At 71.7% G+C, this 114,292-nt stretch carries 106 protein-coding genes (2 of these 106 only partly in view); 64 read left to right on the forward strand and 42 right to left on the reverse strand.

The window, feature by feature from the left end:
* Both gcvT and FHX52_RS03090 read left to right on the forward strand, forming a co-directional pair.
* Window positions 1-678: the 3' portion of a glycine cleavage system aminomethyltransferase GcvT gene (gene gcvT / locus FHX52_RS03085; protein WP_185747057.1), read on the forward strand. The gene continues 441 nt to the left of window position 1, outside the view; only the last 678 of its 1,119 coding nucleotides appear in the window; its start codon lies off the left edge, out of view; its stop codon occupies window positions 676-678.
* Window positions 679-797: 119 nt separating this feature from the next.
* Window positions 798-1,256: a hypothetical protein gene (locus FHX52_RS03090; protein ID WP_141819816.1), complete on the forward strand. Its 459-nt coding sequence runs from the start codon at window positions 798-800 to the stop codon at window positions 1,254-1,256.
* A 40-nt stretch (window positions 1,257-1,296) separates the two neighbouring features.
* Here the strand turns inward: FHX52_RS03090 and FHX52_RS03095 are convergent, their stop codons facing one another.
* Window positions 1,297-2,430 (reverse strand): DmpA family aminopeptidase, encoded by a 1,134-nt coding sequence (locus FHX52_RS03095; RefSeq protein ID WP_141819818.1) that lies wholly within the window; start codon window positions 2,428-2,430, stop codon window positions 1,297-1,299.
* A gap of 189 nt (window positions 2,431-2,619) precedes the next feature.
* On the opposite strand from FHX52_RS03095, the gene FHX52_RS03100 reads away from it, so the two are divergent.
* Window positions 2,620-3,801, forward strand: coding sequence for a Mur ligase family protein (locus tag FHX52_RS03100; protein WP_141819820.1), 1,182 nt, complete (start codon window positions 2,620-2,622; stop codon window positions 3,799-3,801).
* Window positions 3,798-4,580: a hypothetical protein gene (locus FHX52_RS03105; protein WP_141819822.1), complete on the forward strand. Its 783-nt coding sequence runs from the start codon at window positions 3,798-3,800 to the stop codon at window positions 4,578-4,580. Before FHX52_RS03100 ends, FHX52_RS03105 begins: the two co-directional genes overlap by 4 nt.
* A 25-nt stretch (window positions 4,581-4,605) precedes the next feature.
* Here the strand turns inward: FHX52_RS03105 and FHX52_RS03110 are convergent, their stop codons facing one another.
* Genes FHX52_RS03110 through FHX52_RS03135 form a run of 6 tightly spaced genes read right to left on the reverse strand, consistent with a single transcriptional unit; the run spans window position 4,606 to window position 10,324 of the window.
* On the reverse strand, window positions 4,606-5,403 hold the full coding sequence (locus tag FHX52_RS03110) for an adenosylcobinamide-GDP ribazoletransferase (protein ID WP_141819823.1): 798 nt from the start codon (window positions 5,401-5,403) through the stop codon (window positions 4,606-4,608).
* On the reverse strand, window positions 5,396-5,998 hold the full coding sequence (locus FHX52_RS03115) for a bifunctional adenosylcobinamide kinase/adenosylcobinamide-phosphate guanylyltransferase (protein WP_185747058.1): 603 nt from the start codon (window positions 5,996-5,998) through the stop codon (window positions 5,396-5,398). The genes FHX52_RS03110 and FHX52_RS03115 overlap by 8 nt, the downstream gene beginning before the upstream one ends.
* A complete protein-coding gene (locus tag FHX52_RS03120) occupies window positions 5,995-6,870 on the reverse strand; it encodes an ECF transporter S component (RefSeq protein WP_141819825.1) in 876 nt (291 codons plus the stop codon). The genes FHX52_RS03115 and FHX52_RS03120 overlap by 4 nt, the downstream gene beginning before the upstream one ends.
* The gene (locus tag FHX52_RS03125) at window positions 6,867-8,489 is read right to left on the reverse strand and encodes an ABC transporter ATP-binding protein (RefSeq protein ID WP_141819827.1); all 1,623 of its coding nucleotides are present in this window, start codon (window positions 8,487-8,489) and stop codon (window positions 6,867-6,869) included. The genes FHX52_RS03120 and FHX52_RS03125 overlap by 4 nt, the downstream gene beginning before the upstream one ends.
* Window positions 8,486-9,562 (reverse strand): energy-coupling factor transporter transmembrane component T, encoded by a 1,077-nt coding sequence (locus FHX52_RS03130; protein WP_141819829.1) that lies wholly within the window; start codon window positions 9,560-9,562, stop codon window positions 8,486-8,488. The genes FHX52_RS03125 and FHX52_RS03130 overlap by 4 nt, the downstream gene beginning before the upstream one ends.
* A 15-nt stretch (window positions 9,563-9,577) precedes the next feature.
* On the reverse strand, window positions 9,578-10,324 hold the full coding sequence (locus FHX52_RS03135) for an SCO2322 family protein (RefSeq protein ID WP_246069587.1): 747 nt from the start codon (window positions 10,322-10,324) through the stop codon (window positions 9,578-9,580).
* Between the two features lie 294 nt (window positions 10,325-10,618).
* On the opposite strand from FHX52_RS03135, the gene FHX52_RS03140 reads away from it, so the two are divergent.
* Complete coding sequence (locus FHX52_RS03140; protein WP_141819832.1) at window positions 10,619-10,834, forward strand: hypothetical protein; 216 nt, start codon at window positions 10,619-10,621, stop codon at window positions 10,832-10,834.
* Window positions 10,831-12,240: a serine hydrolase domain-containing protein gene (locus FHX52_RS03145; protein WP_141819835.1), complete on the forward strand. Its 1,410-nt coding sequence runs from the start codon at window positions 10,831-10,833 to the stop codon at window positions 12,238-12,240. Before FHX52_RS03140 ends, FHX52_RS03145 begins: the two co-directional genes overlap by 4 nt.
* A 51-nt stretch (window positions 12,241-12,291) precedes the next feature.
* Here the strand turns inward: FHX52_RS03145 and FHX52_RS03150 are convergent, their stop codons facing one another.
* The 4 genes from FHX52_RS03150 to FHX52_RS24075 all read right to left on the reverse strand — a co-directional run bounded on the left by FHX52_RS03150 (window position 12,292) and on the right by FHX52_RS24075 (window position 14,388).
* Entirely contained in the window at window positions 12,292-12,870 is a 579-nt protein-coding gene (locus FHX52_RS03150; RefSeq protein WP_141819836.1) for a DUF3043 domain-containing protein, read from the reverse strand.
* Window positions 12,871-12,959: 89 nt separating this feature from the next.
* A complete protein-coding gene (locus FHX52_RS03155) occupies window positions 12,960-13,544 on the reverse strand; it encodes a protein-L-isoaspartate O-methyltransferase family protein (RefSeq protein ID WP_141819838.1) in 585 nt (194 codons plus the stop codon).
* 20 nt (window positions 13,545-13,564) lie between these two features.
* Window positions 13,565-14,197: a methyltransferase gene (locus FHX52_RS03160; protein WP_221630455.1), complete on the reverse strand. Its 633-nt coding sequence runs from the start codon at window positions 14,195-14,197 to the stop codon at window positions 13,565-13,567.
* A complete protein-coding gene (locus tag FHX52_RS24075) occupies window positions 14,194-14,388 on the reverse strand; it encodes a hypothetical protein (RefSeq protein ID WP_221630457.1) in 195 nt (64 codons plus the stop codon). Before FHX52_RS24075 ends, FHX52_RS03160 begins: the two co-directional genes overlap by 4 nt.
* On the opposite strand from FHX52_RS24075, the gene FHX52_RS03165 reads away from it, so the two are divergent.
* Window positions 14,387-15,847 carry a dipeptidase gene (locus tag FHX52_RS03165; RefSeq protein ID WP_141819840.1) on the forward strand — a complete coding sequence of 487 codons (1,461 nt, stop codon included), beginning with the start codon at window positions 14,387-14,389 and terminating at the stop codon, window positions 15,845-15,847. The genes FHX52_RS24075 and FHX52_RS03165 overlap by 2 nt on opposite strands.
* A gap of 89 nt (window positions 15,848-15,936) precedes the next feature.
* On the opposite strand, the gene FHX52_RS03170 is transcribed toward FHX52_RS03165, so the two are convergent.
* Both FHX52_RS03170 and nadA read right to left on the reverse strand, forming a co-directional pair.
* Window positions 15,937-16,707 (reverse strand): metallophosphoesterase family protein, encoded by a 771-nt coding sequence (locus FHX52_RS03170; RefSeq protein ID WP_141819842.1) that lies wholly within the window; start codon window positions 16,705-16,707, stop codon window positions 15,937-15,939.
* 8 nt (window positions 16,708-16,715) lie between these two features.
* A complete protein-coding gene (gene nadA / locus FHX52_RS03175) occupies window positions 16,716-17,918 on the reverse strand; it encodes a quinolinate synthase NadA (RefSeq protein WP_141819844.1) in 1,203 nt (400 codons plus the stop codon).
* A 336-nt stretch (window positions 17,919-18,254) separates the two neighbouring features.
* On the opposite strand from nadA, the gene FHX52_RS03180 reads away from it, so the two are divergent.
* From FHX52_RS03180 to aat, 4 genes are all read left to right on the forward strand, one after another.
* Window positions 18,255-19,421 (forward strand): glycerate kinase family protein, encoded by a 1,167-nt coding sequence (locus FHX52_RS03180; protein ID WP_141819846.1) that lies wholly within the window; start codon window positions 18,255-18,257, stop codon window positions 19,419-19,421.
* A 129-nt stretch (window positions 19,422-19,550) separates the two neighbouring features.
* The gene (locus tag FHX52_RS03185) at window positions 19,551-19,928 is read left to right on the forward strand and encodes a HesB/IscA family protein (RefSeq protein ID WP_141819848.1); all 378 of its coding nucleotides are present in this window, start codon (window positions 19,551-19,553) and stop codon (window positions 19,926-19,928) included.
* Window positions 19,929-20,011: 83 nt separating this feature from the next.
* Window positions 20,012-20,998: a carbohydrate kinase family protein gene (locus FHX52_RS03190; RefSeq protein WP_141819850.1), complete on the forward strand. Its 987-nt coding sequence runs from the start codon at window positions 20,012-20,014 to the stop codon at window positions 20,996-20,998.
* A 58-nt stretch (window positions 20,999-21,056) separates the two neighbouring features.
* Window positions 21,057-21,731, forward strand: coding sequence for a leucyl/phenylalanyl-tRNA--protein transferase (gene aat, locus FHX52_RS03195; RefSeq protein WP_141819852.1), 675 nt, complete (start codon window positions 21,057-21,059; stop codon window positions 21,729-21,731).
* On the opposite strand, the gene FHX52_RS03200 is transcribed toward aat, so the two are convergent.
* Both FHX52_RS03200 and FHX52_RS03205 read right to left on the reverse strand, forming a co-directional pair.
* Entirely contained in the window at window positions 21,700-21,996 is a 297-nt protein-coding gene (locus tag FHX52_RS03200) for a sulfurtransferase TusA family protein (protein WP_281287862.1), read from the reverse strand. The two genes, aat and FHX52_RS03200, sit on opposite strands and share 32 nt — an antisense overlap.
* Complete coding sequence (locus tag FHX52_RS03205; protein ID WP_141819854.1) at window positions 21,993-23,207, reverse strand: cysteine desulfurase family protein; 1,215 nt, start codon at window positions 23,205-23,207, stop codon at window positions 21,993-21,995. The genes FHX52_RS03200 and FHX52_RS03205 overlap by 4 nt, the downstream gene beginning before the upstream one ends.
* A 221-nt stretch (window positions 23,208-23,428) precedes the next feature.
* On the opposite strand from FHX52_RS03205, the gene ctaC reads away from it, so the two are divergent.
* The 3 genes from ctaC to FHX52_RS03220 are packed head-to-tail and all read left to right on the forward strand — an operon-like array spanning window position 23,429 to window position 26,433.
* Window positions 23,429-24,265: an aa3-type cytochrome oxidase subunit II gene (gene ctaC, locus FHX52_RS03210; RefSeq protein ID WP_246069588.1), complete on the forward strand. Its 837-nt coding sequence runs from the start codon at window positions 23,429-23,431 to the stop codon at window positions 24,263-24,265.
* 47 nt (window positions 24,266-24,312) lie between these two features.
* Window positions 24,313-26,028 (forward strand): aa3-type cytochrome oxidase subunit I, encoded by a 1,716-nt coding sequence (gene ctaD / locus FHX52_RS03215; protein ID WP_141822007.1) that lies wholly within the window; start codon window positions 24,313-24,315, stop codon window positions 26,026-26,028.
* A gap of 3 nt (window positions 26,029-26,031) precedes the next feature.
* The gene (locus FHX52_RS03220; RefSeq protein WP_141819858.1) at window positions 26,032-26,433 is read left to right on the forward strand and encodes a cytochrome c oxidase subunit 4; all 402 of its coding nucleotides are present in this window, start codon (window positions 26,032-26,034) and stop codon (window positions 26,431-26,433) included.
* A 261-nt stretch (window positions 26,434-26,694) separates the two neighbouring features.
* Here FHX52_RS03220 and FHX52_RS03225 read toward each other — a convergent pair whose 3' ends face one another.
* The 6 genes from FHX52_RS03225 to ctaE all read right to left on the reverse strand — a co-directional run bounded on the left by FHX52_RS03225 (window position 26,695) and on the right by ctaE (window position 32,440).
* Window positions 26,695-27,048 (reverse strand): metallopeptidase family protein, encoded by a 354-nt coding sequence (locus tag FHX52_RS03225; protein ID WP_141819860.1) that lies wholly within the window; start codon window positions 27,046-27,048, stop codon window positions 26,695-26,697.
* A 74-nt stretch (window positions 27,049-27,122) separates the two neighbouring features.
* On the reverse strand, window positions 27,123-27,749 hold the full coding sequence (locus FHX52_RS03230) for a DUF2231 domain-containing protein (protein WP_141819862.1): 627 nt from the start codon (window positions 27,747-27,749) through the stop codon (window positions 27,123-27,125).
* Between the two features lie 175 nt (window positions 27,750-27,924).
* Window positions 27,925-29,694: a cytochrome bc1 complex cytochrome b subunit gene (gene qcrB, locus FHX52_RS03235; RefSeq protein ID WP_141819864.1), complete on the reverse strand. Its 1,770-nt coding sequence runs from the start codon at window positions 29,692-29,694 to the stop codon at window positions 27,925-27,927.
* The gene (gene qcrA / locus FHX52_RS03240) at window positions 29,691-30,794 is read right to left on the reverse strand and encodes a cytochrome bc1 complex Rieske iron-sulfur subunit (protein WP_141819866.1); all 1,104 of its coding nucleotides are present in this window, start codon (window positions 30,792-30,794) and stop codon (window positions 29,691-29,693) included. Before qcrA ends, qcrB begins: the two co-directional genes overlap by 4 nt.
* 49 nt (window positions 30,795-30,843) lie before the next feature.
* Window positions 30,844-31,650 (reverse strand): cytochrome bc1 complex diheme cytochrome c subunit, encoded by an 807-nt coding sequence (gene qcrC, locus FHX52_RS03245; protein ID WP_141819868.1) that lies wholly within the window; start codon window positions 31,648-31,650, stop codon window positions 30,844-30,846.
* 127 nt (window positions 31,651-31,777) lie between these two features.
* Window positions 31,778-32,440: an aa3-type cytochrome oxidase subunit III gene (gene ctaE, locus FHX52_RS03250; RefSeq protein ID WP_141819870.1), complete on the reverse strand. Its 663-nt coding sequence runs from the start codon at window positions 32,438-32,440 to the stop codon at window positions 31,778-31,780.
* Between the two features lie 270 nt (window positions 32,441-32,710).
* On the opposite strand from ctaE, the gene FHX52_RS03255 reads away from it, so the two are divergent.
* Together FHX52_RS03255 and trpD are read left to right on the forward strand one after the other, a co-directional pair.
* The gene (locus tag FHX52_RS03255; protein ID WP_141819872.1) at window positions 32,711-33,184 is read left to right on the forward strand and encodes a response regulator; all 474 of its coding nucleotides are present in this window, start codon (window positions 32,711-32,713) and stop codon (window positions 33,182-33,184) included.
* Between the two features lie 3 nt (window positions 33,185-33,187).
* Window positions 33,188-34,240 carry an anthranilate phosphoribosyltransferase gene (trpD, locus tag FHX52_RS03260; RefSeq protein WP_141819874.1) on the forward strand — a complete coding sequence of 351 codons (1,053 nt, stop codon included), beginning with the start codon at window positions 33,188-33,190 and terminating at the stop codon, window positions 34,238-34,240.
* A 323-nt stretch (window positions 34,241-34,563) separates the two neighbouring features.
* On the opposite strand, the gene FHX52_RS03265 is transcribed toward trpD, so the two are convergent.
* Both FHX52_RS03265 and FHX52_RS03270 read right to left on the reverse strand, forming a co-directional pair.
* Window positions 34,564-34,848, reverse strand: coding sequence for an Lrp/AsnC family transcriptional regulator (locus tag FHX52_RS03265; protein WP_141819876.1), 285 nt, complete (start codon window positions 34,846-34,848; stop codon window positions 34,564-34,566).
* Window positions 34,845-36,659 carry a DEDD exonuclease domain-containing protein gene (locus FHX52_RS03270; RefSeq protein WP_141819878.1) on the reverse strand — a complete coding sequence of 605 codons (1,815 nt, stop codon included), beginning with the start codon at window positions 36,657-36,659 and terminating at the stop codon, window positions 34,845-34,847. Before FHX52_RS03270 ends, FHX52_RS03265 begins: the two co-directional genes overlap by 4 nt.
* A gap of 133 nt (window positions 36,660-36,792) precedes the next feature.
* Here FHX52_RS03270 and FHX52_RS03275 point away from each other — a divergent pair, with 133 nt between their 5' ends.
* Both FHX52_RS03275 and FHX52_RS23730 read left to right on the forward strand, forming a co-directional pair.
* On the forward strand, window positions 36,793-37,167 hold the full coding sequence (locus FHX52_RS03275; protein ID WP_185747059.1) for a hypothetical protein: 375 nt from the start codon (window positions 36,793-36,795) through the stop codon (window positions 37,165-37,167).
* A 41-nt stretch (window positions 37,168-37,208) separates the two neighbouring features.
* Entirely contained in the window at window positions 37,209-38,669 is a 1,461-nt protein-coding gene (locus tag FHX52_RS23730) for a hypothetical protein (RefSeq protein WP_185747060.1), read from the forward strand.
* A gap of 55 nt (window positions 38,670-38,724) precedes the next feature.
* Here FHX52_RS23730 and FHX52_RS03290 read toward each other — a convergent pair whose 3' ends face one another.
* Entirely contained in the window at window positions 38,725-40,515 is a 1,791-nt protein-coding gene (locus FHX52_RS03290; protein WP_185747061.1) for an AMP-dependent synthetase/ligase, read from the reverse strand.
* A gap of 221 nt (window positions 40,516-40,736) precedes the next feature.
* On the opposite strand from FHX52_RS03290, the gene FHX52_RS03295 reads away from it, so the two are divergent.
* Genes FHX52_RS03295 through FHX52_RS03305 form a run of 3 tightly spaced genes read left to right on the forward strand, consistent with a single transcriptional unit; the run spans window position 40,737 to window position 42,753 of the window.
* Window positions 40,737-41,180 (forward strand): SRPBCC family protein, encoded by a 444-nt coding sequence (locus tag FHX52_RS03295; RefSeq protein ID WP_141819884.1) that lies wholly within the window; start codon window positions 40,737-40,739, stop codon window positions 41,178-41,180.
* Between the two features lie 5 nt (window positions 41,181-41,185).
* Window positions 41,186-41,788, forward strand: a complete 603-nt coding sequence (locus FHX52_RS03300; protein WP_141819886.1) for a hypothetical protein — start codon at window positions 41,186-41,188, stop codon at window positions 41,786-41,788.
* Window positions 41,785-42,753: an ROK family glucokinase gene (locus tag FHX52_RS03305; protein WP_141819888.1), complete on the forward strand. Its 969-nt coding sequence runs from the start codon at window positions 41,785-41,787 to the stop codon at window positions 42,751-42,753. Before FHX52_RS03300 ends, FHX52_RS03305 begins: the two co-directional genes overlap by 4 nt.
* Window positions 42,754-42,783: 30 nt before the next feature.
* On the opposite strand, the gene FHX52_RS03310 is transcribed toward FHX52_RS03305, so the two are convergent.
* Window positions 42,784-43,464 carry a hypothetical protein gene (locus tag FHX52_RS03310; RefSeq protein WP_141819890.1) on the reverse strand — a complete coding sequence of 227 codons (681 nt, stop codon included), beginning with the start codon at window positions 43,462-43,464 and terminating at the stop codon, window positions 42,784-42,786.
* Window positions 43,465-43,570: 106 nt separating this feature from the next.
* Between FHX52_RS03310 and FHX52_RS03315 the strand changes: the two genes are divergently transcribed.
* The 7 genes from FHX52_RS03315 (at window position 43,571) to FHX52_RS03350 (ending at window position 54,872) form a co-directional block, all read left to right on the forward strand.
* Window positions 43,571-44,485: a lysophospholipid acyltransferase family protein gene (locus FHX52_RS03315; protein WP_141819892.1), complete on the forward strand. Its 915-nt coding sequence runs from the start codon at window positions 43,571-43,573 to the stop codon at window positions 44,483-44,485.
* A 1-nt stretch (window position 44,486) separates the two neighbouring features.
* Window positions 44,487-45,653, forward strand: coding sequence for a MacS family sensor histidine kinase (gene macS, locus FHX52_RS03320; RefSeq protein ID WP_141819894.1), 1,167 nt, complete (start codon window positions 44,487-44,489; stop codon window positions 45,651-45,653).
* A gap of 183 nt (window positions 45,654-45,836) precedes the next feature.
* Complete coding sequence (locus FHX52_RS03325) at window positions 45,837-46,532, forward strand: response regulator (protein ID WP_141819896.1); 696 nt, start codon at window positions 45,837-45,839, stop codon at window positions 46,530-46,532.
* A 281-nt stretch (window positions 46,533-46,813) separates the two neighbouring features.
* Window positions 46,814-48,196: a class II 3-deoxy-7-phosphoheptulonate synthase gene (locus FHX52_RS03330; RefSeq protein WP_246069590.1), complete on the forward strand. Its 1,383-nt coding sequence runs from the start codon at window positions 46,814-46,816 to the stop codon at window positions 48,194-48,196.
* A gap of 333 nt (window positions 48,197-48,529) precedes the next feature.
* Window positions 48,530-49,576, forward strand: coding sequence for a KamA family radical SAM protein (locus FHX52_RS03335; RefSeq protein ID WP_141819900.1), 1,047 nt, complete (start codon window positions 48,530-48,532; stop codon window positions 49,574-49,576).
* Between the two features lie 3 nt (window positions 49,577-49,579).
* Window positions 49,580-53,635, forward strand: a complete 4,056-nt coding sequence (locus tag FHX52_RS03340; RefSeq protein ID WP_141819902.1) for a Pls/PosA family non-ribosomal peptide synthetase — start codon at window positions 49,580-49,582, stop codon at window positions 53,633-53,635.
* Between the two features lie 7 nt (window positions 53,636-53,642).
* Window positions 53,643-54,872, forward strand: coding sequence for a serine hydrolase domain-containing protein (locus FHX52_RS03350; protein ID WP_185747062.1), 1,230 nt, complete (start codon window positions 53,643-53,645; stop codon window positions 54,870-54,872).
* Between the two features lie 18 nt (window positions 54,873-54,890).
* Here the strand turns inward: FHX52_RS03350 and FHX52_RS03355 are convergent, their stop codons facing one another.
* From FHX52_RS03355 to FHX52_RS03365, 3 genes are read right to left on the reverse strand one after another with little or no spacing between them, the layout of a single operon-like run.
* Window positions 54,891-55,790: a DMT family transporter gene (locus tag FHX52_RS03355; protein WP_141819908.1), complete on the reverse strand. Its 900-nt coding sequence runs from the start codon at window positions 55,788-55,790 to the stop codon at window positions 54,891-54,893.
* 9 nt (window positions 55,791-55,799) lie between these two features.
* Window positions 55,800-57,815: a Stk1 family PASTA domain-containing Ser/Thr kinase gene (pknB, locus tag FHX52_RS03360; protein WP_185747063.1), complete on the reverse strand. Its 2,016-nt coding sequence runs from the start codon at window positions 57,813-57,815 to the stop codon at window positions 55,800-55,802.
* A 50-nt stretch (window positions 57,816-57,865) separates the two neighbouring features.
* Window positions 57,866-58,909, reverse strand: a complete 1,044-nt coding sequence (locus FHX52_RS03365; protein WP_141819910.1) for a LysM peptidoglycan-binding domain-containing protein — start codon at window positions 58,907-58,909, stop codon at window positions 57,866-57,868.
* Between the two features lie 280 nt (window positions 58,910-59,189).
* Here FHX52_RS03365 and FHX52_RS03370 point away from each other — a divergent pair, with 280 nt between their 5' ends.
* Window positions 59,190-59,612 (forward strand): Rv2175c family DNA-binding protein, encoded by a 423-nt coding sequence (locus FHX52_RS03370; RefSeq protein ID WP_141822009.1) that lies wholly within the window; start codon window positions 59,190-59,192, stop codon window positions 59,610-59,612.
* A 146-nt stretch (window positions 59,613-59,758) separates the two neighbouring features.
* Here FHX52_RS03370 and FHX52_RS03375 read toward each other — a convergent pair whose 3' ends face one another.
* Window positions 59,759-60,865 (reverse strand): polyprenyl synthetase family protein, encoded by a 1,107-nt coding sequence (locus tag FHX52_RS03375; protein WP_141819912.1) that lies wholly within the window; start codon window positions 60,863-60,865, stop codon window positions 59,759-59,761.
* A gap of 92 nt (window positions 60,866-60,957) precedes the next feature.
* Between FHX52_RS03375 and metF the strand changes: the two genes are divergently transcribed.
* Window positions 60,958-61,866 (forward strand): methylenetetrahydrofolate reductase [NAD(P)H], encoded by a 909-nt coding sequence (gene metF / locus FHX52_RS03380; RefSeq protein WP_141819914.1) that lies wholly within the window; start codon window positions 60,958-60,960, stop codon window positions 61,864-61,866.
* 102 nt (window positions 61,867-61,968) lie between these two features.
* On the opposite strand, the gene FHX52_RS03385 is transcribed toward metF, so the two are convergent.
* Both FHX52_RS03385 and FHX52_RS03390 read right to left on the reverse strand, forming a co-directional pair.
* The gene (locus tag FHX52_RS03385; RefSeq protein ID WP_185747064.1) at window positions 61,969-62,541 is read right to left on the reverse strand and encodes a hypothetical protein; all 573 of its coding nucleotides are present in this window, start codon (window positions 62,539-62,541) and stop codon (window positions 61,969-61,971) included.
* A 178-nt stretch (window positions 62,542-62,719) separates the two neighbouring features.
* Entirely contained in the window at window positions 62,720-63,490 is a 771-nt protein-coding gene (locus FHX52_RS03390; protein ID WP_141819916.1) for a DUF4126 domain-containing protein, read from the reverse strand.
* 48 nt (window positions 63,491-63,538) lie between these two features.
* On the opposite strand from FHX52_RS03390, the gene FHX52_RS24240 reads away from it, so the two are divergent.
* The 6 genes from FHX52_RS24240 to FHX52_RS03420 all read left to right on the forward strand — a co-directional run bounded on the left by FHX52_RS24240 (window position 63,539) and on the right by FHX52_RS03420 (window position 71,765).
* On the forward strand, window positions 63,539-64,534 hold the full coding sequence (locus FHX52_RS24240) for a DUF6504 family protein (protein ID WP_246069592.1): 996 nt from the start codon (window positions 63,539-63,541) through the stop codon (window positions 64,532-64,534).
* A gap of 110 nt (window positions 64,535-64,644) precedes the next feature.
* Window positions 64,645-65,091: an SAV_6107 family HEPN domain-containing protein gene (locus FHX52_RS03400; protein ID WP_141819918.1), complete on the forward strand. Its 447-nt coding sequence runs from the start codon at window positions 64,645-64,647 to the stop codon at window positions 65,089-65,091.
* Window positions 65,092-65,249: 158 nt separating this feature from the next.
* Window positions 65,250-69,188 carry a DNA polymerase III subunit alpha gene (locus FHX52_RS03405; RefSeq protein WP_281287865.1) on the forward strand — a complete coding sequence of 1,313 codons (3,939 nt, stop codon included), beginning with the start codon at window positions 65,250-65,252 and terminating at the stop codon, window positions 69,186-69,188.
* Window positions 69,189-69,227: 39 nt separating this feature from the next.
* A complete protein-coding gene (locus FHX52_RS03410) occupies window positions 69,228-69,992 on the forward strand; it encodes a class I SAM-dependent methyltransferase (RefSeq protein ID WP_185747065.1) in 765 nt (254 codons plus the stop codon).
* Between the two features lie 42 nt (window positions 69,993-70,034).
* Window positions 70,035-71,294, forward strand: coding sequence for a DNA polymerase IV (gene dinB / locus FHX52_RS03415; protein WP_141819922.1), 1,260 nt, complete (start codon window positions 70,035-70,037; stop codon window positions 71,292-71,294).
* A gap of 72 nt (window positions 71,295-71,366) precedes the next feature.
* Window positions 71,367-71,765: a DUF3040 domain-containing protein gene (locus FHX52_RS03420; protein ID WP_141819924.1), complete on the forward strand. Its 399-nt coding sequence runs from the start codon at window positions 71,367-71,369 to the stop codon at window positions 71,763-71,765.
* A 126-nt stretch (window positions 71,766-71,891) separates the two neighbouring features.
* Here FHX52_RS03420 and FHX52_RS03425 read toward each other — a convergent pair whose 3' ends face one another.
* Together FHX52_RS03425 and FHX52_RS03430 are read right to left on the reverse strand one after the other, a co-directional pair.
* Window positions 71,892-72,380 (reverse strand): DUF456 domain-containing protein, encoded by a 489-nt coding sequence (locus tag FHX52_RS03425; protein WP_141819926.1) that lies wholly within the window; start codon window positions 72,378-72,380, stop codon window positions 71,892-71,894.
* A gap of 64 nt (window positions 72,381-72,444) precedes the next feature.
* The gene (locus FHX52_RS03430) at window positions 72,445-72,666 is read right to left on the reverse strand and encodes a DUF7455 domain-containing protein (RefSeq protein WP_141819929.1); all 222 of its coding nucleotides are present in this window, start codon (window positions 72,664-72,666) and stop codon (window positions 72,445-72,447) included.
* 337 nt (window positions 72,667-73,003) lie between these two features.
* Here FHX52_RS03430 and FHX52_RS03435 point away from each other — a divergent pair, with 337 nt between their 5' ends.
* From FHX52_RS03435 to FHX52_RS03465, 7 genes are all read left to right on the forward strand, one after another.
* Window positions 73,004-75,136: a DNA gyrase/topoisomerase IV subunit B gene (locus FHX52_RS03435; RefSeq protein ID WP_141819931.1), complete on the forward strand. Its 2,133-nt coding sequence runs from the start codon at window positions 73,004-73,006 to the stop codon at window positions 75,134-75,136.
* Between the two features lie 398 nt (window positions 75,137-75,534).
* Complete coding sequence (locus FHX52_RS03440; RefSeq protein WP_141822011.1) at window positions 75,535-76,524, forward strand: AAA family ATPase; 990 nt, start codon at window positions 75,535-75,537, stop codon at window positions 76,522-76,524.
* 18 nt (window positions 76,525-76,542) lie between these two features.
* Window positions 76,543-77,436, forward strand: a complete 894-nt coding sequence (locus tag FHX52_RS03445; protein WP_141819933.1) for a DUF58 domain-containing protein — start codon at window positions 76,543-76,545, stop codon at window positions 77,434-77,436.
* On the forward strand, window positions 77,423-77,905 hold the full coding sequence (locus tag FHX52_RS03450; RefSeq protein ID WP_141819935.1) for a hypothetical protein: 483 nt from the start codon (window positions 77,423-77,425) through the stop codon (window positions 77,903-77,905). Before FHX52_RS03445 ends, FHX52_RS03450 begins: the two co-directional genes overlap by 14 nt.
* On the forward strand, window positions 77,896-78,885 hold the full coding sequence (locus tag FHX52_RS03455; protein WP_141819937.1) for a VWA domain-containing protein: 990 nt from the start codon (window positions 77,896-77,898) through the stop codon (window positions 78,883-78,885). The genes FHX52_RS03450 and FHX52_RS03455 overlap by 10 nt, the downstream gene beginning before the upstream one ends.
* Window positions 78,882-79,892: a vWA domain-containing protein gene (locus FHX52_RS03460; protein ID WP_141819939.1), complete on the forward strand. Its 1,011-nt coding sequence runs from the start codon at window positions 78,882-78,884 to the stop codon at window positions 79,890-79,892. The genes FHX52_RS03455 and FHX52_RS03460 overlap by 4 nt, the downstream gene beginning before the upstream one ends.
* Window positions 79,889-80,803 (forward strand): tetratricopeptide repeat protein, encoded by a 915-nt coding sequence (locus tag FHX52_RS03465; RefSeq protein ID WP_141819941.1) that lies wholly within the window; start codon window positions 79,889-79,891, stop codon window positions 80,801-80,803. The genes FHX52_RS03460 and FHX52_RS03465 overlap by 4 nt, the downstream gene beginning before the upstream one ends.
* Before the next feature lie 46 nt (window positions 80,804-80,849).
* Here FHX52_RS03465 and FHX52_RS03470 read toward each other — a convergent pair whose 3' ends face one another.
* The 4 genes from FHX52_RS03470 to FHX52_RS03485 form a co-directional block, all read right to left on the reverse strand.
* Window positions 80,850-81,245, reverse strand: coding sequence for a VOC family protein (locus FHX52_RS03470; RefSeq protein ID WP_141819943.1), 396 nt, complete (start codon window positions 81,243-81,245; stop codon window positions 80,850-80,852).
* 76 nt (window positions 81,246-81,321) lie between these two features.
* The gene (locus FHX52_RS03475) at window positions 81,322-82,518 is read right to left on the reverse strand and encodes a ferredoxin family protein (protein ID WP_246069594.1); all 1,197 of its coding nucleotides are present in this window, start codon (window positions 82,516-82,518) and stop codon (window positions 81,322-81,324) included.
* On the reverse strand, window positions 82,515-85,019 hold the full coding sequence (locus FHX52_RS03480; protein ID WP_141819945.1) for a DNA gyrase/topoisomerase IV subunit A: 2,505 nt from the start codon (window positions 85,017-85,019) through the stop codon (window positions 82,515-82,517). Before FHX52_RS03480 ends, FHX52_RS03475 begins: the two co-directional genes overlap by 4 nt.
* Window positions 85,020-85,075: 56 nt before the next feature.
* A complete protein-coding gene (locus FHX52_RS03485) occupies window positions 85,076-85,696 on the reverse strand; it encodes a nitroreductase family protein (RefSeq protein ID WP_141819947.1) in 621 nt (206 codons plus the stop codon).
* A gap of 56 nt (window positions 85,697-85,752) precedes the next feature.
* Here FHX52_RS03485 and FHX52_RS03490 point away from each other — a divergent pair, with 56 nt between their 5' ends.
* Genes FHX52_RS03490 through FHX52_RS03505 form a run of 4 tightly spaced genes read left to right on the forward strand, consistent with a single transcriptional unit; the run spans window position 85,753 to window position 90,975 of the window.
* Window positions 85,753-88,452: a bifunctional acetate--CoA ligase family protein/GNAT family N-acetyltransferase gene (locus FHX52_RS03490; protein WP_141819949.1), complete on the forward strand. Its 2,700-nt coding sequence runs from the start codon at window positions 85,753-85,755 to the stop codon at window positions 88,450-88,452.
* Between the two features lie 45 nt (window positions 88,453-88,497).
* On the forward strand, window positions 88,498-89,115 hold the full coding sequence (locus FHX52_RS03495; RefSeq protein WP_141819951.1) for a DUF5998 family protein: 618 nt from the start codon (window positions 88,498-88,500) through the stop codon (window positions 89,113-89,115).
* Window positions 89,116-89,125: 10 nt separating this feature from the next.
* The gene (locus FHX52_RS03500) at window positions 89,126-90,271 is read left to right on the forward strand and encodes an alkaline phosphatase family protein (RefSeq protein ID WP_141819952.1); all 1,146 of its coding nucleotides are present in this window, start codon (window positions 89,126-89,128) and stop codon (window positions 90,269-90,271) included.
* Window positions 90,272-90,282: 11 nt separating this feature from the next.
* Window positions 90,283-90,975, forward strand: coding sequence for a thymidine kinase (locus FHX52_RS03505; RefSeq protein ID WP_141819954.1), 693 nt, complete (start codon window positions 90,283-90,285; stop codon window positions 90,973-90,975).
* A 160-nt stretch (window positions 90,976-91,135) separates the two neighbouring features.
* Here the strand turns inward: FHX52_RS03505 and sepH are convergent, their stop codons facing one another.
* Window positions 91,136-92,596, reverse strand: a complete 1,461-nt coding sequence (gene sepH, locus FHX52_RS03510) for a septation protein SepH (protein ID WP_141819956.1) — start codon at window positions 92,594-92,596, stop codon at window positions 91,136-91,138.
* A 142-nt stretch (window positions 92,597-92,738) separates the two neighbouring features.
* Between sepH and FHX52_RS03515 the strand changes: the two genes are divergently transcribed.
* The 3 genes from FHX52_RS03515 to FHX52_RS03525 are packed head-to-tail and all read left to right on the forward strand — an operon-like array spanning window position 92,739 to window position 95,379.
* Window positions 92,739-93,377: a trimeric intracellular cation channel family protein gene (locus tag FHX52_RS03515; protein ID WP_141819958.1), complete on the forward strand. Its 639-nt coding sequence runs from the start codon at window positions 92,739-92,741 to the stop codon at window positions 93,375-93,377.
* A 42-nt stretch (window positions 93,378-93,419) separates the two neighbouring features.
* Window positions 93,420-94,511: a ferrochelatase gene (locus FHX52_RS03520; RefSeq protein ID WP_141819960.1), complete on the forward strand. Its 1,092-nt coding sequence runs from the start codon at window positions 93,420-93,422 to the stop codon at window positions 94,509-94,511.
* A 1-nt stretch (window position 94,512) separates the two neighbouring features.
* A complete protein-coding gene (locus tag FHX52_RS03525; protein ID WP_141819962.1) occupies window positions 94,513-95,379 on the forward strand; it encodes an inositol monophosphatase family protein in 867 nt (288 codons plus the stop codon).
* A 58-nt stretch (window positions 95,380-95,437) separates the two neighbouring features.
* On the opposite strand, the gene FHX52_RS03530 is transcribed toward FHX52_RS03525, so the two are convergent.
* Complete coding sequence (locus FHX52_RS03530) at window positions 95,438-95,623, reverse strand: hypothetical protein (RefSeq protein WP_141819964.1); 186 nt, start codon at window positions 95,621-95,623, stop codon at window positions 95,438-95,440.
* Window positions 95,624-95,955: 332 nt separating this feature from the next.
* Here FHX52_RS03530 and FHX52_RS03535 point away from each other — a divergent pair, with 332 nt between their 5' ends.
* The 5 genes from FHX52_RS03535 to FHX52_RS03555 all read left to right on the forward strand — a co-directional run bounded on the left by FHX52_RS03535 (window position 95,956) and on the right by FHX52_RS03555 (window position 98,939).
* On the forward strand, window positions 95,956-96,255 hold the full coding sequence (locus FHX52_RS03535) for a DUF4193 domain-containing protein (protein ID WP_141819966.1): 300 nt from the start codon (window positions 95,956-95,958) through the stop codon (window positions 96,253-96,255).
* Between the two features lie 44 nt (window positions 96,256-96,299).
* On the forward strand, window positions 96,300-96,869 hold the full coding sequence (dut, locus tag FHX52_RS03540; protein ID WP_141819968.1) for a dUTP diphosphatase: 570 nt from the start codon (window positions 96,300-96,302) through the stop codon (window positions 96,867-96,869).
* An 85-nt stretch (window positions 96,870-96,954) separates the two neighbouring features.
* The gene (locus FHX52_RS03545) at window positions 96,955-97,737 is read left to right on the forward strand and encodes a DUF3710 domain-containing protein (RefSeq protein WP_246069595.1); all 783 of its coding nucleotides are present in this window, start codon (window positions 96,955-96,957) and stop codon (window positions 97,735-97,737) included.
* A gap of 25 nt (window positions 97,738-97,762) precedes the next feature.
* Window positions 97,763-98,155, forward strand: coding sequence for an OB-fold nucleic acid binding domain-containing protein (locus tag FHX52_RS03550; RefSeq protein WP_141819970.1), 393 nt, complete (start codon window positions 97,763-97,765; stop codon window positions 98,153-98,155).
* Window positions 98,148-98,939, forward strand: a complete 792-nt coding sequence (locus FHX52_RS03555; RefSeq protein WP_141819972.1) for a DUF3159 domain-containing protein — start codon at window positions 98,148-98,150, stop codon at window positions 98,937-98,939. The genes FHX52_RS03550 and FHX52_RS03555 overlap by 8 nt, the downstream gene beginning before the upstream one ends.
* Window positions 98,940-98,995: 56 nt before the next feature.
* Here the strand turns inward: FHX52_RS03555 and FHX52_RS03560 are convergent, their stop codons facing one another.
* Together FHX52_RS03560 and FHX52_RS03565 are read right to left on the reverse strand one after the other, a co-directional pair.
* Window positions 98,996-99,691, reverse strand: a complete 696-nt coding sequence (locus tag FHX52_RS03560; RefSeq protein WP_141819974.1) for a potassium channel family protein — start codon at window positions 99,689-99,691, stop codon at window positions 98,996-98,998.
* A gap of 54 nt (window positions 99,692-99,745) precedes the next feature.
* On the reverse strand, window positions 99,746-100,408 hold the full coding sequence (locus FHX52_RS03565) for a potassium channel family protein (RefSeq protein WP_141819975.1): 663 nt from the start codon (window positions 100,406-100,408) through the stop codon (window positions 99,746-99,748).
* 182 nt (window positions 100,409-100,590) lie between these two features.
* Here FHX52_RS03565 and FHX52_RS03570 point away from each other — a divergent pair, with 182 nt between their 5' ends.
* The 7 genes from FHX52_RS03570 to FHX52_RS03600 all read left to right on the forward strand — a co-directional run bounded on the left by FHX52_RS03570 (window position 100,591) and on the right by FHX52_RS03600 (window position 112,971).
* On the forward strand, window positions 100,591-102,552 hold the full coding sequence (locus tag FHX52_RS03570) for an APC family permease (RefSeq protein ID WP_141822014.1): 1,962 nt from the start codon (window positions 100,591-100,593) through the stop codon (window positions 102,550-102,552).
* Window positions 102,549-103,823, forward strand: a complete 1,275-nt coding sequence (locus tag FHX52_RS03575) for a class I SAM-dependent RNA methyltransferase (protein WP_141819977.1) — start codon at window positions 102,549-102,551, stop codon at window positions 103,821-103,823. Before FHX52_RS03570 ends, FHX52_RS03575 begins: the two co-directional genes overlap by 4 nt.
* A complete protein-coding gene (locus FHX52_RS03580; protein ID WP_141819979.1) occupies window positions 103,820-105,031 on the forward strand; it encodes a glycosyltransferase family 87 protein in 1,212 nt (403 codons plus the stop codon). Before FHX52_RS03575 ends, FHX52_RS03580 begins: the two co-directional genes overlap by 4 nt.
* Before the next feature lie 74 nt (window positions 105,032-105,105).
* Window positions 105,106-107,211 carry an HNH endonuclease signature motif containing protein gene (locus FHX52_RS03585; RefSeq protein ID WP_141819981.1) on the forward strand — a complete coding sequence of 702 codons (2,106 nt, stop codon included), beginning with the start codon at window positions 105,106-105,108 and terminating at the stop codon, window positions 107,209-107,211.
* A gap of 207 nt (window positions 107,212-107,418) precedes the next feature.
* A complete protein-coding gene (gene acnA, locus FHX52_RS03590; RefSeq protein ID WP_141819983.1) occupies window positions 107,419-110,205 on the forward strand; it encodes an aconitate hydratase AcnA in 2,787 nt (928 codons plus the stop codon).
* Window positions 110,206-110,277: 72 nt separating this feature from the next.
* Window positions 110,278-111,498, forward strand: a complete 1,221-nt coding sequence (locus tag FHX52_RS03595; protein WP_185747066.1) for a peptidase C39 family protein — start codon at window positions 110,278-110,280, stop codon at window positions 111,496-111,498.
* Window positions 111,499-111,630: 132 nt separating this feature from the next.
* On the forward strand, window positions 111,631-112,971 hold the full coding sequence (locus FHX52_RS03600) for a C39 family peptidase (protein ID WP_141819987.1): 1,341 nt from the start codon (window positions 111,631-111,633) through the stop codon (window positions 112,969-112,971).
* 19 nt (window positions 112,972-112,990) lie between these two features.
* On the opposite strand, the gene FHX52_RS03605 is transcribed toward FHX52_RS03600, so the two are convergent.
* The gene (locus FHX52_RS03605) at window positions 112,991-113,794 is read right to left on the reverse strand and encodes a VOC family protein (protein ID WP_141819989.1); all 804 of its coding nucleotides are present in this window, start codon (window positions 113,792-113,794) and stop codon (window positions 112,991-112,993) included.
* A 31-nt stretch (window positions 113,795-113,825) separates the two neighbouring features.
* Between FHX52_RS03605 and FHX52_RS03610 the strand changes: the two genes are divergently transcribed.
* Window positions 113,826-114,194 (forward strand): hypothetical protein, encoded by a 369-nt coding sequence (locus tag FHX52_RS03610; protein ID WP_246069596.1) that lies wholly within the window; start codon window positions 113,826-113,828, stop codon window positions 114,192-114,194.
* Window positions 114,195-114,291: 97 nt separating this feature from the next.
* A protein-coding gene (gene dxs / locus FHX52_RS03615; RefSeq protein ID WP_141819990.1) for a 1-deoxy-D-xylulose-5-phosphate synthase crosses the window boundary here: on the forward strand, window position 114,292 shows a 1-nt sliver of it. The gene runs 1,865 nt beyond the window's last position; a 1-nt sliver of its 1,866-nt coding sequence is all that appears in the window; only part of the start codon is in view: it crosses the right edge, with 1 base visible at window position 114,292; its stop codon lies off the right edge, out of view.

The raw sequence follows: 114,292 nt of genomic DNA on the forward strand, positions 1-114,292 counted from the left end.
CTGCACCACGACTACGGCGTCATCGCCGTGCAGGGCACGAAGAGCGACGAGGTGCTCGAGAGCCTCGGCCTGCCCACCGGCCACGACTACATGTCCTTCGTCGAGGCCGACTGGCAGGGCCGGCCGGTCATCGTCTGCCGCACCGGCTACACCGGCGAGCGCGGCTACGAGCTCGTGCCTCGCTGGGACGACGCCCCGGCGCTGTGGGACGCCCTCGTGGCCGCCGTCGAGCCCTTCGGCGGTATGCCGTGTGGCCTGGGCGCGCGCGACACGCTGCGCACCGAGATGGGCTACCCGCTGCACGGGCAGGACCTCTCGCTCGACATCTCGCCCGTCCAGGCGCGCGCGGGCTGGGCCGTCGGCTGGAAGAAGGACGCCTTCTGGGGCAAGGCAGCGCTCGAGGCCGAGCGCGCGAACCCCACCCGGCTCATGCGCGGCCTGCTCGTCACCGGACGCGGCATCCCGCGGGCGCACTGCGCCGTCGCCCACGACGGCGAGACGGTGGGCGAGGTCACCTCGGGCACGTTCTCGCCGACCCTCAAGCAGGGAATCGCCTTGGCGCTGTTGGCTCCCGGCGTCGCCGACGGTGAGACGGTGTCGGTCGACGTGCGCGGACGTGGGGTCGAGGCGACGGTCGTCAAGCCGCCCTTCGTGCAGGTGCAGGTCCGCGAGGCCTGAGGCGACCACGACGGCGCGTCACCGAGGTCGGGGGCGCGCCGGGCGGCATACCGGAGGCTCGAGGGGGCAGGATCGGAGGCGGACGACGTCCGTCCTGACCCCACGTCGAGGAGCTGACCATGACCGAGACCCCCGCCGACCAGCCCGCCACCACGGGCGCGCCCGCCGAACCAGGCGCACCGGGTGCCACCTTCAGCGACGACGAGCACGGCACCCTGCGGTCGGCCGCGTTGCTCGCCGGCGCCTTGGTGTCGCGCGCCGAGAAGGGCATGTTCGACAGCATCAAGGAGTCGTTCGCAGCCTCCAAGGCGATCGCCGGCTCACCACCGCAGATCGCGGCCCTCGTCGGCAAGGGCGGCTTCCCCGAGCTGCCCAAGGGCACGCCGGAGCAGGTCGAGGCGCGCACGCTCGAGCTGCTGGGCCAGGCCGTGGCGATCCTGCGCGCGAAGGCGCCCGACCTCGTCGACGGCTACCGGGCGATGGTGCTCGAGAGCTGCCGCGACGCTGCGGCGGCCGCGGACGACACGTCGGGCAACGAGCTGGCCGCGATCGCGAAGGTCGAGTCGGCCCTCGCGTGACCCGGCTCCGGCGATCGCGCCCAGCGAGGTCGGCCGTGCGTCAGCGCAGCGAGAAGCGGCGGCGGCCGTAGCGGTCGAGGATGCCGGCGAGCCGTTCGCCGTCGAGCGCGTGGACGGTCAGCCCGTCGCGACCCGTCATCGTCTCCGCCTGGAGCATCGCGTTGAGGATGGCCTCGGCGGTCGCCTCGATGACGGCCCCGAAGAGGGTGTCGAAGTACTCGAGCGCGAGCATCTCGACCTGGAGCCCGACCGCGGTGCGGGCTCCAGGGCCCTGGTCGGGCATGCCGTGGGCCGCGGTCGAGAAGGCGATCATGAGGTCACCGGAGTAGTTGTCGCCGCGAGCGCCGAACTTCGCGATGCCGAGCCCGGCCCGCTGCGCGAGCCGGTTGAGCTGGTGGGGCAGGAGGGGGGCATCGGTGGCGACGACGGCGAGCACCGAGCCGGTGCCCGGTGGCGGCACGCGGGTGATCTCCGACATCCGCGGGAAGGGGACGTCCTTCTTCGTGAGGACGTGCCCGATCGGCACCCCGTTGACCTCGAAGTGCTTGCGGTCGCCGTGGTTGGCCTGCACGAGCACGCCGATGGTGAAGCGCCGCTCGCCGAGCTCGACGACACGTGAGGCCGTGCCGGTGCCCCCCTTGAAGCCGTAGCACTGGGTCCCCGTGCCGCCGCCGACGTTGCCCTCGGCGATCGGACCACCTCGGGCGTCGTCGTGGGCGGCGTGCACGTGCTCGGCGGTGACGTGCTGGCCGCTGATGTCGTTGAGGATGCCGTCCCACGTCTCGCCGACCACGGGCAGCATGATCGGCATCCGGCCGGGAATGCGGGTCTCGCGCCGGATGAGGGTGTCGCGCACGACGCCGACGCTGTCGGTGTTGGTCAGGGCGATGGGGCTCGAGAGCATGCCCGACTCGTGGAGCCACTCGAGCCCGGTGAGCTCCCCGAAACCGTTGAGCCGGTGGTAGCCCGCGAAGACGGGCTCCGTCGAGGGTCGGCCGCCGTGGGGGAGCACGACGGTGACCCCGGTGCGCACGGGCCCCTGCCCGACGGTGAGCTCGCCCTCGCCGTGGACGATGGTGCTGTAACCGACCCGGACGCCCTCGACGTCGGTGATGGCGTTGTGGGGTCCGGCCTCACCGGTGCCGATCTCGATGCCGACGTCACTCGCTCGCACGGGGGTCTCTCCTCATCCACCCGCGGGCGGAGGTCGGCCTGCGGCTACGATCTGGCATGTCCTCGGGCAGTCGCCGACCGAGATGAGTCTGGCGACCCCACGCCGTCCAGAAGGGTAGCCGCTTTGACTCACGCACGCGATCCGCTCCGTGCCCGCGCGGCGCTGGCCACCGGGAGGGCTGCCGGACGGATGTCCCAGGCGCTCGGCCGAGGCTCAGGCTCGATGATCGGGGGCCGGCTGGCGCTGCGGGTCGACCCGGAGGTGTTGCGCGCGGTGGCGGGCGACCGGCGCACCGTCGTCGTCACCGGAACGAACGGCAAGAGCACGGTCACGGCACTCGTCGCGGCGGCCCTGTCACCGGGTGGTGCCGTCGTGTCGAACTCGACCGGCGCCAACATGACCGACGGCATCGTCACCGCCATGGCAGCCGACCGCGAGAGCAGCCTGGCCGCGATCGAGTGCGACGAGGTCTATCTCGGACCGGTCGCTCGCGGCACCCGCCCCAAGGCGGTGGTCGTGCTCAACTCCTCCCGCGAGTACACCCGTGGGGTCTCGCTCAAGAGCACCCTCGAGCACTGGCGGCACACGGCGGCGACCCTGCCCCACGACTGCGTGGCGATCGTCAACGTCGACGACCCCCTCGTCAGCTGGGCCTTCGAGACGGCGCCCCGCCGCATCGGCGTCAGCGGCGGGCTCTACTGGCGAGACGACGCGCTCGTCTGCCCGGCGTGCGGCACGGTGCAGGACTTCACCGACACGTCGTGGAGCTGCCCGGGCTGCCACCGGTCGCGGCCCGAACCCGACTGGAACGTCGTCCCGGACGGTGACGGGTGGGCCGTCGCGCACGCCGGCGGGCGCACCCGCCTCGACGTCACGGTGCCGGGTCGCACCGGCCCGGTCGGTGGCGCCTTCGCGCTCGCCGCGGCCGACGCCCTCGGTGTCGACGTCGACGCGGCCGCCGAGCGCATCAGCGCCGTGGCCGACGTCGACGGCCGGTATGCGCCCTATCGGGTGGGCGAGCACCAGGCGCGCCTGCTCATGCTGAAGAACCCTGCCGGGTGGGCCGAGGCCATCGACGTGGCCGTCTCGACGGGCCGGCCGCTCGTCGTGGCGCTCGACCCCTTCGGCCCCAAGGACACCGCGACGATGTGGGAGGCGCCCTTCCACCGGCTGGCGGGCCACGAGGTCTTCGTCACCGGGGGGCGTCGCGCCGACGGCCTCGCGATCCTCGGCGCGTCCGGGGTCGAGGCCCGGGAGGCGCCCGACATCGAGTCCGCCGTCACGAGCCACGCCCCGGGTGAGGTCGTCGTGGCCTGCAACTACCCGGCCTTCCGTCGCATCTCGAAGCAGTTCCGAGGGAGCACCCATTGAGCCCGCAGCCGTCCCTCACCGTCGCGACGCTGTTCCCGCTGGCCACCGTCGCTGCTGCCGACGAGGCGAACGCCGCCGCACTGGCGCGCCGCGGCGCGGCTCGGGGCATCTCGGTCGCGCTCGTGACCGTCGACCGCCCCGAGGCCTTCGTCGACGCCCACGTCTACCTCCTCGGCGGCACCGGTCGGGGCGGAGTGCAGGCGCTGGTCGACACCGTCGCCGACACCGACCTCGTCGTTCGCGTGCGTGACGGTGACGCCGTCCTGCTCGCCGTCGACGCGGGCCTCGACGCGGTGAGCCGCGCGTGGGTCGACGCCTCGGGTGCCACGCAGGAGGGTCTGGGCCTCGCGCCGGTCACCGTGCACCATGACCACGAGGCGACCGGCACGGTCGTGACCCGGCCGGACTCGAGCCTCGACCTGCCCGCCCTCGTCGGGTGGGAGGCCAACGACCTGCGCACCGAGCTCCACGACGGCGCTCGCCCGCTCTTCACCCTCGAGGCTGGTCGAGGCAACCGCGACGAGGGCGCCGGTGAGGGGGTGCTCGCCGGCAGCGTGCTGGGCACGCGTCTGCACGGCCCGCTGCTCGCGCTCAACCCGGAGCTCGCCGACCTCGTGCTCGGCCGTGCCGTCGGCCGCGACGAGCCGTGGCCGACGCTCGAGTCACCGGCGGTCGAGCGTGCTCGCCGCGAGCGCATCGCGGAGGTGCGGCGCGACACCCCCGCGGCAGGGTGGCGCGACCGGCTGCCGAGCTCGGTGGCCCGCCTCCTCCGGACCTGACCTGGCGGGGGCGACGGCGCCCGCGTCAGATCGCGGCGTGCAGGACGCTGGCGGCGACAAGGCCCGTTGCCAGGGCGATCTCGATGGCCGCGCCGATGACGTCGCCCGTGACGCCTCCGAGGCGGCGCACGGCGTGACGGCGGGTGGCCACGGCGCCGCTCGCCGCCGCCAGCGCGACGGTCGCGGCGACGAGTCCCGTTGTCCACCAAGGGCGCCCGACGGCCACCGCTGAGATCGCGGCGACGGCTGACGCGGCGACGCAGACGAGGGCAACGACAGCCACGAGCGCCCGTCGCGCCACGGTCCCCGCCACCCCTTGGCCGAGCCCCTCCTCCCGAGCAGCAGGTATGCCGTGTCGCGCGCAGATCGCGGGAGCCAGCCGGCTCGCCACGAGGGCGGTCACGCCGAGGACCGCTCCGCCCCCGTCGGTGAGCAGGGCTGCGAGGCAGGCGGCGTCGAGACCGAGGACGAGCACGAGTGCCGTCGCCCCGGCCGGGCCGGTGTTGCCCCGACGCATCACCTCCAGCGATCGCTCCCGGTCATGACCCGACGTCAGCCCGTCGGCGAGATCGGCCAGACCGTCGAGGTGCAGAGCGCGCGACAGCAGCGCGGGCACGACGAGCGCGAGGACAGCCGCGACGGCATACGGCAGCAGGCCCCGAGTTGTCAGCAGTGCGAGGACGACCCACGTCAGCACGACGGGGACGGTCGTCAGGGGAGCGAGCAGCATCGCGCCACCGAGGGTGCGCCGGTCGACGGTGCGCGGGGCTCGCCCCGGCAGCGCCGTGAACGTGCCGACGGCGAGACGCCAGGAGTCAGGCATCGCGAACGACCGGCGGCAGCGCCTCGGGCACGACCGGGGCGTCGCTGAGGTCGAGGACCCGGCCGGCGACGACGAGGTGCACGTGCGAGACGACTGCGGCGACGGCGGCGTTGAGGCGGCCGAGCTCGTCCTGGAAGAAGCGCCCCGAGGCGGTCGTCGGCACGAGCGACCAGCCCACCTCGTTGGTGACGACGACCACGGGCACCCGGGGGGTGCGCAGGACCTCGACGAGGGCTCGCCCCTCCTTCGCCACGCGGTCGGCGGCGGCGTCGAGGTCGTGCCAGCCCGTGTCGTCGACGAGGGCCGTCAGCCAGGTGCCGAGGCAGTCGACGAGCACGGGGCCCCCGGCCGACCCGATGACGCCCACGACGTCGCTCGTCTCGACGGTGCGCCACGACATCGGGCGGCGCACGCGGTGACCCTCGACTCGCCGCGTCCACTCGGGGTCGGCGAGGTCGGCTCGCCGGCCTGTCGCCACGTAGGTCACCGCGGGCTCGTGCGCCATGAGGTGCTCGGCGTGCCGGCTCTTGCCGCTGCGCACCGGACCCGTGACCAGGGTCGTGCTCGACGCCTTCGCGGCAGGCGTGGAGGTCACGGGCGCACCTGGGCGCGTGGGGGTTCGAACGCCACGGGTGCATCGAAGGCGGCGCGCCTCGAGGCCCGCCGGAAGACGCGGAGCAGAGCAGGGCCGGCCACGACGACGAGCACGGCGTTGAGCACGCCGCGAGGAAGGTCCCACCCGAGGGAGGTCGCGAGGTAGAAGAGGGCGTAGTGCGAGAGGTTCTCGGAGACCGGCGCGCCCGGGACGAAGCCCATGCCGCTCGGCGCGTTGGCCCCGAGGAACGGCCAGAACCACAGGTTCATGAAGAGCCCGTAGGCGAGCCCGGTCACGAGGGCGTAGCCCGCGACGACCCAGCGCTCGGCGCGCCCACCCGGCGCGACGGGCAGCAGCCCGGCGCCGAGCCCGATGCCGCCGGCACAGATCATCTGGAAGGGCAGCCACGGGCCGACGCCGCCCGTCAGCAGCGCACCGGTCGTCACGGCGAGCGACCCGGACACGAAGCCGACGCCCGGCCCGAGCACCCGCCCGGCGACGATGACGACGAAGAACATCGGTTCGAGCCCGGCGGTGCCGGCGCTGAGCAGCCGCATCGCACCGCCGGCAGCGGCAGCCACACCGAGCACCGCCACCGTCTTGGCGTCGAGACGACCCGCCGACACTTCGGCGAGGCAGACGACCGCGAGCAGCGCGATGAGCACGGCGAAGAACCACGGGGCGTCGTTGCCGTGCGCGATTGCCACCTCCGCAGGAACGACGAACGGCCAGAGGAAGGCGAAGAGACCGACGACGCCGACGACGGTGACCGAGACGACGGCCGGCCAGCGCAGCGGGATGACTCGCCGCGAGCCGGTGGGCTCTGATGCGCGGGCTCCGGCGACGGGCGTGACCGTCGGGCCGGGGCTCACGCCGACCGCCCGATGGCATCGGCGACCTCGGCGACCGTGAGCCAGGTCTGCGGGAGCATCACCTTGGTGACCTGGGGCGCGAAGGCCGGCGAGGCCGACAGCACCTGTCGGGCCGGGCCGTCGGTGACGACCTCTCCGTCGGCGAGGATGACGACGCGGTCAGCCACTTCGGCGGCGAGCTCGACGTCGTGGGTGGCGAGCAGGATCGTCGTGCCCTCGGCCGCGAGGGCCGACAGGATCTCGCCGAGCCGGTGCTTGGCGCCGTAGTCGAGCCCGCGGGTCGGCTCGTCGAGCAGGAGGACCTCCGGCGAGCCGGCGAGGATGACGGCGAGGGCGAGCTCCAGGCGCTGGCCCTCGGAGAGGTCGCGCGGGTGCTGGGTCGGGTCGATACCGCCCGAGATGCGGTGCAGCAGGGCCGCGGTCGCGCCGGGCTCGGCGCCGAAGTCGGCATCGGCGGCGACGCACTCCGCCGCGACGGTCTCGGCATAGAGGAGCAGCTCGGGTTGCTGGGGCACCAGCCCGACGGCGCGGACCCGCTCGCGCGGGGCCACGGCGTGCGGGTCGACCGACGACGCCCCGAGACGCACCCGTCCCTTGGCGACCGGGTGCTGCGCGGCGATGGCGCCGAGGAGGGTCGACTTGCCGGCGCCGTTGCGGCCCATGAGCGTCGTCACCGAGCCGGCCTCGAGGCTGAGGTCGAGCTCGTCGATGACGATCCGGCCGGCCCGCACGACGCGCAGGTCACTGACGGTGAGCGCGGTGGCCGGACCGACCGCCCGCAGCTCGGGCACCGACCGCGAGCTCGCCTCGACGAGCCGCTCGCGCAGCGCCGAGGCCCGGCGCCGGGCGTCTCGGATCGACAGCGGAGTCGGGGCCCACCCGGCGAGGCGCGACAGCCCGACGACGGGCGGGTAGATCTGCGAGTGGAGCATCGCCTCGGCGGGGTCGAGCAGGCCGGAGGTGTGGCCGCCGTCGACGAGGACGACCCGGTCGGCGTGGTGCACGACGCGCTCGAGGCGATGCTCCGCGAGCACGACGGTGACGCCGAGGTCGTGCACGATCCGGTGCAGCGAGGCGAGCACCTCCTCGGCGGCCACCGGGTCGAGGGCCGATGTCGGCTCGTCGAGGATGAGCACCCGCGGCCCGGCCGCGAAGAGGGCGGCGATCGCCGCGCGCTGCTGCTGGCCGCCCGAGAGCGTGCCGAGGGGCCGGCCGCGCAGGGGCGTCAGCCCGAAGAGGTCGAGCGTCTCCTCGACCCGGCGGCGGATCGCGGTCGGGTCCAGGCCCATCGTCTCCATGCCGTAGGCCACCTCGTCCTCGACGACGTCGGTGACGAAGGTCGTGCTCGGGTTCTGCTCGACGAGGCCGACGACGGTCGCGAGGTCGCGCGGTCGGTGCCGCGCCGTGTCGAGCCCGTCGACGGTGACCCGCCCGCTCAGGGTGCCGCCGCTGAAGTGCGGCACGAGGCCGTTGACGGTGCGCAGCAGGGTCGACTTTCCGCTGCCGGTGGGGCCGACGACGAGCACGAGCTCGCCCTCGGGGATCTCGAGCGTGACGTCGTGGAGGCTGGGAGCGGGCGCGCCGGCATACGTCACCGACACGTGGTCGAACGTGATCATCGGTCCTCCTCGCGAGGTCGGGGGGTCAGCCACGCGGGCACGGCGGCGAGGAGCACCGCGGCCACGACGGGGAGGGGGAGCGGGGGCAGGCCGGGGGAAGGCGTCGCGACGATGCCGTCCCACCCCTGCACGGAGGCGGCGACGAGGACGACGGCGGGCACCGCGCCGGCGGCTGCCGTGACGGTCTCGGGCCACTGCCACCGGTCGCGACGGTGACCGGAGCGCCGCTCGCGCGAGGCGCCGACGACGAGGCTGGCGGCCGCGAGCGCAGCGCCGACGGCGAGCAGCGGCAGGCCGAGTGCACCGCCCGCGGACGCGTCGAGCAGGCCGTAGAGGCCGCCCAGCACCCCGAGCAGCCCGACGAGCGCCAGCCCCGAGGCGAGACGCCGGTCGCGTGACGAGGCGTGGACGGTCCGGCCGTAGCCCCGCGACTCCATCGAGGCGGCAAGGCTGAGCGAGCGCTCGAAGGCGGTCTCGAGCACCGGCACGGCGAGCCGAGCCGTCTCGCGCACGCCGGTGCCCTGGTGGCCCCGCAGGGTGCGCGCGGAACGCACCGCCCGGGCGTCGGTCACCAGCTGCGGAGCGAAGGTGAGGCCGACGACGACGGCGGTGCCGACGTCGTAGAGCGTCGCAGGCAGGTAGCGGAGCAGCCGCCGCGGGCTCGCGAGGGCGTTGGCCGCACCCAGGCACGCGAGGACCGCGGCGAGGCGCAGACCGTCGTAGACGGCATACAGCAGCGACTCGAGAGTGACCGGGCCGCCCAGCCGGATGCCAGAAGCCCACTCCGGCAAGGGAACCCGCGGCAGCGTGAAGAGGACCGTCTCACCGTGGACACCGTTGCCGAGCAGCATCGTCATGACGACACGGAAGGCGATGATGACCGCGCCGATGACGAGGAAGCCCCACAGCGGGTTGGCCGTCGCCGGGTCGCGGCGTTCGGTGACGACGACGATGCAGACGCCGACGATGAGCAGGAGCACGACGGGGTTCGTCGTCCGCGACGCAGCCGTCGCGAGACCGAGCCCCCACAGCCACCAGGCTGCGGGGTGCAGGAGCCTCGGACGGAGCTGCATCGCTGGTCCCCTCCGTCAGGAGGGGGTGCCCGCCCCCCGACGGGAGCGCACGACGAGGTAGCCGATGAGGGCGAGGACCGCCAGGGCGGCCACGACGTATGCCGTCACGGTGCTGGCGCTCGTCGAGGTGGCCTCGGCGGTGGGCTGGGCCGAGATCGGGGTCGCGACGGCCGCAGGGGTCTTCGTCGCGTCAGCCGGGGCAGCGATGGTGACCGGGGCGTCGGCTGCCTTCGCCTCGGCGCTGACCTCCTTGACCTCGCCGCCGCAGTCGGTCGCGGGGTAGCCCGAGACCGCGCAGACGAGACCCTTCTCGGTGCGCAGGGCCCCGGCCTTGGCGAGCACGTCGGTGCTCGTCGCATCGGTCGGCACGCTCGCGCAGAGGGCGGTGGGAGCCGGCGGGGTGGTGGTGTCGGCGGAGTCGGCCGGGCGACCGTAGTCGACGACGAGCCCGACCCGCTTCTGGCCGGCAGCCGCTGGGGTGGCCCCGCAGAGCTGGTCAAAGGTGAGCACGGCCCGGGGGAAGCGGGTCGACTGCTCGTCGCCGACGGCGAAGCGCCAGCCCTCGACGCTGCCGTCGGCGGGCACGGTCTGGTCAGAGCCCTTCTGGGCGAAGGCCCAGGCCCCGTTCGACAGCTGGTAGAAGCCCCAGAAGCGGTAGGACGCCGCCTGCGCCGGGGCGATGGTCAGGGCGGCGAAGGCGCCGGCGAGCAGCAGGGACAGCACGACCCGCAGGGGTGTGCGACCAGGACGAACAGGGGACACGGTTTCCTCCTCGCGGTCGGACACCGTGCGGGCAGGCAGGGCCGGGGCCCCGTGCCTTCGGGCGACTCCGGTCCGCATTCCACGACAGACTGACAAAGGAGCCGAACGGGCGCGGGTTTTCCGGCTGTGCCCCGGGCCGGGCCCTCGCGGGTGGTCGGCCGTCGGCATCACGGTTGCGGGTCAGCGCCGGAGTCACACCGGCTTGCCCCATCGTCCTTCGGTACCTGCGAACCGTGGCACGCGCACGCCACACACGTCAAACGTGGTGCGCGGGGCGCTGGCTAGGCTGGCGGCATGAGCGCTGACTGGTCCTGGCTTTTCCTCGACGCCCACGGCAACACGATGGAGGGCGACGGTCTGCCGACCACCGGCTTCCCGACCCAGAGCGAGGCCGAGAACTACCTCGGCGAGTCGTGGCAGGAGCTGCTCGCTGCCGGGGTCGAGGCCGTGACGCTGCGTCAGCACGAGGCCGTCGTCTACGGGCCGATGAGCCTGCGGGCCGCGGAGTGAGCGAGCGGCTCTCGGACCCGCTGGGCCGCGACCTGCTCGGTCGGGTCCTGACGGCGCAGCGCTCGTGGCGCTCGCCCGGCGTCAGCGCCGGCGTCGTGCGCGACGGCGCGCTCGTGTGGTCGGCCCACGTCGGGTCCGCCCGGCTGGGCGCCCCGGGTGCGGAGATATCGCCGGGAGCGCCGGGGGTGTCGGAGGTGTCGGCGGCGGCTTCCCCGGCCGACGACGACACGCAGTTCATGATCGGCTCGGTCACCAAGACCTTCACGGCGCTCGCCGTCATGTCGCTGCGCGACGAGGGCCGCCTCACCCTCGACGACGTGCTCGGCGACTACCTGCCCGGCACGCGGCACGCCCGGGTCCCGCTGCGCCAGATGCTCGCCCACGCCTCCGGGCTCCAGCGCGAGCCGGTCGGCAACATCTGGGAGAGCCTGCAGGCGCCTGACCGCGAGGCCTTCGTCGCCGGCGTCGAGCAGGCCGAGCAGGTGCTGCCCGCGCACCACGCCTTCCACTACTCCAACCTCGCCTACGGCCTGCTCGGCCAGGTCGTCGAGCGCGTCACCGGCCAGGACTGGGAGCACGTGGTCCGCGAGCGGGTCACCGGGCCGCTGGGCATGACGCGCACCGGTCTCGTGCCGGCGCAGGACCGCGCCGTCGGCTACCAGATCGACCCGTATGCCGGCACCGCCCGCGAGGAGCCGCTCTTCGAGCTCGGCGCGACGGCGCCGCTCGGCGGGCTCTGGTCGACCGTCGCCGACATGGCCAGGTATGCCGCATACGTCGCTCGTCCGGACGGCCGCGTCGTCTCGGCCGAGACGGTCGACGAGATGTGCCGGCCGCTCATCATGACCGACGTCGACGGCTGGGGCGGCGCCTACGGCCTCGGTTTCGGCATGGGCCGGCGGGGCGATCGCGTCTACGTCGGTCACGGGGGAGCGATGCCCGGCTTCCTCACCGGCCTGCGGGTGCGCCGCCGCGAGGGCATCGGCGCCGTCGTCTTCGCGAACGCGAGCTCGGGTGCGCTCTCGCTGGCCCTCGCCACCGACCTCGTCGAGGCCGTGCTCGACGCCGAGCCCTCGCTGGCCTCACCGTGGGCGCCCGAGGCCCCCCGCCCCGACCTCGAGCACCTGCTCGGGCTCTGGTGGTCGGAGGGCTCGCCCATCACCTTCTTCGTCCGCGACGGCGAGCTGTGGTCGCGCCTCGCCGACGACGACCCCCTGTCGGAGACGCGGTATGCCGCCGAGCCCGGTGACGGTGGCCCCCTGGCCGACCGCTTCCGTGCTGTCGAGGGCCGCGAGCGCGGCGAGCTCCTCGAGGTGGTGCGGGCGCAGGACGGCTCCGTCGACCGGCTCTACTTCGCCACGTATGCCGTGACGCGCGCTCCGCTCGCCTTCGCCGACCTGCTCTGACCCGGCGTCACAGCAGCGTAAGACCAGCGTCAGGGAGGAGTCAGGAAGGAGTCAGGCCGGGTGGTCGCCCCGGGCGACCTGCGGCTTCGGCATGCGGGTGCGACGCATCTGGAAGGCCCGCATGATGGCGTACCACGCGTCGCCCTTCTCGGCCTGGCCGAACCTCGACTCGACCTTCGTGCGGGTGCGGCGCCACATGAGCAGGGCGTCGATGATCGCGACGAGGATGAGGCCGTAGACGAGGACGAAGACGGCCATGAGCGCCCAGCTCGCACGCACGAAGCTGAGCAGCAGCACGATGAGCATGACCGGCAGCATGAACTCGCCGATGTTCCAGCGGGCGTCGACGGTGTCGCGGATGAAGCGCCGGCGCGGGCCCTTGTCGCGGACCGGGAGGAACTTCTCGTCACCGGCCATCATGCCCGCGCGCTGCTTGGCCATCTGCTCGCGGCGCACCGCCTTGTCGCTCGAGCGGGCCGCCTTGCGGTCGGTGACGATGAGGGGACGCTTGTTGAGGGCCTCCTGCTCGCGACGCTTCGGCGTCGGGCGGTTCTTGGCGCCGGGGCGCGCCGAGTCCTGCTCGACGGGCGGGGCGAGCTCTTCGTTGAGGGTCTTCTTGCGTCCGAACACGGTCACACTCTAAGCGGTAGGGCGAGCGCCTCCGGCATCGTGAGCGTGGGCGAGACGGCGGAGGGTGGGCCGCCCCCGCCTCAGGCGGGTCACGGGTGACCTGCCGGGGGCGTCGGTGTCTGCAGGGGGACGAAGCGGTAGTAGCCGTGCTCGCTCACCCGGGTCACGCCGCCCTCGAGGACGACGAGCGCCATGCGGCCGGCGACGGGCACCACGAGCCGGCCCGGGTCGGCGAGCTGGTCGACGAGCGCCTGGGGCAGGCGGCGGGCCTGTGCCGAGACGAGGATGCGGTCCCACGGGCCCTCGTCGGGCAGGCCGAGGACCGCGGGGTCGGCGGCGCGAGCCTGCGCCCACGGCATACCGGCCCCGGCGACGTTCTCGGCGCCCCACCGGGCGAGGTGAGGCTCGATCTCGACGCCGACGACGTGGCCGGCCCTGCCGACGAGGTGGCCCAGCAGGGCCGTCGTCCACCCCGACCCGGACCCGACGTCGAGCACCCGCTGGCCCGGGTGGACGTCGAGCAGGCGCAGCATGTCGGCGACGGTGCGCGGCTGCGAGCACGTGCCGCCGTGGCCGATCGGCAGCGGCCCGTCGAAGCCGGCGCGGCTGCGCGTCCCGCGCGGCAGGAAACCCGACCGCGGGACGGTCTCGAAGGCGTCGTCGACGGCGTCCACCGTGTCAGTGAACCACCGGGTTACGCCGGCGCGGGCCGCCGTGGTCGGCGCGCGATGACGTGCAGGAGGGTCCCGAGGGCCCGGTAGGGGTCGGTGGCGCCCAGCCGCTCCTCGACGTCGAGCAGGGCCGCCAGCTCGTCACCGAGGGGTGCGGGCTGGTCGACCGGCACGTCGTCGGACGCGACGCGCACCCCGCCCCACACCTCGACCTCCAGACCGGCGGCCGTGCACGACGACGTCAGCGACTCCAGGGTGTCGGCGCGGGCATCGACGCCGATCTCGTTGCGGTAGAACGCATCTCGACCCTCGGCTCGAGCAGCTGTGCTCTCGGCGAGCATCCGGGTCGCGGCCTGCCAGTCGTGGCGGGCGGCCGGTCGCCAGGCGAGCGAGTCGCCGTTGCGTGCGAGGACCGACAGCACGCCGCCTGGTGCGAGTCGGTCGGCCAGCGACCGGATCGCCGACCGGCTCTCGGGGAGATACATGAGCACCCCGTGGCAGAGCACGACGTCGAAGCTCGCCCGCTGCGTGGTCGCCGCCAGGCCGGCGAGGTCGCCACTCAGGAGGGTGACCCGGTCACGTGCCTGGTCGTCGAGGTCCGCAGCGGCGGCATCGAAGGCAGCGCGCATGCCCTCGTCGGGCTCGACGGCCGTCACGACGTGCCGAGCGCAGCGAGCCTTAGCGCCTGGGTGCCCTGACCGGCTCCGACGTCGAGCACGGTTGCGGGAGGCGCGGGCAGGTGCGGAGCCAGCTGCCGCGCCACGACCTCCTGGCGCACGACGTTGCGCAGGTTGCCGAGCCGTTGGAGCCAGGCGTCCTGGCCAGGGAGGAAGGAGTTGGCGGCCATGACGTCGAAACTAGCCGCGGCCCCTGACACGGGTGGGCGGCATACGGCCTCGGTGTCCGCCGCCATCGGTAGGGTCGCGGATGTGACCGACGCAGCCCGCACCCCAGCCATCACCCCCGACGAGATCGAGCGGATCCGCGCCCGCGTGGCAGCGCTCATGCCGAAGGTGCGGGCAGACCTCGAGGCGCTCGTGCGCATCCCGAGCGTGTCGGCGAGCAGCTTCGACCAGTCGCACGTCGCCCGCAGCGCCGAAGCCGTGGCCGAGCTGCTGCGTGCCGAGGGGCTCGAGGTCGAGGTCGTCACCGAGGGCGGACGGCCTGCGGTCATCGGCCACGTCGACGGGCCCGAGGGTGCGCCGACGGTCACCCTGTATGCCCATCACGACGTGCAACCGCCCGGCGACGAGTCCGACTGGGACACAGCGCCTTTCGAGCTGACGGAGCGCGACGGGCGCCTCTACGGGCGCGGCGCTGCCGATGACAAGGCCGGCGTCATGGCCCACATCGCGGCGCTGCGCGCCCACTCCGGAGACCTGCCGGTGGGGCTGACGATCTTCGTCGAGGGCGAGGAGGAGTCGGGCTCCCCGTCCCTCGAGACGATCCTCGAGCGCCACGGCGACCGGCTCGCTGCCGACGCCATCGTCATCGCCGACTCGACCAACTGGGCCGTCGGCGCCCCAGCGCTGACGACGACCCTGCGCGGCGGCCTGCGGGCCGTTGTCACAGTGCGCACGCTCGACCACTCCGTGCATTCGGGAATGTACGGCGGCGCTGCCGTCGATGCCGTCACGGCCCTCGTGCGGCTGCTCTCGAGCCTGCACGACGACGACGGCTCCGTCGCGGTGGCCGGGCTCGACGCGGGGGAGGCCTCCGACCTCGACTACGACGAGGCGCGCTTCCGTGAGGAGAGCGGACTCCTGGACGGCGTCGACCTCATCGGCACCGGCTCGATCCTGTCGCGGCTCTGGACCAAGCCGTCGATCACGACGATCGGCATCGACGCCACCTCCATCGACAAGGCGTCCAACACGCTGGCCGCGTCGGCCGCAGCCAAGATCTCCGTGCGCCTCGCGCCGACCCAGGACCCTGTCGCGGCGTTCGCGCTCGTCAAGGCGCACCTCGAGAGCCACGCCCCGTGGGGGGCGCGGGTCGAGGTCGCGCTCGAGGAGAGTGGTCCCGGCTTCGCGGCCGACGCCGACGGGCCCGTCTACGACGAGGCAAGGGCCTCCTTCGCCGACGCGTGGGGGGTCGATCCCGTCGACATCGGGGTCGGCGGGTCGATCCCGTTCATCGCGAGCTTCGTCGAGCGCTTCCCCGACGCGGCGATCATCGTCACCGGCGTCGAGGACCCCGACACCCGTGCCCACGGCGCCAACGAGTCGCTGCACCTCGGCGAGTTCGAGAAGGTGTGCGTGGCCGAGGCTGTCTTCCTCGCCCGCGTGGGTGCGCTGCACGCCTGACGACCGCGGGTCTGCGGCTCGGCTGCCGCGAGGCGGGAGCTGAGCGGGCACCCGGCAACCAGTGGGCAATCGGTGGGCAACCAGGGGGCTCAGGACGGCGGCGGGAAGGCCGAGCCGCGGTAGACCTGCTCGCGCAGCTCGAGCGCGTAGGCCTCGACGTCGGGCATGCCGAGGTCACGGGCGACCGCGATCTCGGCCTCGACGTCGTAGGGCACGCGCACGAAGGTGATCGACACCCCGGGGCTCCCCGGCTCCGCCGTGCTCTCCTCGCCGTCGATCTCGCCTTCGAGGACGACGTAGGGCGCTCCCGGCGCGTCGAGCGGGTTGCCGACCGACCCGGCGTTGAAGAGGGTCAGGCCGAGGTCCACCTCGAGAAAGGTGCCGTGGATGTCGCCGTAGCCGACCACCGTCGGGGTCGGCCCGTCACCGGTGAAGTCCGTGTTGGTGAACATCCCCCGGAACTCCTCCTCGGTGTGGTGGTAGTTGACGCGGTGGAACTCGTGCACCTGGGAGGCGTGGAAGAGGCGGACGTGCTGACCGCCCATGACGAGGTCGTGGGTGTTCGGCAAGGAGAGCAGCCATGCCCGGTCGTCGGTGCTCAGCTCGTCGTGCGTCCACTGCGCCGCCGGCCAGAGCTGGGTCTCGTCGCGCGCGATGAACGTGTCCCAGTTGCCGCGGACCGTGACCTCGCACCGCTCCCTCGTGAGCGCGATCGCCGCGGAGCCGCGCGGTCCCTTGCCGACGACGTCGCCGAGGTTGACGATGCGGGTGATCCCGCGCGCCTCGATGTCGGCGAGCACTGCCTCGAACGCGGTCGTGTTGCCGTGCACGTCGGAGACGACGGCGATGCGGCCCGGCATCGAGGCAGTCAGTCCTTGTGGGTCGTGCCGGGCAGGGCGAGCATCCGGTCGAGCGCGGCGCGCGCCTCGGCGGCGACGGTCGGGTCGACGCGGATCGGGTTGACGACGCGCCCGTCGACGAGCGACTCGAGGGCCCACACGAGGTGGGGCAGGTCGATGCGGTTCATCGTCGAGCAGTAGCAGACGTTCTTCTCGAGGAAGGCGATGCGCTGCTCGGGGAACTGCCTCGCGAGGCGGCGCACGAGGTTGAGCTCGGTGCCGACGACCCACGACGTGCCGGCCGGGGCGGCGGCGATGGTCTGGATGATCTTCTCGGTCGAGCCCACCTCGTCGGCCAGCTCGACGACCTCGTACTGGCACTCGGGGTGGACGATGACCTTGACGCCCGGGATCTCGCGCCGGGCGGTCTCCACCGCGTCGACCGAGAAGCGGCCGTGCACGGAGCAGTGCCCGCGCCACAGGATCATCCGGGCCCGGTCGAGCTGCTCACGGGTCAGGCCACCGTTCGGACGGTGCGGGTCCCAGACGACGCAGTCGTCGAGCGAGAGACCGAGCTCGCGGACGGCGGTGTTGCGGCCGAGGTGCTGGTCGGGCAGGAAGAGCACCTTGCCGGTGCCCTCGACGCCGCCCACCTGCTCGAAGGCCCAGTCGAGGGCCGTGCGCGCGTTCGAGCTTGTGCAGATCGTGCCGCCGTGCCGCCCGGTGAAGGCCTTGATGGCGGCCGAGGAGTTCATGTAGGTGACGGGGATGGTCGCGTCTGCCACCCCGGCGGCGGCGAGCTGCTCCCAGCAGTCCTCGACCTGGGCGATGGCGGCCATGTCGGCCATCGAGCAGCCGGCGGCGAGGTCGGGCAGGATCACGGTCTGCTCGTCGCTCGTCAGGATGTCGGCCGACTCGGCCATGAAGTGCACGCCGCAGAAGACGATGTAGGGCGCGTCCGGCCGCCCAGCCGCGTCGCGCGCGAGCTTGAAGGAGTCACCGGTGACGTCGGCGAACTCGATGACCTCGTCGCGCTGGTAGTGGTGCCCGAGGACGAAGACCCGGTCGCCGAGGGCGGCCTTGGCCGCGCGCGCCCGCGCCACGAGGTCCGGGTCGGAGGGCGAGGGCAGCTCGCCTGGGCACTCGACACCGCGCTCCGTGTGCAGGTCGGTGCCCTGCCCGAGCACGAGCAGGGGCAGCGGGGCCGGTGCCGAGGCGGTGTCGGTGGTCATGCCCAGATCGTATGCCGTCCGGCCCCCACCCCCGATTCGAGGGGATACCGCCACCGACGTCAGGCCCGGGATCACCTCGAACGGTCCGGCCCCTACCCCCGATTCGAGGTGATTCCGCCACCGACGTCAGGTCCGGGATCACCTCGAACCGGGGGAGTGGCGGGCGCGAGTGGAGGTGATACCGCCACCGACGTCAGGACCGGGATCACCTCGAACCGGGGAGCGGCGGGCGCGAGTGGAGGTGATGCCGCCACCGACGTCAGGACCGGGATCACCTCGAACCGGGGGTTGGGCGGCGGGGCGGGGATGGGTGCCGGGGATGGGAGGATCTGGCTCGTGCACGTCGTCATCGCCCCGGACTGCTACACCGGATCGCTCACCGCCAGCCAGGCGGCCGACGCGATCGCCGAGGGCTGGGCCCGCACGGCGCCGCACGATGTCCTCTCGCGCGTCCCCCTCTCCGACGGTGGCCCCGGTTTCGTCGACGTGCTCTCCGCCAACCTGCGCGGCGAGGTGCGGGCGGTCGTGACGACCGACCCGCTCGGGCGGGAGGTGCCCGCGACGCTCCTGCTCGTCGACGACGACGGCGGCCCGACGGCATACCTCGAGTCGGCGCAGGCGGCCGGGCTGCACCTGCTCGCCCCCGACGAGCGCGACCCCACCCGCACCACGACCCTCGGGGTCGGCACGCTGCTCCTCGCCGCGCTCGACGCCGGCGCCCGGCGCGTCGTCATCGGCCTCGGCGGCTCGGGCACCAACGACGCGGGCGCCGGGCTGCTCGCGGCGCTCGGGGTCGGGCCGGTCGACCGACTGGCCCTCGGCGGCCTGGCCCTCGCCGACGTCGCAGAGCGCGACGTCGAGGGGCTCGACGTCGCGCGGGAGCGCCTGCGCGGCACCGACCTCGTCATCGCGAGCGACGTCGACTCCCCGCTGCTCGGTCTCAAGGGTGCGAGCGCCGTCTTCGGGCCCCAGAAGGGCGCCTCGGAGCAGGACGCCCAGCGCCTGGAGAACGCCCTGGGCCACTTCGCGAGCATCGTCGCGCGGGTGCGGCCGCCGGCAAAGGACCTGCTCACGGGCACCCTCATCAGGCCGGAGCGCCAGCCGGGCGCCGGAGCTGCGGGCGGGCTCGGCTACGCGTTGCACCTGCTCGGCGCGCGTCAGGTCTCCGGCGTCGGCGCCGTGCTCGACGCGGTCGGCTTCGGTCTCGTGCTCGCGACCGCCGACCTCGTCGTCACGGGGGAGGGCCGCTTCGACTGGCAGTCGCTGCGGGGCAAGGTCGTTGTCGGCGTCGCCGAGGCGGCCGCGCGGCTCGGCATCCCGGCCATCGCGATCCCCGGCCAGTCGCTCGTCGGCCGGCGAGAGGCCATGACCGCCGGGCTCTCCGGCGTGTATGCCGTCGCCGAGCGTCCGCAGCAGGTGGCCGACGCGCTCGCCGACCCCGTGGGGACCCTCGCGGCCCGCGCGGCCCGTGTCGCCCGCACGTGGTCACCTCGCCCTGCGTGAGCCTCTCCGATCGGGGCTGGATGCGCGCATCCGGCGGCCTGCGTCGTATCCTGAACGAGCCGGGAACACTTCCGGTAGTGCGTGGGTTGTCACTCCTGACCCACGCTCCACGACGTGAAGGACCAACACATGAGTGTCGAGACGAACGCTTCTCCCGCCGAGGTGCAGACCGAGGCTCCCGCCCACGGTGTCGTCCTCACCGACGTCGCCGCCACGAAGGTCAAGAGCCTGCTCGAGCAGGAGGGTCGCGACGACCTCCGCCTGCGGGTCGGCGTCCAGCCCGGCGGCTGCTCCGGCCTGATCTACCAGCTCTACTTCGACGAGCGCACCCTCGACGGTGACCTCGTGCGCGACTTCGACGGTGTCGAGGTCGTCGTCGACCGGATGAGCTCGCCCTACCTCGAGGGCGCGACCATCGACTTCGCCGACACGATCGAGAAGCAGGGCTTCACGATCGACAACCCCAACGCCGGCAGCAGCTGCGCCTGCGGCGACTCGTTCAACTGACGAGACCCGTCCAGCTGGCCGACCAGCACCACCCGAAGGGCCCGACCGTCACGGTCGGGCCCTTCGCGCGCTAGGTTTCCGGTGTGCAGATCGCCATCGCCGGATCCATCGCCACCGACCACCTCATGACGTTCGAGGGCTCCTTCAAGGACTCCCTCGTCGTCGAGCAGCTCGACAAGATCTCGCTCTCCTTCCTCACCGGGGACCTCCAGGTGCGGCGCGGGGGAGTGGCTGCAAACATCGCCTTCGGCATGGCAGGCCTCGGGCTGCGCCCGATCCTCGTCGGCGCGGTCGGTGAGGACTTCGCCGACTACCGGTCCTGGCTCGAGCGGCACGGCGTCGACTGCACCTCGGTGCACTACTCCGAGAGCCAGCACACGGCCCGCTTCATCTGCACGACCGACAACGACATGGCCCAGATCGCGACCTTCTACGCCGGGGCCATGAGCGAGGCCCGCGACATCGAGCTCGCCCCGGTCGCCGACCGCGTCGGCGGGCTCGACCTCGTGCTCGTCGGCGCCGACGACCCCGAGGCGATGGCCCGTCACACCGAGGAGTGCCGCTCGCGGGGCATCCCGTTCATCGCCGACCCCTCCCAGCAGCTCGCCTTCTCCGACGGCGAGGGCATCCGCGGGCTCATCGACGGCGCGACGATCCTCTTCACCAACGAGTACGAGGCCCACCTCACCGAGCAGAAGACCGGGTGGGACCACGACGAGATCCTCTCGCGCGTCGGCACGCGGGTCATCACCCGCGGCTCCGGCGGCGTGACCATCCACCGCAAGGACGAGGAGACGATCACCGTCCCCGTCGCCCGCGAGGTGCGCCGCGCCGACCCGACGGGCGTCGGCGACGCCTTCCGCGCCGGCTTCCTCACCGGCCTCGCCGCGGGGCTGACCACCCGCCGGTGCGCCGAGCTCGGCTCGATGCTCGCGACCTACGTCATCGAGACGGTGGGCACCCAGGAGTACGTCCTCAGCAAGGCGCACTTCCTCGCGCGTCTCACCGAGGCCTACGGCCCGGAGTCGGCTGCCGACATCGAGCCGCACATCGTCTGCCACCGGCCGTAGTCGCCCCCAGCCCATTCGGCCGACCCCGACCCCGACCGCTCTCGACGCGAGCCACGCCGTGCCCACCCCGCCGCCCCCGACGAACTGGGACTTCGCGCTCGACCAGGTCGCGCCCGGCGACGACCTGATCGGGGTGGGCGCCGACCTCGACGTCAGCACCCTCTACGCCGCTTACACGCAAGGCGTCTTCCCGATGGGCATCGGAGAGCACGGCGCCCCGCCGATCGGGTGGTGGTCACCCGACCCGCGGGGCGTGCTGCGGCTCGACGACCTCCGGGTGAGCCGGTCGCTGCGCAAGTCGATGCACCACCTCGAGGTGCGCGTCGACACCGCCTTCGACGCCGTCGTGGCCGCGTGCGCCGACCCCGACCGCGACGGCCGATGGATCACCCCTGAGGTGGCGCAGGCGTATGCCGCGCTGCACGAGGCCGGCTGGGCGCACTCCGTCGAGACGTGGCAGGGCGACCGCCTCGTCGGCGGCCTCTACGGCGTGGCGATCGGTGGCCTCTTCGCGGGGGAGTCGATGTTCCACACCGTGCGCGACGCCTCAAAGGCCGCGCTCGTCGCGCTGCGCGACCTGCTGGCGGCCGACGGAGACCCGCGCCGCCTCATCGACGTGCAGTGGCGCACCGAACACCTCGCAACCCTTGGCGTGAGCGAGATGTCGCGCCAGGACTACCTCCGTGGGCTGCCGGAGGTGCTCAGCGCCCCGCTGCCGCCGGTGTGGGCGTGACCTCGACGACGTATGCGGTGTGGTCGGCCTGCGCCTGCGCGCCGACGAAGCGCTGACCGCGCATCCGGCACCAGGCCGGCACGTCGGACGCCGCCGCCGGGTCGGTGGCGAGCACCCGGACCGTCACCGGAGCCTCGCCCGGAGGCAGGTCGCGCACGAGCCGCGCCAGGCGGATGACCGGCATGGGGCAGCGCTCACCGCGGGCGTCGACGATGAGGGGCCCGTCCGGGGGTTCCTGCGTGGGGTCGGTGGCAGGTTCGGTCACAGGTCACCGACCCCGAGCTCGGAGCGCACGCGGGCCACGGTGGGGGCGAGGACCGCGCAGAGGTCGGCCACGTCGGCCTCGACGCTCGGTGACACGGCCGGCAGGGGCAGCGTGACGCGGACGTTCCCGTGGGTCAGCACCCCCATCGCCGCGAGCACGTGGCTGGGCTCGAGCGTGCTCGACGTGCACGCCGAACCGCTCGCGACGGCATACCCGTGCTGGTCGAGCGCGCCGACGAGCGCCTCGCCGTCGACGTAGAGGCTCGAGAAGGTGACGACGTGGGGGAGCCGGTCGTCGGGGTCGCCGACGACGACGGTGTCGGGCACGCCCGCCGCGGCCTCGCGCACCGCGCCGACGAGGGATCGTGTCAGTGCCTCGTCCTCGACCGTCGTGGCGCGGGCCTGCTGCCAGGCCTCGGCGGCGGCGAGGGCCAGCGGCACCCACGGGCTGACGTCGGTGCGGCCGTATTCGACGTCCGCCCGGGCGCCGGACCACTGCCACCGCACGCCCTCACGGACGACGAGCACGCCGAGCGGCGGGCCGCCCCAGGAGCGGGCGTCGCCCACGAGCACGTCGAAGTGCTCCGGCACGGCGTCGCGGCCGAGGCCCGCCATCGCGTCGACGACGAGCGGTATGCCGTGGGCCCGGGCGACCGCGTGCGCCTCCTCGAGCGGCTGGCGGGTGCCGACCTCACCGTTGGCGCTCTGGAGCGCCGCCACGACCGTGCCCGGAGCGGCGAGGGCCGACTCCCAGGCCTCGAGGTCGACCCGCCCGAGCGCGTCGACGGGGACCTCGGCGAGGAGCCGCGGGTCGTCCGCCCGGGCGGCGCGCGCCCTGGCGGGGACGAGGACGGCGGAGTGCTCGACCGCGGAGGCCACGGTCCGAGCGCCACGACGGCGGGCGGCATACCGCACCCCGTCGAGCGCTCGCTCGAGCGCGGTCGGGCCGCTGGGCAGCAGGCTCACCTCGGCGGGGCGCACGCCGAGGCCGCTCGCGATGACCTCGCGCGAACGGTCGAGCAGGGCGCGTGCGGTGCGGCCCTCGGCATGGAGGCGGGCGGGGTCGGCCCAACCCGCCGAGACGGCCGCGACGAGGGTGTCGCGGGCCACAGGGTGCAGGGGCCCCGAGGCGGCGTCGAGGAGCCGACGGCGGGCGCTCGGAGCGGAGGGCGGCGGGGGTCCAACGTTCGTTCCCGGATCGTGACTGGGCACGCCGCAACGTTAGCCGCCCCCTGCGGACAACCCGGCGGACGGGGCGGTAGGGTTCGGTGGTGGGCACCTCGCTGCCCGGATGCAGTTGTGAGAATCGCTCGGAGGCGCCCCTCGGGCGCCCGCGGACGGAACGAAAGGTGCACCTGGTGCCTGAGCACGACGAGACCCCGGCGACTACGCCGGTGGTGACAGAGCCTCGACGGCGTCGGCGCGCAGCGAAGGTGGGCGCAGTCGCGGCGCTGGCCGCGCTGGCCCTCGCCGGGTGCCAGGGCGAGGTCTCCAACGGCTTCCTGCCCAAGGCGGTGTCCGAGGGCGGGCAGCGCGTCACCGACCTGTGGGTCGGCAGCTGGATCGCCGTGCTGCTGGTCGGCGTGCTGACCTGGGGCCTGATGCTCTACGCCGCCGTGCGCTTCCGCAAGCGCAAGGGCGACGAGACCCTTCCCGTGCAGCTGCGATACAACGTGCCGATGGAGCTGCTCTACACGGTCATCCCCGTCTTCATGGTCGCCGTGTTCTTCTGGTACACCGCGCGTGACGAGGCGGCCCTCATCAGCACGAGCGCCAAGCCCGACGTGACGATCAGCGTCGTCGCGAAGCAGTGGAGCTGGGACTTCAACTACGTCGACTCCAACGTCCACGAGACCGGTGTCCACGTCGACCCGAGCGACCCCAACGCCCGCGACGAGATGCCGGTGCTCTACCTGCCGGTCAACAAGCGGACCGAGTTCGTCCTCAACGCCCGCGACGTCATCCACAGCTTCTGGGTGCCGCAGTTCCTCATGAAGATGGACATGATCCCGGGCAAGACCAACAAGTTCCAGGTCGTGCCGACGCAGACCGGCACCTTCCAGGGCAAGTGCGCCGAGCTCTGTGGCGCCTACCACTCGCAGATGCTCTTCATGGTGAAGGTCGTCACGCAGGACGAGTACGACGCCGCGATGAAGCGCTTCGCCGACCTCGGCCAGACCGGCCTCATCCCCGTCGACGCCAGCCGTGAGCAGATGGTGCCCGCCGACGCCGACAAGATCCCCGCACCCGCACGCACTGGGAGCAACTGATGACCTCCGCGACGTTCAACCGTGAAGCCCAGGTGCCGTCGGCGACGATGGAGCGCAAGCGGGCCGCCAAGGGTCAGACCTTCGTCCGCTACGTGACGACGACCGACCACAAGGTCATCGGCAACCTCTACTTCATCACCTCGTTCGTCTTCTTCCTGCTCGGCGGCGTCATGGCGCTGTTCATCCGCGCCGAGCTCTTCGCGCCGGGCCTGCAGATCGTCGACAACCCGGAGCAGTTCAACCAGCTCTTCACGATGCACGGCACGATCATGCTGCTGCTCTTCGCGACGCCGCTCTTCGCCGGCTTCACGAACGCGCTCATGCCGCTGCAGATCGGCGCTCCCGACGTCGCGTTCCCGCGCCTCAACATGTTCGCCTACTGGCTCTACCTCTTCGGCGGGCTCATCGCCTCGGCGGGCTTCCTCACGCCCCAGGGCGCCGCGTCCTTCGGCTGGTTCGCCTATGCGCCGCTGTCCGACGTCAGCTACTCGCCGGGCGTCGGCGGCGACCTCTGGGTCTTCGGCCTCGCCCTCGGTGGTTTCGGCACGATCCTCGGCGCCGTCAACTTCGTCACGACGATCGTGTGCATGCGCGCCCCCGGCATGACGATGTTCCGGATGCCGATCTTCACGTGGACGGTTCTCGTCACGTCGCTGCTCGTGCTCGTCGTCTTCCCGATCCTCGCGGCCGCGCTCTTCGCCCTCGGCGGTGACCGGCGCTTCGGAATGCACATCTTCGACGCCGAGAACGGTGGGGCCATGCTGTGGCAGCACCTCTTCTGGTTCTTCGGCCACCCCGAGGTCTACATCATCGCCCTGCCCTTCTTCGGCATCATCAGCGAGATCCTGCCCGTCTTCTCGCGCAAGCCGATCTTCGGCTACAAGACGCTCGTCTTCGCGACGATCGCGATCGCCGCCCTGTCGGCCAGCGTCTGGGCCCACCACATGTACGTCACCGGCCAGGTGCTCCTGCCGTTCTTCGCCGTCATGACGATGCTCATCGCCGTGCCGACCGGTGTGAAGTTCTTCAACTGGATCGGCACGATGTGGGGCGGCAAGGTCGTCATGGCCACCCCGATGCTGTGGGCGATGGGCTTCCTCGTCACCTTTCTCTTCGGTGGTCTGACCGGCATCATCCTCGCGAGCCCCGCGCTCGACTTCCACCTCTCCGACAGCTACTTCGTCGTCGCGCACTTCCACTACACCGTCTTCGGCACCGTGGTCTTCGCGATGTTCGCCGGCTACTACTTCTGGTGGCCCAAGCTGACCGGTCGGATGCTCGACGAGAAGCTCGGCAAGATCCACTTCTGGATGTTGTTCATCGGCTTCCACATGACCTTCCTCATCCAGCACTGGCTGGGCATCGAGGGCATGGCGCGTCGCTACCCGGACTACCTCCCCGCGGAGGGCTTCCAGCCGGCCAACATCGTCTCGAGCATCGGTGCCTTCCTGCTCGGCGCGTCGATGATCCCGTTCATGTACAACGTCTGGAAGACGTGGAAGAAGGCTCCCCTCGTCACCTCCGACGACCCGTGGGGCTACGGCGCCTCCCTCGAGTGGGCGACGTCCTGCCCGCCGCCGCGCCACAACTTCACCTCACTGCCCAGGATCCGCTCCGAGCGTCCCGCCTTCGACCTGCACCACCCGGAGGCCGCACCGGGCGCCCGTCCCGTCGCGGACCAGGGCACTCTCGTGCAGGTGATGGGGCCGGCCGACGTCGAGGCTGAGCACACGACGGCCCGTACGGCCGACAAGGAGAACTGACCGATGCGCGTCGAGACCAAGCTCTTCGTCTACCTCTTCATCTTCTTCGTCCCCGTCGTGCTCATCTACGGGTTCTGGAGCAAGTGGCAGGAGCCGATCGGCGTCACCGCCCTCATCCTCACCGGTGCGCTCTTCGCCCTGTCCGGGTTCTACTTCTGGATGACCGGCAAGAAGCTGCCGCTGCGCCCGGAGGACAACGTCAGCGGCGAGATCGCCGAGCAGGAGGGCAACTACGGCTACTTCGTCGCGAGCTCGTGGACCCCGCTGTGGCTCGCCGGCTCCGGCGCCATCATGTTCCTCGGCCTGGCCGTGGGCTGGTGGCTCTTCATCATCGGTGCGGTGTTCGGCGTCGTAGCCGTGTGCCTGTGGGTGTTCGAGTCCTTCTCGGGCGAGTACTCCATCTGACCCTGCATCACCCGCTTCACCACGAGGCCCGGACGCTGCTGCGTCCGGGCCTCTCGCTTCGAGATCGGTGCCTCACGGGCCTTCAGGCCTGCGGTGCGATCGTGCTGGAGAGAACATCTGGGGGCACCTCCGTCCGATCGATCTATCGGTGGTTCGACGGTAGGCCGCAACAGCCTCCTCGTAAAGGGTTGTGTCCACCGCAGCGTCGAAAGTGTCCCGTCCGCGAGACGCCCCCGAACCGTCTGACGCGTGGAGCGCCCGTCAGCCCCAGCCGAGCTCGTGCAGCTGCTCGTCCGAGATGCCGAAGTGGTGCGCGATCTCGTGGACGACGGTGACGGCGATCTCCTCACGCAGGTGCTCGGGAGAGTCGCAGAAGCGTTCGAGCGGGCCCTGGAAGATGGTGATGCGGTCGGGGAGGGACCCCGCGTCCCACCAGCCGTCGCGCTCCGTGAGGGGCACCCCGTCGTAGACCCCGAGCAGGTCTGGGTCGTCCGCCGGTGGCTCCGGCTCGACGAGGATGACGACGTTGTCCATCGCCTGCGCCAGCTCCGGGGGGATCGAGTCGAGGGCGTCACCGACGGCCTGCTCGAACTCGGCATCACTGAGGCGGTGCATGGGACCGAGTGTCCCATGCACCGCCTCAGTGATGCCCATCCTGTTCTCGGGGGAGTCGGGTCACCAGCCCTGCGTCACGAGCCGTCGCCGTCGCCGTCACCGCCGGAGGCAGGGGGAGCGGGCGACTGCGACACGGCGTCGGACCAGGCCGCCTGAGCGCCGCTGTGGCCGATGCGCACGACCTGGACGGTCGTGCCGGCGGCGGCGACGATGCCGAGCACGGCTGTGCCGACGAGGAGTGCCCTCGGCAGCCGTGCGGTCCCTCTGGCGGGCGAGAAGGCGCCGCGGGGGGCTGAGGCGCCGTCAGCGCCGTCGGCGCCGTCAGCGCCGTCGGCGCCGTCAGCGGCACGTGAGACGCTCAGCGCGGCCACGGCGCGCTCCCGTCGCATGACAACGGCGAGCAGCACCGCCGCGACGAACAGGCCGACGACCCAGGGCAGGAGGCCCTCCGCCAGCTGGGAGTGCGTCTCGATGAGGTCGGAGTGCTCGACCCGACGCTCGAGGGACTCACCGGACTCGGTCGACAGCGGGGTGAGCACCAGGGCGGCGCCGGCGAGGCCGAGCGGAAGCCATCGGGCCCAGCGCCGGAAGCGGGGCCAGACGGCGGCGAGCAGCACCGCAACGGCAGCGGCAGGGACGATGACCGTCGTCGCATGGACGATGAGCGGATGGACGGGGAGACCGAAGACGGTGTCGAGCATGTGGGTGCCTCTCGAGCGGCGAACAAGGGGGACAAATCCGGTGATCTGGACCCTGTCGGCCTGTTCTCAGAGAGTTCTGGGAGACACCTCACCCCGGGGAGACCGGCAGCGGTTGCCGGTCCGGGACGAAAGAGGCCCGCCCCCGTGACGGGAGCGGGCCTCGATGGCGCAGGTGTCAGTCGAGTCGCTTGTCTGCCTTGATCGACTCGCGCTCGGCGCCGGCACCCGTGCTCTCCAGAGCCTCGTGCTCGCCTGCCGGCAGGGCCGCGTGCGGCTCGTCGTGCGCGTGGTGCGCCGCCTCGAGCTCGGACGGCGTGACCGGTCCGACGCGGTCAACGAAGTAGAAGTGCGAGAGCTTGGCCCGCAGCCGCTCCTTGCGGGCGATGGGGCTGTCGACGCCGTTCTCGTCCTTCTGGGCGCTGATCTGCAGCGGCTCGGGAACCTCGTGCTGGACGAGCGGCCAGCGCTCGTTCGGCGTGAGCGGTGCGTGGATCTCCTCGAAGCGACCGTCGGGGTAGCGCCAGATGGTGCCGGTCTCGCGGCCGTGGAGGACCTTCTGGCGATCGGCGCGCTGGAGGCTGAGGCAGATCCGCTTCGTGATCCAGAAGGCGATGGGCGGCCCGACGAAGAACAGCGTGCGCAGCGCCATGGTGATGTCGTTGATGGACAGGTGGAGCTTGATCGCGATGAGGTCGTTGCCGGCCGCGAAGAACAGCACCAAGTACATCGTGATGCCGGCGACACCGATGGCGGTGCGGGTCGGCGCGTTGCGCGGGCGGTCGAGCAGGTGGTGCTCGCGCTTGTCGCCGGTCACCCAGGACTCGACGAACGGGTAGGCGCCGATGATGCCCCACATGATGGGCAGCAGCAGGATCGAGCCCGGGAAGATGTTCATGCTCCAGGTGAAGTCTCCCCACGACACGAACTCCAACCACCCCGGCAGCAGACGCAGCGCGCCGTCCGCGAAGCCCATGTACCAGTCCGGCTGGGAGCCGGCGGTGACGGGGGAGGGGTCGTAGGGCCCGTAGGCCCAGATCGGGTTGATCGTGAAGAGGGCCGAGATCAGCGTGATGACGCCGAAGACCATGAAGAAGAAGCCGCCGGCCTTGGCGATGTAGACCGGCATCAGCGGGTAGCCGACGACGTTGTTGTTGGTGCGGCCCGGCCCGGGGTACTGGGTGTGCTTGTGCACGAAGACGAGCAGGATGTGGGCCGTGAAGAGACCGATGAGGATCGCCGGGATGAGCAGGATGTGCACGGAGTAGAGCCGCGGCACGATCGCCTCACCCGGGAAGGCTCCGCCGAAGATGAAGTACGACATGTACGAGCCGATGACGGGCACCGACTGGACGAAGCCGTTCATCGCGCGGATGCCGGTGCCCGACAGCAGGTCGTCGGGCAGCGAGTAGCCGGCAAATCCCTCGATGCACGCGAGCATCGACAGGATGGTGCCGAAGACCCAGTTGATCTCGCGCGGCTTGCGGAAGGCCCCCGTGAAGAAGACGCGCGCCATGTGGGCGAAGACCGAGACGATGAAGATCAGGGCGCCCCAGTGGTGGATCTGCCGGATGAGCAGGCCACCGCGGATGTCGAAGGAGATGTCGAGCGTCGATCGGTAGGCGTCCGAGACCATGATCCCCTGGAGCGGGATGTAGGACCCGTCGTAGGGCACGAGGGTCTGGCTCGGCACGAACCAGAAGGTGAGGAAGGCCCCGGTCAGGAGGCAGACGATCATCGAGTACATCGCGATCTCGCCGAGCATGAACGACCAGTGGTCCGGGAAGACCTTCTTGAGCAGGAACGACACGCCCTTGGCGGCGCCGACGCGGTCGTCGACCCAGCCGGCGATGCCGCCGAGCGGCTTGGTGGAGTCGTGCACCTCCTCGTCGCGACGGTCGTCGGCCCGCAGGCCCTGCGCCGGACGGTTCTCGTTGATGGTCGTCATCGCAAACGCTCCCAGAAACTCGGTCCGACGGGCTGGTCGAAGCCCTGCGGTGCGACGAGGTAGCCCGCGTCGTCGACTTGGATCTTGAGCTGCGGCAGCGGGCGCTTGGCCGGTCCGAAGATGACGTTGCAGTCCTCGGTCAGGTCAAACGTCGACTGGTGGCAGGGGCAGAGCAGGTGGTGGGTCTGCTGCTCGTAGAGACCGACCGCACACCCGACGTGGGTGCAGATCTTGGAGTAGGCGACGGTGCCGTCGACGCCCCAGTCACGGGCCTTCTGGACCTTGATGAGCTCGGGGTCGAGACGGATGAGGATGACGGCGGCCTTGGCCTTCGCCTCGAGCACGTGCTTGCCGTCGTCGATGAACTTCTGCAGCGTCTCGGGCATGACGTGGAAGACGGAGCCGTTCGTGACGTCCTCGAGCTTGATCGGGGTCATCTCGGGGTCGCGCATGAGGCGGATCGGCTTGCCGTCGTTGTAGGCGGGGTCCCAGATCGTGGTCTTGAGCTGCTCGACGTCCGTCGGGCCGAGCGAACCGGCGACCTGCAGGCCGAGGGGTAGGGCGAAGAGCCCGAGTGCGCCACCGAGGGTGTACTTGATGAGGGGACGACGGGGCAGCTGCGCAGCCTCGCCGCCCTTGCTCACGGCCGCGACGGCTTTCGCGCGGTCGGCGGGGGAGGAGGCCTGCAGGTGGCGCTCCTCGACGACCTCGGTGTCGGGCATCAGGGTCTTGGCCCAGTGCACGGCGCCGAGACCGATCATGAGGATGGAGATGCCGAGCGACACGCCGAGCACGACGTTCTGCGTGCTCGCGATGCCGATGCCGGGGAAGTAGAAGGTCGCCTCGTCGGGAACGACGAAGTAGGCGACGAGGAAGACGAGCGCGCCGAGCATCGACAGGCCGAACATCGTCGCGACCTGGCGCTCGGCCCGCTTGGCGGCGAGCTCGTCGTCATCCGCGAGCCGGTGCACGTGCGGCGGCAGGCCCGGGTTGTCGAAGCGGTCGACCGCACCGGCCTGAGACTGCTCGACCACGCCACCCTGGGTGGCGGAGACGAGCGCGCCGCTCTCGCCTGGTGCCGTCGTCTCGTTGTCGTTCATCGGGTCCTGGTCCTGTCGTCAGTCGGGATGCGAAGCAGCCGTGGGGCGGTCATGCGGCCTTCTTGCCGAGCCACACCGCACCCGCGATGAGGATGCCCAGACCGAAGACCCAGGCGAAGAGGCCCTCGGACACGGGGCCGAGGTTGCCGAGGCTGAAGCCGCCGACGTTGGTCTGGTCGCGCTGGGCGGCGAGGTAGGAGATGACCTGCTGCTTGCCCTCGGGCGAGATGTTGCGGTCGTTGAAGACGGGCATCGACTGCGGGCCGGTCACCATGGCTTCGTAGATCTGGCGGGGCGTCGCCTCGTCGAGGGCAGGGGCGTACTTGCCGCGGGTCAGCGCACCGCCGGCGCCGGCGAAGTTGTGGCACATGGCGCAGTTGACGCGGAAGATCTCGCCGCCGGTCGCGATGGCCCTGTTGTTCTCGGGCGTGCCCGGCTGGATGACCGTCGTCCACTTCTCCTCGGGGACGGCCGGGCCGGCGCCGAGGGAGGCGACGAAGGCGGCCAGGGCCGCGATCTGGGTCTCGTCGAACTTCACCTTGTTGACCGGAGCCTGCACGTTCGGCCCGGCGAGCGGCATACGGCCCGTGCTGACCTGGAAGTCGACGGACGCAGCGCCGACGCCGACGAGCGACGGCCCGGACTTCGTGCCCTCGGCGTTGACGCCGTGGCAGCTCGCGCAGTTGGCGAGGAAGAGGTTCTTGCCGTCCTGGACGGCGTCGGCGGAGACCGTGGACGCCGCGTTGGCGTCCTTGGGGGCGAAGAAGGAGTACGCGCCTCCGGTCACGAGCAGGCCGAGCAGCAGCAGCACCGCGATCGCGGCGGGGTGTCGGCGTCGGGCGGCCAAGGCGTTCACGGTGCGGTCCTGTCGTCCAAGGTGGTCGTCGGTCGGTCTGTCGGTCGGGCGTTGAGGCGGTGAGTCGTGCCCTGAAGCGGTGGAGCGGGCGGCTGAACGAGAGCGATCGGTGCGGTCATCGACGACGTCAGCGCAGGATGTAGATGGTCGCGAAGAGCGCGATCCACACGACGTCGACGAAGTGCCAGTAGTAGGAGGTCACGACGGCGCCGGTCGCGTTGGCGTGGGTGTAGCGCCGCGTCGTGAAGGTGCGGGCGATGATGAGCAGGAACGCGATGAGGCCGCCCGTGACGTGCAGACCGTGGAAGCCGGTCGCCATGTAGAAGACGGACCCGTAGGCGTCGGAGCTGAGCGTGACGTTCTCGTGGACGAGCTCGGCGTACTCCATGACCTGGCCGGCGATGAAGAAGGCGCCGAAGAGGTACGTGAGGACGTACCACTCCCGCATGCCCCAGCCCTTGATGTCGTAGAGCTTGCCCGTGCGGGCCTTCTGGCCGCGCTCGGCCTTCCAGACACCGAGCTGGCACCACACCGAGGAGATGACGAGCACGAGGCAGTTGATGCTCGCGAACGTGAGGTTGAGCTTCTGCGTCTGCTCGGCCCAGAGGTCGGTGCGCACCGACCGGAGCTGGAAGTAGACGGCGAAGAGGCCGGCGAAGAACATCAGCTCGGACGACAGCCACACGATGGTGCCGACGGCAACCATGTTGGGCCGGGTCGCCGGTCCGTGCGCCGCCGGATTCATCACTGCACTGGAAGGAACTGCTGATGCTGTCGCCACGTTGGCCATTATTCCCACATTCCTCTGCGCCTGCGCGAGTGACCCCCCCGATTGGAGCGGTTTGTTGATCGGGTGTCGAGCATTCGTGACCATTCCGACATGCAAGGGGTCACGCCACCGCAGATGCTGCCGTATGCCGTCCGGTGACGTCACGCAGGCCCTCCGAGACCACCCCGAGACGACCCTGACCCGACACTCGACACGACCCCCGACACGTGCGCCGACCATGCACCGGAGGTTGCTGCAGCGCGGGGGTGCGGGGCCGGTAGCATCGGGCCCATGACCGCCCCGAACGACAGCTCGAACGACAGCGCGACCTCGACGCAGCTCACGACGACGGGATCGCAGCCCCAGCCGCGCATCGAGGTGTCGGTCCTGCTCTACAGCGACGACTACACGACCCGTGACGCAGTGCGCGCGGCCGTCGGGCGCCGTCCGGCCAAGGACGTCGAGGTGGTGCGGTGGCACGAGTGCGCCACCGCCGACGCGGTCATCAGCACGGTCGACCACGAGCGCTTCGACATCCTCGTGCTCGACGGCGAGGCCGCCAAGGTCGGCGGTCTGGGCCTCGCCCGGCAGCTGAAGAACGAGATCTTCGACTGCCCGCCGATCATCGTGCTCACGGGCCGTCCGCAGGACAGCTGGCTGGCCGCCTGGTCGCAGGCCGACCTGGCCGTGCCGCACCCGCTCGACCCGATCGCGCTCACGTCGGCCATCACGACGCTGGCGCGCTCGGGCGTTCCCGCGGCCTGACGCATGGCGACCGACGCCGAGCACACGTGGCCCGCACTTCTCTCGGAGCTCATCGCCGGTCGTGACCTCGACCGGGCCACGACCGCATGGGCGATGGACCGCATCATGGCGGGCGAGGCGACGCCGAGCCAGATCGCCGGCTTCCTCATCGGCCTGCGCTCCAAGGGTGAGAGCGTCGACGAGATGAGTGGGCTCGCCGAGGTCATGCTCGGCCACGCCCGGCGCATCGAGGTCGACGGCCCGAGTCTCGACATCGTCGGCACCGGCGGGGACCGGGCCCACACCGTCAACATCTCGACGATGTCGTCGATCGTGGCCGCGGCCGCCGGGGTGCGGGTCGTCAAGCACGGCAACCGGGCGGCCTCGTCGTCGTCGGGCAGCGCCGACGTGCTCGAGGCGCTCGGCATCGACCTGTCCCTCGCGCCCGAGCGGGTCGTCGAGATCGTCAGCGAGGCAGGCATCACCTTTTGCTTCGCCCAGACCTTCCACCCGTCGTTCCGGCACACGGCCGTGCCGCGCCGCGAGCTCGGCATCGGCACGGCGTTCAACTTCCTCGGCCCGCTCACCAACCCCGCCCAGCCGACGTATGCCGCCGTGGGCTGTGCCGACGCCCGCATGGCTCCGCTGCTGGCGGGTGTCTTCGCGAGCCGCGGCCGCGACGCGGCCGTCTTCCGCGGTGACGACGGGCTCGATGAGATCACCGTCTCGACGACGTCCGCGGTGTGGTGGGTCCGCGACGGCGACGTCGGCCTCCGCTCGCTCGACCCGACCCGGCTCGGTCTCGACCTGCACCCCATCGAGGACCTCCGGGGCGGCGACGCCGAGCACAACGCCCAGGTCGTGCGCGACACCTTCGCCGGTGCCCGCGGCGCCGTGCGCGACGCGGTCCTGCTCAACGCGGGCATCGCCCTCGCGCTGACCCGACCCGACAGCGGCTCCGACGCGGCTGCCTTCCACGACGACGTCCGGGCCGGCATGGAGCTGGCCGCCGGCGCGATCGACTCCGGCGCAGCGACCGCCGTGGTCGACCGCTGGGTGGCAGCCACCCGCGCCTGACACCGCGCCGAGCTTCAGACCCCGTCGAGTGGCCGCGCCGTCACACGAGCCCCAGCCTGGGCTCTCGCCTCCGTCGAGTGGCCGCTCCATCACATGCGCACCAGTCGAACCGTGGTTGGTGGGACCACGCGGCCACTCGAGGGTGATGGTGGGGTCAGGTGTCGGGGGGCGCTCCGTCACACGAGCCCCAGCCTGGGCTCTCGCCCTCCGTCGAGTGGCCGCTCCGTCACACGCGCAGCAGTCGAACCGTGGTTGGTGGGACCACGCGGCCACTCGAGGGTGGGGGCGTGGGATCACGCGGCCACTCGAGGGTGACGGTGGGGTCAGGCGTCGTCGAGGCCGAGGCTGAAGGCTGCCTCGAGGTCGTGCGACGAGTACGTGCGGAAGGCGATGTGCGTCGACGTGCCGACGACCCCGGACACCTTGTTGAGGCGGTCGGCGATGACATCGGCGAAGTCGTCGTGCGACCGCACACGGACCATCGCGATGAGGTCGGCGTCGCCGGTGACGGAGTAGACCTCGGAGACCCCGGGGATGTTGGCGATCTCCTCGGCGACCTCGGGGATCCGGTTGACCTCGCAGCTGATCATGACGATGGCGGTGATCACGAGGACACCCTAGCCGTCCGCACCACTGCGGGTCCGGTGCCTCGTGGGCCTGCAGGTCGCGACCCTTCAGGTCGCGGGCCGGGTCGCCTGCCCGCGGCGGGCACGTCGTTGTCGAAGCCGACCACGTCGCGCGCTGCGGCGACGGCCGGCTCGAGCTCGTGGCGCACCGCGCCCGCGCCCCCGACGGGGCAGGTCCACGTGCCGTCGAGCTCGACGATGCGCACCCCGGGGGCCTCGAGCCACCGCAGCAGGATCTCGGTCTCCTCGACGAGGGCCGACGGCCGGTCGGGCGTCGGCGGCGCGACGACCTCGGCGGTGGCCTGCAGGGTGCGGACGTAGACCATGGGGTCGGCTCCGCGCGGGCTGACGGCGGTGCCGGCGAGGCGACCGTGTCGGATGCTCACGAGCTCCCACCCGCCGTGGTCGGCGCGCCGGGCGGCGACGATCTCGGGGGAGCGGGCGAGCGGAGCGAGGCGCTGGGCCCGGGCCGCGCCCCGGACGAGCTGGAGGAAGCGGTCGCGCACGCGCGCGGCGTCCTCGAAGCGCTCGGCAGACGCGAGCTCCTCGAGCCGGGCGCGCAGCAGGTCGGATCCGGGGCGGGCGTTGCCGCTGAAGATCGCCGCGCAGTCGGCGACGACGATGGCGTAGTCGCCCTCGGACTGCGCCCCGGTGCACGGTGCGCCGCAGCGGCCCATGTCGGCGAGCGCGCACGCCGACGAGCGGCCCGACAGACGACCGGTGCACTGCCGCAGCGGCACGACCTCGTGCACGGCGTCGATCGCGGACTGCGCCGTGAGGCGCGAGCGGAAGGGCCCGATGTAGTGGGCGTCGTCGTCGCGCACCTGCTTGACGATCGACAGCCGGGGGAAGCGCTCGCTGGTCAGCTTGACCCACATCGTCCTGCGGCCGTCCTTGGACCGGCGGTTGAAGCGCGGCTTGTGCTCGTCGATGAGTCGTAGCTCGCGCACCTGTGCCTCGAGCGGGGTCTGGCAGACGACCGGGTGCACGGCTTGGGCCAGGCGCACCATCTCGGCCATCCTGCTGCGCTGCTCGGAAGCGGTGAAGTAGGACCGGACGCGGGTGCGGATGTCGCGGCTCGTGCCGACGTAGAGGACCCGGCCGTTGCCGTCCTTGAAGAGGTAGACCCCGGGCGCGTGCGGCAGCGGGTCGGCGAGGAAGCGCTTGCGTCGCTGCGTCGGCGTGACCCGGGAGCTGTAGCTCGCGAGCTCCTCGAGCGTGCGGACGCCGAGGTTGCCGACGCGCTCGATGAGGCCGTGGAGCACGTCGACGGTGGCGCGGGCGTCGTGCAGGGCGCGGTGGTCGGGCGTCGTCGTCGCGCCGAAGACCTGCGCGAGCGAGCCGAGGCGGTGGTTGGGTGACTCGTCGCGCACGACGAGCTGGCGGGCGAGCTGGAGGGTGTCGAGCACCGCGAAGCCCGGCCAGGCCGTGCCGGTGCGGGCAGCCGCGGCCTTGAGGAAGCCGATGTCGAAGCCTGCGTTGTGGGCGACGAGGACGCTGCCGGCCGCGAACTCGAGGAAGGCGGGCAGGGCCGTCTCGATGCGCGGCGCGCCTCGCACCATGCCGTCGGTGATGCCGGTGAGCACCGAGATGAACGCCGGGATCGGCTCGCCGGGGTCGACGAGGGTCTGGAACTCACCGAGCTGCTCGCCCCCGCGAACCTTGACGGCACCGATCTCGGTGATACCGCACTCGGCCGGGGCACCCCCGGTCGTCTCGAGGTCGACCACGACGAAGGTGACGTCGGCGAGGGAGGTGCCGAGGTCATCGAACGTTGACTGGATCGCCTGCATGCCCCGACGGTATGCCGCGGCGCCGACAACGCCCGGAAGGCGCGGCGGTCGTCGGCGGGCGCCGAGGAGTGTCGGTGGTCGCCCTTAGCGTCATTCGTGACAGAACGCAACGAGACGTGAAGAGGTGCCCAGGATGATGCTCGTCGACTGCAACACCTGCCCGGTGCGGCACGTCCGGTGCGCGGACTGCATGGTGACCGCGCTGACGGCCGTGCCCCTCGCCCCGCGCGAGGCCCCGCGCCCGGTCCTGACCGAGGCCGGTGCCGCCCCCACTCCTGCCCCGGCCCCTGCCGAGGGTGGCTCCGAGTCAGGTTTCGCCGGCCCGCCGCGCCTCGCCCTCGACCGGGCGGAGCGCCATGCGGTGTCGGTGCTGCTCGGTGCCGGGCTCGTGACGGTGCAGGAGGCCAACGCGGCCCGCGCCGTGCCGGCCGAGGGTTTCGCCTCCGCAAGCATGCATTCCCACCACGCGCCCGCCCGTTCCGCGAGAGCCACCCGCGCCGCAGGCTGACCGCGATCGGCGGGGGTGCAGTGGCGTGTCACCATGACGAGGTGTCCCGACTTCGGCTCGTGCTCCCCGCGCTGGCCGCCGCCGTCCTGGCCGTGCCGGCCCTGGCCTCCTGCACGGCGTCGAGCAGCGCCAACACCGGACCCGGCACCGTCGACCGAGCGTCGACAGGCAGCACGGCATCAGCGCGGGCGTCTTCTGCAGGGGTCGACGAGGTCACCGCCCTCGTCAAGGACCGGTTCGGCGCCGTCACGAAGGGTGACCGGACCGCCTGGCTCGCAGCCCTGGCGCCGGACGTCGGCGATGCTGCCAGAACCACCCAAGGCAGGATCTTCGACCGGATGCGGGCCATGGGTGTCACCGATCTGAGGGTCGTCTCGATCGCCGTGCCCGGCCCGCCCTCGGCCACGACGAGCGCAACGCCCATGAGCGCCGCCGCTACAAGCACCACCGCTACGAGCACCGCCGCCGCGAGCACCGCCGCGACGAGCACCACTCCAACGAGCACCGCGGCTACGAGTACCGCCGCTACGAGCACCACTGCGGCGAACGACATCCGGGCCCGGCTCACCGCCACCTACCGGCTCGGCGGCTTCGACACGAGCCCCCGCACGTTCGTCGTCGACCTGGCCCTCGAGGCCGATCCCCGGGCGAGCAACGGCGCCACCGGAGCCGGCCCGACACCGCGCCTGCGCTCGTGGGACCCCGCCGAGCGGCTCCAGCCGTGGGACCTCGCCGGTCTCCGGGTGCGCCGCACCGCCGACGCCCTGCTGCTCGTCGTGGGTCCTCAGGCACGCCTCGACGAGCTCGACCGCCACGTGCGGGCCGCAGCACGCAACGTCTCCGCCGTCTGGGGGCGGTCCGAGCCCTCCGTCTGGGTGGCCCCCGGCACCGACGACGACGCGGCCCGTCTGCTCGGTCGCACCGCGGCAGCCATGACACGGGTGGCCGCGGTCACCGACGGCCCGCTCGAGCCGGGTGAATCTGCCGGCGCCGACCGCATCGTCGTCGCTCCGACCCCGTGGTCGGGGCTGAGCGGCGTCGGTCGCGACGTCGTCCTCACGCACGAGCTGACGCACGCCAGCGTGCGGGCGACGACGACGCGCTCCGTGCCGGACTGGCTGGCCGAGGGCTTCGCCGAGCTCGTCGCCTACCGCACGGTCACCCTGCCGGAGCGTCAGGTCGTCGCGCCGGCGCTCGACCTCGTGCGCACCCAGGGCCTTCCGACGGCCCTGCCCACCGACGCGGCCTTCGACCCGGCCACGGGCCGGTTGGAGGCGGCATACGGCCTCGCCCTGCTGGCCGTGAGGGAGCTCGCCGACCGGAAGGGCATGCCCGGGCTGGTGCGCCTCTATCGCGAGGCCGCGGGTGGACTGCCAGCGCCGACCGCGAGCCTCGGCGACCCGGAGGCGGTCACCGACCTCGCCCTCGAGCGGGCCGGCACCGACCGCGCCACCCTCGTGCGGCAGTGGCGCTCCCGCATCGCCTCGCTGACTGCCCAGTGACCGCCAAGTTCCGGTCGCGTGCCGACCGATCGCGTGCCCGGCCGGTCGCCGCCGGTCAGGAGTAGAGCTTCTCGACGTCGTCGGCGAAGTCCTTCATGACGACGTTGCGCTTCAGCTTGAGCGACGGCGTGAGGTAGCCGTTGGCCTCGGTGAAGTCGCCCTCGAGCACGGTGAACTTGCGGATCGACTCCGCCTTGGACACTGCCTGGTTGGCGCGGTCGACGGCGTGCTGGAGGGCCTCGAGCACGACGGGGTTGGTGCGTGCCTGCTCGATGGAGACACCCTCGACGCCGTGGCTCTTGGCCCACAGCGGCCACATCTCCTCGTCGAGTGTGACGAGCGCCGCGATGAAGGGCTTCTGGTCACCGACGACGATGCACTGCGACACGAGCGGGTGGGAGCGCAGTCGGTCCTCGAGCACGGCCGGCGCGACGTTCTTGCCGCCGGCGGTGACGAGGATCTCCTTCTTGCGGCCCGTGATGCGCAGGTAGCCGTCGTCGTCGAGGTCTCCGATGTCGCCGGTGTGGAACCAGCCGTCGACGATCGCGTCAGCCGTCGCCTGCGGGTTGCCGTGGTAGCCGCTGAAGACCCCGACCCCCTTGAGCAGGATCTCGCCGTCGTCGGCGATGCGGACGCCGCTGCCCGGCAGCGGCGGGCCGACGGTGCCGATCTTGATCTTGTCGGGGGTGTTGACGCACACCGGAGCCGTCGACTCGGTGAGGCCGTAGCCCTCGAGGATAATGACGCCGATGCCGCGGTAGAAGTGGCCGAGTCGCGTGCCGAGCGGAGCGCCGCCCGACACGGCGTACTGCACCTTGCCGCCCATGGCCGCGCGGAGCTTGCCGTAGACGAGCCGGTCGAAGATCGCGTGCTGAAGGCGCAGCAGGAGGCCGGGCCCGTCGGCGTCGAGCGCCTCGCTGTGCGCGATGGCGACGGTCGCGGCGCGCAGGAAGATGCGGCCCTTGCCATCGGCCGCGGCCTTGGCCTCGGCGGAGTTGTAGATCTTCTCGAAGACGCGGGGGACCGCGAGCACGAAGGTCGGCTGGAAGCCGGCGAAGTCGTCGAGGAGGGTCTTGATGTCGGCCGAGTGCCCCATCCGTGCCTTCGCCGAGACGCAGAGCACCTCGATGAAGCGGGCGAAGACGTGCGCGAGCGGGAGGAAGAGGAGCGTCGAGGCGCCGTCGGCGCGCACGACCTCCTTGAGCTTCTCGGTGGCGTTCTCGGCGAGGTCGAGGAAGTTGCCGTGCGTGAGCTCGCAGCCCTTGGGCCGGCCGGTGGTGCCCGACGTGTAGATGATGGTCGCGATGGACGTGCGGTCGAGGGCCTCGCGGCGGGACGCCAGCTCGGCGTCGGGCACCGACGTGCCCTTCTGCCGCAGGGCATCGAGCCCGCCGTCGGCAATGACGACCACCTCGACGAGGTCGGGCAGCTGGGCGTCGACGAGCCCCACGGTCTCGCGGTGCGCGGCAGTCTCGACGACGGCGAGGACGGCCCCGGAGTCGGAGAGGATCCACTCGACCTGCTCGGCCGAGGAGGTCTCGTAGATCGGCACGACCACACCCCCGGCGCTCCACGTCGCGAAGTCGACGAGCGTCCACTCGTAGCGGGTGCGCGACATGAGGCCGACCCGGCTGCCCGGCTCGACACCCGAGGCGATGAGCCCCTTGGCGACGGCGTCGACGTCGGCGGCGAACTCCCGCCACGTCGTCGTCGCCCAGCGGTCCCCGGCGCCCTTGCGGGCGAAGGCCGCACCAGCGGGCGACTCGACGGCGTTGCGGCCGGGCAGGTCGGCAAGGCTTCCCTCGGTGGTGACGGGGACGAGCGGTGCGACGACGTTGTCCTTCACGGAGACTCCTCGTGAGCGGCGGGTGTGCAGTGGGGCTGACGACACCGACGGATGACCAGCAGCGACAACGGTGCGGGTCACGCCCGGCGATGGCGTGGAAGAGGGTCCGCCACGACGCGTCGCGGTGGGCTTCGCGCCCATCCTCGCACGCGCGCGCCCGAGGTCGGGAGCCAAACGCGGGGTGCGCGCCGTGGCGTGACCAACGCGATAACCTTCGGCTCATGGCCGATCGCACCGAGTCCTCCATCATCGTCGACGCACCCCCCGGCGAGGTGCTCGACGTCATCGCGGACTTCGAGGCCTACCCCGAGTGGGCCGGCGAGGTGAAGGCGATCCGAGTGCTCGCCGAGGAGGGCGACGGCTGGGCCGACCAGGTCGAGTTCACCCTCGATGCCGGCGCCATCAAGGACACCTACGTTCTCGACTACGAGTGGGACGTCGTCGAGGACGGCACGGGCGTCGTCTCGTGGTCGCTCGTCTCGGCCCAGGTGCTCAAGGCCATGGACGGCTCCTACACCCTGGCCGCCCAGGGCGCGGGCACGAAGGTCACCTACCGTCTCGCGGTCGACGTCAAGATCCCCATGATCGGCCTGCTCAAGCGCAAGGCCGAGAAGGTCATCGTCGACACGGCTCTCAAGGAGCTGAAGAAGCGCGTCGAGGCCTGACCGGCGTGACGGCGACCGACGAGCCCGACGGGCACGGCAACAACGGATCGGCACCTGCCACCGACGACCCCGCGCGCACGGTGGCGGAGGAGGCGGCGCTGCTCGTCGAGCTGCTCTCGCGCCGTGGCTGGGGCGCCAGCGGCGGTATGCCGTCCGCGTCCTCCCACACGACCGCCCACGAGCCGGGGGGCGGGTCCTCGAGCTCGGCGCACCGCAACGGTGACGCGGCGAGCTCGGCCGACGACGGCGCGGCCACGGACCGCGCCGGGGCGGGTGCCCGACCCGGCGGCATACCCTTGACGGATGCCCGGCAGGCGCCGGAGTGCACGTGCGGAGGGCGCGAGCCGGCGGCCTGCCGGGTGTGTCCGGTGTGCCAGCTCATCAGCTTCGTCCAGCAGGTCAACCCCGACACGATCGAGCGGGTCGCCGACTTCGTCGGCTTCGCCGCCACCGCGCTGCGCGACCTCGCGACGGCGCAGCGCGAGCGCTCGACCCGCCCCGAGACGGCCGGCCCCGAGGCGGGCGCCGAGGCGACCGGCGACCAGGGCGACCGAGGCGCGGCTACCCGCAGCGCAGGGGCACGCGACGAGCAGGAGGGACCGGCATGACCCGTCGGCTGGCCATCGGCATCGACATCGGCGGCACCAAGGTCGCCGGGGGGATCGTCGACGAGAGCGGCGCCATCCTCGAGCGGGTGCGCTTCGACACGCCGCACCGCTCCACCTCGCCCCGCGTCGTGGAGAACACCATCGTCGGCGCCGTCGAGGAGCTGCTCGGCCGGGCTGACCCGACCGACATCGTCGCCGTGGGCATCGGCGCCGCCGGCTTCGTCGCCGAGGACCGCGCGACCGTCGTCTTCGCGCCGCACCTGTCGTGGCGCAACGAGCCGCTGCGCGACGCGCTGTCGCAGCGCATCGCCCTGCCGATCACCGTCGACAACGACGCCAACGCGGCCGCTTGGGCTGAGGCGTGCTTCGGTGCGGCTCGCGGCGAGTCGCACGTCGTCGTCATCACGCTCGGCACGGGCATCGGCGGAGCCCTCATCATCGACGGGCAGGTGCAGCGCGGCAGGCACGGCATCGCGGGGGAGTTCGGCCACATGCAGGTTGTCCCCGGCGGCGTGCGCTGCGAGTGCGGCAACCGCGGCTGCTGGGAGCAGTACGCCAGCGGCAACGCCCTCGTCCGTGAGGCGCGCGCGATGATCGACGCCGGATCGCCTGTCGTGGCAGACCTGCTCACCCGACTCGGGGGTGACCCGGCTGCGCTCACCGGGCCCTTCATCACCGAGGCCGCCCGCGACGGCGACCCCACCGCGCGCGAGCTGCTCGCCGACATCGGCGAGTGGCTGGGCATCGGCATGGCCAACCTCGCGGCCGCCTTCGACCCCGGGCTGTTCGTCATCGGCGGTGGTGTCAGCGCTGCCGACGAGATGCTCATCGGTCCCGCGCGTGACGCCTTCCGGCGCCAGCTCACCGGGCGCGGCTACCGTCCCGAGGCGAGCATCGTGCGGGCCGTCCTGGGCAGCGACGCGGGCCTCATCGGGGCTGCGGAGCTCGCGCGCAGCAGTCGCTGAGCCCGCCGCGCCGCAAGGTCGGCGAGCGGGTCAGACCCTCGTGCCGTCGTCGAACGGGTCACGCTCGTTGCCGCCGCGCAGCACGAGCAGCACGAAGCCGATGACGACCATGGCGATCGCCGTGACGACCCACCACCCGCTGCCGTCGCGGTCGAAGAAGAGCAGGTAGAAGAGCAGGAGAGGCCCGCCGACGAGGCCGCCGACGATCGCCCAGAACATCGGGTCGGTCTCGGCCGAGGGCAGCTCGATCTCGGACGGCGGCACGAAGTGGTCGTCCGGCTCACCGCCCCAAGCAGCGCTCGCCGCGTCGAGCAGGGCATCGACGTCGTCGACCGGGTCGCTCGGTGCCCCGGAGCGCCACACGTGCGAGGTCGTCGACGCGATCGGCAGCCCGAGGTCCCCGCCGTGGGCGACGTCGGTCGCCGCCGGTCCTGCCGCCCCTGTCGGGTCGCTCGGAGCTGCGGGGGCTGCCGGGGCCGCGGGGGCCGTCGGAGCCGCCGGGCCGAGGGGAGCGGGGTTGACCCCGGTGGTCTTGGCGGCGGAGCCGCTCGTGCCCTCGTCGGACGTCAGGGCGTCGCCCGCCGGGGCAGGGTCGTCACCGGACGGCATACGGCCGGCAGTGTGCTCTCGGTCGGCCAGCGGGTCGGGCGCCTCGTCGTCCCAGCCCGCGACGATCCGCTGGAACTCCGCATCGAGGTCGCGGTCGTTCACGTGAATCCTCCTGGCGGTGCGGCGGGACCTCCTGATCCTCGCATGCGGCCCTGACCGCGCGCGAGTGTCGTAGAGTTCGAGCCGTCACGTGGAAGGTGGACAACGGTTGTTCTACTGGTTTCTGAAGACGATCGTCATCGGTCCCATCATCAGGCTGCTCTTCCGGCCCTGGGTCGAGGGCGAGGAGAACATCCCCGAGGAGGGGGCGGCGATCTTCGCCTCCAACCACCTGTCCTTCTCCGACTCGGTGTTCCTGCCGCTCGTCGTGCCGCGCCGGGTCACCTTCCTCGCGAAGAGCGACTACTTCACCGGGCGCGGGGTCAAGGGCCGCCTGACGGCAGCCTTCTTCAAGGCCATCGGGCAGGTGCCCGTCGACCGCTCGGGCGGCAAGGCCAGCAGCGCCGCACTCAACTCCGGCCTCAAGGTGCTGCGTCGCGGTGACCTGCTCGGCATCTATCCCGAGGGCACGCGCTCGCCCGACGGGCGCCTCTATCGCGGCCGAACCGGTGTGGCCCGGATGGCGCTCGAGGGTCGCGTCACCGTGATCCCCGTGGCGATGATCGGCACCGACAAGGCCCAGCCCACCGGCAAGGTCATCCCGCGCATCATGCGCGTGGGGGTGCGGGTCGGCAAGCCGCTCGACTTCTCGCGCTACGAGGGCATGGAGGACGACCGCTTCGTCCTGCGCTCGATCACCGACGAGATCATGTACGAGCTGATGCTGCTGTCGGGCCAGGAGTACGTCGACATGTACGCCACCTCGATGAAGGACCGCCTGCTCGCCGCGGCCCGGGCCAAGGCCAAGGAGCTTCAGGAGGCCGCGAAGCCGGGCACCGCCGCTCCGGAGCTCGAGGCGGCTCTCGACGCCGCCGAGGGCCGCGCGACCCAGCTCGAGCGGGCCGTCGACCGCGTCGACCCTGCGAGCGACGCGGGCAACGAGGCCGCCGGTGCCCCAGCCGCCGGCGCCCAGGCCGCACCCGACGAGGACGAGGGCCCCGGGCCCGTCGTCGCTGCCTCCTGAGATGGGCGGGCGCGAGCCCCTGACCTCCGCGCGCACAGCCGTGCCGCTCGACGAGCACGTCGTCGTCCGGGGTCTCTGGCGCGCCGTCGACGTCTTCCGCTGTCTCGCGCTGGCGTATGCCGTGTGGTCGGCCTGGGAGCGGCGCGACGAGATGGTCAACCCGACCGCTGCGGTCGTCATCCTCGGCGTGCTCACCGGGTGGACCGTCGTGCAGACCGTGCGGCCGATGCGCACGGCCCGCGCCTACACGGTCGAGCTCGCCATCGCGTGCGCCGCCATCCTCGGCACGCGCCTCGTCGACAGCCCCGAGGTCATCACGGCCGGGGCCAAGACGATCCCGTCCATCTGGCCGTCGGCCGCCATCGTCGGCTGGGCGGTACTGCGCGGCTGGCGCGGTGGCGTGGTGGCCGCGGCGATCGTCGCGGCGTGCTCCTTCGTCGAGGTCATCGAGCCGACGGCCAACACGGTGACCAACTCGATCCTCGGCCTGCTGCTCGGCGGCTGCATCGGCTACTGCGTCGACCTCACGCGCGCGAGCCACGCGGCGCTCGCGCAGGCGATGCGGGTCGAGGCGGCCCGAGCCGAGCGCGACCGGCTCGCGCGCACGGTGCACGACGGGGTGCTGCAGACCCTCGCCTTCATCAACCGGCGCGCGATCGACATCGGCGGCGAGACGGCGGCCCTCGGTGCGATGGCAGGGGAGCAGGAGCGCATCCTGCGCACCCTCGTCAGCCAGGCCGACCTTGCCGAGGTCGACCGGGCCGTGTCGGGGGAGGCCGACCTCAGGGGGTTGCTCGCCCACGTCGAGACCGACGACATCGCCCTCGTCGCCCCGGGAGAGCCCGTGCTGCTGCCGCGCCGGGTCGCCGACGAGGTCGTCGCGGCGGTCGAGGCGGCCGTCGACAACGTGCGCAAGCACGCCGGCGAGGGGGCCCGGGCGTGGGTGCTCCTCGACGACGACGGGGCGGGCGTGCAGGTGACGATCCGCGACTCCGGAGTCGGTGTCGACGCCGGGCGGCTCGACGAGGCGGTCGGGCAGGGGCGCCTGGGGGTGTCGTCGAGCATCCGGGGGCGCCTCGCCGACCTCGGGGGCACCGCGAGCGTCACCTCCGGCGCGACCGGGGGCACGACCGTCGAGCTGCGCGTGCCGCACACGCCGGCCCGCTGAGGCACCCCGGCACGTCCTGCGCTGCATCCATGCAGCGGAATCCGCTCCGGTGGGCGGGACGTTTCGGGCACGATGGACGGGCAGCGCCGCGTTCCTCGTGGCCGCAGCAGGGGAGCGGGGCCCGTGGGTGGCCCTCGGGGGCGTCACAGGGAGACTGGGGAGACTGGGGGATCGGTGGGTGCCATGACTGAGCAGGGGCCGGAGTCGTCTGCCGACCACATCACCGTCGTCGTCGCCGACGACCACCCGATGTGGCGCGACGCCGTGGCCCGCGACCTCGCCGACTCCGGCTTCGAGGTCGTCGCCACCGCGGATGACGGGCGCGCCGCCGTGGCGCGCACCCGTGCGCTCGTGCCCGACGTGCTCGTGCTCGACCTCAACCTGCCCGGCCTCGACGGACCCGAGGTGTGTGCCGCGCTCTCGGCGGCGGGGGTGCCGACGCGCATCCTCATCCTCTCGGCGAGCGGCGACCACAAGGACGTGCTCGACGCCGTCAAGGCGGGTGCCCTCGGCTACCTCGTGAAGTCGGCGGGGCGCGAGGAGTTCATCGCCGCGGTGCGCGCCACGGCCGCCGGAGACCCGGTCTTCACCCCGGGTCTCGCCGGTCTCGTGCTCGGCGAGTTCCGTCGCGCGCGGACGGCCGGGCCGGAGCAGGGCGGTCGCGAGATCCCCGAGCTCACCGAGCGCGAGACCGAGATCCTGCGCTACGTCGCCACCGGGATGGGCTACAAGGAGATCGCCGCGACGCTGTTCCTCTCGCACCGCACGGTGCAGAACCACGTGCAGAACATCTTCGGCAAGCTCCAGATGCACAACCGGGTCGAGCTCGCCCGCTTCGCGATGGAGCGTGGCCTCGACCTCGGTGACCCCACGACCTGACCGCGCCCGGTCGAGTGGCCACCATGTGCCGCCCCCGGCCCGTCGAGAGGCCACGGTATGCCGCCCCCGCCCGGTTGAGTGGCCACCGTTCGCCGCCCCCACCCCGTCGAGAGGCCACGGTATGCCGCCCCGCCTGGTCGAGTGGCCACCGTTCGTCGGGAGCCTGCCGGGCGGCATACCGGCGCGGGTCGGCGAACGGGTGTCCACGGGCGACTCGTGGTTTCGGGATGCGGACCCGGGCCGGGACGGCCCGACACGGCGACTACGCTGTCGGGGTGAACATGAGCGCCGTCACCGCCGATGTCGGCCTGGAGCCCGTCGACGGGTCCGAGGCCCTGGCCGCCCTCACCGCCGCCGCCAACGAGCTCGAGGCGACGCAGCAGCCGAGCTGGCCCGACACGGCCGCCTTGGCCGAGGTGATCGAGACGCTCTCGACCTATCCGCCCCTCGTCTTCGCCGGCGAGTGCGACATCCTCACCGACCGCATGGCCAAGGCCGCGGTGGGCGAGGCGTTCGTGCTGCAGGGCGGCGACTGCGCCGAGACGTTCGCGTCGGCGACCGCCGACAACATCCGCGACCGCATCAAGACGATCCTGCAGATGGCGGCCGTGCTCACCTACGGCGCCTCGGTGCCGGTCATCAAGATCGGCCGCATGGCGGGGCAGTACGCCAAGCCGCGCAGCTCGAACGTCGAGACGCGTGAGGGCGTGACGCTGCCGGCCTTCCGCGGCGACATGGTCAACGACTTCGCCTTCCACGAGACGGCTCGCATCCCCGACCCGCAGCGGCTCGTCCGCGCGTACCACGCGAGCTCAGCGACGCTGAACCTCGTGCGCGCTTTCACCACAGGCGGATTCGCCGACCTGCGGCACGTGCACGACTGGAACCGCGGCTTCGTCGCCAACTCCGCCAACCAGCGCTACGAGAAGATCGCCAAGGACATCGACAAGGCGATGCGCTTCATGGCGGCCTGTGGCGCCGACTTCGACGCGATGCGCACGGTCGAGTTCTACGCCGCCCACGAGGCGCTGCTGCTCGACTACGAGCGCCCGCTGACGCGCATCGACTCGCGCTCCGGGCGGCTCTATGACACCTCGACGCACTTCGTGTGGGTCGGCGAGCGCACGCGCCAGCTCGACGGGGCCCACATCGACTTCGTCTCGCGCATCAGCAACCCCATCGGCGTCAAGCTCGGCCCCAAGGCCGACATCGACGAGGTGCTGCGCCTCATCGACAAGGTCGACCCGCAGCGCACACCGGGGCGCCTCACCTTCATCACCCGGATGGGCGCCGGCACGATCCGCGACGCCCTGCCGGCGCTCGTCGACAAGGTGACCGCCTCGGGCGCCACCGTGACGTGGATCTGCGACCCGATGCACGGCAACACCTTCGAGAGCTCGACCGGATACAAGACGCGCGACTTCGAGGACATCGTCGAGGAGGTGCACGGCTTCTTCGAGGTGCACCGCTCGCTCGGCACGATCCCGGGCGGCATCCACGTCGAGCTGACGGGTAACGACGTCACTGAGTGCCTCGGCGGCGCGGAGAAGATCATCGACTCCGACCTCGAGAAGCGCTACGAGTCGGTGTGCGACCCGCGCCTCAACCACCAGCAGTCGCTCGAGCTCGCGTTCCTCGTCGCAGAGATGCTCGCCCAGGCCTGACCGCCGCCAGGTGACGACCTGCTCACACCGGCCAGCCGGCCTTGAAGGCCTCAGCTAGGTTCGAGGTATGGGGAGTGTGTCGTGCTCGGCGCCCCCGTGCTCTGCCGTCGTATGCGGCGAGGAGCGAGCGCGGGTGGTCATCGAGACGGCTGCCCGGGAGCGACCCTCGCCGCACCGTGCCCTCCCCGGACGCCCGGCCGCCAGCTGCGGCTCCGGCGATGCACCCGTCGAGGCCCGAGGCCGTGGACGCACCCGCGCTTGCGCTCCTGCACGTCCGATGTCCTCAGGCCCCAACGACGTCGGGGGCTGGTGACGACCGGGAGGAGATGCACGATGAGCGTGCGAACAGAAGGGAAGCAGAGCAAGCCGCGGGTCGTGACCCAGCCCGCGCAGCTGGCGGGACTCCCCGGGGTCGACCTGGCCGAGGTGGAGCGCGTCCACGACGTCTTTCCCCTGCGGATCAGCCGGCACTACCTGGATCTCATCGAGGAGCCGGGTGACCCGATCTGGCTGCAGGCGATGCCTGACATCCGCGAGCTGTCCGACGAGGGGTTCGCGGACCCGCTCGCGGAGGAGGCCGACAGCCCCGTCCCGTACCTGACGCACCGCTACCCGGACCGGGTGCTGCTGCGGGTGACCGACACGTGCGCCAGCTACTGCCGCTTCTGCACGAGGCGCTGGAAGATCGCCGACCCCGACCCCGTGCCGCCCGAGGTGATCCAGACCGCGATCGACTACATCCGGGCGCACCCGGAGGTGCGCGACGTCATCGTCTCGGGAGGGGATCCCCTGATGCTCAGCGACAGCAGGCTGGAAGGCATCCTCTCGGACCTCCGAGCGATCCCGCACGTCGAGATCATCCGCATCGGCACCCGCGTGCCGGTCACGCTGCCCGAGCGCGTGACCCCGGAGCTCTGCGACATGCTGCGACGCTTCCACCCCCTCTACGTCAACACCCACTTCAACCACCCGCGCGAGATCACGCCGGAGTCTGCGCGCGCGTGCGGGCTGCTCGCGGACGCCGGCATACCCCTGGGCAACCAGTCGGTCCTGCTCAAGGGTGTCAACGACACGCCCGAGGTGATGACGGAGCTCGTGCAGAAGCTGCTCACGATCAGGGTCCGGCCTTACTACATCTACCAGGCCGACCTCGTGAGGGGCACCGACCACTTCCGGACCTCAGTGCAGACAGGCCTCGACATCATCCGGGCCCTGCGCGGTCACACGAGCGGCCTCGCCGTGCCGCACTATGTCATCGACGCCCCGGGGGGAGGGGGGAAGATCGCGCTCGCTCCCGATGCCGTCGTCTCGATCGAGGACGGCGTGCTGACCCTCGTCAACTACGCCGGGAACCACTACACCTACCCGAGCGGGGACTAGGCCGTGAGCGCCCTCACGACGGGCAGCCCCCGGCTGGGGGATGAGCGCGAGTTCCCGCTCCAAGGTCGCGACTCAGGATCGGCCACCGGGATGTGCCTGCACCACCTCTTCGAGACCCAGGTGGACCGTGTGCCGAGCAGGCCCGCGGTCATCCACGCGGGCGAGACCCTCACCTACCGCGAGCTCGACGAAAGGGCCAACCAGCTGGCTCGTCACCTGCGTCGGCTGGGCGTGGAGTCGGGCGACCTCGTCGGGATCTACCTCGAGCGGTCGAGCACGACGATCGTGGCGATGCTGGCGGTCTTCAAGGCGGGCGCAGGCTACGTCCCCCTCGACCCGATCTATCCCCCGGAACGGATCGGCTACATCCTCGAGAACGCCCATGTCGCCGCGGTCCTGTCGCAGGAAGCGCTGGTGGAGCAGGGCGAGCTGGCCCAGGCCGGCAGGGTCGTCGTCCTCGACCGGGACTGGTCCGAGGTCGCCGAGCAACCCGTCACGCGCCTCACCGGGGCCGAGTCAGGGACGTCGGACGACCGTCTCGCGTACGTCATCTACACGTCGGGGACGACGGGACGCCCCAAGGGCGTGATGACGGAGCACCGCGCCGTCGTGCACTTCGTCTCCGCCTTCAACGACGTGTGTGACGTGAGGGAGGACGACCGGGTCTATCAGGGCTTCTCACCCACCTTCGACGGCTCCGTCGAGGAGATCTGGATGGCTCTGGCCCACGGGGCGAGCCTCGTCATCCCGCCGGCGGACGTCGTGCGGATCGGCAGCGAGGTCGGGCGCCTGCTCAACGAGAGCCACGTGACCGTCTTCTCGACGGTGCCCACGATGCTGTCGACGATCGATGTCGACCTGCCGACCGTGCGCCTCCTCATCGTCAGCGGCGAGGTGTGCACGCCCGAGGTCGTCGAGCGGTGGGCACACCCGGGTCGGCGGCTGCTCAACGTCTACGGCCCGACCGAGACGACGGTGAACGCCACCGCGGCCGAGTGCGTCCACGGGTGTCCGATCACCATCGGGCGCCCCCTCGCGGGCTACCTCACCTACATCCTCGACGGCAGCCTCCACCCCCTCCCCGAAGGCGCCACGGGCGAGCTCTACATCGGTGGCCCCGGTCTTGCACGGGGATACCTCAACCTGTCCGAGCAGACGGCGGGCCACTTCATCCCCAACCCGTTCGCGGAGACGTGCGACTGGGCTCCCCGGCTCTTCAAGTCCGGAGACCGGGCTCGCCTCAACGAGGACGGCACCATCGAGTACCTCGGGCGCCTGGATGGTCAGGTCAAGGTCCGAGGCTTTCGCGTCGAGCTGGCCGAGATCGAGTCGGTGCTGCGGGACGTCGCCGCCGTCGTGTCGGCGGCGGTGACCGTCACCGACCGCGGTGGCCCACAGCTGGCGGCATACGTCACTGTCGACCGCGCGGCCGGACCGCTGGATCGCGACGCGGTCCTGCAGCAGCTGCGTGCCCGACTGCCCGACTACATGGTCCCCGCCTACCTCGACGAGCTCCGGGAGTTCCCGAGGCTGACGAGCGGGAAGATCGACCGGCGGTCCCTGCCGCCACCCGCCGAACCGCTCGTCCGGGGCGACCGTGAGATCGTCGCGCCCCGGACCGACGCGGAGCGACGGCTCCTGGCCGTGTGGGAGGCGACCCTCAACGTGTCACCAGTCTCCGTGACCGACAACTTCTTCACCGAGCTCGGCGGGCACTCGCTCCTCGCAGCCCAGACGGTGAGTGCCCTCCGGCGCGAGCTGGGCCTCGAGGTGGCCGTGCGCGACATCTACCGCTGGCCGACCATCGAGGAGCTCGCGGCCCACACGGCCCCGGCGGAGGTCACTGGGGAGGGCACGGCGAAGGGCACGGCGGGCGCGCGCGCGGACCTCCGGGCATCGTCGAGCCGCGGGGTCTTCACGGGGCTCTCGTGGTGGACGCGCGCGCTCGTCCCGCTCCTGCAGGCCCTGTCGATGTACCTGCTCTACGTCGTGACGTCGTGGCAGCTCATGGCGACCGTGGGCGTGGTGGTGGCCTACCTCGCGGGCTCTCTCTCGCTCCTCGCCGGTCTCCTGGTGCTGGCCGTGCTGATCCTCCTCTCGCACCCCCTCACCCTTCTCATCAGCGTGGCGACCAAGTGGATCCTCATCGGGCGCTACCGTCCCGGGCGACACCCCGTCTGGGGCTTCTACTACCTGCGGTGGTGGCTCGTCGAGCGCCTCACGGCCGCAGCCGACCCGGGCTGGATGGCCGGGACGCCGATGATGAACCTCTACATGCGGATGATGGGGGCCAAGGTCGGCTCCGGCGCGATCATCGACACGCCCTACTGCTGCGCCTTCGACCTCGTGGAGGTCGGCAAGGGCGCGGCGATCGGCGCCGACACCCACATCCTCGGCTACCGCGTCGAGGACGGGATGCTCCAGCTCGGACGGGTCAGCGTGGGGGAGGGTTGCTACGTCGGCATCCACTCCACGCTCGGCCTCGACACGAGCATGGGCCCCGGTGCGCGGCTCGGCGACCTCTCGCTCCTCGCGGACGGCGAGGCGATCCCGGCCGGTGAGTCGCGTCAGGGTTCACCGGCGGTCCCCACGAGGATCAACCTGCCGAAGACACCCACCAGGCAGGGCTGGTCGGTCTCGGTCGCGATCGGGCACCTCTTCGCGATGGAGGCGCTCGGGCTGGTCGTGGCCTTCGCCTCGCTGCCCGTCACCATCCTGCTGGTGGCGGCGATCCTCCGCACGAGTGTCGTCGGCATCATCGTCGTGCTCTTCACGGCCGGGCCGCTGACGGACCTCGGCTACTGCCTCGTCTCGGCCGCCATCCGAGCCGTCCTGTGGCGACACCCCCGTCCCGGCGTCTACCCGGTCAACAGCGTGACGTACTTGCGCAAGTGGTCGGCCGACTTCCTCATGGGGGCGAGCCGCACCACGCTCCTGCCGCTCTACACGACCCTCTACCTCCCACCCTGGCTCCGGATGCTCGGGGCGCGGATCGGACCGCGGGCCGAGCTGTCGACCGTCTCGCAGGTCAGCCCCGAAGGGCTCGACATCGGGCAGGAGAGCTTCCTCGCCGACGGTGTCGTCATCGGGCGCAGGCGGATGTTCAACGGCAGCTTCGAGATCGGCGGCAACCGCATCGGTCGCCGGACGTTCGTGGGGAACAACGCCCTCATGCCGGTCGGTGAGAACATCGGCGACAACTCGCTCCTCGGTGTCCTCTCGACGCCGGCCGCGGGGGCCGTCGAACGTGACGGCATGGACTGGCTGGGGTCCCCGGCCTTCCGCCTGCCGGCGCGCCAGAAGGTGGGCGGCTTCCGCGACGACGAGCTCTTCCGGCCGTCGCGAACGACCTATGCCAAGCGGCTGTTCGTCGACGGGATCAGGATCGTGGCCCCGGGCGTCATCACGACGACGGGCCTGCTCGCCTTCGTCGCGGCCGCGTGGTTCACCTACCTGTGGCTGGGGTTCGTCGCCCTGCTCGTGCTCTTCCCGGTGCTGTCGATCGGCGTCGCCATGCTCGAGTACCTGCTCGTCGTCCTCATGAAGCTCGCCTTCATGGGGCGGTTCCGTCCGGTGGTCAAGCCGCTCTGGTCGTCCTACGTCTGGAGGAACGAGGCCGTCAACGGCTCCTACGAGTCCGTCGCCGTCGGCGCGCTCGCCCCCCTGCTCGGCACGCCGTTCATCGGTCCGGCGCTCCGGCTGCTCGGCTGCTCGATCGGGCGCCGCGTGTTCCTTGCGTCGATCCTCTTCTCGGAGTTCGACCTCATCGAGATCGGTCCGCACGCCGCGGTCAACCTCGGGGCCGTCCTGCAGACGCACCTCTTCGAGGACCGGATCATGAAGTCGTCGTTCGTGAGGGTCGACGACGACTGCACGATCGGCGACCACGCGGTCGTCCTCTACGACACCCGGATGCAGCACGGCTCCACGGTGGCCCCCCTCTCGCTCGTGATGAAGGGCGAGGTCCTGCCGCCGTCGACGAGGTGGGCCGGCATTCCCATCGGCAGTCGCGCCCCGTCGTCACAGGCTGAGTCGACGAGGCGAGGAGGAAGGCGGTGAGGTCGCGATGGTGTCCCGCCCCACGGTGTCCCGGCGGCGCCCGCGCCGCGCCCGGCGGGTCGGGCTCGCCCTCATACTCGCCACGATCGTGTGCGCGGGGTGCTCCGTGCCGAGCGGTATGCCGGCTGCCTCGGATCGCCCGGACGTGACCTCGTCGGGTGGCTCCGGATGGGCGGACCACTGCGCGAACACCTGGCAGCGGGACGGCGAGGGGTGGTACGAGTCCAACCCCACCTACGTCGACCCCGTCGACGACTCCGCCGACTGGACCACCCCGGCCGCCGGAGCCGCCGGAGCCGCCCACGCCGTCGATGTGGACACGCTCGACGCAGGGGTGACGGCGCTGGCGAACCGCTCGCTCACCAGCGTCCTCGTCGTGCGGGGCGACGCGCTGGTCTACGAGCGCTACCTCGGGGGCGCCGACCGGAGGACGAGCAGCAACATCCACTCCGCGTCCAAGACCCTGCTCGGCATGGCCGTGGGGGTCGCGGTGCGCGACGGTCTCATCCCCGGTCTCGACACGTTGGTCTCCGACCTGCTCCCGGAGTACTTCGCCTCTGCCCCGGCCGACAAGAGGTCCATCACCGTGCGCCACCTCCTGACGATGTCGTCGGGCCTGGCGTGGACCGAGGACGAGACGGAGGACCGGCTGGCGAGGTCGTCCGACTGGGTCGGGGCGATCCTCGACCTGCCCCTCGTGGCCCCACCGGGCACGACCTTCACCTACAGCACCGGCAACACCCATGTCCTCTCCGCGATCCTGCAGCGTGTGTCTGGAATGAGCACGTGCGAGTTCGTGCACCGGCACCTGCTCGGTCCGATGCACGTGGCCGCCGAGCACTGGGGGCGCGACCCCGGCGGCATCAGCTCCGGTGGCTACAACGTCTACCTGACCGCTCGGGAGATGGCGAAGATCGGGCTGGTGCTGCTGCACGACGGAGCGTGGCGCGGCCAGCAGCTCGTACCCTCCTCGTTCGTCGCCGATATGCGGCAACCCCGTTTCGTGGTCGACTCGACCTACTCCTACGGCGAGCTGGTCTGGTGCAGAACCATTTCCGGCCACGCGGTGTCCTTCGCCTGGGGCTGGGGCGGCCAGTTCATCTTCGTGATCCCGGACCTCGACGTCGTCGTCGTCGCGACGGAGAACACCACCGACGGTCACAAGAACCGTGAGCTCGATCTCGGCCCGTTCATCCGTGACACGCTCCTGCCGGCCCTGACCGGTCCGAACACCTAGGGGCGGGTCGACGCCGGGTCAGACCTCGTGGTGGAGCGCCTCGGCAGGCAGCTCGCCCGGGCGTCGCCGCGCGAGGATCTCGACGGCATACATCGCGGTGAGCACGAGGGCGCCGCCGACCAGCATCCGCCCGGTCAGCGACTCGTCACCGAGGGTGACGGCGAAGAACGCGGCGAAGACCGGCTCGACCGTCATGATGATCGCCGCCCGGGTGGCCGGCAGGTGGGCCTGCGCCCACGTCTGCGCCCAGAGCGCGAGGATGCTCGCGAAGGCGACCATGTAGAGCACCGAGGCCCACTGCCCGGCACCGCTCGGCAGGACGATGCCTCCGGGCGCCGCCCCGATGAGGCAGAGCACCGCGATGACGACCATCTGCACGACCGAGAGACCCACTGCGATCTCGCTCGCGCTGAAGCGGCCGAGACCGACGATGTGCAGGGCATAGAGCACGGCGGCCAGCAGCGTGATCGCCTCGCCGACACCGACCGAGAGGCCGTTCAGCGACAGCAGCGCCAGCCCGACGGTGGCGATCGCCACAGCGGCCCAGGTGGAGCCGGCGACCTTCTCACGCAGCAGGAGCGCGGTGAAGACCGGCGTCAGCACGACGTAGGTGCCGGTGATGAAGCCCGACACCGAGGCCGGCGTCGTCGCGAGGCCCTGGGTCTGCGCGATCTGGGCGAGGCCGTAGAGCATGCCGAGCCCGACCCCGATCGCCACCTGGCGGCGGTCGAGCACCCGCACCGGCCGCCAGAACGCCACGAGCATGACGACGGCGGCGATCGTGAAGCGCACCGCGAGGAAGTCGACCGGCGGCAGCGTCTCGACGAGGTCGTGGATGAGGAAGAAGGTCGAGCCCCACACCGCCGTCAGGGCGATGAGCAGGAGCGTGGCGAGGCGCGACTGCGCCGCGTGCTGCACGGCGCGGTCTCAGACGATCGTGAGGATGATCGTCGAGCCCTTCGGCGCCTGCTGGCCGCCGTCGATGCTCTGCACGCGCACGAGGTCGAAGAGCTTGCCGAAGGGATAGTCCTTCTGGACCTTGAAGCCGAGGTCGGTCAGGGCCTTCTCGGCCTCCGCCGTGGGCCGCCCGACGACGCCGGGCACCTGCACCATGACCGGCCCCTTCGACACGGTGATCGTCACGCTGTCACCGCGGAAGAGCGAGCCCTTGGCGGGGGCCTGCGAGACGACCTGCCCGGTCGGCACCGTGTCGCTGTTGACGTCGTCCGCGCGCACCGCCTTGAGGCCGGCCTTGGTGATCGCGGCTGACGCGGCGCCCGCGTCCGCGCCGACGACCGAGGGCACACTGATCGGCTGCGGTCCCTTCGACACGACGACCGAGACCGCCACTCCGCGCTTGACCGACGTGCCGGCCTTGGGGTCCTGCGAGATGACCTCGCCCTCAGGCACCTTCTCGTTCCACGCGCTGGTGCGCTCGCCCACCGTGAGGGTGAGCGGCGACAGCGCCTTGGCGAGGTCGTCGGCCTTGGTGCCGACGAGGCTCGGCACGTCGTAACGCTCCTGGCCCTTGGAGACGACGACCCGCACGATCGAGTCCTTGGACAGCTGGGTGCCGGGGTCGGGCTCGATGCGCAGCACGATGCCCTTGGCCGCGGTCTCGGAGAACTCCTCGTTCTCGTCGAGGGAGAGCGACGCCTGGCGCAGCGCCGTGTCGGCGGCGGTGAGCTGCTGGCCCACGACCGCGGGCACGACCGTCATGCCGCCTGGCCCGACGGTGAACCACCAGCCGGCGGCCCCGCCACCGACGAGGAGCAGGGCGGCGACCCACCACGGCCACCGTCGCCGGGCGCGCCGACGCTGGAGGGGCAGGGCGGCCGTGTGGCTCAGCTGTGGCTCGTCGTGCACCGGCAGCCCGGCGAGCGACGAGCGCTGACGCGCCCGAGGCGGTATGCCGTCCGCGTCGTTACGCTGCGCGCCCGGGTCGCCCCCGTCACCTTCGGCGCGGACCGAGGGGGCGGCATACGGCGACGGGGAGCGGTTGTCGTGAACCGGGGGGAGCGTCGCGGTCGTCGCGATGACGGGGGACAGCGCCGTGGCGCCGACGGCGGTGCCACGCCGGTCGAGCTCGGCCGGGGAGAGGTCGCGGCGCACGTGCTGCAGGGCGCGCAGGAAGTCGCCCGCGCTCGCGAAACGGTCGTCGGGCTCGAGCGCCGTCGCGCGGGCGACGAGGTCGTCGAGGCGAGCCGGCACCGTCGGCACGACGGCCGACGGCGCGTCGATGGAGCCGTGGACGTGCTTGTAGGCGATCTGGATCGGCGTGTCGCCGCTGACGGCCTTGCGACCGGTCAGCATCTCGAAGAGGAGCAGTCCCGCGGCGTAGAGGTCGCTGCGCTGGTCGGCGACGCCGCGCTCGACCTGCTCGGGCGAGAGGTAGGAGACCGTGCCGAGCAGGACACCGGTCTGGCTGGTCGTCGTCTGGTTGGTGATGGCGCGGGCGAGGCCGAAGTCGGCCACCTTGACCTCGCCGTCACGGCGGACGATGACGTTCTCGGGCTTGACGTCGCGGTGGATGAGACCGGCGGAGTGCGCGGCCTGGAGGGCGAGGAGGATCGGCTCGAGGATCGCGATCGCCTCGCGGGCGGTGAGTGGCGCCTCCTCGTGGATGACGTCGCGCAGCGTCTTGCCCTCGACGAGCTCCATCGCGAGGAAGACGTCGCCGGCGTCCTCGCCCTGGTCGAAGACGGCCACGACGTTCGGGTGGCTGAGGCGCGCCGCCGAGCGGGCCTCGCTGCGGAAGCGCTCGACGAAGACGGCGTCGGTCGCGAGGCCGGGACGCATGATCTTCAGGGCGACGTCGCGATCGAGGCGTGCGTCGAGCGCCACGTAGACCGAGGCCATGCCTCCGTCTGCGAGGTGCGAGAGGACGCGGTATCTCCCGTCGATGACCCGACCGACGAGGGAGTCCGCCACGCTGGACGTCACGGCAGGAGTTTACGGTGCCCTGCCGTGCATTCCCTGCAGGCGAGGCCGGGTCAGAGCCGGGCGTAGATCGCCTTCACGGTGGCGACGTAGGCCTTCGTGTCGGTGTAGAGGCCCCTCGTGCGCACCGAGTAGAGGCCCTGGTAGTAGGCGGCGATGGCCTGGTCCTTCGAGTCGGCCATCGTCTGCAGCGCCCGCAGCACGAGCACCCCGGCGGTGATGTTGTCGCGCACGTCGTAGAGGTCGAGCTTGCGGCCTGCGAGCTGCGAGGCCCAGGTGCCGGTGACCGGCATGATCTGCATGACTCCGACGGCGTTCGTCGGGGAGACGGCACGCTGGTTCCACCCCGACTCCAGCCAGCCGATCGCGAGGGCCAGCTTGGGGTCGACCCCGTGACGCGTGGCGATCGAGCGGATGAGGTCGGCGGTCTCGGTGCGGCTGGGGACCGTCATGGCCGCGAGCCTGGCCTTGCTCGCTGCGACGGCCTGGGCGCGCGTCGTCGCCCCCGTGGTGGGCTTGGGAGCCGGCGTTGAGGCGGGCTTGGAGGTGGGCTTGGCGGGCTTGGAGATGGGCTTGGGAGCCGGCTTCGCGCTCGCCCCCGGCGTCGGGATGGCGATGCGCTGGCCCACGTAGATGTAGCTCGACGCGCTGAGGTGGTTGGCAGCGAGGAGTGTGGCGAGGCTGACCTTGTAGCGCTTCGCGATGCCCGACATCGTGTCGCCGGAGCGCACGACGTAGCTACGCGTCGCGGCGGCGGTCTTGCGCAGCGGGGTCAGCTTCTGGACGCCAGCGGCGGGCCTGGCTGTTGGCTTGGCCGCAGGCCTGGTGACGGGCTTGGTCGCGGGCTTGGCTGCCGGTGGCTTGGCAGACCCCGCACCGGGGACGAGCAGCTTCTGGCCGACGTGGATGACCGCGCCACCGAGCGGCAGGCGGTTCTTCGCCACGATGGCGGCAACCGTCGTGCGGTGCGTGATGGCGAGGTCCCAGAGGGTGTCGCCCTCACGCACGGTCACCGTGGTCCAGGTTGTCTGCGCCGCGGCCGCCACGACGGCGTGCGGGGGAGTGACGAGTGCAGCGACGTCGACGGCGAAGGGCATCGTCGAGGGTCCTTTCCTTCGAAGCCCGGTGCTGTTGCGCGTGTCCTGAGGCTGCTCTGGCGAGGTGGAGGGGGCGCCCGGAAGGATCGGGTGAGCGGGCTACTGCTGTGATCGGTGAGTCGGGAAGACAACTGTGGGGCGCGTGTGACACTAACGTATATTTGAGCGCTAAAGTAAAAATACATCGATGTAATTCGGGGTGTGTGCGGGGGGAGTGGCAGACTCCTCACTCGTGAGCGACCACCCTCAGCCCGATCCCGCCCAGTCCCCGGCACCTGCCGTGTCCGAGGCGAGCGCCGCCACCAGTCAGCCCGACCAGCCTGACCAGCCGGCGGCGTCGGAGCAGGCGGGTCTCGAGGCCCTGGTCGGGGAGTGGCTCACCGTGCCCGACCTCGCGGAGCGCCTGGGTGTCGCCCTCTCGGCGGCCCGGCGGCTCATCGCCGATCGGGAGCTCGTGGCGACCCGCATCGGCGAGCGCCGCGTCATCGCGGTGCCTGCGAAGTTCGTCGACGAGTCGGGCCCGCGTCCCGAGCTCAAGGGCACCTTCACGGTGCTGGCCGACGGTGGGATGAGCGATGACGAGATCATCACGTGGCTCTTCACTCCCGACGCGACGCTGCCCGTAGAGGGCGCCCCCATCGACGCGCTGCGCGCCGGCCACAAGACCGAGATCCGCCGCCGCGCCCAGGAGCTCGCCTTCTAGGACGCCGTCGGTTCACGTCGCCAGCGCCGCTCTCAGACGGCGTGCGTCAGACAGCGGGTGTGAGACGGCTTGCGTCAGACGGCGGGTGTCAGACGGCTTGCGTCAGACAGCGGGCGTCAGACAGCCGGCGTGGTGCCCGCGGGCCGTCAGGCGTGGCGGGCGGTCGACACGTCGACGAGCGCCTCGAGCACCTCGAGCGCGCTCCCGTCGAGGCGACCGCTCTCGCCGGCCCGGCCCACGGCCTTGCGGGCGTCGTCGGCGAGCGTCGCGATGAGCTCCTCGACCCGCTCGACGGCGCCGGTGCCGACGAGGACGCGACGGATCGCCTCCACGCCCGCGACGTCGAGGTCGTCACGCCCGAGCAGTGACTCGACGAGCGCCCGGTCCCCGGGTGCGGCCGCGTCGAGGGCCAGGGCGATGAGGACCGTGCGCTTGCCCTCGCGGAGGTCGTCGCCCGCGGGCTTGCCCGTCGCCTCGGGGTCACCGAAGACGCCGAGGAGGTCGTCGCGCAGCTGGAACGCCTCACCGAGCGCGAGGCCGTAGTCAGACAGTGGAGCGAGGTCGTCGTCGGTGGCGCCGCCGACGAGGGCGCCGATGCGCAGGGGGTGCTCGATGGTGTACTTCGCGCTCTTGAAGCGGATCACCTTGCGGGCAGAGGCGATCCGCTCCTCGAGGTCGAGACCGTCCCACCCGCGCACCGACTCCAGCAGGTCGAGGAACTGCCCACCCATGAGCTGGGTGCGCATCGCGTCGAACAGGTGCCGACCCCGGGCGAGCTCCTCGGCAGGCAGCCCGCACGTCGCATAGAGCTCGTCGCACCACGTGAGGCAGAGGTCGCCGGCGAGGATCGCCGCGCCCTCGCCGAAACGGTCGGCGTCGCCGTCCCAGCCCTGCGCCGTGTGCAGCGCTGCCACGGCCCGGTGGGCGGACGGCATACCGCGTCGGGTGTCGCTGCGGTCCATGACGTCGTCGTGGAGCAGGGCGGCGCCCTGGAAGAACTCCATGCTCGCCGCGAGGCGCACCAGCGCGTCGGAGTCGGCGCCGCCGGCGGCGCGGTAGCCCCAGTAGAGGAAGCCGGCGCGCAGCCCCTTGCCGCCCGTGAGCAGCCGTTCGACGGCGTCGACGAGGGGGGCGATCTCGGGGCCGATCTCGGTGAGCGAGGTGGCGCCCCCGGCGATCTGCCCGTCGATCGCCTGCTGGACCCGTCGGCGCAGGCCGTCGAGGTCGGTGGGGGTCTGCACGAGGTCCTCCATCGCGTCGAGTGGTCGTCGTAGCCTACGCGGAGCCCGCACCACGACGTGGGCAGCCCACGCGTCGTGGACGGCGCCGCCTTATCGTGGGCTGCATGGCACACGGCACGGCGTCCTCGATGACACGAGCGGAGCGCTTCACGCGCTCGATCCCCGACCTCATCGGAGGACCGCTGCCGTCGTTCAGCTTCGAGTTCTTCCCGCCCAAGGACGACGCCTCGGAGGCCCAGCTCTGGGATGCCATCCGCCGGCTCGAGAAGGTCGCGCCCAGCTTCGTGTCGATCACCTACGGCGCCGGCGGGGGCACCCGTGACCGCACCGTGCGCCTCACCCAGCGCGTGCTCGAGGAGACGTCGCTGACGCCGATGGCGCACCTCACGTGCGTCGGTCACTCGGTGGGCGAGCTGCGCTCCGTCGTCGGGGCGTATGCCGCAGGCGGCGTGCGCAACATCCTCGCCCTGCGCGGCGACCCCCAGGGAGGCCTCGGCCAGCCGTGGGTGGCCCACCCGCAGGGGCTCGACCACGCCGACGAGCTCGTGCGGCTCGTCAAGGGCCTGGGGGACTTCACCGTCGGCGTCGCGGCCTTCCCCGACGGTCACCCCGAGTCGGACGACATCAGTGAGGACGCCGAGACCCTCATCCGCAAGGAGCGGGCCGGCGCCGAGTTCGCGATCACGCAGATGGTCTTCGACGTCGACCACTACCTGCGGCTGCGCGACGAGCTCGCGCGCCGAGGATCGCGGCTGCCGGTGGTGCCGGCGATCATGCCGATCACCAACGCCCGTCAGGTCGTGCGCATGGCCGAGCTCGCGGGCCAGCCGATGCCGGCCTCCGTCACCAACCGGCTCGAGCGTCACGGTGACGACGCCGCTGCCGTGCGGGCCGAGGGGATGGCGATCGCCTCCGAGTCGTCGCGACGACTTCTCGACGAGGGCGCGCCCGGCATCCACTTCATCACGATGAACCGCTCGTCGGCGACGCTCGAGGTCTTCGGCAACCTCTGAGGCTGCTGGGCCCGTGACGGTGCCGGCGGGTGCCGGCGGGTGCCGGCGGGTGCCGGCGGGTGCCGGCGGGTGCCGGCGGGTGCCGGCACCCGCGACGGCCCGTCAGGTGGTCGAGGGAGCAGTGGTCGATGGTGCGGTGGTCGAGCCCGTGCCGGGCTGGCTGGGCTGGCCCGACTCCCCGAGCTGGGCGCCGGGTCCTTCGCCGTCATGGTCGCCGCCCATGCCGCTCATGCCACCCCTGCCGCCGCCCGGCCCCCCGGCGCCGGGTCCGCCCTCCTGCACCCCGGTCACGGTGAACGACGCGTCGACCTGCACGGTGATGTGGGTGCCGTCGGCGCGCACCATGTGCGCCTCGTAGATGCCGTCGGAGTCGGTCTCCACCCGCTCGATGGTGGCCCCTGGCTCCTTGGCCTTCGCCGCGGCCGTCACCTTGGTGGCCGTGTCACCCGTGAGGAGCTTCTCGTCTGAGCGCATGGGCTTGCTCGGGTCGGTGTTGCCGTTGCCCATCCCGCCGCGCATGCCCTGCTGGCCGTTCTCGGACCCCTGGCCGTAGCCGTTCGCGGTGGTTGCGCCGGTCCCCGTCTCGTCGGCACTGGCGAGCGCGGCTCCGCCGAGCGCGAGGGCCGATGCGGCCACGATGCCCGCTCCGGCGAGAGCGATGGTCTTCTTGTTCATGCCTGTGTCTCCTTCGATGGACTGGCGGTTCGTGCCAGTGCCTCCACCGTCGGCGGGGGTGCTGTGTCGTCACCCTCGGGGACATGGCGATGTGCTGTGAGAGATCAGGGGACAACCCGACGCCGGTCGATGCCAGTCGATGCCGGATCGGACAGACCAAGGAGGCGACCCGGAGGGCTCAGCTCTCCTGGTCGAAGGGTCTCTCGCGACCCTCGTCGGCACGGGGTGGCCGTCCGCTCGCGAGGTGCGGTGGATCGGAGCCTTGGTCGAGCCCCGGGTCGCCGGACCGTCCGGGTGGTCTGCGGGTCGTCGGCGTGGTGGATGAGGTGGTCGTCGAGGTGGTGGTGGTGGGCGTGGAGATGCCCATGCGTTCACCCCAGGCGTCGTAGCGCCGCTTGTAGCGGCGGATGCGACCGGCGACCTTGTAGACGATGAAGCCGCCCAGCAGCAGCAGGACGAAGGCGATCGTGGCGGCGAGCCACGGATGCGCGATCGTCAGGGCCGTCACACCGGTCACGGCGACGTCCTCCGTCGTGCTCACGACGATGTTGCTCGCCGGCTCGGGGGAGGTGTTGACCGCAGCACGCAGGCCGGCCTTGATCCCGTGTGAGATGAGGGCGGTGATGCCACCGGTGGCGGCACCGATCGCCGCGTCGAGACTGGCCGTCTCGTGGCCGATGAGGTAGCCGATCGTCGCACCCACGGCCGGGCGCACGACGGTGTGCACGGAGTCCCAGACGGAGTCGACGTAGGGGATCTTGTCGGCGACCATCTCGATGGCGAAGAGGATGCCGGCGCCGATGAGCACGTCGGTGCGGGCCAGGGCATCGGGGATCTGCGAGACGCCGAAGACGCGGTCGGCGAGCCCGAGGACGAGCACGACGAGGTAGGCGTTGATGCCGCTGCCCCAGCCGGTGCTGAACGCCATGGGGATGAGCTCCGCTCCCACGGACCCTCCTTGCTCTCGCGCCTGATCCTGCCTGCCACGGTGCACGACATGGTGTCGGACAGGTCTGACAGTCCCGCATCCGCGGGGGAGTCGCAAGGTGCTCGCGCCGGTCGGGTCGAAGGGTATGCCGCCGGGCGTGCCGAGCGGGCCCGATCCGTGAGCGGACGGAACCCCTGCGCCCCTCCGTTCACGGACCGAACCCGCACGAGCAAGCCTGTCGTCTCGGCATCGGGAGCACCTGAGCACGGCTACTCACGTCGGTGGGTCTCCACCCCGCACAGGCCGTCGGGTGGGGGTTGGCGAGGGGTCGGATGGGTGGGTCGGCGCGGCGGTGGAGGGCGTCTTGACACGGTGTCGGCGGCAGGGGTTACAGTCGAGACATCGAACAAGTGTTCGAATGGTTCAGGGGCCGGCCAGCAGGTCGGTCGTGAAGTGTCAGTCGTCGGTTGGTGTCAGGACTGCTCGTGTGGGGCGCGGGTGGTCCTGGGTCGTGATGTCCGGCCTCGACGTGTCCGAAGGAGACGTGTCGTGGTGCGTAGGTTCAGTGATCCCGTCGAGGTGCGGGTTCGTGGTGAGGGTGTCCGAACGTCGTCGGCACGCCCGGCGCTCCCGGTGGGAGGGCAGTCGGCGAGAGATCGTCTCCCCATCGGCTCCTCGTCGACGAGCAGGGAGCCGGCAGGCCCTGGAGACGCCGGTGGAGATTCCGGTCGGGACCCTGGTGGTGGTGGCGAACGGCCGGAGGCGTTCATCTGGCGTGGGCGGCTCTACGTCGTGCGTGAGGTGCTCGCGACCTGGCGTGAGCGGCGCGCCTGGTGGCGTGAGGCGCTCGACGCCGACGACTCCCGGGTGCGACCGGGAGAGACGCTCGCCGCCGCTGCCAGGGAGCGTCAGGTCTGGCGCGTCGAGGCCAGTCCCGGCTGGTCGTTCGCACCGGGGGTCTACGACCTCGCCCATGACGAGTTCGGGCCGGATGCCCGTCCTCGTGCTCACGGCGGCTGCGAGCGCTCCGATGGCGGCTGGTCGCTCGTCCGCGTCGCCGACTGACTGCCTGACTCTGCCTGACCCTGCCCGACCCCTGCCCGACCCCTGCCCGACCCCTGCCCGACCCCTGCCCGTCCTCGCTCTCACCCATCCCAGCAAGCAAGGAGCCGACCATGACCGCAGCCCATCTGCGTCGACCGCCGATCTCGGTCGCCGTGCTCGACCTGCTCGGGCGCTCCCACGCGACGCTCGAGTCCGCGTGCCGCTCGACCGATGCCTCCGAGAGGTTCCGCGACGCGCATCTCGGTGCGCTGCGAGCAGCGGCAGCGCTGGTCGCAGCGCGCACCACTCCGTCGCCGCGATCACGACCGCGCAGCGTCTGGCAGGTGCTGCCCGTCGTCGCCCCCGAGCTCGGGGAGTGGGCGGCCTTCTTCGCCGCGTGCTCCCGTCAGCGTTCAGTCATGGACCGGGGCGGCCACATCTCGGTGCGCCAGGCCGACGACCTGCTCCGGCAGGCCGAGATGTTCCTCGAGATCGTCCAGGACCAGCTCGGGGTGCCCCAGACGATCGCGCTCCCGCAGTCGATCACCCCTGTGAGGAGCCGGGTAGCCGGCGCGTGACGAGCATGACCTCCTCGACCTCGACCTCAAGCCCGCCCTCAACCTCTCCCTCAGACTCGGCCTCGAACTCGACCACACCTCCGCCCGCCAGCGAACCCTCGACCTCGACCTCACGGTCAAGGTCACGGTCAACCGGCCTGCGCGGCGCGGAGAGCTTCGTGCACCTCCACGTCGCGAGCGGCTACTCCATGCGCTACGGCACCGCCAAGCCGCACCAGCTCGTCGAGCGAGCCGCCGCTTGGGGCCAGCCGGCTCTGGCCCTCACCGACCGCGACGGGCTCTACGGTGCGGTGAAGTTCGTGCGGGCCTGCATGGAGCACGGCCTCGCGCCGATCCTCGGGGTCGACCTCGCACTCGAGCCGCCGCTGCGCGAGCGGGGCCGTCCCGGCCGGCAGGTTCGCACCCCCGTTCGTGGTGGTGCTCTCGTCGACCCGCGACTGCCGCGGGTCACGGTGCTCGCCCGAGGCAGCGGCGGTCCCCTCGGGCTCGCCCCGGGTGAGGGGTGGGCGGCGCTGTGCCGGCTCGTCACCGCGACGCACCTGCGTGGTGAGCGCGGCAACCCCGTCACCACCGCCGACCTCGTCGCCACCCACGCCGGCCCGCAGCACGAGCCCGGCGCCCTCGTCGCCACCCACGCCGGCCCGCAGCACGAGCCCGGCGCCCTCGTCGCCACCCACGCCGGCCCGCAGCACGAGCCCGGCGCCCTCGTCGTCCTGCTCGGCCCCGACTCCGACGTGGGGCGGGCGGTGCTCGCGAAGAAGCACACCCAGGCCCGCGCCGCCCTCGAGCGCTGGGTGTCCCGGATGCCGCAGGGCTGCGTCGTCGTCGAGCTGGTCTGCCACGGCGGCCCCGAGCACCTGCCCGGCAGCCTCGGCCAGGCCGGTCGGATGCTCGCGCTGGCCCGCGAGGTCGGGGTGCCCAGCATCATCACGGCCGCGGTGCGCCACACCGACCCCCAGGATGCCGCCGTCGTCGACGTGCTCGATGCCGCCCGCCGGCTCGTGGCGCTCGACGAGCGACACCTCGACCGGGTCACCGCCGCCGGTCACCTCGCGCCGACGCCGCTCATGCACGCGCTCGCCCTCGATGTCGTGCAGGTCTCCGGGCCCGGCCTCGTCGGGGGCGGCGCCCTCGCGAGGGAGCAGGCCCGTGAGCTGCTCGCCCGCACCACCGGGCTCGCGACGACGTGCATCCAGGACCCACGGGCCGACCTCGGCATCGGCTCGGTGCACCTGCCCGAGCCCGGGGTGCTCGGCATCCGTGAGGGCACCAACCCGCACCACGTGCTCGCCCGGCGCTGCCGCGAGTCCATCGGCTCGCGCTACCCAGCGCACTCGGCTGCCGAGCTGGCTGCCGTCAGCGAGCGTCTCGAGGACGAGCTGGGCGTCATCGAGACGCTCGGCTATGCGACCTACTTCCTCACCGTCGCGCAGGTGTGCGACCTCATCCGCGAGATGGGGGTGCGGGTCGCGGCTCGCGGCTCCGGGGCCGGCTCGATCGTCAACTTCCTGCTCGGCATCTCCGGGGTCGACCCGATGCGCCACGGCCTGCTCATGGAGCGCTTCTGCTCCCCGCTGCGGGCCGAGCTGCCCGACATCGACATCGACGTCGAGTCGGCCCGCCGCACCGAGATCTACGAACGCATCCTCGACCACTTCGGCGGCGACCGGGTCACCTGCGTCTCGATGATGGACACCTACCGGGTGCGCCACGCCATCCGTGACGCCGGCGCTGCCCTCGGCCTGCCCCCGCCCGAGATCGACGCCATGGCCAAGGCGTTCCCCCACATCGCCGCACGCAATGTGCGCAATGCCCTCGCCGAGCTGCCCGAGCTGCGGGCCAGCGGTCTCGACGTGCCACGGCTGCAGCTGATGTTCGACATCGTCGAGCGGCTCGACGGGCTGCCCAGACACATCGCCCTGCACCCGTGCGGGGTCGTGCTGTCCGACTCCGTCCTGCTCGACCGCACCCCGGTCGAGGCGAGCTGGCTCGGCTTCCCGATGAGCCAGTTCGACAAGGACGACGTCGAGGAGATGGGTCTGCTCAAGCTCGACGTCCTCGGCATCCGCATGCAGTCGGCCATGGCGCACGCCACCCTCGAGGTCGAGCGGGTCGACGGCGTGCAGATCGATCTCGACGACGAGGCCCAGGTGCCCTTCGACGACGAGCCGACCTTCGAGCTGATCCGCTCGACCCGGACCCTCGGGTGCTTCCAGATCGAGAGCCCGGGGCAGCGCGAGCTCATCGGCAAGTTCGGCCCGCAGGCCTTCGAGGACCTCATCATCGACATCTCGCTCTTCCGTCCCGGCCCGGTCAAGAGCGACATGATCGTGCCCTTCCTCAACGCCCGGCAGGGGTGGAAGGACCCCTCCTACCTGCACCCCAGCCTCATCCCGGCTCTCGAGGAGACCGAGGGCGTCGTCGTCTTCCACGAGCAGGTGCTCATGATCGTCGCCGAGACGACCGGCGTGACCCTCGCGCAGGCCGACGAGGTGCGTCGGGCGCTCGGCACCCCCGACGGGCAGCGCCGAATCGAGCAGTGGTGGCGTCCGGCCGCCCGGGCCCGCGGCTACGACCCGCAGGCCGTCGACCGGATCTGGGAGGTCCTCAAGGCCTTCGCCTCGTTCGGCTTCTGCAAGGCGCACGCGGCTGCCTTCGCGCTGCCCACCTACCAGTCGGCCTGGCTCAAGACGCACCACCCCGCGGCCTTCCTCTCCGGGGTGCTCACCCATGACCCCGGGATGTATCCCAAGCGGCTCATCCTCGACGACGCCCGCTCCTTCGGCATCGCCGTGCTCGGCCTCGACGTCAACGTCTCCACCGGCACCTACCGCTTCGAGCGCACCGACGACGGCGGGGAGGCGATCCGGCTCTCCCTCGCCGACGTCCACGGCATCAGCGACGCCGAGGTCGCACAGATCGTCGCGGGCCAGCCCTACTCGAGCCTCTCCGACTTCTGGCAGCGAGCCCGGGTGTCGCGACCGGTCGCCGAGCGCCTCGTCCTCGCCGGCGGCTTCGACGCGCTCCACGGCATCGATCTCGGCGGACCGGCGCGGCTCGACGAGACCGCCGTCGGCGGCGGCGTGCGCAGGTCACGCAGCGGCCTCGGCCGTCGTGGCCGGGTCACCCGACGCGACCTGCTCCTCCATGTCGCCGAGCTCGACCGCTGGTCGAGCTCCCAGCGACGCTCGAGTCGTCGGGTCTCCGCGGCGAGCAGCGGGCGCCGCGGCCGGGTCACCTCGGTCTCGACCGACGGGGGCATCCGCGCCCTCGCCGCTGCCCAGTCCCAGGGGCCGGCTCCCGTCGCAGCTGCCGTGCCCACCCAGCTCGCCCTCGACCTCGGCGACGCTCCGCGCCTGTCCGCGACGAGCGGCCTGCCCGAGATGACCGGCCCCGAACGGGTCCGGGCCGAGCTCGAGGTGCTCGGCCTCGACGCGAGCGGGCACGTCGTCGACTTCTACGCCCCGATGCTCGACGCGCTCGGGGTGACCCGGGCCCGCGACCTGCTGACCGGCCGCAGTGGTCGCGAGGTGCTCGTGGCCGGGGTCAAGGTCGCCACCCAGACCCCACCGATCCGCTCCGGCCGCCGGGTCGTCTTCCTCACCCTCGACGACGCGACCGGCCCGGTCGACCTCACCTTCTTCGAGGACGTCCAGGGGCCGTATGCCGCGACCGTCTTCCACTCGTGGCTGCTGCTCTGCCGGGGGGTGGTGCGCCGCACCGGCCCCCGCGGCGTCTCCATCCGGGCGACCGGTGCGTGGGAGATGTCAGCCCTCCAGGAGGCCTGGACCGCCGGGGGAGAAGCCGGTGTGCGGGAGGCGCTGGCCGAGGCCGACCGTGCGGCGTGGGAGCGGGCCGCCGCGCTCGGCGAGGCAGGCGAGGCACCGCTCGGCGTGGGGGAGAGCCCCGAGGGGCGCCGGGTGCTCATCCACGCCTCCGGCTTCGTGCAGTCGCCCTACGCGGACATCAAGCCGGCGGGCGAAGAGGTCAAGGGCTCGAGGGGAGCCGGGGCGCTCGTGCCCGACCTCGGCGCCGCTCGTCAGGCAGGCCCGCCCCGCAAGCTGTGGCACGCGAGTCCCGGAAGCTCGGGGCACTAGGGTGGACACGCACCCGCACGAACCGACAGGGAGGACCCCGTGCCCGACGAGCAGCGCCCCCAGAGACACGGCGCGGTCCGGCCCTCGGCGGTCGTCTCCTCCGTCACTGCCCTGGCCTCCGAGATGTCGGCCGAGCTCGGACGCCCACTCGAGGTGCTCGACCTCGGTGGCGGCACCGGCGGTGTCGCCGTGCCGCTCGGCGAGGCCGGGCACGACGTCACGGTCGTCGACCCCAGCCCCGACGCGCTCGCCGCGCTGCGCCGACGTGCCCGGGAGTCCGGCATCGAGGACCACGTCATCGGTGTGCAGGGCGACGGTGACTCGCTCGCCGCGGTGCTCGGTGACCGCCAGGTCGACCTCGTCTGCTGCCACGGCACCCTCGAGGTCGTCGACGACCCGGCCGCGACCCTGCGCGCCGCAGCCGATGCCCTGCGTCCCGGCGGGCGTCTCTCCCTGCTCGTGTCGGGGCGTCTCGCCGTCGTCTTCGCCAAGGCCATCGCGGGCGAGTTCGGGCAGGCGCGGGCCGCTCTCACCGACCCGTCCGGGCGGTGGGGCAGCACCGACCCGCTGCCGCGACGCTTCGACGTCGACCAGCTCGAGGCCCTGCTCGCCGAGGCCGGCTTCACCGACGTCCACGTGCGCGGCACCGGCATCCTCGGCCACCTCGTGCCGGCCGCCCACGTCGACTCCGAGGCCGACCGGGCCGCGCTCGCCGAGCTCGACGAGCTGCTCGTCTCCGGCTCCGGCCGTGAATTCCTCCGGACCCTCGGCAATGGCCTGCACGTCCTGGCTCGCCGCGACTGACCCCAGCCCGCGACGTCGCGGCGACCTCGACGGAGGCCGTCGATGAGCCGCCGCCAGTTCACCGCGCCGACCCGCACCGACGCCGAGCCGCCCGATGACACCGGGTGCACCGTCCTGCACGTCGACATGGACGCCTTCTACGCCTCCGCCTCGCTCATCTCGCGACCCGAGCTGCGGGGCAAGCCGGTCATCATCGGTGGGGCGAGCGGACGATCCGTCGTGCTCTCGGCCACCTACGAGGCCCGCGCCTTCGGCGTCACGTCGGCGATGCCGATGGCCAGGGCGAGGCGCCTCTGCCCGCAGGCGGTCATCATCGAGCCCGACCACCGGCGCTACGCCGCCATCTCCGACGCGATCATGGCGACCTTCGCGTCGATCACCGACAGCGTCGAGCCGCTGTCGCTCGACGAGGCCTTCCTCGACGTCGCCGGCGCCGTGCGCCGCCTCGGCCGCCCCACCCAGATCGGCGAGCAGCTGCGCGACACCATCGCCGACGAGCAGGGCATCACCTGCTCCGTCGGCATCGCGCCGACGAAGTTCGTCGCCAAGCTGGCCTCGAGCCTCGCCAAGCCAGACGGCCTCATCGTCGTGCCTCGCGACGAGGTCGTCGCCTTCCTGCACCAGCTGCCGGTCGGGGCGATCTGGGGCGTCGGTGACCGCACCGAGGAGCACCTGCACCGGCTCGGGCTGCGCACCGTCGCCGACCTCGCCCACACCCCGGTCGAGACCCTGCAGCGCGCGCTCGGCGACAGTGCCGGGCGAGGCCTGCACGACCTCGCCTGGGGGCGCGACCCGAGGGCGGTCGTGCCCGAGCGGCGCGAGAAGTCCATCGGCGCCGACGAGACCTTCGCGCACGACATCGACGACCCGGCGCGGATCCATCGCGAGCTGCTCCGGCTCGCCGACCGCACCGCTGCGCGGGCCCGGTCGGCCGGCATGACGGGGCGCACCGTCTCGATCAAGGTGCGCTTCGCCGACTTCACGACGATCACCCGCGCCAAGACCCTGCGCCATCACACCGACGTCTCGCGTGAGATCTTCGACACAGCCCGCGAGCTCTACGACCGGCTCGGTCTGCAGCGGGCGCGCATCCGTCTCGTCGGCGTGCGCCTCGAAGGGCTCGTTCCTGCCGCTCAGGCGCCCATCCAAGCACGACTCGACGAGCCTGAGCACGGATGGCGTGACGCGGATCGAGCCGTGGACCGAGCCAGTGCACGCTTCGGGGCCGGCTCGGTGAGACCGGCGAGTCTCATGCCTGACCGACCCTCGGGTTCCCAACGGGAGCGACGCGAATTATCCTGAGGGAAACACGTCCGCGTCGGCCATTCCCGACTTAGGCTTCGGGTACGTCGAGATCGCACAGGGAGGTGCCACGTGGCACTCTCGGAACACGAAGAGGCTCTGCTCCAACAGATGGAGGAGGCGCTCTACGCCGAGGATCCGCGCTTCGCGTCGCGGATCGAGAAGACCAAGTCGCGAGGGGTGGGTCGCGGTCGCGTCGTCATCGGCGTCGTTGCTGCTGTCGCCGGCCTCGCACTGGTGGTCGTCTCGGCGATGTCGAGCCTCATCTGGCTCGGTGCGATCGGGTTCGCGATCATGGTGGCCGGCATCGTCTACGCCATCACCCCCTCGAAGACCAAGCTCGCGGCCGTCGGCTCCGACGGCACGCCGAAGCCGCGGGCCGGACGGCCCAACGCCGGTGCGACGAAGCACGGCACCTTCATGGAGCGCATGGAAGAGCGTTGGGAGAAGCGTCGCCGCGACCAGTGGTGACACGGGCCGCCGGCCCAAGCGTCCGGTGATCCGCGCGTCGACCTTCGGCGTCGGACGACATGGTGCGTCCTCGGACTGCCGTCCCGGACGGTTGTTTCGCGCGCAGTGTCAGGGGCGCACGCAGTGTCAGGGGCGCGTGAGGTAGACCGCGATCGCCCAGGTCGTGATGATGGCGAACGCCGTCCCCAGCTCGAGGCCGATGTTGAGCCCGACGGCCTTGATGGCGTGCACGGTCGCGTGCCACGCGACACCCGCGCTGCGGTGCTTGGCGAGCTCGAGCAGGAAGATCGTCGCGACGAAGCCGATCGCCGCGCCGATGACCGGGATGACGAAGAAGCCGACGACGGCCACGACGAGCGCCACCGCGACGAACCTCGAGTCGACACCCGCACGCTTCATCCGGCGCCCGGGCAGCAGGTACTGCGCGACGAGCCCGGCGGCATACAGCAGCGTGGCGATCGCGAAGGTGATCCACCCGGCGGTGGAGTGGACCTCGATGGCCCACAGGAGGGTGGCCGCCCAGACGAGGAACAGCCCCGGAAGGACGGGTGCGACGATCCCGACCGTGCCGATGAGCATGACGATGCCCACCAGAACGTTCGTTCCGGTGATCACCGTCGTGCGCTCAGCGCGTCAGGACAGGCGTGGGCGTCCTTGCCGGGGTCGTGCCTCGATCCGCTCAGTGCTCGTCCATGGACGAGATGCGCGTCTCCTGGAGGCGCTCCGTCTCGTCGAGGACGTCGACGGCCTTGTCCATCAGCGCCGGCAGGTGCTCACGACCGTGGTGGGCGCAGAACAGCAGCTCACCGCCGGTCACAAGGCGGGCGCGGATGTAGGCCTGGGCTCCACACCGGTCGCAGCGGTCAGCCGCAGTCAACTCGGGTGCCAGTGCTGTCGTCATCTTGCTCGCCTTCTCTCTACCCGTCGAGGGTCTCCCCGAAGGGTGACCCTGCCAGTTACCAGCGACACCGTGATTGCCTTGCGGCGCCCGATTCGTTGTCGCGGATGTTCCAACAGTGAATCACGTTCGAACCTTCCCCATCGGCAGGCTCGATCTGTGAGACCTCCGTCATGCCCGGATCGTTACGTCGTGTCCACCCCTGCGGCCCCCCTGTGGCGCCCCGTGGCACCCCCGAACCGCTCGATCCGCGTGGCACACGGGCGTCGTCACCAAGGGTCGTTAGGCTTCGGGTGCAGCCGGCGACCCGGCCATCAGACCGAAACGAGAGAGATCGACTGTGGCCTCCGCCTCACGCCCCGCACCCAACGGCACCGGCGACTACACCGCGCGCCATCTGCAGGTCCTCGAGGGCCTCGAGGCGGTGCGCAAGCGCCCGGGCATGTACATCGGCTCGACCGACCAGCGCGGCCTCATGCACTGCCTGTGGGAGATCATCGACAACGCCGTCGACGAGGCGCTGGCCGGGGTGTGCACCGACATCCAGGTCATCCTCAGCAGCGACGGATCCATCGAGGTGCGCGACGACGGCCGGGGCATCCCCGTCGACATCGAGCCGCGCACCGGGCTGTCCGGCGTCGAGGTCGTCTTCACGAAGCTGCACGCAGGTGGCAAGTTCGGCGGCGCGTCGTATGCCGCCACAGGTGGCCTCCACGGGGTGGGCGCCTCGGTCGTCAACGCCCTGTCAGCCCGCCTCGACGTCGAGGTCGACCGCGGCGGCAAGACCTACGGCATGAGCTTCCGCCGCGGTGAGCCCGGCACCTTCACCGACCGCTCGCCCGTGCACTCGCCCGACTCCGAGTTCACCCCCTACGAGAAGAAGAGCGCCCTGCCCGTCGTCGGCAAGGCCAGACGCGGCGTCACCGGCTCGCGCGTGCGGTTCTGGCCCGACCGGCAGATCTTCCTCAAGGACGCCGAGCTCGACTACGAGGCCATCGCCGGACGTGCCCGACAGACCTCCTTCCTCGTCCCGGGCCTGCGCCTCGTCATCCGTGACGAGCGCCGCATCCCCGGCACTCCCGGCGCCGACGGTCCCGTGGAGGAGGTCTTCCAGCACGACGGCGGCATCACCGACTTCGTCGAGTTCCTCGCCCCCGACACGGCCGTGACCGACGTGTGGCGCCTCGAGGGCTCCGGCACCTTCCGCGAGACGGTGCCCGTGCTCGACGTCAACGGCCACATGACCCCGACCGAGCTCGAGCGCGAGTGCGGGGTCGACATCGCCCTGCGCTGGGGCCAGGGCTACGACACGCGCATGCAGTCGTTCGTCAACATCATCACCACGCCCAAGGGCGGCACCCACGTCGCGGGCTTCGAGCAGGCGATCGTCAAGGTGTTCCGCCGCCAGCTCGAGCTCAACGCGCGCCGGCTCAAGGTCGGTGGCGACAAGCCCGAGAAGGACGACATCCTCGCCGGCATGACGGCGGTCGTCACCGTGCGCCTGGCCGAGCCGCAGTTCGAGGGGCAGACCAAGGAGGTGCTCGGCACCAACGCGGTGCGCGCCATTGTCGCCAAGGTCGTCGAGCAGGAGCTGACGGCGCGCCTCACCTCGCCCAAGCGCGGCGACAAGGCCCAGGCCTCGCTGCTGCTCGAGAAGGTGGTCTCCGAGATGAAGTCGCGCATCAGCGCGCGGCTGCACAAGGAGACCCAGCGCCGCAAGAACGCCCTCGAGAGCTCGACCCTGCCGAGCAAGCTGCGCGACTGCCGCACGACCGACGTCGAGCGTTCCGAGCTGTTCATCGTCGAGGGAGACTCCGCGATGGGCACGGCCAAGGAGGCGCGGTCCTCGGAGTTCCAGGCGCTGCTGCCGATCCGCGGCAAGATCCTCAACGTCCAGAAGGCGTCGGTCAGCGACATGCTGAAGAACGCCGAGTGCGCCTCGATCATCCAGGTCATCGGCGCCGGCTCCGGCCGCAGCTTCGACCTCGCGGCCGCCCGCTACGGCAAGGTCATCATCATGACCGATGCCGACGTCGACGGCGCCCACATCCGCACCCTGCTGCTGACGCTCTTCTTCCGCTACATGCGCCCGCTCGTCGAGGCCGGCCGCGTCTTCGCCGCGATGCCGCCGCTGCACCGCATCGAGGTCATCAACGCCGGGTCCAAGAAGAACGACCTCATCTACACCTTCAACGAGCTGGAGATGCGGCGCACGCTGACGCGGCTCGAGAAGTCGGGCAAGAAGGTGAAGCAGCCGATGCAGCGCTACAAGGGTCTCGGTGAGATGGACGCCGACCAGCTCGCCGACACGACAATGGACCCGCGCCACCGCACCCTGCGGCAGGTGACGATGCGTGACCTCGAGGCAGCCGAGCGCACCTTCGAGCTGCTCATGGGCAACGAGGTCGCCCCGCGCAAGGACTTCATCATCGAGTCCGCCACCGACATCGACCGCGAGCGCATCGACGCCTGAGCGGCGCCGCGGGCCAGCGGGCCGTCACGTATGCCGTGTGGTGTGCACACCCTTCGCCCGCCCAACGCAGCAGGTGACTGCGCACAGCACAGCAACCCGTGCTTACCATGAGCGTCCGGTGTGACTCGCGACACCGGACGTCGCCGGAAGGGGAGTCGAACGTGGGAGACGCGAACACCGGGGAGTCGACCCCCGACGACCACCACGCACCGTGGGACCGCGACGGTACCGGGGGCGGCGCCGGGGTCGGCGCCTTCACGGTGGAGGTCCCGACCGGCCCGGTCGACGATGCGCAGGTGCCGCCGGCCCATGCCGCCCCAGGGGAGAGCACCAACGGAGCCGTCCACGACGACGTCGCCGTCGCCTCGATCGACCTCCCGGCCGAGCGCACCGCTCCTGTGCCCAGCCCCTACCTCACGAGCGACGAGCTGCGCTGGGCCCAGGACACCATCAGCTCGATCTCCGGAGCCTTCACGGCCAAGGTCGTCGGCCAGTCGCGGTTGCACGAGACGCTCCTCATCGCCCTGCTGACGGGTGGGCACGTGCTGCTCGAGAGCGTGCCCGGCCTCGCCAAGACGACGGCCGCGCAGACGATGGCCCAGGCCGTCGGCGGCACCTTCCACCGGATCCAGTGCACGCCCGACCTGCTGCCGAGCGACATCGTCGGCACGCAGGTCTACAACCAGGTGAGCGGCACCTTCGAGACCCAGCTCGGCCCCGTGCACGCCAACGTCGTGCTCCTCGACGAGATCAACCGCAGCAGCGCCAAGACCCAGTCGGCGATGCTCGAGGCGATGCAGGAGCGGCAGACCTCGATCGGCGACCGCAGCTATGCGCTGCCCGACCCGTTCCTCGTCCTCGCGACCCAGAACCCCATCGAGCAGGAGGGCACCTACCCGCTGCCCGAGGCGCAGATGGACCGCTTCACCCTCAAGGACGTGCTCGACTACCCGTCACCCGCGGAGGAGGCCGAGGTGCTGCGCCGCATCGACTCCGGCGTCTTCGAGGGCATCTCCGGGCCGGTCGTGTCCATCCCCGACGTCAAGCGCCTCCAGGGCCTCGTCTCACGCGTCTACGTCGACCCCGCGATCGTCAACTACATCGTCGGCATCGGCTACGTCACCCGCCACCCGCGCGACTACATCGAGGCCCGGCTGGCCGCCTATGTCGACTACGGTGCGAGCCCCCGCGCGAGCATCGCCTTCATGGCGGCGGCCCGGGCCCGGGCGCTCGTCGACGGGCGAAACCACGTCGTCCCCGACGACGTCAAGGCGCTGACCCACCGCGTCCTGCGCCACCGGGTGTCGCTCGGCTTCGAGGCCGCGGCCGACGACGTGCCCGTCGAGCACGTCATCGACGCCATGGTGGGCGGGATCCGCACGCCCTGACGGGCGGGGCAAGGGGACATGGCCGTGACGACGACGCTGCTGACGCGGGTGAAGAGCAAGCTCTTCGTCCACGCCCGTCGGCGCTCGCGCAGCATGCTCGAGGGGGAGTACGCCTCGGCGTTCCACGGCCGCAGCCTCGACTACGACGACCTGCGCGCCTACGTGCCCGGCGACGAGGTGCGCGACATCGACTGGAAGGCCACGGCGCGGCACACGTCACCGCTCGTCAAGCGCTACGTCGCGACCCGCAAGCAGAGCCTCATGCTCGTCGTCGACACCGGGCGCGGGATGGCGGCCACGACCCGCAGCGGCGAGCCCAAGTCGGCGGTGGCCATCTGCGCCGCCGGTCTCGTCGGCTACCTCGCGCAGCGGCACGGTGACCTCGTCGGGCTCATCCGGGGCACGGCCACATCGACGGTCGCCCACGACCTTCGCGGAACCGAGACCCATCTCGAGCTGCTGCTGCGCGCCATCGACGCGGCCACGACCCTCGACGCCGACCAGAGCAACCTCGCCACGCAGCTGCGCTGGATCGTCAGCAACGTCCGACGCCGTCTCTTCCTCGTCGTCGTGGCCGACGACCGCGACCTCGACCCCGCGCTCGACGAGCTGCTGCGCCGCCTCCACGTGCAGCACGAGATCCTCTGGATCACCGTCGAGGACGCCGACCCGACGGCCATCGGAGGCGACCGGACGGCATACGACGTCTCCGACCGCGAGCCGCTGCCGACGCTCGTGCGCCTCGACCCCAAGGTGCGGCAGGCGTATGCCGCGGCCGTGGAGCAGCGCGTGCGGCGCACGGCTGAGCTGCTCGACCGCCGTGCCATCAACCATGTGCGGATCGGCTCGTCGGACGAGGTCGTGACAGCCGTCTTCGGCCTGCTCGAGAGGCAGCGCGGTGCGCGTCGCTGACCCGCCGCCGCCGGGCTTCTACGCCCCCGACCTGTATGCCGGCCGGTGGCTGTGGATCGGCGTCGGCATCCTCGCGCTCGTCGTCCTCTGGTACGTCTTCGTGTGGAGCTCGACCCGGCCCGCCCGGGTGCGCATCCCGGCCCGCGTGACGACCGACCGCCTGTCGCGGCTGCGCGAGGACTACACGCGCCAGATCGATCTCGTCCTCGGCCGCGCGGACCGGGGGGAGATCACCCAGCGGGCCGGCCACCAGCAGCTGAGCGTGCTCGTGCGCCACTTCGTGCAGGAGGTGTCGGGCATCCACGCGCCGACGATGACCCTCACCGAGCTGACGGCGACGGGGGAGCGCCTGACCCCGGTGTCGCAGGTCGTCGGCCAGCTCTACCCCGGCGAGTTCGGTCCGCACGAGGCACAGACCCTGGCCGGTGCCGGCGAAGTGGCCAAGCAGGTGGTGGGCCGATGGAGCTGACCGGCCTCGACCTGAGGTTCCCCGCCGTGCTCACCGTCGGTCTGCTCGTGGCCGTCGTCGCGACTGCCGCGGTAGTGCGCCATCTGTCGCGCCGGTCCGCGCGCGCGACCTCCGCGGTCGCCAACAGCTCGGCCCTGACGGCCCTGCCGGAGTACCGCAGGGCGCTGCGCACCCACCGCATCCGGATGGCCGTCCTCGCCGCGAGCGCTGTGCTGCTCGGCGGGGCCGCCCTCGTCGGCGCCGCTCGCCCCCTCGACACGACGATCGAGCGGCCCGAGACCCGCAACCGCGACATCATGCTCTGCCTCGACATCTCCGGCTCGATGGCCGCCTACGACGCCGAGCTGGTCTCGACCTTCAAGCGTCTCGTCACGCGGTTCGAGGGCGAGCGCATCGGTCTCGTCATCTTCAACTCGTCGGCGGCGACCGTCTTCCCCCTCACCGACGACTACGACTTCATCAACGAGGAGCTCGACGTCGCAGGGCGCGCCCTCGCGGGTGAGCCGGACCTCGAGTCGTTCTTCGCCGGAACCTTCAACGGCAGGGGCACCTCGCTCATCGGCGACGGCCTGGCCACCTGCGTCTCGAGCTTCGACCGCGTCGACACGCAGCGCCCCCGGTCGCTCGTCTTCGCGACGGACAACCACCTCGCCGGCCGCCCCATCATCGACGTCGTCGAGGCGGGCGAGCTGGCCAAGGCCAAGGGGGTGCGCGTCTACGGCCTCAACCCCGAGGAGGACGGCGTCGACCGTGAGGCCGTCGAGATGCGTCAGGTCGTCGAGGGCACAGCGGGTCGCTACTTCGCGATGAGCGACACGAGCGCCATCGGCGGCATCGTCGATGCCGTACAGGCTCAGGAGGCCGCGCTCATCGACTCGTCGGCCCGGGCCCTGCAAACCGACAACCCCGGGGTGCCCATCGCCCTGGCCGGCCTCGGTCTCGTCGGGGTCGTCGGGGCGAGCCGGAGGTGGCGGTCGTGACCTTCCTGCCCGTGGGACCGTGGCCGGTGCTGCTCGTCCTCGTCGTGGCGGCGCTCGTGGCCGTCTGGTGGAACCCCGCGTCGAGCTCGGTGCCGGGGGAGTCGCGGGCCACCCACTGGCGCCTCACCCTCATGGTCGTGCTCCTCGGCATCGCCTCGCTCCGACCAGCCGTGCCGGGCGACGAGGTCAACGCCTCTGCCGCGAACCTCAACGTCTACTTCGTCGTCGACACGACGAGCAGCATCATCGCCGAGGACTACGGCAACGAGCGCCCCCGCATCGCCGGCGTGCAGGCGGACATCGCAGCGATCACCGAGGCGCTGCCCGGCGCGCGCTACTCCGTCATCACCTTCGACCAAGCCACCCGGGTGCGGCTGCCGTTGACGACCGACTCCAACGCGCTCGAGGCCGCGCTCGAGACGCTGCTGCCCGAGGCTTCCGAGTACTCCCGCGGCTCGTCCATCACGGCAGCCGACGAGCGGCTGGGGCGGATGCTCGAGCAGTCGGAGGAGCGCACCCCCGATCGCGGGAGGCTGGTGTTCTACCTCGGCGACGGTGAGCAGACCGCGTCCGAGCCGCCCGCGCCGTTCACCATCGACAAGCGGCTCGTCGGAGGGGGCGCCGTGCTCGGCTATGGCACGACCCAGGGCGGCCGGATGAAGGCCACCCGGGCGCGTTTCGACACGACCACGTCCTACATCATCGACCCGGCGACCGGCGAGGACGCCCGGTCCGTCATCGACGAGGGCAACCTGCGCCGCATCGGCGAGCAGCTGGGCCTGCCCTACGTCCACCGCGACTCGGGTGACCCGATCGACCCCGTGGTCGCGGGCATCGACCTCGACCGCTTCGGCACGAGCGACGAGGTCGAACAGCAGCGGGTCCGGTCCCGTCAGGAGCTCTACTGGCCGCTGCTCATCGGGGTGGCCGGACTCGCCGTGTGGGAGCTCGGTGCGAGCCTCGCCGCCCTCGCACAGGCCCGTCGCCGCAAGGAGGCCCCCCTGTGAGCACCGACCCGCACCGTGACCGCGAGCCCGGCGTGCTGCTCGACGACCCGGCCACCTCGGCCGGCCGGGATGACGGGGCAGCCCGCGCCACACGGCATACCCCCTCGGGCTGGCGGCGGGGCAGGGACGGCTCGGAGAAGGGGCCCCGCCCTCCGATGAGCCCCCAGCAACGCCGGCGCCGCCGCAGACTGCTGCTCGCCAGCCTGCCCGTCGTCGTGCTGCTCGTCCTGGCGGCGCTGCGCCTGCTGAGCCTCAACCTCGTCGCCGGGCAGACGCTCGCGGCCTACGAGGCCGGCGACCGCGGCGCCACGCAGGAGTGGGGGGAGCGCCAGGGGTGGGTCAACATCGTCGAGCAGTTCCGGTCACCCTTCGCGATCGGTGACGCGCACGTGCTGACCGGCAACTTCGAGCAGGCTCGCCCGTGGTTCGAGCAGGCCCTCGAGCAGGTGCCCAAGGGCGGCATCGACGAGTGCAAGGTCAGGGTCAACCTCGGTCTCACCTACGAGGCGCTCGGTGACGCAGCCAAGGCCAAGGAGCGCACGACGGAGTGGAAGCAGTTCTACGAGAAGGGGATCCAGACCACGAGCCAACGGCCGCCGCTCTGCGACGCCCCCGAGGGTGGGCAGACCGGAGACCAGCTGCAGCAGGCGCAGCAGCGCATGGAGGACAAGAGCGCGGACCCGCAGCCGCAGCCGGAGACGCCCCCGGAGCAGCCGGGCGACACGCCGGGCCAGCAGCCGACCCCCTCCCCGGAGCCGACGCCGAACCCCGACAACACCCCGAGCCAGGAGCAGCAGGACTTCCTCCAGGAGCAGCAGCGTCAGAACACCATCGAGCGCAACCAGCAGCTCGGCGAGGACCAGCGCGGCGCCGCGGGTGGCGATGGTCCGACCTACCCCAAGCCGTGGTGAGCCCTACCGTCACCGCGTGAGGGCGCGAATCCAACCCCGCAGGCTGCTAGGCCGCGTCGGGGTCGGGCTGGTGGACCCCGAAGGTGTTGCCCTCCGTGTCGAGGTAGTAGCCCTGCCACGCCATGCCGGTGAGGGCCGTCTTCGGCAGTGCGACCTGCCCGCCGGCGGCGAGGATGCGGCGCTCGGTCTCGTCGTAGTCGGCGACACCGATCGTCGCGACGAAGGCGTTCGCCCCCTGGCCCGGCGCAGGCGCAGGAGCCGTCCGCTGCAGCAGGCCCCCGTTGATGCCCGGCTCGTCGTCGGCACCCGTCACGATGCCCCAGTAGGGGGAGCCGGTGAACTGGCCGTAGTCCTCGAAGGACCAGCCGAACGCGGCGGCGTAGAACGCCTTGGCCCGCTCGACGTCGTCGACCTGGATCTCGAAGTGGACCACGCGGGACACGACAGCCTCCTCGTTCGGGCGAGCCTCTGCCCCCAGTGTCTCACCGGGCCCGCCGGGCCGGAGGTGTTCGACCTCGTCAGGGGGAGGTGACGACCGTGGCCCGGTGCTCGAGCACGTCGATGGCCTTCTTGCCGCACGACTCCGGCCGGGTGCGTGACGTCGGCACGCGAACGACGTGGACGAGCCAGCGTCGGCCGTCGGCGTGGGTCACGACGACGTCGGAGCCGTCCGACGACGGGGTCGGGGCCGACGCCTGGAGGGACGCCAGCAGGGTCTCGCCGATGAGCGATCGCACGTGCGACTCCGCGCACTGGGCCGCGGGGGCCAGTGCGGAGCGCCCGCGGTCGTGGAGCGGGCCGAGCAGCTCGGCCGGGGTGTGGCCGGTGCGGCTTGCTCCGAGCACCCAGGCCGCACCCTGCTCGTCGAGGCGGGCGTAGGTCTGGCCCCAGGGCAGCAGCACCGCCGTCGGCGCGAAGCGGTGACCGCCTGTGTGGGAGACCTCCCAGACGCGTCCCGGCGCCACCCGCGCCGCGGCCGCAGCGAGCGGCCGGCCGCGCACTGCGCAGCAGACGTCGCGGCGCCCGTTCGTGCACACGAGCAGCGTCGGCTCGGCGTCGTGCGCGCCGGGCAGCGAGGCTGCGACGAGCGCGCGGCTGCCACGGGCGAGGGCGCCCCAGTCGAGACCGAGCAGCTCGCCGGGGTCGGCGACCTGTGCCTCGAGCAGCCACGGCTCCACAGCCGGAGCCGACTCGGGTGAGACCTCCGTGGTGCCGGCGTGGGCGAGCAGCACGCGACGGGGACCGTCCTGTGCCGGGTGACCGCCCGGGCGCCGCACGAGCATGAAGCGGCCACCGGCCCGGCTCGTGCGGGCGTCGAGCTCGGCACCGAGCAGCGGGTCGAGGTGCGACTCCCGGGCGGCGTCGCGGCCCCACGGTCCCGACTGCTCGACGATGACGAAGAAGCCGGCGCTCGCAGCCGTGCCGTAGGCGCTCGTGCCGTCGTGGTCCCACTGCACCGAGCAGGCGTCCTCCGCGGGCGCACCGTGCCCCGTGGTCGACGGGTGCTCGTCGAGAGCCGGCGCCTCCACGACCTCCGCTTCTGCGGACTTCGACCCCGCAACCCCGGACTGCGCGACCTCAGCCTCCGCGACCTCAGCCTCCGCGACCTCAGCCTCCGCGACCTCAGCCTCCGCGACCTCAGCCTCCGCGACCTCAGCCTCCGCGACCTCAGCCTCCGCGACCTCAGCCTCCGGAGTGACCCTTCGCTTGCTCACTCGGACTCTCCGGGGCCGCTGTCACCGCTGTCGCCGGTGGTGCCGCTGCCTCCCGAGGGCGCCGACGTGACGTGGGCGATGACGGCCGTGGCCGGCACCCCCGACCCGTCACGGCGTCCGTCGGCGGGCGGCAGCTCGATGGCGACGCCGTTCGCGGCGGCGGCCTTGGCCGGGGTGTTTCCGGCGAAGGCGAGCACGAGGGTGTCCTCGCCCTTGAGGAAGCGATGGCAGCGCACGCCGCCGGTGGCGCGACCCTTCGGCGGGTACTCGGCATACGGCGTCACCTTGAGCGAGCCGCCCTGGGTGCCGGGGAGGGCGTCGGAGCTGCCCGACGACGTGACGACGACACCGTCGCGGGCCGGGTCGGCGACGCCGAAGAACGCGACCGTCGCGCCGGGGGCCAGCTTGATGCCGGCCATGCCGCCCGCCGTCCGCCCCTGGGGTCGCACGGAGCGTGCCGCGAAGCGCAGCAGCTGCGCGTCGCTCGTCACGAAGACGAGGTCGAGGTCGTCACGGTCGGCCACGGCCGCACCCACGACCCGATCGCCCGGCTTGAGACTGATGACGCTCCACTCGTCGCTCTTCGGCGCCTCCGGCGTCACCCGCTTGACGACGCCGCTCGCGGTGCCGAGGGCGAGCACCGGCGCGTCGGCTCCGATCGGCAGGATGGTCACCGGCTCCTCGCCCTTCGGCAGGTCGACGTATGCCGCGAGGGGAGCGCCGCCCGACAGGCTGGGTGCGCCGTTGGTCGGCGGGAGCGTCGGCAGGTCGAGCGCGGAGAGGCGGATCATCCGGCCGGCCGTCGTCGCGAGACCGAACTCCCCACGGGCCGTGGTGCGCACGGCGCCGATGATGACGTCGTGCTTCGAGCGCGAGCCCTCGGTGGGGATCGGCTCGGCGCTGCCGGTTCGGGCGAGCAGGCCGGTCGAGCTGAGCAGCACCCAGCAGGGGTCGTCGCTCACCTCGAGGGGGCTGCTCGCCGTGGCTGCGGCGCTCTGACCCGAGCTCTCGAGCAGGACCGTGCGCCGCGGGGTGCCGTGCGCCTTGGCGACGGCGGCCAGCTCGTCGGACACGAGCCCCAGGAGCAGCCTCTCGTCGGCGAGCAGCGCGCGCAGCTCCTCGATGGCCCGCTCGAGCTCGGCCTTCTCGGTCTCGAGCTCGATGAGCGAGAACTTCGTCAGGCGACGCAGGCGCAGCTCGAGGATGTAGTTCGCCTGGATCTCGTCGAGGTCGAAGACGTCCATGAGGCGGGTGCGGGCGATGTCGGCGTCGTCGGATGTGCGAATGACCTGGATGACCTCGTCGATGTCGACGATGGCGACGAGCAGGCCCTCGACGAGGTGGAGGCGCTCCTCGCGCTTGCGCAGCCGGTGGGCGCTGCGCCGGCGCACGACGTCGGTGCGGAAGTCGACGTAGACCCGCAGCAGCTCCTTGAGCCCCATCGTGCGCGGCTGGCCCTCGACGAGAGCGACGTTGTTGATGCCGAAGTTCTCCTCCATCGGCGTCAGCTTGTAGAGCTGCTCGAGCACGGCCTCGGGCACGAAGCCGTTCTTGATCTCGATGACGAGGCGCAGCCCGTGCTGGCGGTCGGAGAGGTCCTTGAGGTCGGCGATGCCCTGCAGTCGCTTGGACTGCACGAGGTCCTTGACCTTGTCGATGACCTTCTCGGGCCCGACGAGGTAGGGCAGCTCGGTGACGACGATGCCCTTGCGGCGTGGGGTGAGCGCCTCGACCCGGGCGGTGGCGCGGGTGCGGAAGCTGCCGCGGCCGGTGAGGTAGGCGTCGCGGATGCCCTCGAGGCCGACGATCTTGCCGCCGCACGGCAGGTCGGGCCCGGGCACGAACTTCATGAGGTCCTCGAGCGAGCACGTGGGGTGCGCGATGAGGTGGCGGGCCGCGCCGATCACCTCGACGAGGTTGTGCGGCGCCATGTTGGTGGCCATGCCGACGGCGATGCCGGCCGCGCCGTTGACGAGGAGGTTGGGGTAGGCGGCGGGCAGCACGCCGGGCTGCCACTGGGTGTCGTCGTAGTTCGGGACGAAGTCGACGGTGTCCTCGTCGAGGCTGCCGACCATGAGCAGGGCGGCGGGCGCCATGCGCGCCTCGGTGTAGCGGGCGGCGGCCGGCCCGTCGTCGAGCGAGCCGAAGTTGCCGTGGCCGTCGATGAGGGGCAGCCGCAGGGTGAAGGACTGTGCCATGCGCACGAGCGCGTCGTAGATCGCCTGGTCGCCGTGGGGGTGGTACTTGCCCATGACCTCGCCGACGATGCGCTGGCTCTTGACGTGCCCGTGGTCGGGACGCAGCCCGAGCTCGTTGGCGCCGTAGAGGATTCGCCGCTGGACGGGCTTGAGGCCGTCGCGCGCGTCGGGCAGCGCCCGGGAGTAGATGACGCTGTAGGAGTACTCGAGGAAGGCGTTCTGCATCTCCTCCTCGACGTCGATGCCGACGATCTTCTCCTCGAAGTCCTCGGGGGGAGGCGGGGTGGTCGTGCGACGGGCCATGCCGGGTGGTGCTCCTTGCCGCTAGCGGGTCAACACCCCATCTTCGCGCAGGGTGGTCACGACCTCTCACCTGCCACGCCGAAACGACCCCAGTGAGCGACCTCCTGGCCGGTCCGGCGGTGCCGACGGAGGCTGGGGCTCTTGGGCCCCGGGACGGCATACCCGATCGACACGACACCGACGACGGTACGGCTGGACGGGATGGCGAAGGCCTCGTGGACGGCGGCGTGCCGCTCCGGCGGCACTCCGAAGAAGAGGCTGCCGAGGCCCTCGTCGGTCGCGGTCAGCAGGATGAGGAGCGAGGCCATCCCCGTGTCGACGTCCCAGTAGGGCACCGGCCAGCGGGCCTCGTCGCGGTCGGTCCAGCCCTTGTCGTCCGCCGCGTAGCGCTCGAGGTAGGCGTCCTTGTGCGAGAGGCAGAGCACGAGCACCGGCGCCGCCCGTATGCCGCCCAGCCAGGGGTCGTCGGGCGCACCGGGGGTGGTCGTGGCGCTCCAGAACGCCTCGCGCTCCTCGTCCGTGGTGAGCACGAGGAAGTCCCAGCCCTGGCTGAAGCCGGCGCTGGGGGCGCGGACGGCGTTGTCGAGACACCGCTCGACGACCTCGCGCGGTACCGCGCGATCGGGGTCGTAGCGACGGACCATGCGGCGGCGGCGGACGACGTCGGTGAACTCCATGAGGCCAGCGTCGCATCTTCGGTGGGCCGGTCGGTGGGACGTGACACGATGTGCCCATGGTGGAGGAGAGCGCACCTGACGACACCGGCGCCTTGGAGCGGGTGTCGGCCAAGGCCAGCGGTGCGCCGGTGGAGTGGGAGGCCGACGTCGTGCTGCGTGACGGCACCGTCGCGCACGTGCGCCCCATCTCGCCCGACGACGCCGAGGGCATCCAGCTCTTCCACTCGAGGCAGTCGCCGGAGTCGATCTACCTGCGGTTCTTCGCGCCGTTGCGTGAGCTGAGCCAGCGCGATCTCTACCGCTTCACCCACGTCGACCACCACGACCGGGTGGCGCTCGTCGCGACCCTCGACGGCGAGATCATCGGCATCGGGCGCTACGACCGCATCGACCCCACCTCGGCCGAGGTGGCCTTCAACATATCCGACCACTTCCAGGGCAAGGGCATCGGGTCGGTGATGCTCGAGCACCTCGCCGCGATCGCGCAGGAGCTCGGCATCACCCGCTTCACGGCCGAGGTGCTGCCCCAGAACCGCAAGATGCTCATGGTCTTCAAGGAGGCCGGCTACGAGGTCTCGCACCACTTCGAGGACGGCGTCATCGAGGTGTCCTTCGACATCCTCCCGACCGAGCGGTCGAAGGAGGTGCAGCTCTCGCGCGAGCACCGCGCCGAGGCGCGCAGCATGCGCACCATCCTCTTCCCGGAGCGGGTGGCGATCATCGGTGCGAGCCGGCGGGCGCACTCGATCGGCGCGGTCCTGCTGTCCAACATCATCGCGGGCGGGTTCCGCGGCGAGCTCTACCCCATCCACCCCGAGGCTGACGAGATCCAGGGGCTCAAGACCTACCCGAGCATCCGCGACGTGCCCGAGCCGGTCGACCTCGCGATCCTTGTCATCCCCGCCGACCAGACCGTCGGTGTCGTCAAGGAGTGCGGCAAGGCCGGCGTCAAGGCGCTGCTCGTGCTCTCCTCCGGCTTCGCCGAGGCGGGGGAGGAGGGCGTCAAGCTCCAGGAGAAGCTCCGTCGGCGGGTCCGCCGGGCCGGCATGCGCGTCATCGGACCCAACAGCTTCGGCCTGATCAACAACGACCCCGAGGTGCAGCTCAACGCCACGCTCGCCTCGGTCGTGCCGCAGCGCGGGCGTCTCGGGCTCTTCGCCCAGAGCGGCGCGCTCGGCGTCGCGGTGCTCGCCTCGGCAGCCCGCCGCGGCCTCGGCATCTCCGTCTTCGCGTCGGCGGGCAACCGGGTCGACGTGTCCGGCAACGACCTCATGCAGTACTGGATCGACGACCAGGACACCGACACCGTCGGGCTCTACCTCGAGTCGATGGGCAACCCGCGCAAGTTCTCCCGCATCGCGCGCCAGCTCGCCAAGGTCAAGCCCGTCATCGTCGTCAGCTCCGGCGTCTCGAGCTTCGCCGCCCCGCCCGGACACCGCACGCGGGTGACCAACGTGCCCCCGCAGGCCTTCGACGCGCTGCTGCGCCAGGCCGGTGTGATCCGCGTCGAGAACGTCCACCAGCTCTTCGACGTGGCCCAGCTCACCCTGCACCAGCCCCTGCCCGCGGGCGACCGGGTGGCCATCGTCGGCAACTCCGACGCCCTCGGCGCCCTCAGTGCCAGCGCCTGCCTCAGCTGGGGGCTCAAGGTCACGCACGGGCCGGTGTCCCTGCTCCCGCAGGCGTCGGCCGAGGAGTTCGCGACCGCGCTCGACGCGGCTTTCGCCGACCCCGAGGTCGACAGCGTCGTCGCCGCCTTCATCCCGCCGCTCGTCACTCAGGACGAGGAGGTGCACACGGCGGTTCGCGAGATCGTCGCGAAGTACGAGAAGCCCTGTGTCGCAACGTTCCTCGGCATGCGGGGTGTGGGTGACGGGCTGTCCTACGTCCAAGGTGATGTGACGCGCTCGGTCCCCGCCTACGCGATGCCCGAGGACGGTATCCGGGCCCTCAACGCCGTCACGCGATACGCCCAGTGGCGCGCGCGCGACCGCGGCTCGTCGGTCTCTCCGGTCGGCATCGACCGGGCCCGCGTCGAGCGGCTCACCGAGGCGGTCCTCGCGACCCACCCCGAGGGCCGAGCCCTCACGAGGGACGAGGCCCGCGAGCTGCTGTCCGCCTACGGCATCCGCCTCTGGCCGGCCATCGAGGTCACCGGTGTCGAGGCCGCCGTGCGCGCCGCCGACACGCTGACCTACCCCGTCATCCTCAAGTCGACCTCGCCGGTCGTGCGCCACCAGCCGGGCCTCGTCGGCGTTCGGGGCGACCTCATCGACGCGGAGTCGGTCCGTGACGCCTATGCGTCTCTGTCGAGCCGCCTCGGTCCGCTCGGTGCCGACCGCTTCGTCGTGCAGCGCATGGCCGTGCCCGGCGTCTCCTGCGTCGTCCGAGCGAGCGAGGACCCCCTCTTCGGACCCGTCGTGAGCTTCTCGGTGGCCGGTCCGCCCACCGAGCTGCTCGGCGACGTGTCACACCGCATCCCGCCGCTGACCGACGTCGACGTCACCGACCTCATCGACGGGGTCAAGGCCGCGCCGTTGCTCGCCGGCCACCGCGGCGCCGCGCCCGTGCACCGGGCCGCCCTCGCCGACCTCATCGCCCGCCTGTCGGTGCTCGCCGACGACCACCCCGAGATGTCGTCGGTCGAGCTCAACCCCGTCAACGCCTGGACCGGCGGCGTCGACGTCCTCGGGGCCGACGTCGTCGTGCGCCCCGCGCTGGTGCGCAAGGACCCCGGACGCCGCCGCATGACCTGAGGCTGCCCGGCGGGCCACCACGCCCGCTGGTGCAAGGATGGGGGTATGCGACGTGCGACCCACCAGGCCGGCCAGGAGCCGGTGCCCACTCTGCCCGCCGACCTCACCGAGGCGATCAACCGGGCCGGCTACTACCCGTCGCTCGTCGTCGACGTCGTGGAGTCCGCGATCGCGGGTGACGAGGTCGTGTCGCACCTCGTGCACCAGGAGACGACCTTCGACAGCGAGACGGTGCGTCGGCACGTCACCGTCCTCGTCGTCACGCCCGACCGGCTCGTCATCGCGCACGCCGACGACCACGCCGAGCCCGACGACAAGCTCATGGCGACGGCGACGACCGAGACGGTGCCGCTCACCGCGGTGCGCGGCGTCATGCTGACCCACGTCGTGGGCGAGCCCGACACCTTCACGCCGGGCACGCACGGTCGCGACATCACGTTGACCCTCGGCTGGGGGGCGGTCAGCCGACTCGACATGATCCCCGCACAGTGCGGCGACCCCGACTGCACCGCCGACCACGGCTTCGAGGGCACGATCGCCTCCGACGACATCTCGCTGCGGGTCAGCTCGGCGGCCGACGGCGAGGACGCCGTCGGGCGAGCCCTCGCCTTCGCGCGGGTGCTCTCCGCGAGCATCGGCGGCGGCCACGCCCGCCGGCCCTGACCCGCCGGCGATGACCGACACCCAGACGGCCCCCGACTGGTCGCGGGGCAGCCTCGCCAGCGTGCTGCCCTCCGTCGCCGACCGCCTCGGGGTGAGCCGGTATGCCGGCCGCGACGTCTTCGACCTACCCGCGGTGCCGCGCACCGTCGTCGTGCTCGTCGACGGCCTCGGGCACGACCTGCTGCTCCAGCGCAGCGGGCACGCCCCCTTCCTGCGGTCCCATCTGCCGTCGGCGCGCCGGATCCCGTGCGGCTTCCCGACGACGACGGCGACCTCGATGGGCAGCCTCGGCACCGGCCTGCTGCCCGGCGCGCACGGCCTCGTCGGCATGCAGGTGCTCGACCCCGACACCGACCGCCTCGTCAACGAGCTGTCCTGGGAGGACGGCCCCGACCCGGTGCGCTGGCAGCCCCACGAGACGGTCTTCGAGGTCCTCGAGGACGCCGGGGTCGCCGTGACGATGGTCGGGCCGTGGTACTTCAAGGGCTCGGGCCTCACGACCGCGGCGCTGCGCGGTGGCGGGTTCCGGTCGGGCCTCACCCTCGATGACCGGGTCGATGCCGTCGCCTCGGCCGTGCGCGAGTCGCACCGCTCGCTTGTCTACCTCTACTGGGGCGAGGTCGACAAGGTCGGCCACGTGCACGGGTGCCAGTCGTGGCAGTGGGGCGACGAGGTCGAGTCGGTCGACGCCGCGCTCTCGCGCCTCGCCGCACGGGTGCCCGACGACACGTCGATCGTCATCACCGCCGACCACGGCATGGTCGACGTGCCCTTCGAGGCGCGCATCGACCTCGCCCACGAGCCCGAGCTCATGCACGGCATACGCCACCTCGGCGGCGAGCCACGCTGTCTCCAGCTCTACACCGAGGCGGGGGAGCGCGACGCCGTCGCGGCGCTGTGGAGCTCGCGCCTGCGCGGGTCGGCGGCGGTCCGCACCCGCGAGCAGCTGCTCGACGAGGGCTGGTTCGGCGAGGTCCGGCGCGAGGTCGAGCCCCGCATCGGCGACCTCGTGGTCATGACGCAGCCGTCCTTCGCCGTCGTGCACTCGGGGCTCATGCGCCCTGAGATCGTGCGCCTGCTCGGGCTGCACGGCTCGACGAGCGAGGCCGAGCTCGCCGTGCCGGTCATCGTCGTGCCACCCCGCCGGGGCGCTTAGGGTGGTGCACCGTGGCTGAGCTCGTCTTCTTCTCCGGGACCATGGACTGCGGCAAGTCGACCCTCGCTCTGCAGATGGACCACAACCACGCCGCGCGCGGCCGGGTCGGCCTCATCTTCACGAAGATGGACCGCGCCGGAAGCAACGTGCTCTCGTCGCGGCTCGGCCTCTCGACGGGCGCGCTCGAGGTGGGTGACGACCTCGACTTCTGGGAGGGCGTCGTCTCACGGGCCACCGCTGGTCAGCGCATCGACTACCTCATCTGTGACGAGGCGCAGTTCTACACCTGCGAGCAGGTCGAGCAGCTGGCGCGCATCGTCGACGAGATGGACGTCGACGTCTTCGCCTTCGGCATCACCGCCGACTTCCGCACCGAGCTCTTCCCCGGCAGCAAGCGGCTCATCGAGCTCGCCGACCGGGTGCAGGTGCTCCAGGTCGAGGCGCTCTGCTGGTGCGGCCGGCGCGCGACGACCAACGCCCGCGTCGTCGACGGGGCCATGGTCGTCGAGGGCGAGCAGGTCGTCGTCGGTGACACGAACGCCGCAGAGCCGGGCGTCGTGGAGTACGAGGTGCTCTGCCGCCGGCACTACATGCGGCGGATGACCTCGCACGCGGCCAGGGCGAGCGCCCAGTCTGCTGAGGTCCTGCCCTTCGAGCTCGACGTCTGCCCGTTGCCACCCCTGCCGATCACCCAGGCGGACTGACCGCTGCGGTCACGTGCAGCCCGGCGTGATGCTGCGAGCGACGAGCCGGCGGACGGCCGGACTCACAAAGTGCTGATGATGGTCGAGCCCCCCGCACGCATACGGGCTCGGCCGTGGGGTTTGTGCGTCCGACGGGCGGCACCGCGCCGCCCGGCGTCGGTCAGTCGCCCTTGCGGCCGAACATGATGTCGTCCCAGCTCGGCACGCTCGGGCGCCCACCCTTGCGGGCGGCGGGTCGGGCGGGCGCGGGGCGCTTGGGGCTCGGTGCGGGCGGCGCCACCTGCTCCTCGATGAGCTCGTCGCCGTCGTCCTGGCCGTCGTCGGCCCGGGCAGCGGACGACGTGGCCGCGCCGGGCGCGCCCTGGCGCACCGGCTGGGTGCGCTCGACCTGACGGGGGCGCGGGCCCGGCTTCGGTGGCGCCACCGAAGCCGGCTCGGGCTCAGGTTCAGGTTCCGGGGTCGCGCCGCCGGTGTCATCGAGGTCGTCGAGGTCATCGACCGCGTCAGAGTCCTCGGCGTCTTGGGCGTCCTCGGTGCGACCGGCCGAGATGTCGGCACCGCCCTCCTCCACGTCGTCGTCCACCTCGTCGTCGGCGCCAACCGTGTCAGCCACCTCGGCCGTCTGCTCCGCCTCGTCCTCGGGGTGCGGGTGCTGGGCCGGCGGGGGCACGTGGTCGCGCGGGTCGAGGGCGAGCTCCTCGAGCGGGAGCGCCTCCTCCGGCGCCTCCTCGAGCCCGGGTACGTCGGCCCCGCGGGGACGACGGCGTCGACCACGCTGCGCGTTGCGCTGCCGCATCGCGGCCACGAGGTCGAGCGGCTCGCCGCCCTCCGGAGGCTCACCGACCGGGGAGGATGCGCCCGACGCAGCGGAGTCCGGGGCGGGCGCAGGTCGAGTGGTGGCAGCACGGGCCGACGCCGACGACCGCGTCGAGCGGCCACGTGCCGTCGGAGCGCCCACCCCGCCCTCGGCCTCGACGTCGTAGACCTTGGCCGGTCGGGCGGGGGTGGCCAGGTGGGGAGCGGGCAGGGGGCCGGGCGCGGGAGTGTCGTCGTCCTCGCTGAGCCAGCGCGACTCGTCGTCGAGCGCGGACACGATGCGCGCGAGGGGGTCGAAGCGCCACGCCGCCTCGCGCTCCCGGCCGCCGGCCGCGAAGGCGAGCGACACGATCCATTCGCCCTTGTCGGCGCGGCGGGAGTCCCAGGCCACCGCGGCCGGGTCGATCTCGCGGCTGACGAGACGCTCGGTCACCCGCGCCTCGAGCGTCGTCGACGCCCCATGGGAGGCGCCGCGCGAACGCAGCCGCACCTGGCGGGCCAGACCGGCCACGTGCTCGCGCTCGGCGAGGATCGGCCCTTCGTACTTGTGCACCTTCTCGACCGTCCAACCGGCCCGCTCCGCAGCCTCCTCGGCCGTCAGGCCGGCACGGATCATCGATTGGACGGCCGCGGGCCGCAGCCCGCCCGCCAGCTCGTTCTGCAGCTGGCCCAGCCGGGGGCGGTCACGTCGCGCCGCGGCGCGCAGCGAGTCGTCGAGGGGCACCGTGTAGCGGTTGCCCTCGGCATCGGCCAGCAACAGGTGCAGGCCGTCCTCGTGGACGCCGATGAGCGTGAGGTCCTGCATGGGTGGGTCTCCCGGTCGAGCGGATCAGCGGTCGTCTGCGTGCCTGCGTTTGTCACGGATCGTGAGGGCTTCGCGTCGAGCATGCCACCGTGCCGGGTGCCCACCAAAGCGACCACGCCGCGCGGGTAGCGTTTGCTCTGTCATGCCCACCGACTTCGCCTCCGCCCAGCTGGCCCTCGACCTCGTCGGCGTCTTCGTCTTCGCGCTCTCGGGTGGCCTTGTCGCGGTCAAGAAGCGCTTCGACCTCTTCGGGGTCCTCGTCCTCGCGTGCGCCGCAGCCCTCGGCGGCGGCATCATGCGCGACGTCCTCATCGGCGTCGTGCCACCCGTGGGCATCAGTGACTGGCGCCTGCTCAGCGCCGCCGCCCTGGGCGGTCTCGCGACCTTCTTCCTCCACCCGGCGATCGAGCGGATCGGCCGCTTCGTCAAGGTGCTCGATGCCGGCGGCCTCGCGGCGTTCGCCGTCGCCGGCAGCCTCAAGGCCGCGACCACCCTCGGTGTGGCGCCGATCGCCGCCGTGCTCATCGGTCTCATCACCGCCGTGGGCGGCGGGGTCATCCGCGACCTGCTCGCCGGCCAGGTGCCCGAGGTGCTGCGCCGCGAGCTGTACGCGCTGCCCGCGCTCCTCGGGTCGGTCGTCGTCGTCGTGCTCGTGGAGCAGGGTGTCCTGCGCATGTGGATGCTCTGGGCCGCGGCCGGCCTCGTCTTCGTCGTGCGGCTCGTCGCCGTGCGGCTCGACCTCAACGCCCCTACACCACTGCGGTCGGGCGCGCGCACCTGACCTCCCCTCGACGCCCGACCCACTCCACGCGAAAGTGATGGCATGCAGAACACCCTCGACCCCTACGACGCCGTTCTCCTGCTGAGCTTCGGGGGACCCGAGGCCCCCGAGGAGGTGATGCCCTTCCTGCGCCGGGTCACCGCGGGCCGCGGCATCCCCGACGAGCGCCTCGAGCAGGTGGGGGAGCACTACCACCACTTCGGCGGCCGGAGCCCGATCAACGACCAGAACCGCGCGCTCATCGCGGCGCTGCGGGCCGAGCTCGACGCCCGCGAGATCGAGCTGCCAGTGCTCTGGGGCAACCGCAACTCACCACCCTTCCTCGACGACGCCCTGCGCGAGGCCCACGCGAGCGGCCACCGCCGCCTCCTCGTCATCACGACGAGCGCCTACTCGTGCTACTCCTCGTGCCGGCAGTACCGCGAGAACCTCGCCGACGCCGCCGCCACCGTGGGGGAGGAGGGCATCGAGCTGCAGATCGACAAGGTCGGTCCCTATGCGCCGCGGCCGCGCTTCGCGGAGGCCAACCTCGGCCGGGTCGTCGACGCGATGCGGGCCCTCGACGGTGCTCCCGACGACGAGGTCGCGCTCCTCTTCGTCACACACTCGATCCCCATGGCGATGGACGAGACGTCCGGCCCCGGCGACGGCGAGGGACACCTCTACCAGCGCCAGCACCTGGCTCTCGCCTCTGCCATCTCGGAGGAGGCGGGTCGCATCCTCGGCCGCGACATCACCGGTGAGCTCGTCTTCTGCTCGCGCTCGGGGCCGCCTAGCCAGCCGTGGCTCGAGCCCGACGTCAACGACCGCATCGAGGAGCTGGCGGCGGCCGGCACGAAGACGGTCGTCGTCGCCCCCATCGGCTTCGTCTCCGACCACATGGAGGTCGTCTACGACCTCGACACCGAGGCGAAGGAGACGGCCGACCGGGTGGGCGTCGAGCTCGTGCGCGTGCCGACCGTCGGCACCGACCGGCGCTTCGTCTCCGATCTCGTCGACGCACTCATCGAGCGTGCTGCGGAGGCGCGGGGCGAGGGCGTCCCCGACTACGAGGGTCGGCGGCCGTCGGTGTGCGAGCCGGGCTGCTGCCCCAACCTCCGTCAGGCGCGCCCGGCCCTCTGCGGGCGCGACTGAGATGGACGCCGCCGCCGCAGTCTCCGTCCCCAGCGATGAGCAGCTCGCTGCCCTCGAGCAGCTCTGCGTCGAGTTCGCCGTCATCGCAGGCAGGTTCATCCGCGACGAGCGTCCCGACCGCCTCGGCGTGGCCCAGACGAAGTCGACCGACACCGACGTCGTCACCGTGATGGACCGCCGCTCCGAGGAGCTGCTCCACCGCCTCATCATCGAGGCGCGCCCCGACGACGGCATCCTCGGCGAGGAGGGCGCCGATGTCACGGGCACGTCGGGCCTCACGTGGGTCATCGACCCCATCGACGGCACCGTCAACTACCTCTACGAGATCCCCGCGTATGCCGTGTCGGTGGCTGTCGTCGTCGGCGACCCTTCTCGAGAGGGCGCGTGGAGGCCCGTCGCGGGCGCGATCTCCGACCCGTCCCTCCGACTGGTGCACCATGCCCGCCACGGCGCCGGCGCGTGGACGAGGCCCGAGGAGGAGGGCGACGCCACCCCGCCGCGGCGGCTCACGGTCTCGTCCGAGCACCGCCTCGGGCGCAGCCTGCTCGCGACCGGCTTCGGCTACGCCGCCGACGTGCGGGCACGGCAGGCAGAAGTCCTCACCCGGGTGCTCCCGCTGGTGCGCGACATCCGGCGCATCGGCAGCGCAGCCCTCGACCTCGTGCGGGTGGCCGACGGGTCCGTCGATGCCTATGCCGAGTCGGGCATCAACGCCTGGGACCTCGCCGCAGGCTGGATCGTCGTCGAGGAGGCCGGCGGCGTGGTCGTCGGACGCGACGGGGGAGCGCCCGGCAAGGCGCTCACGGTCGCTGCAGGGCCGGCACTCGCCACGCAGGTGGCTCCGCTCTTCACGACGGAACCCGCCTGACGCATACGGCAGGCGGGTTCGACGGGTCTGGTGGCCCTGCGGTTGAGCAGGGCTGCGCTCAGGCGGCCCTGAAGGGCTCGAGCTCCGGCACGCGCACGCCGTTCTCCTCGGCGAGCCGGGCGAAGGACTCCAGCTCACCGATGTGCACCTGCACCCGGTAGTCGTCGCCCGCGGCGCGGGCCTGGCTCAGGTCAATCAGGGCGTCGGTGACGCGTAGGCGGATCTGGTCGACGAACTCGGTCATGTGCACCTCCGGGCCGGAATCGATCGGTGGGTCCGGCGACCCTACCGCGTCGTAGGAGCCCAACTGTGCACGCCGGACGGTAGGCAGATGGCAAAGGACGGGTGAACTATTGGTCTGAAAAGGACAGGCGCACGGTCAACTCGCCGCACTTGTCTCAGACCTTGGCCGGGCGGAAGTGACAGCGCACCTTCGGATCGGGCACCATACGCGCACGCTGACATGTTTCGCGGCTGTTAACTCGGCGGGGAGCAGCGGGAACAAGCGGACGACCACGAGCGTTCTTGGCGTCACAGAGCGCATGGCGCCCTACGAAGGGGAAGCGAGACACCACGATGGCAACTGATTACGACGCGCCTCGGAAGACCGACGACGAGCTCAACGAGGACTCCATCGAGGAGCTCAAGTCACGGCGGGTCGACAAGTCCTCGTCGAGCGTCGATGTCGACGAGACCGAGCAGGCCGAGGGCTTCGAGCTGCCCGGCGCAGACCTCTCCGGCGAGGAGCTGTCGGTGCGGGTCCTGCCCAAGCAGGCAGACGAGTTCACGTGTGGACGGTGTTTCCTCGTCCACCACCGCAGCCAGCTCGCCAAGGAGAGCAACGGCATGATGATCTGCACGGAGTGCGCCGCCTGAGCGGTGCCGTGCAGCACAAGAGCAAGCAAGTAGGGTCGGTCCTCGTGACCGACCCTTGTGCTGCCCCGGACGACACCCCGGACGGCACCCCGAATGACTCGGTGAGTGCGGGGGAGGCGGAGCTCGAGGTCGCCGTCCGGGTGCTCGACCCACAGCTTCCGCTCCCGGCCTACGCCCACCCCGGCGACGCCGGCGCGGATCTCTGTTCTGCCGTCGAGGTCACGATCGCACCCGGTGAGCGGGTGCTCGTGCCGACTGGCGTCGCGATCGCGCTCCCGACCGGCCACGCCGGCTTCGTGCATCCCCGCTCGGGGCTCGCTGCGCGACACGGTATCTCCATCGTCAACGCTCCGGGCACGGTCGACGAGGGCTACCGGGGCGAGATCCTCGTCAACCTCGTCAACCTCGACCCCAGCGAGGCCTTCACGGTGCGGCGGGGTGACCGGATCGCCCAGCTCGTCGTGCAACGCGTGGAGCGCCCCCGGTTTGTCCAGGTCGATTCGCTCACGGAGACCAGCAGGGGGGACACTGGACACGGATCCACCGGCGGCTTCGGTGGGGCGCCTGCGGCAGCGGGAGAGTCCGCGGCGCCGACACCCCCGCCGTCCGCGTGATCCCGGACCATCCAGCAGCGATCATCGGATACGGTTCGCCGGGCGCACGTGAGTGCGCCGGGTGACGGCACAGCACGAAGGACGGATGACGGACGTGGGACTCTTCAGCAGGGGCCGGTCGAAGGACCGCCCGGTCGACGACGCGCTCGACGGTGACGGTCGGGTCGACGAGACCCAGGACGACGCGCAGCCGGCCGACGACGAGGCCACCTCCGACACGGTAGAGCCCACCTCCCGACCGTTCGACCGCAGCGAGGTCGACGACGACTCCGACTACCTCAACCTCGGCTCGATCTGGCTCCGGGGGAGCCAGGGCATGGAGCTGCGCCTCGAGGTCAACGAGCAGGAGCAGCAGATCACCGGCGTCACCGCCGTCATCGGCGAGTCGGCCGTGCAGCTGCAGGCCTTCGCGGCGCCGCGCACCGAGGGCGTGTGGGTCGACATCCGCAACGAGATCGCGGCGAGCATCGTCGACTCCGGCGGCACGGCCGAGGTCGTCAGCGGCGAGTTCGGTGAGGAGCTGCTGACGCGCATGCCGCAGGCAGGCCCCGATGGCCGCACCGTCTTCATGCCCGCCCGCTTCGTCGGCATCGACGGGCCGCGGTGGTTCCTCCGCGCTGTCGTCAGCGGTCGTGCCGCGATCGAGCCCGAGACCGCCGAGGCGGTGCACGACGTCATCCGCACGTCCGTGATCGACCGCGGCGACGAGGCGATGCCGCCCCGCGAGCTGCTCCCGCTCCGGCTGCCCGAGGTGCCCGCCGAGGCGACCGAGACGGCCCAGGCCGCCGAGCCGGGCGAGCCGGGTGCACCCCGGCTCGACGACCTCAACCCCTTCGAGCGCGGTCCCGAGATCACCGAGGTCCGCTGATGTCCTGCCGTGCCCGGGGCACCCGGTGAGCAGCACGAAGCCGGGCGTCCTTCGGCGCCTGTCCGACCGCCTCACGAGTCCCGCGCACGAGCTCGAGGCGGCGGAGCTGCGCCGCGAGTCCGAGCAGCTCGGTGTCAGCCACATCGGCGACGTCGCCCAGCGCACCCTCGTGACCGTGAGCGGTGAGGTCCGGTCGGTGACGCTGCGCCCGCGCGACGAGACCCCGGCCCTCGACGTCGAGCTGTGGGACGGCAGCGACTCGCTGCACCTCATCTGGCTGGGCCGTCGCCGCATCGCCGGCATCGTGCCCGGCATCAAGATCCAGGCCACCGGGCGGGTCACGAAGCAGCGCAAGGTGACCACCATCTTCAACCCGGCCTACGAGATCCTCGGCCGTGTGGGGCAGGCGCATGAGTGACACCGAGTTCCCTTCCACGCCGTCGCAGTCCTCGCAGCCGCGCGCGCCCATCGCGGGCAGCGACGCCGAGGTGTTGAGCGGCGCCGAGGGTGACGGCGTCGCCCGCTCCGAGGCCGACCTGCGCCGCTACGACACCGTCGAGGACCTTCTGCGCGACAAGCTGTCGGAGGCCATCGGCGGGTGGCGCGGGGCCGTCGAGTCGGCCGTGCCGACGCTGGCCTTCGCGCTCACCTGGTCGGTGACGAAGGACCTGCGCACGTCGTTGTTCGTCGCCGGCGCGTGCGTCGCCGTCTTCCTCCTCGTGCGCCTCGCGCAGCGTCAGGACCCCCGCTTCATCGTGTATGCCGCCGTCGGCATCGGCATCTCGGCCTTCTTCGCGCTCCGGTCGGGCAAGGCGGAGGACGCCTTCCTCCCCGGCATGCTGCAGAACGCCGGCCTGCTCTTGCTCCTGCTCGTCACCAACCTGACGCGGTGGCCGCTCTTCGGCTTCGTCGTCGGCGTGGCCGAGCCGGAAGCCTTCGCGCAGGACCCCACGTGGTGGCGCCGCCACCGCGGCATCGTCACCGTCGCGATGCGCCTCGCGTGGGTGCTCATCGCCCTCAACATCGTGCGGCTCGCGATCATGGTGCCGCTATACCTCGCCGAGCAGGTGGCGGCGCTCGGGGTGGCGAAGGTGGTCCTCGGCTGGCCGGCCTACCTGCTCGCGATCACCGCCATGGGCGCCATCCTCGTGCGCGGACGCACCCCGATCGACCCGAACGGCACCGTCCGCCCGGTCGCCTGACCGGGCCGGTCGGCCCTGGTCAGATCTGAGGGACCCGTCAGATCTGACCGGACCCGTCAGACCTCGTCGTCCTCGGCGCTGCGGTGGTGCTGCGTGCCCGGAGCGACGAGGTCCTGGAGCCGGTCCTCCTGCTCCGTCGTCGTGATGAAGAGCAGCTCGTCGCCGGCCTCCATCGCGTCGTCGGAGGTGGGCGCGAGCGGCCGCTCCTCACGGATGATGGCGACGAGCACGGTGTCGGTCGGCCAGTCGACGTCGCCGACCCGCCGACCCGCGAAGGGACTGCCCTCGGGCAGGGTGATCTCGACCATCGAGGCCCGGCCCTGCTGGAACTCGAAGATGCGCACGAGGTCACCGATGCTGACGGCCTCCTCGATGAGGGCCGTCATGAGGCGCGGCGTCGACACGGCGACGTCGACGCCCCACGACTCGTCGAACATCCACTCGTTCTTGGGGTTGTTGACGCGGGCGACGGTGCGGGGCACACCGAACTCGGTCTTGGCGAGGAGCGAGAGCACGAGGTTGGCCTTGTCGTCCCCGGTCGCGGCGACGCAGACGTCCGACGCCTCGAGCCGGGCCTCCTCGAGGGCCGCGAGCTCGCACGCGTCGGCGAGCAGCCAGGACGCCTCGGGCACCCGTGAGGCCTGCACGTCGTCGGCGTCCTTGTCGATGAGCAGCACCTGGTGCCCGTTGGCGAGCAGCTCACGGGCGATGGACCGGCCAACGCTCCCGGCTCCGGCGATGACGACGCGCATGCGGTTCCTTCTCCTGAATCCGTCAGTGTCTGTCGGTGGGCCGTCAGTCGGCCGTCAGTGGGCCGCGGGCGGCTGGTCGCAGAGGCGCTCGACCCGGGCGAGGTCGTCACGCGGCACCGCGAGGTGCACGAGGTCGCCCTGCTGGATCATCATGTCGGCCCTGGGCAGGGTGCCCTCGCCGAGCCGCGTCACGTAGGCGATGCGGGAGCCCGTCTGCTCCTCGATGTCGGTCATGCGCCTGCCGATCCAGGGCTCGGCCATGGGCACCTCGGCGATGACGATCTTGCCGCTCGGGTCGGTCAGCTCCGGCACCGCGCCCTGGGGGAGGAGGCGCTGGATCATCTGGTCCGCCGTCCAGCGCACCGTCGCGACGGTCGGGATGCCGAGGCGCTGGTAGACCATGGCCCGCTGGGGGTCGTAGATGCGCGCGGCGACGTGCTCGACGCCGAAGGTCTCACGGGCGACCCGGGCCGCGAGGATGTTGGAGTTGTCTCCGCTGCTGACTGCGGCGAAGGCGTAGGCCTCCTTGATCCCCGCTGCGACGAGGGTGCGCCGGTCGAAACCGATGCCCGTCACCGTCTGCCCGTCGAACGACGTGCCGAGGCGCCGGAACGCCGACGCGTCGGAGTCGATGACGGCCACGTCGTGGCCGCTGCGTCCGAGGGTGCGGGCAAGGGTCGACCCGACGCGGCCGCAACCCATGATCACGAAGTGCACGGACGCGACGCTACACCGTGCTGGGGCCCGCCACCGCGGGTCCGTCCGTGGCGGTGACCACCCCGCGGACACCCTCGCGCACGCGGTCCGGGGATGGTCTGTGGGAGGGGGCGTTCCGGCATACAGTGTCGTCCGTGCCACGTTCGGGATCGCTGCTCAAGCGACTTCTCCTCGGTCGCGCGATGCGCAGCGACAAGCTGGGCGAGACGCTGTTGCCCAAGCGGCTCGCGCTGCCGATCTTCGCGAGCGACGCCCTGTCGTCCGTGGCCTACGCGCCCGACGAGATCATGCTCATGCTCGGCCTCGCCGGCGGCGCCTTCGCCATGACGCACAGCTGGCAGGTCACGATCGCCGTCATCCTCGTCATGGTCGTCGTCGTCGCCTCCTACCGGCAGAACGTCCACGCCTACCCCTCCGGCGGAGGCGACTACGAGGTGGCGACCGTCAACCTCGGGCCCAAGGCGGGCCTCACCGTCGCGAGCGCCCTGCTCGTCGACTACGTGCTCACGGTGGCCGTCTCGGTGAGCTCGGGCGTGCAGAACGCCGGCACCGTCTTCGGCTTCGTGCGGGGCAACGAGGTGATCGTCGGCGTCGCCATCATCGTCTTCCTCACGGCCATGAACCTCCGCGGCGTGCGCGAGTCGGGCAAGGCCTTCGCCGTGCCGGTCTACCTCTTCATGCTCGCCATCATCGGCATGGGCATCGTGGGGTTCGTCCAGAAGTTCACGGGCAACCTGACGCCTGCGGAGAGCGCCGGGCTCACGCTCGTGCCCGAGGGTGGGCAGGAGCTCACAGGCCTCGCGGCGGCCTTCCTGCTGCTGCGAGCCTTCTCCTCGGGCTGTGCAGCGCTCACGGGCGTCGAGGCGATCAGCAACGGCGTGCCGGCCTTCCGCAAGCCGAAGAGCGACAACGCCGCGGCGACGCTGCTGCTCATGGGCGCCCTCTCGATCACGATGCTCGCCTCGATCATCACGCTCAGCCAGTGGACGGGAATCAAGATCGCGGAGGACCCCGCTCGCCAGCTGTTGCGCGACGGTCAGCCGGTGGGTGACGGCTACGTCCAGCACACGGCCATCGGCCAGCTCTCCGAGGCTGTCTTCGCGAACTTCCACATCGGGGTCGTCTTCGTCACCATCGTCACCGGGCTCATCCTCTTCCTCGCCGCCAACACGGCGTTCAACGGCTTCCCGGTGCTCGGCTCGATCCTTGCCCGCGACGGCTACCTGCCCCGCCAGCTGCACACGCGCGGCGACCGGCTCGCCTTCTCCAACGGCATCCTCATCCTCGCCGCGGCGGCGGTCCTGCTGGTCGTCGTCTTCCGCGCGAACGTCAACGCCCTGCTGCAGCTCTACATCGTCGGTGTCTTCGTCTCCTTCACAACGAGCCAGACGGGCATGGTGCGCCACTGGACGCGCCACCTGCGCCTCGAGCGCAACGCCAAGGAGCGTGCCCGGATGCAGCGCTCGCGGGCCATCAACGCCGTCGGGGCCGCGATGTCGGGGCTCGTGCTGATCGTCGTGCTCATCACGAAGTTCGCGCAAGGGGCCCGCTTCGCGATCCTCGCCATGGCGGTGCTCTTCGTGCTGATGCTCGCCATCAAGAAGCACTACTCCCGCGTGCGCGACGAGCTCGCGATCGACTGGGAGGTCGACCGTCCGACCCTGCCGAGCCACGTCCACGCCATCGTCTGCATCTCCAAGGTGCACAAGCCGACGATGCGAGCGCTCGCCTACGCACGCGCGAGCCGGCCCTCATACCTCGAGGCGGTCACGGTCGACGTCGACCCCGAGGAGACCCAGGCGCTGCTCGACGAGTGGGACAAGCGCGACATCCCCGTGCCGCTCAAGGTCCTCGCCTCGCCCTACCGGCAGATCACGAAGCCGGTGCTCGACTACGTACGCTCGATCCGCAGCGGCAACCCGCGCGACCTCGTCACCGTCTACCTGCCCGAGTACGTCCTCGGCAGGTGGTGGGAGCAGATCCTGCACAACCAGAGCGCCCTGCGGCTCAAGGCCCGACTCCTCTTCACCCCCGGCGTCATGGTCGTCAGCGTGCCGTGGCAGCTCCAGTCGTCCGAGGGCGCCGAGCGCGACTGGATCGACGAGCCGCCGATCCCCGGCTCCGTCCGCGGCGGAGCGCTGTGAGCACGCGCCAGATCCGCGAACGTGCGGAGGGCGGCGAGTCGCTCGCCGGCCGGGAGTGGACCGTCGACGTCGGCCCCGTGGCGCACGGCGGGCACTGCGTCGCGAGGCACGAGGGGCAGGTCGTCTTCGTGCGTCACACCCTGCCCGGTGAGCGCGTCGTCGCGCGCGTCACCGAAGGGCGGGTGGGCGACTCCTTCGTACGCGCCGACGCCGTCACCGTGCTCGAGCGCGCGCCCGGGCGCGTCGAGCCCCCCTGCCGGTATGCCGCCTCCGGCCTCTGTGGTGGTTGCGACTTCCAGCACGCGTCGCTCGGCGTGCAACGCCAGCTCAAGGGCGACGTCGTGCGCGAGCAGTTCTCGCGGCTCGCGGGGCTCGATGTGGACGTCTCGGTGAGGCCGGTACCCGGCGACGAGGACGGGCTGCGCTGGCGCACCCGCGTCGAGTTCGCGGTCGACGACCTCGGCCGGCCGGGGCTGCGCGCACACCGCTCGCGGACCATCGTGCCGCTGGACGACTGCCTCATCGCCACCCGCGGTGTCATCGACTCGGGAGTGCTCGACACCGACTGGCCCGACATCGAGTCGGTCGACGTCATCGACGCGGCCCACCCCGACGAGCCGGTGCTCGTGCCGCTGCCGGTCGCCCCGGGGTCGGATGCGTCCGGTGGGCTCGTGGGCGAGCTCGTTCGAGACGGCGACTGGGAGGGCGAGTACGTCGTCTCGGCGCGCGGCTTCTGGCAGGTGCACCCCGGGGCTGCGTCGACCTTCCTCGCGCGCGTCGTGGCTCTGCTCGGAGCCGGGCCCGGTGATCTCGTGGCCGACCTCTATGCCGGGTCGGGGCTGTTCACCATGCGCCTCGCCGCGCTCGTCGCCCCCGGAGGGTCCGTGCTGGGAGTCGAGGGGGACGCACGGGCGGTCGAGAACGGCATACGCAACACGGAGCACCTCGAGGGTGTCGAGTGGCGGGCGAACCGCGTCGACCGCGAGCTGCGCTCGCTCGTCTCGCAAGGGGTCAGCGCCGACCTCGTCGTGCTCGACCCGCCGCGCACCGGCGCGGGCAAGGACGTCATGCGGCTGGTCGCGCAGCTCCGGCCTCGCCGCGTCATCTACGTGGCGTGCGACCCTGCGGCGCTGGCGCGCGACGTGCGGGTGGCAGGGGAGCAGGGCTACGCGATGAGCTCCCTCGAGGCGTGGGACGCCTTCCCGATGACCCACCACGTGGAGTGCATCGCGGTGCTCGAGCCGGCGTCCCCCGACGATGGCCGGCGGTGACCCGCCGACTGCCGACTGCCCTGCTCTGGATGGGCGCAGTCTGCGTGGTCGCAGGAGCATCCTGGACGCGCCTGCAGGCGTCCCTCGTCGGTGACAACGCCGGGCATGACTTCCAGACGTACTACTCCGCGGCGGCCAGGGCGCTGACCGACCTCGGAACGCCCTACGCGGTGGACGGCTACGTCTACTCGCCGCTGGTCGCGCTCGTGGTCGCCGGACTCCTGCACACGGGCGGCCCCCTGCTGTGGTGGAACCTCCTCGGTGTGACGTGCGGGGTGATCGCGCTCATCGCGACCTGGCGCACCTTCGCGGTCGAGCTCAGCGGCTGGCGCGCGCCGGCTTTCGTGATGGTGGGTGCCGGACTCCTCTTCTGGACCTGGCCCGTGACCCTCGAGCTGTTCTACGGACAGAGCGACCTGCTGGTGCTCGCGGTGTTCTCGGTGGCACTTCTCGCGGCGCGTCGGGGCCGTGCCGCGGTCTTCGGTGCGCTCATCGGTCTCGCCGGGCTGGTCAAGACCTGGCCCCTCTTCGCCATCATCTGGGTCCTTCAACGCGGCGGGACCAGTCGGCCCTCGGCCGTCGTGGCCATGTGCATCGTCCTCCTGGGGGGCGCGCTCGCCTTCACCGCGATCCTCGGACCGTCGTTCGTGCCGGACTGGTACGGCGCGACGCGGCGGAATTCCGTGCAGCCCTACCTGTCCTACTCGGCGTTCGGCGTCGGTCGAGATCTGTTCGCCGAGGGCACGCAGTTCGAGCCCTTGGTCGACTCGCGGTGGTTGCGGTGGGCGGCCACGGCGATCCTGGGCCTGTGGGCTCTCGCCATCGGCCTCGTCGCTCTCCGCCGGCCGCATGACGAGCGGCTGGCGTTCTGGCATCTCGTCGGCTGTGGGCTGCTCCTCCTGCCGGTGAGCCACTGGTTCTACCTCATCCTCCTCGTGCCGATCGCCTGGATACACGTGGTTCGGCTCATGAGCGGCCGCGTGAGCGCAGGCATGGTCGGTGCGGGACTGGTGGTGGCTGCCTGGTGGTGGATCGCCTTCCGGTCGCTCGACCAGGGGCGGACCGGTTACGTCACGGTGGTGGGGGCGACGTTCGTCATGGTGACGGTCTCCGTGCTCCGCGACGCGTGGCTGTGGCGCTCCAACGAAGGCAGCGTGCAGGAGACGCGTAAGAGGACGACAGTGGGCCACCCCACCGTGGTGGACTGATGGCGGGGGCGCGAGGCACGCGGGGGTGTGGACGACGCCCGAGGACTGTCGGTGGCTCGTACTAGTGTTCGAACATGGATACAGCGACAGCCCCCGAGGAGACCGCGCCGGTCTCTTCCGGTGCTGCGCTCGAGGCCGTGACCCAGGTGCCTGCGGCCGTGTTCGACGCGCTGCCTGCCGCGGCGCAGGCCGCCGTCGTCTCCCGCATCGTGCCGGAGCGACTGCGCAGCCTCGACCAGGCAGGGGCCGAGGCCGTCCTCGCCGTTACGCAACGGGCCACCAACGTGCTGGCGGCCATGCAGGACCTCGCTCTGGCTGCGGGCGTCCGGTGCGAGGAGCTGGATCTCGCGGATCTCGACGGGGGCTGGACCGACGGCAGCGAGCACCGGCCGAGCTCGGTCAAGATCGTTGCGTCGAGCGTGGCCCCGTTGCTGAGGCTGACCCCGCGATCGGCGGAGTCGCGGGTGGCCGACGCCCTCTGCCTCGTCGACGACCTGCCGTGCACGCGCGGCATGACCCTCGACGGACTGCTCGACAGTCGGCAGAGCCGGGTCATCGTCGACGTCGCGCAGCTCGTCCAGGTCGGGGCTCGCGCTCTCTACGACGCAGCCATCACCAGCGTCCCGGGTCTGGCCGAGCTGACACCTGCCCGGCTGCGCAGGCTCTGCGAGCGCACCGCAGCCCTCATCGATGAAGGCTCCATGGAGCAGCGAGCCGAGCGGGCCGTGACTGACCGCTTCGTGAGGCTGTCTCCGGGGGCTGATCCCGGCATGTCGTGGTGGACCGCGTCGCTCCCGTCCTATGTGTCGATGCAGGCCTGGGCGGCGATCGACGCCCTCGCCCACGAGTACGTCCGCGCCGACCCCGGTCGCACCATCGACCAGGCCCGGGCCGATGCGTTCGCCGATCTTCTCCTCGGGTCCGCGCACGTGACGACGAGCGTCGAGCTCGTGGTGCCGACCTTCACCGACGCTGCCGGTGCCGGGCTCGGCGCGGTCGTCGGCTGTGAGTCACCGGCGGCTGACGCGACCCCGGCAGTCGCGACCCCGGCGGACCCGACCCCTGGCGCGCCTTCGACCACTTCGACCGCTGAGCCGGCAGGCGCGACCCCGGCAGGCGCGACCCCTGGGTCGTCTCCGACAGCTCCGACCGCCGAGCAGGCAGGCGCGACCCCTGGCGCGTCTTCGACCACTCCGACCGCTGAGCAGGGAGGCGCGACCCCTGCGGCCTCCCCGTTCGCCGAGCCGACCGCTGAGCCGACGGGCGCAACCCCTGGGGCATCTCCGTTCGCTCCGACCGCTGAACGGACCACCGCTGAGTCGTCGGCCACCGCCGGGTCGCAGGAGCGATGCAGTGCGAACTCGCTCGACGGCCGGGGAGATGTCCCTGACGAACCCCAAGGTGCCTCCGGCGGCACTCAAGGCGGCGCCCACGCCGGTGCCCACGCCGGTGCCCACGCCGGTGCCCAAGGCGACCGTGCCTCCGACTGTGCTGGCGACCTCGTGGACGCCGCGGCCGTCGCGGCGCACGGGCTCGAGCACGTCGTCGGCCCCGCGCTCGCCCCCTGGACCGCCATCGGGTCCGAGCTGGCGCCACGGGGTAGCCCTGCGCTCGGTGGCCTCCCGGAGCAGTCGGCCGTGCACCTGCTCGTCCTGCAGCAGCAGGAGGTGGCCCGGCGCGAGTGGGAGAGGCTGGCGTCGGTGATGCTCAGCCGTTTCCAGCTTCGACTCGGCCGTTGGCGGCCGCCCAGCGTGGGCGTCCGCGACCCGCGGGCAGGGTGGATCCTGTCCTCCACCCTCGTCGACATCCTCAGCGACCCCGACATCCGCCTGAGGGTGACGCGCGCTGACGCCCTCACGGGTGTGACCGTGGCCCGCGACCCCTCCGTCTACCGCCCGAGCGCCGCGCTCGCACGCCGGGTTCGAGACCGGGACCGCACGTGTCGCTTCCCCGGGTGCTCCGTGTCGGCGCACCGGTGCGACCTCGACCATGTCGTGCGATACCCGGACGGCCCGACGACGGAGGACAACCTGCTGTGCCTCTGCCGCACCCATCACGGTTTCAAGCACCACGCCGGCTGGCTCCTCGTGCTGGACGCGCACGGCGCCTGCACCTGGACGTCGCCCACCGGCCGCAGCTACGTGACGCGCCCGGCCGACGTCAGGGCCGACGCCGCCTGACGTGTCGAGGCGGCGTCGCCTCCACTGCTCGCGGCGCCGGTGGTCGAAAGTCGCCCGTGGTCCCGGGCAGACAGGGGCGCCCGGGCAGTGAAGGATGGGCGCAAGACGGTGGCCTGACAACCACTGGGTCGTGTGGTTAGATATATCTTGACGTCAAGATATATCGAGCACCGCGACATCCAACAGAGTTGCTGGAAGGAGCCCGCTGTGGGCAGTGTTGACAGCTTCAAGGCCAAGGGGACCCTCGAGGTCGGTGGTCAGTCCTACGAGATCTACCGCCTCGCCGGAATCGAGGGGCAGGAGACCCTGCCCTACAGCCTCAAGGTGCTCCTCGAGAACCTCCTGCGGACGGAGGACGGCGCCAACATCACCGCCGACCACATCCGCGCGCTCGGGTCGTGGGACGAGAGCGCCCAGCCCGACACCGAGATCCAGTTCACGCCCGCCCGCGTGATCATGCAGGACTTCACCGGCGTGCCTTGCATCGTCGACCTCGCGACGATGCGTGAGGCCGTCGCCGCCCTCGGTGGCGACCCGGCGAAGATCAACCCGCTCGCACCCGCCGAGATGGTCATCGACCACTCCGTCATCATCGATGTCTTCGGCCGCGCCGACGCCTTCGAGCGCAACGTCGAGATCGAGTACCAGCGCAACCAGGAGCGCTACCAGTTCCTGCGCTGGGGCCAGACCGCCTTCGACGACTTCAAGGTGGTGCCCCCGGGCACCGGCATCGTGCACCAGGTCAACATCGAGCACCTGGCCCGCACGGTGATGGTGCGCGACGACGTCGCCTACCCCGACACCTGTGTCGGCACCGACTCCCACACGACCATGGTCAACGGCCTCGGCGTGCTGGGCTGGGGCGTCGGCGGCATCGAGGCCGAGGCAGCCATGCTCGGCCAGCCCGTCTCGATGCTCATCCCGCGCGTCGTCGGGTTCAAGCTGAGCGGCTCCATTCCGACGGCGGCCACCGCGACCGACGTCGTCCTGACGATCACCGAGATGCTCCGCAAGCACGGCGTCGTCGGCAAGTTCGTCGAGTTCTACGGCGAGGGCGTCTCGCAGGTGCCGCTCGCCAACCGCGCCACCATCGGCAACATGAGCCCGGAGTTCGGCTCGACCTGCGCGATCTTCCCGATCGACGAGGTCACCCTCGACTACCTGCGCCTCACCGGCCGGTCCGACGAGAGCGTCGCCCTCGTCGAGGCCTACGCCAAGGAGCAGGGCATGTGGCTCAAGGCCGGCCCCGACCAGCCCGAGGCCCGCTACAGCGAGTACATCGAGCTCGACCTGTCGACGGTCGTCCCCTCGATCGCCGGCCCGAAGCGCCCCCAGGACCGCATCGAGCTGAGCAACGCCAAGGATGCCTTCCGCAAGGTCCTGCCGACCTACGTCGCGCACGACGAGGGCGACTCCGGCGACGTCGAGTCCTTCCCGGCGAGCGACCCCGGTGTCGAGGTCGGCGGCGACAAGCCGGCCGACGGCGCAGCGAACGGCCGCCCGTCGAAGAAGGTCTCCGTCACCGACGCGACCGGCCGCACCTTCGAGATCGACCACGGCATCGTGTCGATCGCCAGCATCACGAGCTGCACCAACACCTCGAACCCCTCCGTCATGATGGCCGCGGCCATGCTCGCGAAGAACGCCGTCGAGAAGGGCCTGAGCGTCGCCCCCTGGGTCAAGACCTCGATGGCACCCGGGTCGAAGGTCGTCACGGGCTACTACGAGAAGGCCGGGATGTGGCCCTACCTCGAGAAGCTCGGCTTCCACCTCGTCGGCTACGGCTGCACGACGTGCATCGGCAACAGCGGACCCCTCAACGAGGAGATCAGCGCCGCCATCAACGACGCCGACCTCGCCGTCACCTCGGTGCTCTCGGGCAACCGCAACTTCGAGGGTCGCATCAACCCCGACGTCAAGATGAACTACCTCGCGAGCCCGCCGCTCGTCATCGCCTACGCCCTCGCCGGCACCATGGACTTCGACTTCGAGACCGAGTCCCTCGGCAAGGACGCCGACGGCAACGACGTCTTCCTCAAGGACATCTGGCCGGCTCCGGCCGACGTCGAGGCGACCATCGCCACGTCGATCAACCAGCAGATGTTCACCGACGACTACGCCGACGTCTTCGCAGGTGACGAGCGCTGGCAGTCGCTCCAGACGCCGGTGGGCGACACGTTCGCCTGGGACGGTGAGTCGACCTACGTCCGCAAGCCGCCGTACTTCGACGGCATGACGATGGAGACCACCCCCGTCTCCGACATCGAGGGTGCACGGGTTCTCGCCAAGCTCGGCGACTCCGTGACGACCGACCACATCAGCCCGGCCGGCGCCATCAAGAACGACAGCCCCGCGGGCAAGTACCTCGCGGCCCACGGCATCGAGCGCAAGGACTTCAACTCCTACGGCTCGCGCCGCGGCAACCACGAGGTCATGATCCGCGGCACCTTCGCCAACATCCGGCTGAAGAACCTCCTCCTCGACGGCGTCGAGGGCGGCTTCACCCGCCTGTTCTTGAAGAGTGATCACCTGAGCGGCGGCGAGCAGACGACGATCTACGAGGCGTCCCAGGCCTACCAGGAGGCCGGCGTCCCGCTCGTCATCCTGTCGGGCAAGGAGTACGGCTCCGGCAGCTCGCGTGACTGGGCGGCCAAGGGCACGAGCCTGCTCGGCGTCCGGGCGGTCATCGCCGAGAGCTACGAGCGGATCCACCGCTCCAACCTCATCGGCATGGGTGTCATCCCGCTCCAGTACCCCGAGGGCCAGAACGCCGACTCGCTCGGCCTCGACGGCACCGAGACCTTCGCCATCACCGGCATCACCGCCCTCAACGAGGGCACGACACCGAAGACGGTGAAGGTCGTCGCCACCAAGGAGTCCGGCGAGGCCGTGGAGTTCGACGCCGTCGTGCGCATCGACACCCCCGGCGAGGCGGACTACTACCGCAACGGCGGCATCCTCCAGTACGTCCTGCGGTCGCTCGTCGCGAGCTGACGCCGGCGCGAGCCACCACACGGGCCCGACCTCTTCGCGAGAAGTGGCCGGGCCCGTGGCATGCTTCCTGCCGTGACCGAGCGACATGCGACCTTCGCCGTCTGGGAGGACGGGTTCGACTGGGCCCCCAGCAGATCCATCACGTATGCCGACCCGCACGTCCCTGGGGCACCTGAGCTCACCTACGTGGCGCGGTCGTGGGAGTCGCCCGTCGTCACCACCGACTTCGGCGCCCGCGAGCTCATCCCGTCGTGGAACGCACGGACGCCTGCGGGCACGTGGCTGTCCGTCGAGGTGCGTGTCGCCTCCGAGCAGCGCGGCGACCCATGGACCCCGTGGCTCGTCCTCGCGCGCTGGGCCGAGGGCGACCCGGGGGAGGGTGCGCCCATCACGCGCACGACGGTCCGAGGTCAGGCGCTCGACGTCGGTCGGGTCGCCACCGACTGCTACCGCGCCACGGAGAACCACCGCTTCGACCGCTGGCAGATCCGCGTCACCGGGCTCCGGCCGGCCGGCGCGCCGGAAGACCGGGCCGACGAGAGCCACGACAGCCATGACAGCCACGACCCCGAGCTCACCGACGGCGGTTGGCCCGAGCTCACCCTGGTGTCCGGGGCAGCGCTGGACTTCGACGTGCCGGACGACGAGCCGACGACTGCACCAACCATCGGCCGCGCCCTCGAGGTCGCCGTGCCGCCTCACTCGCAGCGCCTGCACCTCGGCACGTTCCCGGAGTGGGACAACGGCGGGGAGAGCTGGTGCTCGCCGACGTCGACGACGATGCTCCTCGAGCACTGGGGTGTCGCCCCGACCCCGGAGGAGTTCGCGTGGGTCGGCCACGACACCGACCCCGCCGTCGTGCACGGGGTCCGGCACGTCTACGACCCGGCGTTCCCCGGGGCCGGCAACTGGACCTTCAACACGGCGTATGCCGCGACGCGGGGGCTGCGCGCCTACGTGACGCGGCTGCGCGACCTCACCGAGGCCGAGCGCTTCGTCGAGGACGGCATACCGCTCGTGGTGTCGGTCACCTTCCGGCGTGACCAGCTCGACGGCGCGGGCTACGACACGAACGGTCACCTGCTGACCATCGTCGGCTTCACGGCCGACGGCGACGTCGTCTCCAACGACCCCAACAGCCACACCATCGCGAGCAACGAGCAGGTGCGAACGGTCTACCGCCGCGACCAGTTCGAGCGCGTGTGGGTCGGCGACGACGGAGGGCTCGCGTATGTCATGACGCCCCCAGGCGTTGCCCTGCCCGAACCTCCGGCAGAGGCCAACTGGGGCTGACCGGGCCGCGCGACGTGCCGTGTCGCACGAGCCACCCACGGCGACGCGAGCGCGAGAATTTACGACCCCTTGACCCCATCGCCGGGGTGACGGGGGTTGACTGGCCGCGCCCTCCCTCGCGAAAGGTGTGCCATGCCAAGCCGATCCACCCTGTCAGGCAGCCCCGACACCCCTGACTCTCCCGACAGACGGGACACGCCGTTCCGCCCCAGCCGCCGCGCGCTGCTCACCTCCGCGGCCGCCGGCACCGCTCTCGCCGGACTCGCGGGCGTCTCGGGCGCTGCCCAGGCCCGCGCGGCTGACACGAGCAAGAAGGCCGAGCCCACGCGTCACGTCGCCTTCGCGACGTGGTCGGGCGCCGAGATCGCCTACGGCCCCTTCGCCTCCACGGTCGACTACGCCGACCCGCACGACCCCTCGGGCGCCTCGGTGACGTACGACGTCGCGATGTGGACCTCGCCCGTCGTCGCCCCGGGCTTCGGCCTGACCGAGCTCGTCGCGTCGTGGAACGCCGTCACCCCGGGCCGGTCGTGGATCGAGGTCAGGGTGCGCGGCACGAGCGCGGGCACGAAGACCAAGGACTACGTGCTCGGTCGCTGGTGCGCCAAGGACCCGGCCGACGGCGGCGGCATCCACCGCACCTCCCTGTCCGGCCAGGGTGACACCCTCGCCACGGTCTACACCGACACCCTGGCCACGCGGACCGGCTACACGCTGACCGACTGGCAGCTCGAGGTGCGCCTGCTGCGCCCACAGGGCACGGCGGACGTCCCGACCGTGGCGAGCGTCGGGGCGATGGCTTCGGCCCTGCCTGACACGAAGAAGGTGCCTCGCAGCGCCAACGGTGCGGCCTGCGGCACCGAGCTGCCCGTCCCGGCGTACTCGCAGGAGGTCCACATCGGCCACTACCCGCAGTGGGACAACGGGGGAGAGGCGTGGTGCTCCCCGACGTCCACCGCGATGGTCGTCGACTTCTGGCGCGCCGGCCCGACTGCGGCAGAGAGCAACTGGGTCACGCCCCCCGTCGACGCGCAGGTCGACTTCACGGCCCGCAACGTCTTCGACTACACCTACGACGGCGCGGGCAACTGGCCGTTCAACACCGCCTACGCCGCGACGCGCCCGGGCCTGCGTGCTTTCGTCACACGCCTGCGCAGCCTCACGGAGGCCGAGGTGTTCATCGCCGCCGGCATCCCGCTCGTCGTCTCGGTGTCGTTCTCCAAGGGCGAGCTCAAGGGGGCCGGCTACAGCACGAACGGCCACCTCATGGTGATCCGCGGCTTCACCGCCGCCGGTGACGTCATCGCGAACGACCCCGCCTCGCACCTCGTTGCCGACGACACACAGGTGCGGGTCATCTACGACCGCGGGCAGTTCGAGAACGTCTGGGTGCCGCACAGCGGCGGCATCGCCTACGTCATCGCACCGGCCGGGCACCCGCTGCCCACGTCGCCCGCCGAGGCGAACTGGTAGGCCGGGCAGGGCCGGCGGCTCAGGGGACGAGGCCCGTGCGGGGGTCGCGGTCGGTGATGCAGTACCGCGCTCCCGTCGGGTCGGCCAGCACGGTCCAGCCCACCGCAGGGTGCACCTGCAGGGCTACGGCACCGAGCCGCTCGTGCCGCCTCGTCTCGGCGGCCCGGTCGCTGCTCGCGAGGTCGAGGTGGGCGGTGACGACGCCGTCGAGACCGTCACCGAGCCGCTGCAGCAGCAACCGCAGGGGTATGCCGTCCGGCCGGGTGAGGTGGGCCAGCTCGGGGTGCGCGCCCGACGTGCGCAGCTCCCAGCCCGTGAGCTGCGCCCAGAAGGTGCACTCGGTCTCGAAGAGGTCGGCCGGGATGTCGAGGCAGACCTGGTCGAGCAGGCTCTCGTGCACGCCGTCGTCGGACCAGCGCGACGGGAGGGGCCGCTCGCGCAGCCGCTCGTGCACGAGGCAGAAGGTGAAGCCGCCGGGAGAGCGCAGCACGACGTAACCGTGAGGGGAGCGATGCACGACCCGTCCACCCAGTGACACGGCCGTCTCAGCGGCCGGCGCGATGTCGTCCGCCGTCGGCACGTGGACGTCGAGGTGGATCGAGGGACGGTCCGGCGACGACCCGTCCGGGCGAGGCACCGCGACGGTCCGCTGCACCTTGACGAAGGGGTCGCCGGACGGAGGCAGCAGCGTCGTGAACTCGGCCTCGTCCCCACGAGCCGGCGACACGGCATACCCCGTCACCTCGGACCAGAAGCGCGACCCTGCCCCGTGCAGCTGCGGCGGCAGGTCGAGGAAGGCGGTGAGCCACCTGACCGGGATCATGGCCCGAGCGTAGGGGAGGCACACTGGAGCCATGGCTGCGCACACCCCACCCGGCTGGCCGAAGGGCGTGCCCCCGGCGCACACCCCCGGCTGGGAGGACCGCGCCGTGCTGTGGCTGCTCGACCAGTGCCCACCCGACTACCGGGGGTATGCCGGGTGGCGGCGTCACCCCATCGCGCTCGCCTGGCTGGCCGGCCGGCACCTCGACGGGCAGGTCGTCGCGATGCGCGACGCGTGGCGCGAGGCGCGCGTGGCCGTCGGGCCGCACGTGCCGGCCGAGGCGCTCGAGGAGATCCTCGGCCAGATCGAGGCCGAGGGGATGCGGCTGCGGGCGGCCTCCCGGTCCGCACACCTGCTCCACGAGGCGCTGCAGGGCAAGGTGTTCGCCCCTCGGCTGTGACACCTGCGACAGTGCCGCCCCGCCGCGCACGTTTCCGTGAGGGTGGGCGTTCACCCTAGACTCGACCGACCCACCCGTAGCGAGAGGACAAGGCAGCG

Source organism: Humibacillus xanthopallidus (genome assembly GCF_006717145.1).
Classification (GTDB): Bacteria; Actinomycetota; Actinomycetes; order Actinomycetales; family Dermatophilaceae; genus Humibacillus; species Humibacillus xanthopallidus.

Bases quoted from the DNA above. Each gene is read 5' to 3' on its own strand.
- trpD (WP_141819874.1), top strand. From the start codon at position 33,188: ATGGCGACCGACGCCGAGCACACGTGGCCCGCACTTCTCTCGGAGCTC.
- FHX52_RS03400 (WP_141819918.1), top strand. From the start codon at position 64,645: ATGACCGCAGCCCATCTGCGTCGACCGCCGATCTCGGTCGCCGTGCTC.
- FHX52_RS03365 (WP_141819910.1), bottom strand. From the start codon at position 58,909: ATGCCCTTCGCCGTCGACGTCGCTGCACTCGTCACTCCCCCGCACGCC.
- ctaE (WP_141819870.1), bottom strand. From the start codon at position 32,440: ATGGCCAACGTGGCGACAGCATCAGCAGTTCCTTCCAGTGCAGTGATG.
- FHX52_RS03170 (WP_141819842.1), bottom strand. From the start codon at position 16,707: ATGCCGGGCCGCATCGCCGTCGTCTCCGACGTGCACGGCAACACGACC.
- FHX52_RS03275 (WP_185747059.1), top strand. From the start codon at position 36,793: ATGATGCTCGTCGACTGCAACACCTGCCCGGTGCGGCACGTCCGGTGC.
- FHX52_RS03535 (WP_141819966.1), top strand. From the start codon at position 95,956: ATGGCAACTGATTACGACGCGCCTCGGAAGACCGACGACGAGCTCAAC.
- FHX52_RS03445 (WP_141819933.1), top strand. From the start codon at position 76,543: ATGGCCGTGACGACGACGCTGCTGACGCGGGTGAAGAGCAAGCTCTTC.
- FHX52_RS03385 (WP_185747064.1), bottom strand. From the start codon at position 62,541: ATGAACAAGAAGACCATCGCTCTCGCCGGAGCGGGCATCGTGGCCGCA.
- FHX52_RS03610 (WP_246069596.1), top strand. From the start codon at position 113,826: ATGGCTGCGCACACCCCACCCGGCTGGCCGAAGGGCGTGCCCCCGGCG.
- dinB (WP_141819922.1), top strand. From the start codon at position 70,035: ATGAGCCGCCGCCAGTTCACCGCGCCGACCCGCACCGACGCCGAGCCG.
- FHX52_RS03515 (WP_141819958.1), top strand. From the start codon at position 92,739: ATGCCCACCGACTTCGCCTCCGCCCAGCTGGCCCTCGACCTCGTCGGC.
- FHX52_RS03330 (WP_246069590.1), top strand. From the start codon at position 46,814: ATGAGCGCCGTCACCGCCGATGTCGGCCTGGAGCCCGTCGACGGGTCC.
- metF (WP_141819914.1), top strand. From the start codon at position 60,958: ATGGCACACGGCACGGCGTCCTCGATGACACGAGCGGAGCGCTTCACG.
- FHX52_RS03295 (WP_141819884.1), top strand. From the start codon at position 40,737: ATGGCCGATCGCACCGAGTCCTCCATCATCGTCGACGCACCCCCCGGC.
- FHX52_RS24240 (WP_246069592.1), top strand. From the start codon at position 63,539: ATGGTGTCGGACAGGTCTGACAGTCCCGCATCCGCGGGGGAGTCGCAA.
- FHX52_RS03090 (WP_141819816.1), top strand. From the start codon at position 798: ATGACCGAGACCCCCGCCGACCAGCCCGCCACCACGGGCGCGCCCGCC.
- FHX52_RS03530 (WP_141819964.1), bottom strand. From the start codon at position 95,623: ATGACCGAGTTCGTCGACCAGATCCGCCTACGCGTCACCGACGCCCTG.
- FHX52_RS03230 (WP_141819862.1), bottom strand. From the start codon at position 27,749: ATGCTCGACACCGTCTTCGGTCTCCCCGTCCATCCGCTCATCGTCCAT.
- FHX52_RS03600 (WP_141819987.1), top strand. From the start codon at position 111,631: ATGCCAAGCCGATCCACCCTGTCAGGCAGCCCCGACACCCCTGACTCT.
- qcrA (WP_141819866.1), bottom strand. From the start codon at position 30,794: ATGAACGACAACGAGACGACGGCACCAGGCGAGAGCGGCGCGCTCGTC.
- sepH (WP_141819956.1), bottom strand. From the start codon at position 92,596: ATGCAGGACCTCACGCTCATCGGCGTCCACGAGGACGGCCTGCACCTG.
- FHX52_RS03500 (WP_141819952.1), top strand. From the start codon at position 89,126: ATGACCGACACCCAGACGGCCCCCGACTGGTCGCGGGGCAGCCTCGCC.
- FHX52_RS03455 (WP_141819937.1), top strand. From the start codon at position 77,896: ATGGAGCTGACCGGCCTCGACCTGAGGTTCCCCGCCGTGCTCACCGTC.
- FHX52_RS03140 (WP_141819832.1), top strand. From the start codon at position 10,619: ATGAGCGCTGACTGGTCCTGGCTTTTCCTCGACGCCCACGGCAACACG.
- FHX52_RS03100 (WP_141819820.1), top strand. From the start codon at position 2,620: ATGTCCCAGGCGCTCGGCCGAGGCTCAGGCTCGATGATCGGGGGCCGG.
- FHX52_RS03545 (WP_246069595.1), top strand. From the start codon at position 96,955: ATGACGGACGTGGGACTCTTCAGCAGGGGCCGGTCGAAGGACCGCCCG.
- FHX52_RS03335 (WP_141819900.1), top strand. From the start codon at position 48,530: ATGAGCGTGCGAACAGAAGGGAAGCAGAGCAAGCCGCGGGTCGTGACC.
- FHX52_RS03220 (WP_141819858.1), top strand. From the start codon at position 26,032: ATGCGCGTCGAGACCAAGCTCTTCGTCTACCTCTTCATCTTCTTCGTC.
- FHX52_RS03490 (WP_141819949.1), top strand. From the start codon at position 85,753: ATGGTGGAGGAGAGCGCACCTGACGACACCGGCGCCTTGGAGCGGGTG.
- FHX52_RS03520 (WP_141819960.1), top strand. From the start codon at position 93,420: ATGCAGAACACCCTCGACCCCTACGACGCCGTTCTCCTGCTGAGCTTC.
- macS (WP_141819894.1), top strand. From the start codon at position 44,487: ATGGGCGGGCGCGAGCCCCTGACCTCCGCGCGCACAGCCGTGCCGCTC.
- FHX52_RS03495 (WP_141819951.1), top strand. From the start codon at position 88,498: ATGCGACGTGCGACCCACCAGGCCGGCCAGGAGCCGGTGCCCACTCTG.
- FHX52_RS03255 (WP_141819872.1), top strand. From the start codon at position 32,711: ATGACCGCCCCGAACGACAGCTCGAACGACAGCGCGACCTCGACGCAG.
- FHX52_RS03350 (WP_185747062.1), top strand. From the start codon at position 53,643: ATGGTGTCCCGCCCCACGGTGTCCCGGCGGCGCCCGCGCCGCGCCCGG.
- FHX52_RS03110 (WP_141819823.1), bottom strand. From the start codon at position 5,403: ATGCCTGACTCCTGGCGTCTCGCCGTCGGCACGTTCACGGCGCTGCCG.
- FHX52_RS03480 (WP_141819945.1), bottom strand. From the start codon at position 85,019: ATGGCCCGTCGCACGACCACCCCGCCTCCCCCCGAGGACTTCGAGGAG.
- FHX52_RS03125 (WP_141819827.1), bottom strand. From the start codon at position 8,489: ATGATCACGTTCGACCACGTGTCGGTGACGTATGCCGGCGCGCCCGCT.
- FHX52_RS03555 (WP_141819972.1), top strand. From the start codon at position 98,148: ATGAGTGACACCGAGTTCCCTTCCACGCCGTCGCAGTCCTCGCAGCCG.
- FHX52_RS03375 (WP_141819912.1), bottom strand. From the start codon at position 60,865: ATGGAGGACCTCGTGCAGACCCCCACCGACCTCGACGGCCTGCGCCGA.
- FHX52_RS03185 (WP_141819848.1), top strand. From the start codon at position 19,551: ATGAGTGTCGAGACGAACGCTTCTCCCGCCGAGGTGCAGACCGAGGCT.
- FHX52_RS03525 (WP_141819962.1), top strand. From the start codon at position 94,513: ATGGACGCCGCCGCCGCAGTCTCCGTCCCCAGCGATGAGCAGCTCGCT.
- FHX52_RS03130 (WP_141819829.1), bottom strand. From the start codon at position 9,562: ATGCAGCTCCGTCCGAGGCTCCTGCACCCCGCAGCCTGGTGGCTGTGG.
- FHX52_RS03585 (WP_141819981.1), top strand. From the start codon at position 105,106: ATGGATACAGCGACAGCCCCCGAGGAGACCGCGCCGGTCTCTTCCGGT.
- FHX52_RS03570 (WP_141822014.1), top strand. From the start codon at position 100,591: ATGCGCAGCGACAAGCTGGGCGAGACGCTGTTGCCCAAGCGGCTCGCG.
- FHX52_RS03485 (WP_141819947.1), bottom strand. From the start codon at position 85,696: ATGGAGTTCACCGACGTCGTCCGCCGCCGCCGCATGGTCCGTCGCTAC.
- FHX52_RS03270 (WP_141819878.1), bottom strand. From the start codon at position 36,659: ATGCAGGCGATCCAGTCAACGTTCGATGACCTCGGCACCTCCCTCGCC.
- qcrB (WP_141819864.1), bottom strand. From the start codon at position 29,694: ATGACGACCATCAACGAGAACCGTCCGGCGCAGGGCCTGCGGGCCGAC.
- FHX52_RS03325 (WP_141819896.1), top strand. From the start codon at position 45,837: ATGACTGAGCAGGGGCCGGAGTCGTCTGCCGACCACATCACCGTCGTC.
- FHX52_RS03305 (WP_141819888.1), top strand. From the start codon at position 41,785: ATGACCCGTCGGCTGGCCATCGGCATCGACATCGGCGGCACCAAGGTC.
- FHX52_RS24075 (WP_221630457.1), bottom strand. From the start codon at position 14,388: ATGGCCGCCAACTCCTTCCTCCCTGGCCAGGACGCCTGGCTCCAACGG.
- FHX52_RS03560 (WP_141819974.1), bottom strand. From the start codon at position 99,691: ATGCGCGTCGTCATCGCCGGAGCCGGGAGCGTTGGCCGGTCCATCGCC.
- ctaD (WP_141822007.1), top strand. From the start codon at position 24,313: ATGGAGCGCAAGCGGGCCGCCAAGGGTCAGACCTTCGTCCGCTACGTG.
- nadA (WP_141819844.1), bottom strand. From the start codon at position 17,918: ATGACCACCGACACCGCCTCGGCACCGGCCCCGCTGCCCCTGCTCGTG.
- FHX52_RS03165 (WP_141819840.1), top strand. From the start codon at position 14,387: ATGACGTCGAAACTAGCCGCGGCCCCTGACACGGGTGGGCGGCATACG.
- FHX52_RS03430 (WP_141819929.1), bottom strand. From the start codon at position 72,666: ATGACGACAGCACTGGCACCCGAGTTGACTGCGGCTGACCGCTGCGAC.
- FHX52_RS03605 (WP_141819989.1), bottom strand. From the start codon at position 113,794: ATGATCCCGGTCAGGTGGCTCACCGCCTTCCTCGACCTGCCGCCGCAG.
- FHX52_RS03225 (WP_141819860.1), bottom strand. From the start codon at position 27,048: ATGCACCGCCTCAGTGATGCCGAGTTCGAGCAGGCCGTCGGTGACGCC.